At 72.3% G+C, this 115,343-nt stretch carries 94 protein-coding genes and 5 pseudogenes (2 of these 99 running past the window's edge); 69 read left to right on the top strand and 30 right to left on the bottom strand.

What is annotated here, in order from left to right; genetic code table 11:
• From IE260_RS02115 to IE260_RS02095, 5 genes are all read left to right on the top strand, one after another.
• Window positions 1–136, top strand: the end of a protein-coding gene (locus tag IE260_RS02115) for an alpha/beta fold hydrolase (RefSeq protein ID WP_189868667.1). It extends 719 nt beyond the left edge of the window; 136 of the gene's 855 nt are visible here — the last part of the coding sequence; the start codon falls outside the window, past its left edge; its stop codon occupies window positions 134–136.
• Between the two features lie 160 nt (window positions 137–296).
• Window positions 297–3,224 carry an FAD-binding and (Fe-S)-binding domain-containing protein gene (locus tag IE260_RS02110; RefSeq protein ID WP_189868666.1) on the top strand — a complete coding sequence of 976 codons (2,928 nt, stop codon included), beginning with the start codon at window positions 297–299 and terminating at the stop codon, window positions 3,222–3,224.
• A gap of 70 nt (window positions 3,225–3,294) precedes the next feature.
• A complete protein-coding gene (locus IE260_RS02105) occupies window positions 3,295–4,188 on the top strand; it encodes a fumarylacetoacetate hydrolase family protein (protein ID WP_189868665.1) in 894 nt (297 codons plus the stop codon).
• A 135-nt stretch (window positions 4,189–4,323) separates the two neighbouring features.
• Complete coding sequence (locus tag IE260_RS02100) at window positions 4,324–4,509, top strand: hypothetical protein (protein ID WP_189868664.1); 186 nt, start codon at window positions 4,324–4,326, stop codon at window positions 4,507–4,509.
• Between the two features lie 42 nt (window positions 4,510–4,551).
• Window positions 4,552–5,217, top strand: coding sequence for a DUF4232 domain-containing protein (locus tag IE260_RS02095; RefSeq protein ID WP_189868663.1), 666 nt, complete (start codon window positions 4,552–4,554; stop codon window positions 5,215–5,217).
• A 117-nt stretch (window positions 5,218–5,334) separates the two neighbouring features.
• On the opposite strand, the gene IE260_RS02090 is transcribed toward IE260_RS02095, so the two are convergent.
• The 3 genes from IE260_RS02090 to IE260_RS02080 all read right to left on the bottom strand — a co-directional run bounded on the left by IE260_RS02090 (window position 5,335) and on the right by IE260_RS02080 (window position 9,261).
• Window positions 5,335–6,600 (bottom strand): anhydro-N-acetylmuramic acid kinase, encoded by a 1,266-nt coding sequence (locus IE260_RS02090; RefSeq protein WP_189868662.1) that lies wholly within the window; start codon window positions 6,598–6,600, stop codon window positions 5,335–5,337.
• Window positions 6,601–6,670: 70 nt separating this feature from the next.
• Window positions 6,671–8,251, bottom strand: coding sequence for a sodium:solute symporter (locus IE260_RS02085; protein ID WP_189868661.1), 1,581 nt, complete (start codon window positions 8,249–8,251; stop codon window positions 6,671–6,673).
• A gap of 8 nt (window positions 8,252–8,259) precedes the next feature.
• The gene (locus tag IE260_RS02080) at window positions 8,260–9,261 is read right to left on the bottom strand and encodes an N-acetylglucosamine kinase (protein WP_189868660.1); all 1,002 of its coding nucleotides are present in this window, start codon (window positions 9,259–9,261) and stop codon (window positions 8,260–8,262) included.
• 204 nt (window positions 9,262–9,465) lie between these two features.
• Here IE260_RS02080 and IE260_RS02075 point away from each other — a divergent pair, with 204 nt between their 5' ends.
• The gene (locus IE260_RS02075) at window positions 9,466–10,416 is read left to right on the top strand and encodes a MurR/RpiR family transcriptional regulator (protein WP_189868659.1); all 951 of its coding nucleotides are present in this window, start codon (window positions 9,466–9,468) and stop codon (window positions 10,414–10,416) included.
• Window positions 10,417–10,462: 46 nt separating this feature from the next.
• Window positions 10,463–11,359: pseudogene (gene murQ, locus IE260_RS02070) on the top strand (N-acetylmuramic acid 6-phosphate etherase).
• Window positions 11,360–11,416: 57 nt separating this feature from the next.
• On the opposite strand, the gene IE260_RS02065 reads toward murQ, so the two are convergent.
• Window positions 11,417–12,253: an alpha/beta fold hydrolase gene (locus IE260_RS02065; protein ID WP_189868658.1), complete on the bottom strand. Its 837-nt coding sequence runs from the start codon at window positions 12,251–12,253 to the stop codon at window positions 11,417–11,419.
• A 431-nt stretch (window positions 12,254–12,684) separates the two neighbouring features.
• On the opposite strand from IE260_RS02065, the gene IE260_RS02060 reads away from it, so the two are divergent.
• From IE260_RS02060 to IE260_RS02040, 6 genes and pseudogenes are all read left to right on the top strand, one after another.
• Complete coding sequence (locus IE260_RS02060; protein ID WP_189868657.1) at window positions 12,685–13,929, top strand: MFS transporter; 1,245 nt, start codon at window positions 12,685–12,687, stop codon at window positions 13,927–13,929.
• Window positions 13,930–14,430: 501 nt separating this feature from the next.
• The gene (locus IE260_RS02055; RefSeq protein WP_229880345.1) at window positions 14,431–16,692 is read left to right on the top strand and encodes an ATP-binding protein; all 2,262 of its coding nucleotides are present in this window, start codon (window positions 14,431–14,433) and stop codon (window positions 16,690–16,692) included.
• Window positions 16,655–17,260: pseudogene (locus IE260_RS02050) on the top strand (SPDY domain-containing protein); the annotation flags it as partial. The gene IE260_RS02055 and the pseudogene IE260_RS02050, both read left to right, overlap by 38 nt.
• Before the next feature lie 413 nt (window positions 17,261–17,673).
• Window positions 17,674–17,922 (top strand): hypothetical protein, encoded by a 249-nt coding sequence (locus IE260_RS41425; RefSeq protein WP_229880343.1) that lies wholly within the window; start codon window positions 17,674–17,676, stop codon window positions 17,920–17,922.
• Window positions 17,923–17,973: 51 nt separating this feature from the next.
• Window positions 17,974–18,240, top strand: a complete 267-nt coding sequence (locus tag IE260_RS41420) for a tyrosine-type recombinase/integrase (RefSeq protein ID WP_229880340.1) — start codon at window positions 17,974–17,976, stop codon at window positions 18,238–18,240.
• A gap of 145 nt (window positions 18,241–18,385) precedes the next feature.
• Complete coding sequence (locus tag IE260_RS02040) at window positions 18,386–19,300, top strand: HipA family kinase (protein WP_189868656.1); 915 nt, start codon at window positions 18,386–18,388, stop codon at window positions 19,298–19,300.
• 58 nt (window positions 19,301–19,358) lie between these two features.
• Here the strand turns inward: IE260_RS02040 and aceB are convergent, their stop codons facing one another.
• Together aceB and IE260_RS02030 are read right to left on the bottom strand one after the other, a co-directional pair.
• Window positions 19,359–20,981 (bottom strand): malate synthase A, encoded by a 1,623-nt coding sequence (aceB, locus tag IE260_RS02035; protein WP_189868655.1) that lies wholly within the window; start codon window positions 20,979–20,981, stop codon window positions 19,359–19,361.
• 184 nt (window positions 20,982–21,165) lie between these two features.
• Window positions 21,166–21,765, bottom strand: coding sequence for a nucleotidyltransferase family protein (locus tag IE260_RS02030; protein ID WP_189868654.1), 600 nt, complete (start codon window positions 21,763–21,765; stop codon window positions 21,166–21,168).
• A 224-nt stretch (window positions 21,766–21,989) separates the two neighbouring features.
• Here IE260_RS02030 and IE260_RS02025 point away from each other — a divergent pair, with 224 nt between their 5' ends.
• Entirely contained in the window at window positions 21,990–22,277 is a 288-nt protein-coding gene (locus tag IE260_RS02025; protein WP_189868710.1) for a DUF5955 family protein, read from the top strand.
• A 72-nt stretch (window positions 22,278–22,349) separates the two neighbouring features.
• On the opposite strand, the gene allR is transcribed toward IE260_RS02025, so the two are convergent.
• On the bottom strand, window positions 22,350–23,153 hold the full coding sequence (allR, locus tag IE260_RS02020; RefSeq protein ID WP_189868653.1) for an allantoin degradation transcriptional regulator AllR: 804 nt from the start codon (window positions 23,151–23,153) through the stop codon (window positions 22,350–22,352).
• A 283-nt stretch (window positions 23,154–23,436) separates the two neighbouring features.
• Between allR and allB the strand changes: the two genes are divergently transcribed.
• Both allB and alc read left to right on the top strand, forming a co-directional pair.
• On the top strand, window positions 23,437–24,774 hold the full coding sequence (gene allB, locus IE260_RS02015; RefSeq protein ID WP_189868652.1) for an allantoinase AllB: 1,338 nt from the start codon (window positions 23,437–23,439) through the stop codon (window positions 24,772–24,774).
• 60 nt (window positions 24,775–24,834) lie between these two features.
• Window positions 24,835–25,965, top strand: a complete 1,131-nt coding sequence (alc, locus tag IE260_RS02010; RefSeq protein WP_189868651.1) for an allantoicase — start codon at window positions 24,835–24,837, stop codon at window positions 25,963–25,965.
• A 263-nt stretch (window positions 25,966–26,228) separates the two neighbouring features.
• Here the strand turns inward: alc and IE260_RS02005 are convergent, their stop codons facing one another.
• Window positions 26,229–26,996, bottom strand: coding sequence for an SDR family NAD(P)-dependent oxidoreductase (locus IE260_RS02005; protein WP_189868650.1), 768 nt, complete (start codon window positions 26,994–26,996; stop codon window positions 26,229–26,231).
• Between the two features lie 223 nt (window positions 26,997–27,219).
• Between IE260_RS02005 and IE260_RS02000 the strand changes: the two genes are divergently transcribed.
• Together IE260_RS02000 and IE260_RS01995 are read left to right on the top strand one after the other, a co-directional pair.
• Window positions 27,220–27,846 carry a dihydrofolate reductase family protein gene (locus IE260_RS02000; protein ID WP_189868649.1) on the top strand — a complete coding sequence of 209 codons (627 nt, stop codon included), beginning with the start codon at window positions 27,220–27,222 and terminating at the stop codon, window positions 27,844–27,846.
• Between the two features lie 134 nt (window positions 27,847–27,980).
• Window positions 27,981–28,376, top strand: coding sequence for a guanyl-specific ribonuclease (locus tag IE260_RS01995; protein ID WP_189868648.1), 396 nt, complete (start codon window positions 27,981–27,983; stop codon window positions 28,374–28,376).
• A gap of 24 nt (window positions 28,377–28,400) precedes the next feature.
• On the opposite strand, the gene IE260_RS01990 is transcribed toward IE260_RS01995, so the two are convergent.
• Window positions 28,401–28,607 carry a hypothetical protein gene (locus IE260_RS01990; RefSeq protein ID WP_189868647.1) on the bottom strand — a complete coding sequence of 69 codons (207 nt, stop codon included), beginning with the start codon at window positions 28,605–28,607 and terminating at the stop codon, window positions 28,401–28,403.
• A gap of 233 nt (window positions 28,608–28,840) precedes the next feature.
• Here IE260_RS01990 and IE260_RS01985 point away from each other — a divergent pair, with 233 nt between their 5' ends.
• The 3 genes from IE260_RS01985 (at window position 28,841) to IE260_RS01975 (ending at window position 32,302) form a co-directional block, all read left to right on the top strand.
• Window positions 28,841–30,037 (top strand): sensor histidine kinase, encoded by a 1,197-nt coding sequence (locus IE260_RS01985; protein WP_189868709.1) that lies wholly within the window; start codon window positions 28,841–28,843, stop codon window positions 30,035–30,037.
• Between the two features lie 287 nt (window positions 30,038–30,324).
• Window positions 30,325–31,005, top strand: a complete 681-nt coding sequence (locus IE260_RS01980) for a response regulator transcription factor (RefSeq protein WP_189868646.1) — start codon at window positions 30,325–30,327, stop codon at window positions 31,003–31,005.
• A gap of 112 nt (window positions 31,006–31,117) precedes the next feature.
• Window positions 31,118–32,302 carry a cytochrome P450 family protein gene (locus IE260_RS01975; RefSeq protein WP_189868645.1) on the top strand — a complete coding sequence of 395 codons (1,185 nt, stop codon included), beginning with the start codon at window positions 31,118–31,120 and terminating at the stop codon, window positions 32,300–32,302.
• Between the two features lie 15 nt (window positions 32,303–32,317).
• On the opposite strand, the gene IE260_RS01970 is transcribed toward IE260_RS01975, so the two are convergent.
• On the bottom strand, window positions 32,318–33,340 hold the full coding sequence (locus IE260_RS01970) for a Gfo/Idh/MocA family protein (RefSeq protein WP_189868644.1): 1,023 nt from the start codon (window positions 33,338–33,340) through the stop codon (window positions 32,318–32,320).
• A 130-nt stretch (window positions 33,341–33,470) separates the two neighbouring features.
• On the opposite strand from IE260_RS01970, the gene IE260_RS01965 reads away from it, so the two are divergent.
• The 9 genes and pseudogenes from IE260_RS01965 (at window position 33,471) to IE260_RS41415 (ending at window position 45,383) form a co-directional block, all read left to right on the top strand.
• Entirely contained in the window at window positions 33,471–34,214 is a 744-nt protein-coding gene (locus IE260_RS01965) for a GntR family transcriptional regulator (RefSeq protein WP_189868708.1), read from the top strand.
• A gap of 204 nt (window positions 34,215–34,418) precedes the next feature.
• Window positions 34,419–35,423 (top strand): sugar ABC transporter substrate-binding protein, encoded by a 1,005-nt coding sequence (locus tag IE260_RS01960; RefSeq protein WP_189868643.1) that lies wholly within the window; start codon window positions 34,419–34,421, stop codon window positions 35,421–35,423.
• Window positions 35,420–36,460, top strand: a complete 1,041-nt coding sequence (locus IE260_RS01955; protein ID WP_189868642.1) for an ABC transporter permease — start codon at window positions 35,420–35,422, stop codon at window positions 36,458–36,460. The genes IE260_RS01960 and IE260_RS01955 overlap by 4 nt, the downstream gene beginning before the upstream one ends.
• Window positions 36,457–37,266, top strand: coding sequence for an ATP-binding cassette domain-containing protein (locus IE260_RS01950; protein WP_189868641.1), 810 nt, complete (start codon window positions 36,457–36,459; stop codon window positions 37,264–37,266). The genes IE260_RS01955 and IE260_RS01950 overlap by 4 nt, the downstream gene beginning before the upstream one ends.
• Window positions 37,267–37,388: 122 nt before the next feature.
• Window positions 37,389–38,537 (top strand): ROK family glucokinase, encoded by a 1,149-nt coding sequence (locus IE260_RS01945; protein WP_189868640.1) that lies wholly within the window; start codon window positions 37,389–37,391, stop codon window positions 38,535–38,537.
• Window positions 38,534–39,115, top strand: coding sequence for a sugar kinase (locus IE260_RS01940; RefSeq protein ID WP_189868639.1), 582 nt, complete (start codon window positions 38,534–38,536; stop codon window positions 39,113–39,115). Before IE260_RS01945 ends, IE260_RS01940 begins: the two co-directional genes overlap by 4 nt.
• 18 nt (window positions 39,116–39,133) lie before the next feature.
• Window positions 39,134–39,421 (top strand): annotated as a pseudogene (locus tag IE260_RS01935) (carbonyl reductase); the annotation flags it as partial.
• A 113-nt stretch (window positions 39,422–39,534) separates the two neighbouring features.
• Window positions 39,535–42,471 carry an SCO1167/SCO6262 family helicase gene (locus IE260_RS01930; protein ID WP_189868638.1) on the top strand — a complete coding sequence of 979 codons (2,937 nt, stop codon included), beginning with the start codon at window positions 39,535–39,537 and terminating at the stop codon, window positions 42,469–42,471.
• A gap of 710 nt (window positions 42,472–43,181) precedes the next feature.
• Complete coding sequence (locus tag IE260_RS41415; protein ID WP_229880362.1) at window positions 43,182–45,383, top strand: SWIM zinc finger family protein; 2,202 nt, start codon at window positions 43,182–43,184, stop codon at window positions 45,381–45,383.
• Window positions 45,384–45,476: 93 nt separating this feature from the next.
• Here the strand turns inward: IE260_RS41415 and IE260_RS01920 are convergent.
• Window positions 45,477–46,026, bottom strand: a pseudogene (locus tag IE260_RS01920) (undecaprenyl-diphosphate phosphatase); the annotation flags it as partial.
• A gap of 602 nt (window positions 46,027–46,628) precedes the next feature.
• Between IE260_RS01920 and IE260_RS01915 the strand changes: the two are divergent.
• From IE260_RS01915 to IE260_RS01895, 5 genes are all read left to right on the top strand, one after another.
• A complete protein-coding gene (locus tag IE260_RS01915) occupies window positions 46,629–49,373 on the top strand; it encodes a helix-turn-helix transcriptional regulator (RefSeq protein ID WP_189868707.1) in 2,745 nt (914 codons plus the stop codon).
• Between the two features lie 29 nt (window positions 49,374–49,402).
• Window positions 49,403–50,191: an alpha/beta hydrolase gene (locus IE260_RS01910; RefSeq protein WP_229880338.1), complete on the top strand. Its 789-nt coding sequence runs from the start codon at window positions 49,403–49,405 to the stop codon at window positions 50,189–50,191.
• Between the two features lie 260 nt (window positions 50,192–50,451).
• On the top strand, window positions 50,452–51,705 hold the full coding sequence (locus tag IE260_RS01905) for an ABC transporter substrate-binding protein (protein ID WP_189868636.1): 1,254 nt from the start codon (window positions 50,452–50,454) through the stop codon (window positions 51,703–51,705).
• A 100-nt stretch (window positions 51,706–51,805) separates the two neighbouring features.
• The gene (locus IE260_RS01900; protein WP_229880336.1) at window positions 51,806–52,660 is read left to right on the top strand and encodes a carbohydrate ABC transporter permease; all 855 of its coding nucleotides are present in this window, start codon (window positions 51,806–51,808) and stop codon (window positions 52,658–52,660) included.
• 11 nt (window positions 52,661–52,671) lie between these two features.
• Window positions 52,672–53,496, top strand: a complete 825-nt coding sequence (locus IE260_RS01895; RefSeq protein ID WP_189868634.1) for a carbohydrate ABC transporter permease — start codon at window positions 52,672–52,674, stop codon at window positions 53,494–53,496.
• A 68-nt stretch (window positions 53,497–53,564) separates the two neighbouring features.
• Here the strand turns inward: IE260_RS01895 and IE260_RS01890 are convergent, their stop codons facing one another.
• A complete protein-coding gene (locus tag IE260_RS01890; protein ID WP_189868633.1) occupies window positions 53,565–54,539 on the bottom strand; it encodes an AraC-like ligand-binding domain-containing protein in 975 nt (324 codons plus the stop codon).
• Window positions 54,540–55,166: 627 nt separating this feature from the next.
• Here IE260_RS01890 and IE260_RS01885 point away from each other — a divergent pair.
• From IE260_RS01885 to IE260_RS01865, 5 genes are all read left to right on the top strand, one after another.
• The gene (locus IE260_RS01885; protein WP_189868632.1) at window positions 55,167–55,526 is read left to right on the top strand and encodes a tyrosine-type recombinase/integrase; all 360 of its coding nucleotides are present in this window, start codon (window positions 55,167–55,169) and stop codon (window positions 55,524–55,526) included.
• The gene (gene pcaDC, locus IE260_RS01880; protein ID WP_229880334.1) at window positions 55,523–56,830 is read left to right on the top strand and encodes a bifunctional 3-oxoadipate enol-lactonase/4-carboxymuconolactone decarboxylase PcaDC; all 1,308 of its coding nucleotides are present in this window, start codon (window positions 55,523–55,525) and stop codon (window positions 56,828–56,830) included. Before IE260_RS01885 ends, pcaDC begins: the two co-directional genes overlap by 4 nt.
• A gap of 42 nt (window positions 56,831–56,872) precedes the next feature.
• Window positions 56,873–57,508, top strand: coding sequence for an MBL fold metallo-hydrolase (locus IE260_RS01875; protein WP_189868630.1), 636 nt, complete (start codon window positions 56,873–56,875; stop codon window positions 57,506–57,508).
• A gap of 57 nt (window positions 57,509–57,565) precedes the next feature.
• Window positions 57,566–58,345, top strand: a complete 780-nt coding sequence (locus IE260_RS01870; RefSeq protein WP_189868629.1) for an exodeoxyribonuclease III — start codon at window positions 57,566–57,568, stop codon at window positions 58,343–58,345.
• A 76-nt stretch (window positions 58,346–58,421) separates the two neighbouring features.
• Window positions 58,422–58,829: a DUF6278 family protein gene (locus IE260_RS01865; protein WP_189868628.1), complete on the top strand. Its 408-nt coding sequence runs from the start codon at window positions 58,422–58,424 to the stop codon at window positions 58,827–58,829.
• A gap of 141 nt (window positions 58,830–58,970) precedes the next feature.
• Here the strand turns inward: IE260_RS01865 and IE260_RS01860 are convergent, their stop codons facing one another.
• Window positions 58,971–59,729: a hypothetical protein gene (locus tag IE260_RS01860; RefSeq protein WP_189868627.1), complete on the bottom strand. Its 759-nt coding sequence runs from the start codon at window positions 59,727–59,729 to the stop codon at window positions 58,971–58,973.
• Between the two features lie 105 nt (window positions 59,730–59,834).
• Between IE260_RS01860 and ggt the strand changes: the two genes are divergently transcribed.
• The gene (gene ggt, locus IE260_RS01855) at window positions 59,835–61,634 is read left to right on the top strand and encodes a gamma-glutamyltransferase (RefSeq protein WP_189868626.1); all 1,800 of its coding nucleotides are present in this window, start codon (window positions 59,835–59,837) and stop codon (window positions 61,632–61,634) included.
• Between the two features lie 11 nt (window positions 61,635–61,645).
• Here ggt and IE260_RS01850 read toward each other — a convergent pair whose 3' ends face one another.
• Together IE260_RS01850 and map are read right to left on the bottom strand one after the other, a co-directional pair.
• On the bottom strand, window positions 61,646–64,174 hold the full coding sequence (locus tag IE260_RS01850) for an ATP-dependent Clp protease ATP-binding subunit (RefSeq protein WP_189868625.1): 2,529 nt from the start codon (window positions 64,172–64,174) through the stop codon (window positions 61,646–61,648).
• A 131-nt stretch (window positions 64,175–64,305) separates the two neighbouring features.
• Window positions 64,306–65,082: a type I methionyl aminopeptidase gene (gene map, locus IE260_RS01845; RefSeq protein ID WP_189868624.1), complete on the bottom strand. Its 777-nt coding sequence runs from the start codon at window positions 65,080–65,082 to the stop codon at window positions 64,306–64,308.
• Window positions 65,083–65,114: 32 nt separating this feature from the next.
• Between map and IE260_RS01840 the strand changes: the two genes are divergently transcribed.
• The 9 genes from IE260_RS01840 (at window position 65,115) to IE260_RS01800 (ending at window position 76,457) form a co-directional block, all read left to right on the top strand.
• On the top strand, window positions 65,115–65,366 hold the full coding sequence (locus tag IE260_RS01840) for a helix-turn-helix domain-containing protein (protein WP_189868623.1): 252 nt from the start codon (window positions 65,115–65,117) through the stop codon (window positions 65,364–65,366).
• Between the two features lie 106 nt (window positions 65,367–65,472).
• Window positions 65,473–67,608, top strand: a complete 2,136-nt coding sequence (locus IE260_RS01835; RefSeq protein ID WP_189868622.1) for a hypothetical protein — start codon at window positions 65,473–65,475, stop codon at window positions 67,606–67,608.
• A gap of 177 nt (window positions 67,609–67,785) precedes the next feature.
• The gene (locus tag IE260_RS01830; RefSeq protein ID WP_189868621.1) at window positions 67,786–68,628 is read left to right on the top strand and encodes a nitrilase-related carbon-nitrogen hydrolase; all 843 of its coding nucleotides are present in this window, start codon (window positions 67,786–67,788) and stop codon (window positions 68,626–68,628) included.
• Window positions 68,625–69,908: an aspartate aminotransferase family protein gene (locus IE260_RS01825; protein WP_189868620.1), complete on the top strand. Its 1,284-nt coding sequence runs from the start codon at window positions 68,625–68,627 to the stop codon at window positions 69,906–69,908. The genes IE260_RS01830 and IE260_RS01825 overlap by 4 nt, the downstream gene beginning before the upstream one ends.
• 31 nt (window positions 69,909–69,939) lie before the next feature.
• The gene (locus IE260_RS01820; RefSeq protein ID WP_189868619.1) at window positions 69,940–71,508 is read left to right on the top strand and encodes a PucR family transcriptional regulator; all 1,569 of its coding nucleotides are present in this window, start codon (window positions 69,940–69,942) and stop codon (window positions 71,506–71,508) included.
• 125 nt (window positions 71,509–71,633) lie between these two features.
• Window positions 71,634–72,476, top strand: a complete 843-nt coding sequence (locus IE260_RS01815; RefSeq protein ID WP_189868618.1) for a nitrilase-related carbon-nitrogen hydrolase — start codon at window positions 71,634–71,636, stop codon at window positions 72,474–72,476.
• A 14-nt stretch (window positions 72,477–72,490) separates the two neighbouring features.
• Complete coding sequence (gene hydA, locus IE260_RS01810) at window positions 72,491–73,894, top strand: dihydropyrimidinase (protein WP_189868617.1); 1,404 nt, start codon at window positions 72,491–72,493, stop codon at window positions 73,892–73,894.
• A gap of 11 nt (window positions 73,895–73,905) precedes the next feature.
• A complete protein-coding gene (locus tag IE260_RS01805; RefSeq protein WP_189868616.1) occupies window positions 73,906–74,907 on the top strand; it encodes a TIGR03842 family LLM class F420-dependent oxidoreductase in 1,002 nt (333 codons plus the stop codon).
• A gap of 29 nt (window positions 74,908–74,936) precedes the next feature.
• Window positions 74,937–76,457 (top strand): NCS1 family nucleobase:cation symporter-1, encoded by a 1,521-nt coding sequence (locus IE260_RS01800; RefSeq protein ID WP_189868615.1) that lies wholly within the window; start codon window positions 74,937–74,939, stop codon window positions 76,455–76,457.
• A gap of 22 nt (window positions 76,458–76,479) precedes the next feature.
• Here the strand turns inward: IE260_RS01800 and IE260_RS01795 are convergent, their stop codons facing one another.
• The 5 genes from IE260_RS01795 to IE260_RS01780 form a co-directional block, all read right to left on the bottom strand.
• Window positions 76,480–77,334, bottom strand: coding sequence for a CAP domain-containing protein (locus IE260_RS01795; RefSeq protein WP_189868614.1), 855 nt, complete (start codon window positions 77,332–77,334; stop codon window positions 76,480–76,482).
• A gap of 375 nt (window positions 77,335–77,709) precedes the next feature.
• On the bottom strand, window positions 77,710–78,372 hold the full coding sequence (locus IE260_RS01790) for a hypothetical protein (RefSeq protein ID WP_189868613.1): 663 nt from the start codon (window positions 78,370–78,372) through the stop codon (window positions 77,710–77,712).
• 151 nt (window positions 78,373–78,523) lie between these two features.
• Window positions 78,524–78,952: a hypothetical protein gene (locus IE260_RS41410; protein ID WP_229880332.1), complete on the bottom strand. Its 429-nt coding sequence runs from the start codon at window positions 78,950–78,952 to the stop codon at window positions 78,524–78,526.
• Window positions 78,953–78,982: 30 nt separating this feature from the next.
• A complete protein-coding gene (locus IE260_RS41405; RefSeq protein WP_229880330.1) occupies window positions 78,983–79,327 on the bottom strand; it encodes a class I SAM-dependent methyltransferase in 345 nt (114 codons plus the stop codon).
• Window positions 79,324–80,325 (bottom strand): carboxymuconolactone decarboxylase family protein, encoded by a 1,002-nt coding sequence (locus tag IE260_RS01780; RefSeq protein WP_189868612.1) that lies wholly within the window; start codon window positions 80,323–80,325, stop codon window positions 79,324–79,326. Before IE260_RS01780 ends, IE260_RS41405 begins: the two co-directional genes overlap by 4 nt.
• A gap of 167 nt (window positions 80,326–80,492) precedes the next feature.
• Here IE260_RS01780 and IE260_RS01775 point away from each other — a divergent pair, with 167 nt between their 5' ends.
• Together IE260_RS01775 and IE260_RS01770 are read left to right on the top strand one after the other, a co-directional pair.
• On the top strand, window positions 80,493–81,596 hold the full coding sequence (locus IE260_RS01775) for a sensor histidine kinase (protein ID WP_189868611.1): 1,104 nt from the start codon (window positions 80,493–80,495) through the stop codon (window positions 81,594–81,596).
• 41 nt (window positions 81,597–81,637) lie between these two features.
• Window positions 81,638–82,267 carry a response regulator gene (locus tag IE260_RS01770; RefSeq protein ID WP_229880360.1) on the top strand — a complete coding sequence of 210 codons (630 nt, stop codon included), beginning with the start codon at window positions 81,638–81,640 and terminating at the stop codon, window positions 82,265–82,267.
• 17 nt (window positions 82,268–82,284) lie between these two features.
• Here IE260_RS01770 and lplAB read toward each other — a convergent pair whose 3' ends face one another.
• From lplAB to IE260_RS01755, 3 genes are all read right to left on the bottom strand, one after another.
• On the bottom strand, window positions 82,285–83,349 hold the full coding sequence (gene lplAB, locus IE260_RS01765) for a lipoate-protein ligase LplAB (protein ID WP_189868609.1): 1,065 nt from the start codon (window positions 83,347–83,349) through the stop codon (window positions 82,285–82,287).
• Window positions 83,350–83,463: 114 nt separating this feature from the next.
• Window positions 83,464–85,359: a glycerophosphodiester phosphodiesterase family protein gene (locus IE260_RS01760; RefSeq protein WP_189868608.1), complete on the bottom strand. Its 1,896-nt coding sequence runs from the start codon at window positions 85,357–85,359 to the stop codon at window positions 83,464–83,466.
• 127 nt (window positions 85,360–85,486) lie between these two features.
• Window positions 85,487–87,097, bottom strand: a complete 1,611-nt coding sequence (locus tag IE260_RS01755) for an alkaline phosphatase D family protein (protein ID WP_189868607.1) — start codon at window positions 87,095–87,097, stop codon at window positions 85,487–85,489.
• Between the two features lie 486 nt (window positions 87,098–87,583).
• Between IE260_RS01755 and IE260_RS01750 the strand changes: the two genes are divergently transcribed.
• The 10 genes from IE260_RS01750 to IE260_RS01705 all read left to right on the top strand — a co-directional run bounded on the left by IE260_RS01750 (window position 87,584) and on the right by IE260_RS01705 (window position 100,019).
• Entirely contained in the window at window positions 87,584–89,410 is a 1,827-nt protein-coding gene (locus tag IE260_RS01750; protein ID WP_189868606.1) for a gamma-glutamyltransferase family protein, read from the top strand.
• Between the two features lie 411 nt (window positions 89,411–89,821).
• Window positions 89,822–90,670 carry an inositol monophosphatase family protein gene (locus tag IE260_RS01745; RefSeq protein WP_189868605.1) on the top strand — a complete coding sequence of 283 codons (849 nt, stop codon included), beginning with the start codon at window positions 89,822–89,824 and terminating at the stop codon, window positions 90,668–90,670.
• A 116-nt stretch (window positions 90,671–90,786) separates the two neighbouring features.
• On the top strand, window positions 90,787–92,196 hold the full coding sequence (locus tag IE260_RS01740) for a phytoene desaturase family protein (RefSeq protein WP_189868604.1): 1,410 nt from the start codon (window positions 90,787–90,789) through the stop codon (window positions 92,194–92,196).
• Window positions 92,193–92,738 carry an O-acetyl-ADP-ribose deacetylase gene (locus IE260_RS01735; protein ID WP_189868603.1) on the top strand — a complete coding sequence of 182 codons (546 nt, stop codon included), beginning with the start codon at window positions 92,193–92,195 and terminating at the stop codon, window positions 92,736–92,738. The genes IE260_RS01740 and IE260_RS01735 overlap by 4 nt, the downstream gene beginning before the upstream one ends.
• Before the next feature lie 444 nt (window positions 92,739–93,182).
• Window positions 93,183–94,769, top strand: coding sequence for an ABC transporter substrate-binding protein (locus IE260_RS01730; protein WP_189868602.1), 1,587 nt, complete (start codon window positions 93,183–93,185; stop codon window positions 94,767–94,769).
• 20 nt (window positions 94,770–94,789) lie between these two features.
• Entirely contained in the window at window positions 94,790–95,758 is a 969-nt protein-coding gene (locus IE260_RS01725; RefSeq protein ID WP_189868601.1) for an ABC transporter permease, read from the top strand.
• Window positions 95,759–95,763: 5 nt separating this feature from the next.
• Complete coding sequence (locus IE260_RS01720; protein ID WP_189868600.1) at window positions 95,764–96,660, top strand: ABC transporter permease; 897 nt, start codon at window positions 95,764–95,766, stop codon at window positions 96,658–96,660.
• Window positions 96,657–97,655: an ABC transporter ATP-binding protein gene (locus IE260_RS01715; protein ID WP_189868599.1), complete on the top strand. Its 999-nt coding sequence runs from the start codon at window positions 96,657–96,659 to the stop codon at window positions 97,653–97,655. Before IE260_RS01720 ends, IE260_RS01715 begins: the two co-directional genes overlap by 4 nt.
• Window positions 97,639–98,325 (top strand): ABC transporter ATP-binding protein, encoded by a 687-nt coding sequence (locus IE260_RS01710; protein ID WP_189868598.1) that lies wholly within the window; start codon window positions 97,639–97,641, stop codon window positions 98,323–98,325. The genes IE260_RS01715 and IE260_RS01710 overlap by 17 nt, the downstream gene beginning before the upstream one ends.
• A 101-nt stretch (window positions 98,326–98,426) precedes the next feature.
• The gene (locus IE260_RS01705) at window positions 98,427–100,019 is read left to right on the top strand and encodes an alkaline phosphatase D family protein (protein ID WP_189868597.1); all 1,593 of its coding nucleotides are present in this window, start codon (window positions 98,427–98,429) and stop codon (window positions 100,017–100,019) included.
• Between the two features lie 12 nt (window positions 100,020–100,031).
• On the opposite strand, the gene IE260_RS01700 is transcribed toward IE260_RS01705, so the two are convergent.
• The gene (locus IE260_RS01700; RefSeq protein ID WP_229880328.1) at window positions 100,032–100,661 is read right to left on the bottom strand and encodes a TetR/AcrR family transcriptional regulator; all 630 of its coding nucleotides are present in this window, start codon (window positions 100,659–100,661) and stop codon (window positions 100,032–100,034) included.
• Between the two features lie 71 nt (window positions 100,662–100,732).
• Here IE260_RS01700 and IE260_RS01695 point away from each other — a divergent pair, with 71 nt between their 5' ends.
• The 3 genes from IE260_RS01695 to IE260_RS01685 all read left to right on the top strand — a co-directional run bounded on the left by IE260_RS01695 (window position 100,733) and on the right by IE260_RS01685 (window position 106,805).
• Entirely contained in the window at window positions 100,733–101,824 is a 1,092-nt protein-coding gene (locus IE260_RS01695; RefSeq protein ID WP_229880326.1) for a saccharopine dehydrogenase family protein, read from the top strand.
• Between the two features lie 138 nt (window positions 101,825–101,962).
• Window positions 101,963–105,874 carry a glycoside hydrolase family 2 TIM barrel-domain containing protein gene (locus tag IE260_RS01690; RefSeq protein WP_189868596.1) on the top strand — a complete coding sequence of 1,304 codons (3,912 nt, stop codon included), beginning with the start codon at window positions 101,963–101,965 and terminating at the stop codon, window positions 105,872–105,874.
• A gap of 40 nt (window positions 105,875–105,914) precedes the next feature.
• Window positions 105,915–106,805: a DUF72 domain-containing protein gene (locus IE260_RS01685; protein ID WP_189868595.1), complete on the top strand. Its 891-nt coding sequence runs from the start codon at window positions 105,915–105,917 to the stop codon at window positions 106,803–106,805.
• Here IE260_RS01685 and IE260_RS01680 read toward each other — a convergent pair.
• The gene (locus IE260_RS01680) at window positions 106,786–107,148 is read right to left on the bottom strand and encodes an ArsR/SmtB family transcription factor (RefSeq protein WP_189868594.1); all 363 of its coding nucleotides are present in this window, start codon (window positions 107,146–107,148) and stop codon (window positions 106,786–106,788) included. The genes IE260_RS01685 and IE260_RS01680 overlap by 20 nt on opposite strands.
• A 50-nt stretch (window positions 107,149–107,198) precedes the next feature.
• Between IE260_RS01680 and IE260_RS01675 the strand changes: the two genes are divergently transcribed.
• Genes IE260_RS01675 through IE260_RS01665 form a run of 3 tightly spaced genes read left to right on the top strand, consistent with a single transcriptional unit; the run spans window position 107,199 to window position 111,177 of the window.
• Complete coding sequence (locus tag IE260_RS01675; protein WP_229880324.1) at window positions 107,199–109,145, top strand: heavy metal translocating P-type ATPase; 1,947 nt, start codon at window positions 107,199–107,201, stop codon at window positions 109,143–109,145.
• A 55-nt stretch (window positions 109,146–109,200) separates the two neighbouring features.
• On the top strand, window positions 109,201–110,685 hold the full coding sequence (locus IE260_RS01670) for an AlkA N-terminal domain-containing protein (protein ID WP_308434631.1): 1,485 nt from the start codon (window positions 109,201–109,203) through the stop codon (window positions 110,683–110,685).
• A gap of 9 nt (window positions 110,686–110,694) precedes the next feature.
• Window positions 110,695–111,177 carry a methylated-DNA--[protein]-cysteine S-methyltransferase gene (locus IE260_RS01665; RefSeq protein ID WP_189868592.1) on the top strand — a complete coding sequence of 161 codons (483 nt, stop codon included), beginning with the start codon at window positions 110,695–110,697 and terminating at the stop codon, window positions 111,175–111,177.
• Here IE260_RS01665 and IE260_RS01660 read toward each other — a convergent pair.
• From IE260_RS01660 to IE260_RS01645, 5 genes and pseudogenes are all read right to left on the bottom strand, one after another.
• Entirely contained in the window at window positions 111,174–111,629 is a 456-nt protein-coding gene (locus tag IE260_RS01660) for an SAM-dependent methyltransferase (protein ID WP_189868591.1), read from the bottom strand. The genes IE260_RS01665 and IE260_RS01660 overlap by 4 nt on opposite strands.
• Before the next feature lie 12 nt (window positions 111,630–111,641).
• Window positions 111,642–111,918, bottom strand: a pseudogene (locus tag IE260_RS41400) (glyoxalase superfamily protein).
• A 3-nt stretch (window positions 111,919–111,921) separates the two neighbouring features.
• Window positions 111,922–112,662: an SIR2 family NAD-dependent protein deacylase gene (locus IE260_RS01655; RefSeq protein WP_189868590.1), complete on the bottom strand. Its 741-nt coding sequence runs from the start codon at window positions 112,660–112,662 to the stop codon at window positions 111,922–111,924.
• Window positions 112,663–112,703: 41 nt separating this feature from the next.
• The gene (locus IE260_RS01650) at window positions 112,704–113,198 is read right to left on the bottom strand and encodes an NUDIX domain-containing protein (protein ID WP_189868589.1); all 495 of its coding nucleotides are present in this window, start codon (window positions 113,196–113,198) and stop codon (window positions 112,704–112,706) included.
• Window positions 113,199–113,226: 28 nt separating this feature from the next.
• A complete protein-coding gene (locus tag IE260_RS01645) occupies window positions 113,227–114,303 on the bottom strand; it encodes an ADP-ribosylglycohydrolase family protein (protein ID WP_189868588.1) in 1,077 nt (358 codons plus the stop codon).
• 169 nt (window positions 114,304–114,472) lie between these two features.
• Between IE260_RS01645 and IE260_RS01640 the strand changes: the two genes are divergently transcribed.
• Window positions 114,473–115,343, top strand: partial view of a glycerate kinase gene (locus IE260_RS01640; protein ID WP_189868703.1) — the 5' portion only. 248 nt of this gene lie beyond the right edge of the window; 871 of the gene's 1,119 nt are visible here — the first part of the coding sequence; it begins with the start codon at window positions 114,473–114,475; the stop codon falls past the right edge of the window.

Raw genomic sequence — 115,343 nt, 5'->3', positions numbered from 1 at the left:
CGAGCGGTGGATGGCCAAGCGCGCCCGGGCTCACACCGTCACCGTCCGCGCCCCGCACGCCGTGTCCGTGAGCGACCCCGGGCCCGTCACCGACCTGATCCTGCGCGCCACCCGTTCCGTTCGCTCCGGTCACTGACGCGGGCCGGACATTCCTTTCCGCCCGGACAACGACGTCCCACCGGTGGACAGCGCCCCGCGGCCCGGCCGCGGGGCCCCCGTCCCTCCGGCCCGTCCCGCCAGGCGCAGAACCCGGGCACCGTCGGCCGGCCACCACCCGTAATGCAACGGAGAGCCGCATGGCACTGCTCGATCCAAAACCTGACGCGTTGCGCCCGCAGCAGCACCGGGGCCCTGCGGCCGATCGGGTCCCCGACGAACGGGCGCCCGGCACGCCCGAAGCCCTGCGCGAGGACCTCGTCCGCCTGCTGGGCCCGGACAAAGTGCTGCACACGCTGTCCGACCTCGTGAAGTACGCCTCGGATGCCAGCCCCTACCGCTTCGTGCCACAAGTGGTCGTCATCGCGGAAAACGTCGAGGACATCGCCGCGGTACTGAGCTACGCTCGTGACCACCGGCGTGCTGTCGTCTTCCGCGCGGCGGGCACCTCCCTGAACGGGCAGGCACAGGGCACCGACATCCTCGTCGACGTGCGCCGCCACTGGACCGGCTTCGAGGTCCTCGACGACGGCCTCAGGGCACGCATCGGACCGGGTACGACCCTCGGACGCGCCAACGTCGCGCTGTCCCGGTACGGCAGGCTGATGGGACCCGATCCGGCGAGTTCCCGCGCCTGCACCGTCGGCGGCGTCGTCGCCAACAACGCCTCGGGCATGACCGCCGGCGTCACCCGCAACTCCTACCGCCTGCTCTCTTCCCTCACTCTCGTCCTCCCATCCGGCACGGTCGTCGACACCGCGGCCCCGGACGCCGACGAGCGGCTCCGGGCAGCGGAACCCGACCTGTGTGCGGGTCTGCTGGCCATCAAGGCCGACATCGAGGCCGACAACGCGCTCGTGGCCCGGATCCGCGCCAAGTACGAACTCAAGAACACCAATGGCTACCGCCTTGACGCCTTCCTCGACGGCTCCACCCCCGTGGAGATCCTGCGGGGGCTGATGGTCGGCTCCCAGGGCACGCTCGGATTCATCGCCGAGACCGTGTTCAGGACGGTGTCCCTGGACCGCCTCACCCACACGGCGCTGCTGTTCTTCCCCGACCTCACCACGGCTGCGGCGGCGGTGCCGCAGTTCAACGAGGCCGGTGCCCGCGCGGTGGAGATCATGGACGGCAACACGCTCCGCGCCTGCGCGAGCGTCGACGGCGTCCCCGCCGACTGGGCCGAGCTTCCCCGGGAGACCGCAGCCCTGCTGGTGGAGTTCCGCGCCCCGGACGCCTCGACGCACGAAGCCAACCAGCGGGCCGCCGCCGACGTACTGGCACGGCTGACGCTGGTCGCGCCGGTGGCGTCCGTCACCAACCGCTTCATCGGCGACCCAGCCACCATTGGTACGTACTGGCACGCCCGCGAGGCCTTCATGACGGCAGTCGGCAAAGCCCGGCCGGCCGGATCGACACTGATCACCGAAGACTTCGCGGTACCGCCCACGTGCTTGGCAGAGGCGTGCGAGGCACTGTCGGAGCTCCAGCGCCGCCACGGGTACGACGCCGCCGTCGCCGGCCATGCGGCCCACGGCAACCTGCACTTCCTGCTCGCCCTCGACGCAGCGAGTCCGGACGACGTCCAGCGGTACGCCGACTTCATGGACGAGTTCTGCACCATGGTGGTGAGCCGCTTCGACGGCTCCCTCAAAGCGGAGCACGCCACTGGCCGCAACATGGCACCGTTCCTCGAAACCGAATGGGGCAGCCGCGCCACCGAACTGATGTGGCGCATCAAGCACACCCTCGATCCCCAGGGCGTGCTTGCCCCAGGCGTGGTCCTCACCCGCGACCCCACCGCCCACCTGTGGGGCCTCAAAACCATTCCCGCCATCGAGCCTGTCGCCGACGCCTGCATCGAGTGCGGTTTCTGCGAACCGGTCTGCCCGAGCCGCGACCTCACCACGACGCCTCGCCAACGCATCGTGCTGCGTCGCGAGATGCTGCGCCAGAGCGACGACTCCGCTGCGCTGAACAACCTCCTGGAGTCCTACGGTTACGACGCCGTCGACACCTGCGCCGGCGACGCCACCTGCAAGACGGCATGCCCCGTCGGCATCGACACCGGTGCCTTCATGAAGGCCTTTCGCCATCAGCGGAACTCCGAACGGGAAGAACGCAACGCGGCTCGCCTCGCGCGGCGGTTCTCCCTGGCCGAGACATCGGTGCGGGCCGCCCTCGGTGCCGCGGACCACATCAGCGACCGCGTCCTGGGCCGAGTCACCTCCGCCATACGGACCGCGATCTCACCGGACCTGGTTCCCGAGTGGATCCCCGCCGTTCCGTCCCCCGCCCGTACACCGCTGCCCGCCACCGAGCGGGGCACCGCCGTCGCCGTCTACTACGTGGCCTGCGTCAACCGCATCTTCGCGGGTCCCGACGGCGCACCCGGGCTCTCCCTGCCCGAAGCGGTCGTCACGGTCTCCCGTCGGGCCGGACGACCGGTCTGGGTACCGCCGGACCTTGCCGGATCGTGCTGCGCGACCATCTGGCACTCCAAGGGCTACGACACCGGCAACACCGTCATGGCGAACCGTATCGTCGAACGAGCCTGGGAGTGGACCGACAAGGGACGCCTTCCGCTCATCGTCGACGCCTCCTCCTGCACGCTCGGCATCGGGCAGGAAGTGATCCCCTATCTCACGCCGGAGAACCTGCGCAAGCACCAGGCCCTCACCGTGGTGGACTCTGTCGCATGGGCTGCCGAGTTGCTGCCGCACCTGGAGGTGACCGACCCACTGGACAGCGTGGTGCTCCATCCCACCTGCTCCATGCGGCACCTCAAGGACGTAGAGCAGCTGCAAACCGTCGCCGAGTTCATGGCGGGCGACGTCACCGTGCCTGTCTACGCGGAGTGCTGCGGCTTCGCCGGGGACCGTGGACTGCTGCACAGGGAGCTGACCGAGGCGGCGACGGCACACGAGGCCGCCGAGGTGACGACCGGCAGGTTCGACGCCTATCTGTCGGCCAATCGCACATGCGAGATCGGCATGGAGCACGCCACGGGGCGCCCCTACCAATCCGTGCTTCTCGCGCTCGAACGGGCGACCCGCCCCACCGACTGAACACCAGCCGGCCCGCACACAGCGGAGCGGGCCCCACCACCGTGCACCGCGCCACCCCAGGGAGATCACCTTGCGCATAGCCAACCTCGCCGGCCGGCTGACCGTGATCGTCGAAGGCCGGGCGATCGATGTCCACACAGCCAGCCGTGGGGTGTTCTCGGCCGACCCGCAAGCGGTCTACGCCCGCTGGGCCGAGTTCCGTACCTGGGTCGCCGGCGCCGACCTCGCCGGCGGGAGGCCCGTCGACGCGGCGGAACTCGGTGCGCCCGCACCGTCTCCCAGGCAGATCTTCGCCATCGGGCTCAACTACCGGGAGCACGTGACCGAGGCAGGTTTCACCACACCCGAAGGCATGCCACCGGTGTTCACCAAGTACGCGACCGCTCTCACCGGCCCGGTGACGGAGGTGACGCTGCCTCAGGGCGGCCACACCGACTGGGAGGTCGAACTGGTCGTGGTCATCGGCCAGAAGGCCCACAACGTCTCCGAAGAGGATGCCTGGAGCCATGTGGCGGGACTGACGGTCGGACAGGACATCTCCGAGCGTGTCCTTCAGATGGAGGGACCTGCGCCACAGTTCAGCCTCGGCAAGTCGTACCCGGGCTTCGCTCCCACAGGTCCCTGGCTGGTGACCCCGGACGAGTTCGACGACCCCGACGACCTGGAGCTGACCTGCTCCGTCAACGGTGAGGTGGTGCAGCGCGGACACACCCGTCAGATGATCTTCTCCGTGCCGTCGCTTGTCGCCAAGCTGTCCGGCGTCCTCCCGTTGCTCCCCGGAGACGTCGTCTTCACCGGCACTCCGGCCGGGGTCGGCCTGGGCCGCACGCCACAACGCTGGCTCGCCCCCGGCGACGAACTCCTCAGCTCCGTGGGCGGTATCGGCGAGCTGCGACAGAGATTTGCCGACAGCGCCGTCCCCCTCGCCTCGTCGGCGGCACCTACGTCACCGAGAACCCCCTGATCTTCTCGCCGCTCGCATCACCCCGGGCAAGTGAAGCCGCCCCAGCGCCGGCCCGTAAGTGCCTCACCGACCCGGGCCTTTCGAGGACCTGCGCGTCGGCGAGGTGATCCGAGCGACCACCCGCTCCCCGGACAGATGCCCGAGCCGCAGCCTTCCGGACCGTCTCCGCCGACAACCAACGTCTCCGGCACCACCGTGTTCGCGCACATCACCGGCGAGGTCTTCGTCACCGTCGCCGGCCCGGAAGCACGGGGCCACAACCGTGTCGTGGTGACGGCCGGGACCCAACACGATCAGCGCGATGAACTCGTGCCCTCCTGACCAGCACAAGTACCTGCCGCGACGTCAGTGACGAAGGAAACCATGAAACACCGCATACTCCTGGCCAGCACTCTTCTCTGCTGCGCCGTACTGGCCGGGTGCACCGGCCAGGGCACGGACGGCGCTGCCGGAGACAGTACCCGTACGCCCGGCTCGTCGCCGACCGAGGCCGCCACCGTCTCCGGAGCTGCCGACACCGGCCGCTCCAGCCCCTCCGGTGAACCGGCACCGAGCACGTCCCTCGGATCCGCAACGCCGTCGTCCGGCTCCGCCGTACCGGCGATGAGACGCCGGTGCCACACCTCCGAACTGAGGGCATCCGTCGGAGCCAACCGTCCCGGCGCCGGTCAGTCGAACTTCGCCGTCGTCCTGACCAACGGCTCCCGCCGCACCTGTACCGTGCGCGGATTCCCTGCAGTGGCGTTCGTCAACGGCAAAGGCGAGGCGGTCACCCCGGACCCCGAACGGGCCATGGGTCAGGAGCACCGCACCGTAACGCTCACTCCCGGAGCCAGCGCATGGTCGGCGATGACGTATGCGAATCCGGCCATCACCCGTGTCACCACCGTGACGCCGAAGTACCTGCTCATCACACCGCCCGAGGAGTCGGCCTGGCTCTCTGTGCGCTGGACCGGTGGCGAAGTCTCCAACACGGGCAAGGCGTCAGTCCCCCGAGTGAGTCCGTTCCGGGCAGGCGACGGCGCCTGACCCGACCCGCCCCAGTCAAGCGACACCCCACCGTGGGTGACCCACTACTACGGTGGGGTGCCGACCAGCGTCCTGTGCCCGACGGGGTACTGGTGCGGAGGTCGGGAAAGGGCACTGTCAGCCGTGTGATGTGCGCGCGCAGTCACGCGTTCTCGCCCTGTTGCGCGCCGAGCGGTCGGCTGCGTCGACGGCAGTGGTGGTCGGTCGGCCGGCGGGTCCGGCGATGCGCAGCAGGCGTGGCGGTCGGGCAGCGGGCTCGGGCAGGCGTAGGGGTGCGAGGCCGGGAGTGATGCTGCCCAGCAGCGTGGCGCGGCGGGCACCGGTGCCCGACGGCAGGGTGCCGGGCAGGCCGTGGACGGTGAGGAAGCCGAGAACGGCGAAGGCCAGCGCCTCCTTGGCACCGGAGGGCAGGCCCAGGTCATCGCTGGGGCGCAGCGCCACTCCGGGCAGCTCCTCGGTGATCATGCGCATCAGGGTCGGATTCCGGGTACCTCCGCCGGACACGACCAGACTGGTCACTCCGTGCGCCCGGCAGGCGTCGGCCACGGTGACAGCCGTGAGCCTGGTCAGGGTCGCGAGGACGTCGTCCGCTGCGGGAGTCGGCACGGCGGACAGCGCACGCCGCAGGTATGGCAGGTGGAAGTGCTCCTTGCCGGTGGTCTTCGGCGCGGGCCTGCGGTAGTACGGATCATCGAGGAGGACCTTGAGCAGGTCGGGGCTGGTCTGTCCGGCCGCCGCCCGGCGGCCGTCCTCGTCGTAGGTCGCGGCGCCGCCGGTGAAGTGTTCTGTCGCCGCGTCCAGCAGGGCGTTGGCGGGGCCGGTGTCGAACGCCAGGGGATCGGCACCGGGCGCCAGCACGGTGATGTTGGCGATGCCACCGAGGTTCAGTGCCGCCGGTACGCCAGGGAGCCCTCGCAGGAGCAGGGTGTCGGTCATCCCGACCAGCGGGGCACCTTGCCCTCCCGCGGCGACGTCCCGGCTGCGCAGGTCGGAGACGACCGGGACACCGGTGACCTCGGCGATCCACGCCGGCTGGCCCAGCTGCAGAGTCCCGCGGACGGCACCGTCGTCCACCCAGTGGTACATGGTCTGGCCGTGTGACACCACGAGGTCGGCGGCACCCCCGCACAGCTCGTCGAGCGCGCGGGAGGCGACACCGGCGAAGGCCTGTCCGATGCCGTTGTCGAGGACGCAGACGGCCCGGGCGGTCGTCGTCGCGGGCGGCAGCGTGGCGGCGATCAGGTTTCTCAGGTCGTCGGCGTAGGGGACGGACAGGTGGCCGAGCGGCCGCATGAGGAGGACGTCACCCTCCAGGGTGAGGTCGGCGGCGGCCGCCTCGACGGCGTCGTACGAGGTGCCCGACATCAGTCCGATCACACGCATGGCTTCTCCAGTGATGACCTACGAGGGTGGGCGGACGGCCCGGGCGACGGCTCCCGTCGCCCGGGCCCTCTCACTCCCGGCCGGCACCGGCCGGGACACGCCCCGGGCCGGATTCCGGCCCGGCGTCGGGCAGTTCGGCCGTATGGCTTTCGCGGGTCTCCGGTGCCCGGTGGAACAAGCTCATCACACCGCCGACCGCCAGGGTGACCAGCACGCCGATCGGCACCAGCCACTGCGCGGCGATCGCGGTCGGGACCGTCGCCCCCGCCACCGTGACGTCGATCTTCACCTCGCGCACGATGTAGGTCATCAACGCGACCGTCACCAGGAAGGCCACCATGGAGTCGACCTCGTTCGCGCGCTTGACCAGCCGCCCGAGGAGGAAGGCACCGAGCAGTGCACCGTAGGTGTAGCCGGCGATGGTCAGGCCGGTCAGGTACACGTTGCCGGTGCTGGTGCTGAAGGCACAGGCGAAGACCGCCATCAACACGGCCCACACCAGGGTCATCACCCGGGCGAGCTTCAGCAGCGCCTGCTCGGACGGGGTGCTGCGGAAGAAGCTGTGGATGATGTCGGCGACCGTCGAGTTGGACATGGAGTTCAGGGCCGAGGACAGAGAGCCCATCGCGGCGCCGAGGATGCCGGCCACGAGCAGGCCGGAGATCACGACGGGCAGCCCGTGCAGGATGAAGTTCGGGTAGAGGTTGTCGGAGCTGGCCAGGCCCAGGTCCGTGAAGCTCTTGCCCTCGTTGTACGACCACAGCAGCGCGCCGACGAGGGAGAACGCGGCGAACTGGAGGGTGACGAAGACACCGGAGGCGATCATGGCCTTCTGTCCGTCGCGCAGGGACTGGGTGGCGAGCACCCGCTGGACGATCAGCTGGTCCGAACCGTGACTGGCCATGGCGAAGATCGCACCGCCGACGATCGCCGTGGGGAGGGCGAACGGGCTGGTGAGGACATGCGCGAGGTCGAAGTTCGTGTCGAACAGTGTGAAGTGGCCCGAGTGCAGGGCACGCACGTAGCCGTCTCCGCCCACGTGAGCGGAGAGCACCGCGATGGCGAGGATCGCGCCGCCGAGGTACAGGCCCATCTGGATGGCGTCGGTCCAGATGACCGCCTTGATGCCGCCCAGGTAGGTGTAGACGACGGTGATCACTGTGAGGACGACGATGATGACCCGGTAGCCGGCGTGCACCCCGAATTCGTCGAGCAGCAGCTTGATCGGGATGGCGGAGGCGAACAGGCGGACGCCTTCGGCCAGGAGGCGGGTGACGACGAAGGTGACCGAGGCGAGCCCCTGCAGTTTCAGCCCGAACCTGTTGCCCAGGTACTGGTAGGCGCTGACGAATCCGCCGCGCTTGTACAGGGGGATCAGCGCGGTGGCGACGACGACGCGGCCGATGACGTAGCCGATGGCGAGTTCCACGTTACCGAAACCCTGCCCGCTGTAGGCGCCGCCGGGCACGCTGATGACGGTGAGCACGCTGGTCTCGGTGGCCACCACGGAGAACGAGACGGTCCACCAGGGCATCTGCCCTTCGCCGACGAAGTAGTCCTTCGCAGTCTTCTGCCGTCCGGCCAGCCGCAGGCCGATCACGGCGATGGCGACCAGGTAGACGACGACCACGACCAGGTCGAGTTGACGCACGTTCGCTCCTAAGCAACGGCCGGCGGCGATACCGGCGTGGTGGTGACGGGGGGTCGGGGCGTCGTCCGGCGGACGCGGACGACGTGGGGTTCCTGTGGCGCGGAGGAGGCCAGTGCCAGCAGGCGCGCCCCGTCCAGCGGGTCTCCCAGAGGGGGTTGCAGACGCAGGGTGCGGGCGGAGCCGTCGACCGCGGTTCGCAGCGGCGCCATGAGTGGTTCGCCGAGGCCGGTCAGACCGCCGGTGACGGCGACGGGCAGGTCGTCGCCGGTGATCCGGCCCGCGGCGGCGAGCACGGTTTCACCGAGCGCGGCGGCGGCGTCCCGGACGACCACGCCGGCGACGGCGTCACCCGACTCGGCCGCGCGGGCCACTTCCGGGGCGAAGGAGGCTGCGACGCGCGCGGGATTGCCTCCGGCGGCGAGGGCGGCCGGCAGCGCGTCGAGGGAGCCGAACCGGCGGGCGGCTGCGGCAAGCAGTACGGTGTCCGGTCCGCGTCCGTCGTGGGCGCGTAGCGCGGCCCGCAGGCCGGCGGTGCCGATCCAGGCACCACTGCCCTCGTCGCCCAGCCAGGGGCCCCAGCCGTCGACACGAGCGTACGAGCCGTCCTCGCCGATGCCGATGGCGACGGAACCGGTGCCGATCGCCAGCACTACGCCCGGACGGGCGCCCAGGGCTCCCGCGTGCGCGGTGATGGCGTCGCTGGTGACGGCGGCCTCGTCCGTGGGCAGGTCCTCGAGGAGCAGCTCAGCCAGGGCGCGGGCGGCCTCGGGGGCCGCGGCGGCTCCGGCGGCGCCCACGCAGACGGCGCTCAGCCGGCCCGGGGCGTGTTCCGTGATGAGTGGGAGGACGGCTGCGCGCACGGCGACACGGGCCGCTTCGACACCGTCGGCGGAGGCGAGCCCGGGAGCTCCCTGCACCTCGCGGACCAGGCTGGACGGGCCGTCCGGGCCCCTCCAGAGCACCGCACGGCAGCCGGTCTTCCCCAGGTCCACCGCCACTGCTGCTGTCATTCGGATGTCCTCGCGTCATGGATCCGGCACTCGGGGTGGTCACGGTGGATTCGGTGACCGGCACGGGATCGCGATGAGGCGAGTATTGGAAGACGGAACTCTGAATGTCAATAAATGACTTGCAAAGCTAGGTGCCGTAAATTTTTGACGCTCCGCGTGGGGCGCGGTTACGCTGACGCCACGCCACCAGGAGGGAATCCACCCATGACCCGCCAGGAGCCCAACCGCGCATCGGCGCGGTCGGCACAGGAGACGGCCGCCCCGGCCGACACGCTGTCGCGCATCCGCGCGGCCCGACCGTCCCTGGCCCCCTCGGAGCGTCGGGTGGCCGACGCCGTCCTGGCCGATCCGGCGCGCGCCTCGGAGTTGTCCATCAGTGCCCTCGCCGAACAGGCCGAGACCTCCGTAGCCACGGTCATGCGGTTCTGCCGGACAATGAAGCTGGGCAGCTACCCGCAACTGCGGCTCGCGCTGGCGGCGGCCGCCGCCCGGGAGCGCGCCCTCGGCGGCGAGCGCCCGGCGCAGGGCACCGACATCAGTGCCACCGACACCCTCGAACAGGTCGTCAGTAAGATCATCTACAACGAGGTCCGTGCCCTGGAGGACTCCGGAGCCAATCTCGATGTCGATGCGCTGCGCCGCGCGGTCGACGCCGTCGCGGCTGCCCGGCGCATCGACATCTTCGGTGTCGCCGCCAGCGCCTTCGTCGGCCAGGACCTGCACCAGAAGCTGCACCGCATCGGCCGCCTGGCGTTCATCTGGACCGATCGCCACGCGGCCCTGACCGCTGCGGCCCTCCTCGGCCCCGGTGACGTGGCCCTGGCCATCTCCCACTCCGGGGAGACCGAGGACACCGTCGAACCCCTTCAGGCGGCCGCCGAGAACGGCGCCACCACCGTCGCACTCACCAACGTCCCCGGCTCCACCCTCGCCGGCAGTGCCGACCTGGTCCTGACCACCTGTGCCCGGGAGACACCCTTCCGGTCCGGCGCCACCGTCAGCCGTATCGCACAACTCGCCCTCGTCGACTGCCTGTTCGTCGGCATTGCGCAGCGCTCCTACGACGCCACAACCGCCGCGCTGCACAAGACCTACGGGGCCGTGCAGCACCGCAGGCGATCGCAGTCCCAGCGGCGCATCCCGGCCGACGACTGAACCGGCCCCCTACCGCACCCCGCATCACCGAAAGGACGGCCTGGCAGTGGACCTCAGCACGCTCGGCACCGAGACTCGCAACGAGCGGACCACAGAACTGGACCGGATGCCGGTCTCCGAACTCCTCTCCGTGATGAACGCGGAGGACCGGACCGTCGCCCTCGCCGTACGAGAAGCACTCCCCGACATCGGCACCGCCGTCGAGGCCATCGTCGGCTCCCTGCGCCGGGGCGGCCGGCTCGTCTACCTCGGCGCCGGCACCAGCGGCCGGATCGGGCTCCTCGACGCCGTCGAGTGCCCACCGACCTTCGGTACCGCGCCGGAGCAGGTGGTCGGCCTGCTCTCCGGCGGCCCCGGCGCCTTCGCCGTGGCTGTCGAGGGCGCCGAGGACGAACCCGCCAGGGCCGTCGACGACCTCGACGGGATCGGTGTGGACGACCGCGACACCGTCGTCGGCCTCGCCGCCAGCGGCCGTACCCCGTACGTCATCGGCGGCCTCCAGCACGCCGCGGCCCGCGGCGCCGTCACCGTGTCGGTGGCCTGCAACCGCAACGCCGTGGTCAGTCGTTACGCCGACATCCCCATCGAGGTCCCCACCGGGCCCGAGATCCTCACCGGCTCCACCCGGCTCAAGGCCGGCACCGCCGAGAAGATGGTCTGCAACATGCTCTCCACCGCGTCGATGGTCCGGCTCGGCAAGGTCTATGAAAACCTCATGGTCGATGTCCGTGCCACAAACGACAAGCTCGTCGACCGTGCGGAGCGCATCGTGGTCCAGGCCACCTGATCGGATCCCGGCACCGCCGCCGAGGCCCTGCGTGCCGCCGGCGGGCACGCGAAGACGGCCATCGTCATGCTGCTCACCGGCAGCACCGTCGAGGAGGCCGCCCGGCGCATAGAACAGGCACACGGCGACACCCGCACCGCCGTGGCCCAGATCTGACCGGCGCTGAAGCACTGGTACGGAGCAGCAGCCCTCTCGGGAAGGGCTGCTGCGGCGTCACTTCCCCAGGAAGGTGAGGAGCGCGGCGTTGACTTCCTCCGCGTGGGTCCACAGCAGGCCATGCGGGGCGCCCTCGACCTCGATGTAGTCCGCGGACGGGAGGGCCTTGTGGAAGGGCCGCGCGGTGCCCTCGGCCGGCAGGATCCGGTCGGCCGTGCCGTGCAGGATCAGGGCCGGCACATCGATGGCAGGGATGTCGCCCCGGAAGTCCGTGTACCACGTCGACGGAGCGGCGGCGGCGGCGAAGAAGCCGCCGCCTGCGGCGACGTTCCAGCTGTTGCGGACCGCCTCCTCGCTGATCCTGGTGCCCAGGTTCTCGTCCAGGTTGTAGAAGTCCTTGAAGAAGGCGGTGTAGTACGCGTAGCGGTCCGCCTTCACGGCCGCGACCACGCCGTCGAAGAACTCCTGCGGGGCGACGCCGTCCGGGTTGTCCTCGGTCTTGAGCAGGCAGGGTTCCAGTGAGGCGAGGAAGGCGACCTTGGCCACTCGGGCGGAGCCGTAGGTGGAGACGTAGCGGGCGACCTCACCGGTGCCCATCGAGAACCCGACCAGGACGGCGTCCCGGACGTCGAGGGTTTCCATGACGGTGTTCAGGTCGGCGGCGAACGTGTCGTAGTCGTAGCCGGTCGTCGGCTGGCTGGACCGGCCGAAACCGCGGCGGTCGTAGGTGATCACCCGGTAGCCGGCATCGAGCAGAGCGGCACTCTGCCGCTCCCAGGAGTGGCCGTCGAGCGGGAAGCCATGGATGAGGACGACGGCCTGGCCGGACCCGTGGTCCTCGTAGTAGAGGTCGATGGTGGTGGAGTTTTCCTGACCCACGGTGATGTACGGCAAGGTCTCTTCCTTCGTCTGGAATGGCCGGCGGAACGGGAACCCGCATGCCTCGGGTGAGGCAGGCACCTACGGGCGGCGTCGGCCTTCGAAGCGTCCGCCGCCCGGAACTTTCGTTCCCTGGACGTCAGGTTAGGGCCGGCCTCCGGCCTCCTTTGTCCTGGAACGCACCGCCCGTTGCCCGCAAGTGCCCAGCACGGGAGATCACCGGTACGCACGGAGGGCCCGCCGGTGAGACTGGAACCGTTGCGGCGTCGGGAACAGATTCATCTCCAGTCGAGATGACTGACTTCACGAACCATCGCGCCAGGTGAGGAAGTGCGCGAGGCGGCCCGACGCTTGCACCTGCGTGACGGCAGCGAAGAGGCTGCCGGCCACTGCACAGCGCTTCCATCCGAGCCTGATTCCCGGCTCACTCAGCCAAGAAGGTGCACATGTCCGCATCAACCGACGCCAAGAGCCCGCGCCGGCGGGAGCCCACCGAGGTCCCTCAGGCGGTGCCGGGCTGGCTGGTTGCGCTCTTGGCCGTCGCCTCCGGCATGACGGTCGCCAACCTCTATTACGCCCAGCCTCTGCTGTCCACGCTGAGCGGCGTGTTCCACATCAGCACGGCCACGGCGGGCGCCCTGATCACGCTCACCCAGATCGGCTACGTGGTCGGCATGCTCTTCCTGGTTCCGCTCGGTGACCGGCTCGAGAAGCGCAGCCTGATCACTGTGTTGCTGGCGGTCACGACGCTCGCCCTCCTGACGGCGGGACTAGCCACCAGTTTCCCCATGCTGCTGATCGCATCGCTGGTCAGTGGTGCCACCTCGGTCGTCGCCCAGATCCTGGTGCCCTTCGCCGCCAGCCTCGCTCCCGACCATGCCCGGGGCCGTGTCGTCGGCCGAGTGATGAGCGGCCTGCTCACCGGCATCCTGCTCTCCCGCACACTCAGCAGCCTGGTCTCGGACCTCGCCGGCTGGCGCGTCGTCTTTCTCGGATCCGCGGCCCTGATGGCCGTGCTTGCCGTGGCCCTGCGCGCCGCTTTGCCGCAGCACGCACCCACCACGACCCTTCCGTACCATCATGTGCTGCGCTCCACCTTCCAACTGGTACGCACACACCCAGCGCTGGTGCGCCGCGGCCTTTACCAGGCAGCCATGTTTGCCGCCTTCAGCGCGTTCTGGACCACGGTCTCCTTCGTCCTGACCGGTCCGCATTTCCATTACTCATCGGTCGGAGTGGGTGTGTTCGCCCTCGTCGGCGCCGCGGGCGCAGCCGTCGCCCCGTTGGCTGGTCACTGGGCCGACCGAGGGCTCGTGCGCCCCATGACCGGCGTCGCCTTCGTGGTGGCCGCCCTGTCCTTCGCACTGGCGGGGTTCGGCGGACACAGCGTCATTCTCCTCGCCCTGGCCGCGATACTCATCGACGTGGCCGTCCAGGCCAGCCTCATCCTCGGCCAGCACACCGTCTACCAACTCGACCCCGCGGCCCGCGCCCGCCTCAACAGCGCCTTCATCGCCATGTTCTTCGCCGGCGGTGCCGCCGGCTCCCAAATCGGCTCCGTCGTCTACCACGCTGGAGGCTGGACCGCCCTGACCGCCCTCGGCGCCGCCCTCCCGCTCGTCGCTCTCCTCTACTGGAGCACCGAGCGCCGACAGCATTCGACGGCGGAACAGGGCGCGGCAAACCTGTGACGGCGTCACCTGGACGTTAGCGGCGCAAGCGGGATCGCCTCGTGTGCGCATGCGGCCGGGGCATGACCGATCGGCGCGGCTGCCGACGGCTGTGCCCCGCCTGCCCATCGGGCGCGGTGCTGCTGCCGGGACGGCGTCGGCTACCGGCGGGCGTGCCGGCCACTGGACTGGATCCCGCAGGCACACCCCGTCGGGCCACGGCTACGGCGACAGCGTAGGAGCCATTGCTCCAGGCCGACGGCATGAGAGGAGGGGGGAATACTCGGTCTCACCCAAGCCGAGGCCTCGTAAGGTCCCCTGCTGCCGTGCCGGGGATCCGGACGCGCCCTTTCTGTATCGCTTTGAACGAGTGCCGTGAGAAATCCCTCGTCCTCGATCGCTGATCTGCGGCACATTGATGGTCGATCATGGCAGGCGGAGATACAGAGCGGTCGGCGCGCTGGTGGGCCTGTCATCCCCGGTACGGCAGGTGCAGGCGGTGCAAGGGACAGGTTGGGTTGGGTGGCCGAGGTGGGTGGTGAGGACTTCGGTGTGCTGCTGCGGCGATTGCGCCTAGCGGCGTCGCTGACGTTGGAGGCATTGGCGGAGGCGTCGGGGGTGAGCGTCCGCGGGATCGGGGATCTGGAGCGCGGACGGGTCACGGCTCCTCGGCGCAGGACGGTGGCCGCGCTTGCTGACGGGCTGCAACTGGGTAAGACGGAGCGGGAGCGACTGCTGGCCGTCGCCCGGATCGGCCGCAACCCGCGCCCCCATCCGGCGGGGCTGTCTGCCTTCCCCCGGGGCATCGACGATTTCGTCGGCCGCAAGGCTGAGCTGGCACGGCTGACGACTCTGGCCGGGCGGGCGGGCCCGCGCGGGCTGCCGGTGGTGGTGGCGGTGTCCGGGCCGCCCGGAACGGGCAAGACCACCCTGGCGCTGCAGGCCGCCCATGAGCTGGCCGACCGCTTCCCCGACGGGCAGCTGCTGCTCGACCTGCGTGGCATGGACGACGACCCGCCCGATTCGGCCGAGCTGCTGCTGCGCGTGCTCAAGGCCTTGGGGGTGGCCGACCGGGACCTGGCCATGGCCGGCCCGCAGGGTCATCCGGAGTTGTACCGCCAGGTGCTGGCCGAGCGGTGCTGCCTGCTGGTGCTGGACAACGCCCGTAACGAGGCCCAGGTCCGCCCGCTGCTGCCCAGCGCGGGTGCGGGGATGGTGGTGGTCACCAGCCGACGGATGCTCACCGGCCTGGAAAGCATCCACCGCCTGCCGATCGGCGAACTCTCCCCCGCCGAAGCCGCCGCTTTCCTGACCGCCCTGGTCGGAGGCGAGCGCGCGGAGGCGGACCCGGTCGCGCTGGCCGAGGTCGCCGACCGCTGCGCTCATCTGCCGCTGGCCCTGCGGGTGGCGGGCAACTGGCTGGCCACCCGCACCGGCTGGTCCGTGCGCCGTCTGGCCGACCGTCTCGCGCTGGAAGAGCGCCGCCTGGACACCCTGATCGCCGGCGACCTCCATCTGTCGGCGGCCTTCGACCTGTCCTACCGCCAGCTCACTCCTACGGCCGCCCGCCTGTTCCGACTGCTGTCCCTGGTCGACGGCCCCGACACCAGCGCCGCCGGCGCCGCCCAGCTCACCGGGCAGCCCCTGTTCGACGCCGAGGACACCCTCGAGGAACTGGTGGAGACCGGCTTGCTCGGCACCGACCAGGACCGATACCGCCTCCACGACCTGATGCGCCTGTACGCCCGCAACCGACTGCAGGCCGAAGAGCCCGCCGAGGACGCCGAGGCGGCCCGCTCGGCGCTGCACCGCTGGCTGCTCGAGACCGCGGTCGTGGCCGGCCGCTGGTACGAACCCGACCACGGTGCCCCACCCCCGACCTGGCAGGGCACCGTCGACCTGTCGACCGCTGAAGACGCCCGCGTCTGGCTCCAGACGGAAGGTGCCAACTGGCTCGCCGCCCTGCGTGCGGCCGCCGCCGCGGGCGACCACGCGACCGTCGTCGAGGTCGCCGAGGCCCTGCACTGGTTCTCCGACCAATGGATCTTCTGGGGGCACTGGCCCGAGGTCTTCCGCACCGCCGCGCACTCCGCCCAGGCTCTCGGTGACCCCCTTCTGGAAGCCACCCACCTCAACTACCACGCCTGGGCCCTGCTCACCTGCGAAGGCCGCCACCACGACAGCCTCGACCGCTCCACCCAGGCCCTCGCCGCTGCCCAGCGTGCCGGCGATCTCTCCCAACAGGGTTGGGCCCACCAGTACACCAATTGGACGCTCTTGCGGCTTGGCGATTTCGCTGCGGCGCTGCATCACAACTGTGAGGCGGCCAGGCTCTTCGAGGCCGCTGGTGACCTCCACGGCGCCCTTCAGGCCAGGTCTGGGCGCGGCCAGACTCTTTGGGAAGCGGGCCGACTTGAGGAATCCATCGCGGAGAACCTGGGCACGCTCGCCTTTCTCGACAAGATCGGTGACCGCATCGAACCGCACATCGCCGACTTGACCCGGACAAGCCTGCAGTCGTACATCGGCCAGGCCCACGCCGACCTCAAGAACTGGTCGAAGGCCGCCGCCCACCTGCGCACGGCCGTGGACCTCTGCCGCGTCAGCGGCAACACAGGCATGGGGAGTCGCAACCTGGTGCACCTGGGCAACACCCTCCTGAGCGCAGGGCGGCACGAGGAGGCTCGAGAGGCCTTCTCGCGATGTCTGGCCCTCGGTGAGGCGGCCGATCCCAACCGCCTCACCGTTGCCCGGGAACGCCTCGCCGAACTGGACACCCGGTGAACCGCGGGCCCCGCCCCGGGACTTTGCCGGCGACGACGGACGCCTCTACGACGCCGTCGCCGACACGCTCACCGGCCTGGGCTGGACGAGCGATCGTTCGTGGTCGGCATGAGCCGGACGGGGGCTGGAGGGCCGCCAGGTTCTGCGCAGCACCTTCCTGCACATCAGTGCCGACGCCCTGCGCTGGGCCCGGTGGAGCCTGGCGGACGAGCCTTTCCACCTGGGTGAGCTGCCGATCACCTGGCAGATTTCCGCCCGTGCCGGGGTCAGCAGCCCGCTCGCTCAATGGTCGGCCTACTTCAGTCGCGACATCCCCGGCGAGGCGGTGGCCGACTTCCTCGTCGCGCTCGGCGCCCGAGACCAGCCCACTGTGCAGCTCGCCGGCCCCGATCTGGTCCTCGGCGCCGTCGCAGCACACGGCCGGCTTCGCGACATCGACCAGCCCTCGGCGGCAGCGACAGACCTGACGTTCACCTCGCACATCAGCCTCGGAGAGCTACCGCCTCTCATCCAGGACGCCAACCCCTGCTTCCTGGCCGCCGCAGCCGACGAGGAGGGACCGGCCGGGTGTCTGCGGAAGATCCTGCGCGAGGCTCGCGGAACATGGCCCGGGATCGCCGGTCAGCAAAACCGGCGATTGTCCGGACTATTGGAGATGTTCGGCTCCGCTGCGCAATTGCACATGTGGCGAGCCGACTGCCACGTCCCCCACGGGGGCTTACCCCCTCAAGAAGCTTGTCAATGGCCGAAGTTATTGTTTGCGATGCGTTTATTCTGACCGATCGGAACTGTTGCTCGATGCTGGACTGCGCCGCAGAACGGACTCATGCTGCCGGCCTCCCTGACGTCCATAGCTCTCGCGGCTCTGCGGCCGGAAGAAGCGCTGCTGCTGCGCATCCGCGATGCGGATCTCGCTGACGATGGCAGCGGTGTCCTGCTGATCGACATCACGGCGGCGGATCTGCGTGATACACAGCGAAGTTGGAGTCCACCGCCTCCTCGGTCGACTACCGACGCGGCATCCTGTCCGAGTTGTCCTCCATTCTGGAGGCGGCGGTCGATGACAAGCGGCTCGCCAGGAACCCGATGCAGCTACACCCTGCCGAAGGGGAAGAAGACCCGTATCGTCGACGTGCCCTCTCGGTGGCCGAGGAGATGCAGCGCCATGTCGAGGCGTTTTCGCCGGTGGAGGTGGGGCTCCCGTGGGGGAAGCCGGATGCAGAGGGGTAGCGGAGGAAGTTCTCCCTCCTGCTCACCACACGATTCGACAACGCCATTGCGGTGAACACGTGGAACACCTACACCTGGAAGCCGGCGTCGGCGAAGGCCGGCATCATCCCGCCACGTGCCAACGAGGCAAAGGACTGGCAGTGGGAAGCGGCTCCGAAGGACGGCTTCCACGTGCTGCGGCACATCTATGCCTCAATCATGCTGGAGGCGGGAGAGTCCGTAGTGACCGTGGCGCGGTGGCTCGGGCATTCCTCATCGGCAATCACCCTCGGTTACTATGCTCACTTCATGCCGGAGGCCGGGGCGGGGGGCCATTGACGGACTGCTGGCCAGGCGGGGGAGATCCGCACGCAGTCGAAACTCCCCAGATACTCCCCAGCGCTGACGACGGGCAGTTCGCACTGTTCGGCACCTGCGGAGGCGACCGTGGATTACAAGGCTGAAGAGTAAGGTGGCCTAAGAAATGATGAGAGAGGTCACCGCGACCCGCTATATCGAGCCGCTGAGGTCCGGCGGCTCCGTCCCCGGAGTCGTCGAGGCCGACGACCTCGGCACCTACGTCGTGAAGTTCACCGGCTCCGCGCAGGGACGCAAGGCGCTGGTCGCCGAGGTGATCGTGGGGGAGCTGGCCCGCGCCCTCGGGCTGCGCTTCCCCGAGCTGGTGCTGGTCCACTTCGATCCGGCGATCGCCGCGCACGAGCCCCACCAGGAGGTCCGGGAGCTGCACGAGGCCAGCGCCGGCGTCAACCTCGGCATGGACTGGCTGCCGGGCGCGCGCGACTTCACCCCGGAGATCGCGCAGGTCTTCCCCGTCGACCCGCTGGAGGCCGGACGGGTCGTCTGGCTGGACGCGCTCACCGTGAACGTGGACCGCACGGTCCACAGCTCCAACCTGATGGTCTGGCCGACGCTCGGGGTCGCACCCCCGAAGCTGTGGCTGATCGACCACGGCGCCGCGCTCGTCTTCCACCACCGGTGGGGCACCACCGACCCGGCGAAGGCCTACGACTTCCGGCACCACGCCCTCGGCCACTACGGGCCCGATGTGCGCGCGGCCGACGCCGAGCTGCGGCCCAAGGTGACCGAGGAGCTGCTGCGGGCCATCACGGACGAGGTACCGGACGCCTGGCTGGCCGACGAACCCGGGTTCGACACGCCCGCCGAGGTGCGCCGGGCCTACGTGGACTTCCTCCTCGCCCGCGCGCGGTCGTCCGCGACCTGGCTGCCCACCGACTTCCCCAGCCCCGAGGAGCTGGCCGCCGAGAACGCCCGGCGCGCCCGGCGCACCCAGCAGGGCCGTCCGGACTGGCTCAAGCGGGTGCCCGATCTGCACGGCAAGCCGGCCGCGGAGCAGGACTGGTCGGTGCACCTGGGCTGAGGCACGCCCGCGCCCCCGGTGCTGTGCGGTACCGGGGGCGCGGGCGTGCGTGGCGGTGTCAGCCCTTGAGCTGCTCGTACGCCGGCAGGGTCAGGAAGTCGGCGTAGTCCTCGTCGAGGGAGACCGTCAGCAGCAGGTCGTGGGCCTGCTGCCAGTTGCCGGCCGCGAACGCCTCGTCGCCGATCTCGGCGCGGATGTTCGCCAGCTCCTCGGCAGCCACCTTGCGGGCGAGGTCGGCGGTGACCTGCTCGCCGTTGTCGAGGACGACGCCCGCGTTGATCCACTGCCAGATCTGCGAGCGGGAGATCTCGGCGGTGGCCGCGTCCTCCATCAGGTTGAAGATGGCGACCGCGCCGAGGCCGCGCAGCCATGCCTCGATGTAGCGGATGCCGACCTGGACGGCGTTGACCAGGCCCGCGTACGTCGGCTTGGCGTCGAGCGAGTCGATCGCGATCAGGTCGGCCGCCTTGACGTCGACGTCCTCGCGCAGCCGGTCCTTCTGGTGGGGCTTGTCGCCGAGGACCTTGTCGAAGGACTCCATGGCGATCGGGACCAGGTCGGGGTGGGCGACCCAGGAGCCGTCGAAGCCGTCGCCGGCCTCGCGGTCCTTGTCGGCGCGGACCTTCTCGAAGGCCACCTTGTTCACCTCGGCGTCCCGGCGGGACGGGATGAAGGCCGCCATGCCGCCGATGGCGTGAGCGCCGCGCTTGTGGCAGGTGCGGACGAGGAGTTCGGTGTACGCGCGCATGAACGGGGCCGTCATCGTGACCGCGTTGCGGTCCGGCAGCACGAACTTCTCCCCGCCGTCGCGGAAGTTCTTGACGATGGAGAACAGGTAGTCCCAGCGGCCGGCGTTCAGCCCGGAGGCGTGGTCGCGCAGCTCGTAGAGGATCTCCTCCATCTCGTACGCGGCCGTGATCGTCTCGATCAGGACGGTGGCGCGGACGGTGCCCTGCGGGATGCCGACGTGGTCCTGAGCGAAGACGAAGACCTCGTTCCAGAGGCGGGCCTCCAGGTGCGACTCCGTCTTCGGGAGGTAGAAGTACGGGCCCTTGCCGAGGTCGAGCAGGCGCTGGGCGTTGTGGAAGAAGTACAGGCCGAAGTCGACCAGGGCGCCGGGGACCGGGCGGCCGTCCACCTGGAGGTGGCGCTCGTCGAGGTGCCAGCCGCGCGGGCGCATGACGACCGTCGCCAGCTCCTCGTCCGGGCGCAGGGCGTAGGACTTGCCGGTGCGCTCGTCGGTGAAGTCGATGGTGCGGGAGTAGGCGTCGATCAGGTTGAGCTGGCCCAGGACGACGTTCTCCCAGGTCGGCGCGGAGGCGTCCTCGAAGTCCGCGAGCCAGACCTTCGCGCCCGAGTTGAGGGCGTTGATGGTCATCTTGCGGTCGGTGGGGCCGGTGATCTCGACCCGGCGGTCCTGCAGCGCGGCCGGAGCGGGGGCCACCTTCCAGGAGTCGTCGGCGCGGACGGCGGCGGTCTCCGGGAGGAAGTCGAGCGTGGAGGTGCGGGCGATCTCGGCGCGGCGCTCCGCACGGCGGGCGAGGAGCTCGTCACGCCGGGGCGTGAACCGCCGGTGCAGCTCGGCCACGAAGGCGAGCGCCGCATCGGTGAGGACCTCCTCCTGCCGGGGCAGGGGCTCGGCGTCGACGATGGCCAGCGAGGACGGCGCTGGTGCGGACATGAGCTGTCACTTCCTTCAGCGGTGGCACCGGGTGCCAAGGGGCACGTATGGGGCATAGCGCACTCGCTGTGCGGTCGAGTGCTTCTGGTCAGTGGATAGTAGTTTCCTCATCGTGGAACTTCAATGGTTTGTTGATGTCGAGATTCTCTGAGTCGAGGGAAGGTGGCGCTCGGTGCCACGCCCTTCACTCAAGGTGGACCAGGTCCGCCTCGGTGTCGATGTCGTACGGCCGCGCCACGTCCCCGCACTCGATGAGCGTGATCCCCGCCTCGTGCTCCTTGAGATAGGCACGCGCCCCCCGGTCCCCGGTCGCGGTCGCCGCGACACCCGCCCAGTGGGCCGCGCCGAAGAGGACCGGGTGCCCGCGCACCCCCTCGTACGCGGCCGCCACGAGCGACGTCTCGTCCCGGTACCCGGCGCGCACCCGCGCCACCGCCTCCGGCCCGATGCCCGGCTGGTCCACCAGCGACACCAGCGCGGCCCGCGCCCCCGTACCGGTCAGTGAGCCGAGCCCGGCGCGCAGCGACGACCCCATGCCCTGCTCCCAGTCGGGGTTGTCCACGAGGACGCACCCCTCCAGCGCCGCCCGGGCCCGTACGGCCTCGGCCCGCGCCCCCAGCACCACGTGCACGCGGGTGCAGCCGGCCGCGCGGAGCGTGTCGACCGCGTGTTCGACGAGTGGATGTCCGCGATGTTCGAGCAGCGCCTTGGGCCGCCCGCCGAGCCGCCGCCCGCCCCCTGCCGCCAGGAGCAGTCCGGCGACCTGGTCTTCGTTGTCCGTCATGCGTCCTGCATACCCGAGTGCGCGCCGAACGCTCCGGCGTGCGCCGGGTTTCCGGGGGCTGAATTTCGGTCCGCGCGGTGGCGCGCGCGGCATCCGGTGGCGTTTACTGGCCCGCGTCCCCGGCGCCCGACCAGTGTCTGGGGGCGCTCGGCACGTTCACTGCGTAGGGGCGCACAACGGGGTGCGAGGGGGAGGCTGCGTTGCGGAGCTTGGGGCAGAGGCAAGTGACCGTCGGTGACGAGGACGTGAGGGTGGCGGCGCTGCGCATCGCGGTGTCCCGGTTGCGACGCCAACTCGCCGTGCTGCCGGCCGACTTCCCGGACCGTGACATCGCCGAGGACGAACTGGCCAGCCTCGCCGCGATGACGGCACACGGCGTCCCCGAGGTGCCGCGGCTGTACCGATCCCTGCTGCTGATCGCCGGCGCGATCGGCTCCGTGAGCGCCCTGTCCCGAGGGCTGACGGACGTCCGGCACGCCGTGGAGCTCTTCGGCGACCCGCCGCCCCGGTGAGGCGCTGACGCGCGACGACCGCAGCCCCCGGCCGTGTCGGGTCCGGGGGCTGCGGGTGGTGCGGGGTGCGGCTCAGGCCGCCGGGCTGCCGCCCGAGGTCAGCAGCGCCTCCGAGAGCTCCGCCGCCACCTGCTGGAGCACCGGAACGATCTTGTCGGTCGCGGCCTCCGTGACCCGGCCCGCGGGACCGGAGATCGAGATGGCCGCCGCGGTGGGGGAGTCGGGCACGGGGACGGCCAGGCAGCGGACGCCGATCTCCTGCTCGTTGTCGTCGATCGCGTACCCCTGGCGCCGGACGTCCTCCAGCGCCGCGAGGAAGCCGTCGGGTGTGGTGATCGTCTTCTCGGTCGCGGCCGGCATGCCGGTCCGGTGCAGCAGGGCCCGCACCTCCTCCGGCGGGAAGCCGGCGAGCAGCGCCTTGCCCACACCCGTGGAGTGCGGCAGGACACGCCGGCCGACCTCGGTGAACATGCGCATCGAGTGCTTGGAGGGCACCTGCGCCACGTAGACGATCTCGTCCCCGTCGAGCAGTGCCATGTTCGCCGTCTCGCCGGTCTCCTCGACCAGACGGGCCAGATGCGGGCGCGCCCAGGTGCCCAGCAGCCGGGACGCCGACTCGCCCAGGCGGATCAGGCGCGGGCCGAGCGCATAGCGGCGGTTGGACTGCTGGCGTACGTATCCGCAGGCCACGAGCGTGCGCATCAGGCGGTGGATGGTGGGCAGAGGCAGCCCGCTGCTCGCGGACAGCTCGCTCAGGCCGACCTCGCCGCCCGCGTCCGCCATCCGTTCGAGCAGGTCGAAGGCGCGCTCCAGGGACTGGACGCCACCTGTGGCGGACCTGGCGGAGTCGGTGGTGCTGGCGCTGGACGTCGGCACGGCACGTTCCTTTCGGGGCTGGCGGGAGGGCAGAAGCCTACCCGGCAGCCGGTTGACTCCTGGCTTGTACGTAGCTACGTTCTGCTTGCTGGAATTCTAATTCCGCTTTGTGGAAACGTCCAGAGCGGAGTCGTCGAGCATGCCCGGAAAAGGGTGCCTCTTGACGACGTGGAACCGGGAGTGAAGACTCCTTCAACAGAACGTTGAAATCCGTTACGTGGCGGTAGATCCCGTTTCCCGGATGTGAACCGGTGACAGAACGGCGGCCAAGAGAGGGGTTCGGGTGTCCGAGGCTGAACTGGTGCTGCGCTCGACGCGTGTCATCACTCCCGAGGGGACGCGTGCCGCGTCCGTCGCGGTGACCGGGGAGAAGATCACGGCCGTCCTGCCGTACGACGCCCCCGTCCCGGCGGGCGCGCGTCTGGAGGACGTCGGCGACCACGTCGTCCTGCCCGGCCTGGTCGACACCCACGTGCACGTCAACGACCCCGGCCGCACCGAGTGGGAGGGCTTCTGGACCGCCACGCGCGCCGCGGCGGCCGGCGGCATCACCACCCTCGTCGACATGCCGCTCAACTCCCTCCCGCCGACCACGACGGTCGACCACCTGCGCACCAAGCAGAAGGTCGCCGCCGACAAGGCCCACATCGACGTCGGCTTCTGGGGCGGCGCCCTGCCCGACAACGTCGGCGACCTGCGCCCGCTGCACGAGGCCGGGGTCTTCGGTTTCAAGGCGTTCCTGTCGCCGTCGGGCGTGGACGAGTTCCCGCACCTCGACCAGGAGCAGCTCGCCCGCTCCCTCGCCGAGATCGCCGGCTTCGGCGGCCTGCTGATCGTGCACGCCGAGGACCCGCACCACCTGGCCGCCGCCCCGCAGCACGGCGGCCCCAAGTACACCGACTTCCTCGCCAGCCGTCCCCGCGACGCCGAGGACACCGCCATCGCGGCCCTCATCGCGCAGGCCAGGCGTCTCGACGCGCGCGTGCACGTGCTCCACCTCTCCTCCAGCGACGCGCTGCCGCTGATCGCCGAGGCCAGGGCCGACGGCGTACGCGTCACCGTCGAGACCTGCCCGCACTACCTCACCCTCACCGCCGAGGAGGTCCCGGACGGCGCCAGCGAGTTCAAGTGCTGCCCGCCCATCCGTGAGGCCGCCAACCAGGACCTGCTGTGGCAGGCGCTGGCGGACGGCACCATCGACTGTGTGGTCACCGACCACTCGCCGTCCACCGCCGACCTCAAGACGGACGACTTCGCCACCGCCTGGGGCGGCATCTCCGGCCTCCAGCTGAGCCTGTCCGCCGTGTGGACCGAGGCCCGCGAGCGGGGCCACGGCCTGGAGGACGTCGTGCGCTGGATGTCGTCGAACACGGCCCGGCTGGTGGGCCTCGACACCCGCAAGGGCGCCATCGCGGCGGGATGCGACGCCGACTTCGCCGTCCTCGCCCCCGACGAGACGTTCACCGTCGACCCGGCCGCCCTCCAGCACCGCAACCGCGTCACGGCGTACGCGGGCAAGACCCTGTACGGCGTCGTGAAGTCCACCTGGCTGCGCGGACAGCGCATCGTGGCGGACGGCGCGTTCACCGAGCCGAAGGGACAGCTCCTCTCCCGGACCTGACGCGTCCGGCCCCCTGACCCACTCATCGTCGAACGACCCCGAAAGGAACACCTGATCACCGTGACGGCCCAGCAGAACTCCTCGTTGGCCAGCTTCACCGGCGACGCGAACCCCTACGGAGGCGGTGACCCGTACGCGGACTACCGCACCGCGGACCTCCCCTTCACCCAGTACGCCAACCTCGCCGACCGGCGGCTCGGCGCCGGTGTCGTCGCCGCCAACGACGAGTTCTTCGCCCAGCGCGAGAACCTGCTGGTGCCCGAGCGCGCCGAGTTCGACCCCGAGCACTTCGGGCACAAGGGCAAGATCATGGACGGCTGGGAGACCCGCCGCCGCCGAGGCAGCTCGGCCGAGCACCCCTGGCCGACCGAGGACGACCACGACTGGGCGCTGATCCGGCTCGGCGCGCCCGGCGTGATCCGCGGCATCGTCGTCGACACGGCCCACTTCCGCGGCAACTACCCGCAGGCGGTGTCCATCGAGGGCGCCTCGGTGCCGGGCTCCCCGTCGCCGGAGGAACTGCTCGCCGGCGACGTGAAGTGGACGACCCTCGTACCCCGCACGCCGATCGGCGGCCACGCGGCCAACGGCTTCGCCGTCTCCGCCGAGCAGCGCTTCACCCACCTGCGCCTCAACCAGCACCCCGACGGCGGCATCGCCCGGCTGCGGGTGTACGGCGAGGTCGTCCCGGACCCGGCGTGGCTGGCGGCCCTCGGCACCTTCGACGTGGTCGCCCTGGAGAACGGCGGCCAGGTCGAGGACGCCTCCAACCTCTTCTACTCGCCGGCCACCAACACCATCCAGCCGGGCCGCTCCCGCAAGATGGACGACGGCTGGGAGACCCGCCGCCGCCGCGACCAGGGCAACGACTGGATCCGCTACCAGCTCGTCGACCGCTCCCAGATCCGCGCGATCGAGATCGACACGGCGTACCTGAAGGGCAACTCGGCCGGCTGGGCGTCGGTGTCCGTGAAGGACGGCGAGGACGGCGAGTGGCGCGAGGTCCTGCCGCGCACCCGGATGCAGCCCGACACCAACCACCGCTTCGTGCTGCCCGAGCCGGCGGTCGGCACCCACGCGCGCGTGGACATCTTCCCCGACGGCGGCATCTCCCGCCTGCGCCTGTTCGGCTCCTTGACGGAGGACGGCGCGGCCCACCTGGCCGCCCGCCACCAGGAACTGGGCGGCTGACCCACCGGGACCCGCGGGGCGCACCGGCCGGACAGCACCGGTGCGCCCCGCGCGCAGCCTGCGGGTAAGCGTGCGCAGCCTGCAGGTAATCGTGCGCAGCTTCCGGGTAAACGTGCGCAGCCTGCGGGCAATTGTGGGCAGCCTGCGGGCATTCGTGCCGCTGGGGCGGCACGGGTGGGCGCGGGTGGCTCTTGTCGGCGCCGGGCAGCGCGACCCACCCCCGGCCGGCCCCGGCGCCGGGCACGTGGCCCCCCGCACCCGCCCTACGCGGCGTGACCGCCGTCCACCGAGAACTCCGCCCCCGTGACGTACGTCGCCCCCGCCAGGTACGCGACCGTCGAGGCGACCTCGTCGGCCGTGCCGAACCGGCCCAGCGCGGTCATGGCCGCCTGGCCGTCCGCATGGGGACCGTCCGCCGGGTTCATGTCGGTGTCGACCGGACCCGGGTGGACGATGTTCGCCGTGATCCCGCGCGGACCCAGCTCCCTCGCCAGGGCCTTCGTCAGCCCGGTCAGGGCCGACTTGCTCATCGCGTACAGCGTGCCGCCCGGCCCGGGCACGCGCTGGGTCATGCACGTGCCCACGGTGATGATCCGGCCGCCGGCCACCATGCGGGACGCGGCCGCCTGGGAGGTCAGGAAGACCCCGCGGACGTTCACGGCCAGGACCCGGTCGACGTCGGCGAGCGACAGACCCTCCAGCGGCCCGAGCAACCCCACGCCCACGTTGTTCACGAGCACGTCGGGTCCGCCCCCGAGTGCCATGGCCGCGCGCTCAACGACGTCCGCCGCCTCGACGGCGTCGCCCGAGTCCGCCCGCAGCGCGACCGCCCGGCGCCCCAGCGCCTCGACGGCCCGTACGACGTCCTCGGCCGCCTCCTTGCCGTTCACATAGGTGACGGCCACGTCCGCGCCCTCCCGGGCGAGCCGGAGCGCCGTCGCCGCACCGATTCCGCGGCTGCCGCCCGTCACCAGGGCCGTCCTGCCGGTCAGGGTTCGCGAAGGGTTCGTGGTGACTGAGTTCGTGTTCATGGGTCCATTCCAGCGGCCGTGAACCCCGCGCACCGGCGGCGATCGGACGTCGACCTGGGGGCCGAAGAAGGCACCGGGCGGCGGCAAGCAGGGCCGACCGGCGGACAGTTCCGCACACACGCCGGACGAGGTGCCGCCGCCGCGAGCGATGAGTTGCGGGTGCCTACGGGGTCTGAGCTGATGACAGCAGAAGCTCCCGAGCATCGGAAAGCAGGCACCCGCGATGGGAAAGCTCGTCCTCACCTCCTTCGTCACCCTCGACGGCGTCCACCAGGCCCCCGGCGGCCCGCAGGAGGACACCCGCGACGGCTTCGAGCAGGGCGGCTGGAGCGTGCCGTACGGCGACGACGACTTCGGCCGGTTCATCAACGGCGTCTTCGACCGTGCCGGTGCCTTCCTGCTCGGCCGGCGCACGTACGAGATCTTCGCCTCGTACTGGCCCAAGGTCACCGATCCCGCCGACCCGGTCGCCTCCAAGCTGAACCGCCTGCCGAAGTACGTCGCCTCGAACACCTTCGACCGGCCGGGGTGGGAGGGCACGACCGTGATCGGCGGCGACCTCGCCAAGGAGGTCACCGCGATCGTGGAACGCACCGAGGGTGAGCTCCAGGTCCACGGCAGTGGTGCCCTCGCCCAGTCCCTGCTGGCGCTCGGCCTCGTCGACACCGTGCACCTGCTGACCTTCCCGGTGGTGCTGGGTGCCGGGCGCCGGCTGTTCGCGGAGGGCGCCCTGCCGACCGCTTTCCGGCACACCGCCGGGAGCGTCACGTCCACCGGCGTGTCCATCCAGTCGTACGACGCGGCCGGCCGCCCCGAGTACGGCTCCTACGAGCTTCCGGAGAACGCCTAGCCCCGACACGCCGTGCCGCCCGGGGTGCGGGGGCCGGGCGGCAGGTGAACTCGCCGAAAACACACGGGACTTCCCGGGAAAATCCACCGACTTGTCATTGACATGCCATCGTCTACGCGCGTCATCATGAGGGCATGCGATTCCCCCCACGCGCCGCTCGGATCGGCGCCGCAGCCGCAGTCCTGTCCGCCCTGCTCGTCGGCGGCACCGTCTCCGCGACCCCGGCAGGCGCCGCCGCCACCGCGGTCGGCGACATCTGCTACAGCGACCTGCCCTCGCAGGCGCACGACACGCTCGACCTGATCGAGCAGGGCGGCCCCTTCCCGTACGAGCAGGACGGGACCGTCTTCCAGAACCGGGAGGGCATCCTGCCCAGTCGGTCCACCGGCTACTACCACGAGTACACGGTCATCACGCCCGGCTCCTCCACCCGCGGCGCGCGCCGCATCGTGACCGGTGAGCAGTACCAGGAGGACTACTACACGGCCGACCACTACGCCTCGTTCGACCTGGTCGACCACGGCTGCTGATCCCCGGCCGGGTCCGGCCGCCGATCAGCCGCACCCGGGCCACCGGCTCTGGGCGGCGGCGCACAGGGCGCCGCCGAGCACGAGCAGCGCGACGCTCGCGTAGATCTCGTAACCGTCGAGGAAGCCGATCCGCTGGACCAGACCCCAGTGCCAGTCGGTGAACTCGTGCACCAGGCCCGCCACGCCCTGCACGACGGCGACGAATCCCAGGAACTCCAGCAACTGCTTCATGACACAGACTCTCGCCCCGCGGACCCCCCACCCACATCGGCCGCGGGGCGAGGCCGTTGCGACGGAAGACCCCGGTTCCGTCCTTCCGCCCCGCCGAAAGTCCCGGGCCGTACGACTTCGGTCGGCGATCCGGCGCTCGCGACGTCCACGGCCCCGGGCGCTCCGTAGATTTGTCGATCGTGAGCGAGTACAGGCCGGCGCGGACGACCCCGGCGTTCCCGGAGCGGCGCTGGATGCTTCCCTCGGCGGTGATCGAGCAGCTCGACCCGGCGGCCGATCCCTCCGGGCAGCGGCCCCGGCGCACCGCACGCGACTGGATCGTCGACTTCAGCTGCTTCCTGCTCGCCGTGCTCATCGGCCTCGTGGCCGCGGACACGCTCGAGCAGGAACGGGACCTTCCGCGGGTGATGGAGGGCATCGACCAGCTGATCGGCGCCCTCGCCTGCGCCGCCGTCTGGCTCCGGCGCCGGTGGCCGGTCGGGCTCGCGGTGGCGATGGTGCCCGTCGGGTTCGTCTCGGCCACCGCGGGCGGCGCCGTCCTGGTCTCCCTCTTCACCCTCGCCGTGCACCGGCCCTTCCGGTACGTGGCGTGGGTGGGCGGCGCGAGCGCGGCGCTGCAGCCGGTCTACTACTGGCTGCGCCCCGAGCCCGGGCTGCCGTACGCCGGTGCGGTCCTCTTCGGCGTGCTGCTCACCGCCGCGGTGGGAGGGTGGGGCATGCTCGCCAGGTCCCGGCGGCAGCTGCTGCTCAGCCTGCGCGACCGGGCACGGCACGCCGAGGCGGAGGCGCGGCTGCGGGCCGAGCAGGCGCAGCGGCTCGCCCGCGAGGCCATCGCCCGGGAGATGCACGACGTCCTGGCGCACCGGCTGACACTGCTGAGCGTGCACGCGGGCGCCCTGGAGTTCCGGCCCGACGCTCCCCGCGAGGAGGTGGCGCGGGCGGCGGGCGTCATCCGTGAGAGCGCGCACGAGGCCCTGCAGGACCTGCGGGAGATCATCGGCGTCCTGCGGGCGGCCGACTCCGACGACGCCGGCCGGCCCCAGCCGACGCTCGCGGCCCTCGACGCGCTGGTCGCCGAGTCACGGCAGGCCGGCATGAAGGTCGCTCTCGAGGGCCGCGTCACCGACCCCGGGGCGGTCCCCGCCTCCGTCGGCCGCACCGCCTACCGCATCGTGCAGGAGGCCCTGACCAACGCCCGCAAGCACGCCCCCGGTATGGACGTCACGGTCTCCGTCACCGGCGCTGCCGGCGACGGCCTCGCCGTGACCGTGCGCAACGCCCCGCCCGCCGGCGACGTACCGCACGTCCCCGGCTCCGGGCAGGGCCTGATCGGACTCACCGAGCGCGCCATACTCGCGGGGGGCACTCTGGCGCACGGCCCCACGGCCGACGGCGGCTTCGAGGTACGGGCACGGCTGCCGTGGGCGTGAACGCGCCCGCCCGTGGTGGCGCGCGCGTCATCGCGGGCCGGGGTGCCGCATCACGAAAACGACGGTGCCCGCCGACTGGCGCCGTTCGGTGTGCGTGTTGGTGGCCGTGTGGGGGCGGGTGTGCAGGATCGTCCCCGTGGCCGTGCGGGGATCAGTCCCGCGCGGCGGCCAGTTCGGCCGTGAGGCGTTCCGTGCGCCCCGGCGACAGATCCAGCGCGACCGTATCCACTCTCCTCACCCCGCCTTGGGGCAGCGCTGCGTCCGCCGGTCGTGGTTACGTAAGCCCCATGACCGCGATCAGAGTGCTCCTCGTCGACGACGACCCGCTGGTGCGGGCCGGGCTGTCCCTCATGATGGGCGGCGCCGACGACATCGAGATCGTCGGCGAGGCCGCCGACGGCGACGAGGTCGAGGCACTCGTCGACCGCACCCGTCCGGACGTCGTCCTCATGGACATCCGCATGCCGTCGGTGGACGGCCTGACGGCCACCGAGCGGCTGCGGGGGCGCCCCGAGGCCCCGCAGGTCGTGGTGCTCACCACCTTCCACGCCGACGAGGAGGTGCTGCGGGCCCTGCGCGCGGGCGCCGCGGGATTCGTACTTAAGGACACCCCGCCCGCCGAGATCGTCGACGCGGTGCGCAAGGTCGCGTCCGGCGACCCCGTTCTGTCCCCCACCGTGACCCGCCGGCTGATGGAGCACGCCGCCGGCACCTCCGCCGACACCCGGCGCACGCGCGCGCGTGAGCGCATCGCCGCCCTCAACGACCGCGAGCGCGAGGTCGCCGTCGCGGTCGGCGGCGGCCTGGCCAACGCCGAGATCGCGGCGGCGCTGTTCATGAGCGTCGCCACCGTCAAGACCCACGTCTCGCGCATCCTCGCCAGGCTCGGCCTCAACAACCGGGTGCAGATCGCCCTGTTGGCGTACGACGCGGGTCTTCTGGAGGAACATCAGGAGGACGGGCACTGACCCGGGGCGGTGAGCGTTCTCCGTGTACGCGGTCCTCATCGAGGTCAGCGGGCGGCCGGTACGCGGTCCGTGCGTCGAGGATCGTACGGACGTTCACTTGGACGGGGGCACGATGACGGACGTGATCGACCTGGGAGAGTTCGGCGACGACTTCCGGCGTGACCCGCACCCGGTCTACGCCCGGCTGCGCGACCGGGGCCCGGTGCACCGGGTGCGCCCGCCGACGTCGGACCCACGGCACGAGGCCTGGCTCGTGGTCGGCCACGAGGAGGCCCGCGCGGCCCTGGCCGACCCGCGCCTGGCCAAGGACCCCGGCGGGGTCGGCATGACGTTCCTGGACGAGGAGCTGATCGGGAAGTACCTGCTGATCACCGACCCGCCCCGGCACACCCGGCTGCGCTCCCTCGTCTCGCGCGCCTTCACCGTGCGCCGGGTCGAGGAGCTGCGGCCGAGGATCCGGGAAATCACCGACGACCTGCTCGACGCGATGCTGTCACGGTCCCGAGCGGACCTCGTGGAGTCCCTCGCGTACCCCCTGCCGATCACCGTGATCTGCGAGCTGCTCGGCGTGCCCGAGATGGACCGCGCCGAGTTCCGGAAGATCTCCACGGAAGTGGTCGCGCCGACAGGCGCGGACAGCGAGTACGACGCCGTCGTCGAACTCGCCGGGTACCTCACCGACCTGATCGAGGACAAGCGGTGCGCCGGGCCGGGCGGAGATCTCCTGAGCGACCTGATCCGCACGACCGCCGAGGACGGTGACCGGCTCTCCCCCGAGGAGCTGCGCGGCATGGCCTTCGTGCTGCTGATCGCGGGCCACGAGACGACGGTCAACCTCATCACCACCGGCGTCCTCGCCCTGCTCACCCATCCCGGTCAGCTCGCAGCCCTGCGCGCCGACATGAGCCTGATCGACGGGGCGGTGGAGGAGGCGCTGCGCTGGGACGGCCCGGTGGAGAACGCGACGTTCCGCTACGCCGCCGAGCCCCTGGAGATCGGCGGCACCCCCATCGCGCGGGGCGACTCGGTGATGATCGGCCTCACCGCCGCCGACCGCGACCCGGACCGCTACCCCGACCCGGACCGCTTCGACATCCGCCGCGACACCCGCGGCCACCTCGCCTTCGGTCACGGCGTCCACTACTGCCTGGGTGCCCCGCTGGCCCGCCTGGAGGCCCGTACGGCGATCCGGTCCCTGGTGGAACGCGCTCCCGGCCTCGCCCTCGACGGTCCCCCCGGCGACTGGCTGCCGGGCATGCTGATGCGGGGGGTGCGCAGCCTGCCGGTGCGCTGGTGAGCCGCGGCCGCCCGCTCACCCCGGCACGGACTCGGCGGCCCCCGGGATCTCCGCCAGCCGCACCGGCCTGCGGTTGCGCCGCGACACCTCGCACGCCTCGGCGATCCGCAGCGCCTGCAGCGCCTCGCGCCCGTCGCACGGGTTGGGCCGCTCGCCGCGCACGACCTCGATGAACGCGATCAGCTCCGCCTCGTAGGAAGGCCCGAAGCGCTCGAGGAAACCGGTCCAGGGTCTGTCGGCGGCGGGCGGCCCCGTCGGTTCGGTCGACGCGATCGGCGTACGGTCGTCCAGACCGACGACGATCTGGTCCAGCTCGCCGGCCAGCTCCATGCGGACGTCGTACCCGGCGCCGTTCAGCCGCGTCGCGGTCACCGTGGCGAGCGTGCCGTCGTCCAGGGTGAGCAGCGCCGCGCCCGTGTCGACGTCGCCCGCGGCGCGGAACATCCCCGGCCCGGCGTCCGACCCCGCGGCGTACACGTCGACGACCTCCCGCCCGGTCACCCAGCGCAGGATGTCGAAGTCGTGGATCAGCGTGTCCCGGTACAGCCCGCCGGACTGCGGCAGATACGCGGCGGGCGGCGGCGCCTGGTCGCTCGTCACCGCCCGGACGGTGTGCAGCCGGCCCAGCCGTCCGGAGCGCACCGCCTCACGGGCGCCGGTGTATCCCGCGTCGAAGCGGCGCTGGAACCCCATCTGCAGAATCGTCCCGGCCGCCTCCACCTCGGCGATCGCGTGCAAGGTGCCGGGCAGGTCCAGCGCTATCGGCTTCTCGCAGAACACCGGCAGCCCCGAACGCGCCGCCCGGCCGATCAGTTCGGCGTGCGCGGAGGTCGCCGTGGTGATCACCACGGCGTCCACGCCCCACCGGAAGATCTCGTCCACCCCCGGCGCCGCCGTCTCGCCCAGCCGGTGGGCCAGCTCCTGGGCCCGCGCCCCGTCCGCGTCCGTGAGGATCAGGGATCCCACGTCGCGGTGGCGGCTGAGCGTGTTGGCGTGAACGGTGCCGATGCGGCCCGTACCGATGACCCCGATGCGCATGGAAACAAAGTGGGTGCACCCCCCGCGCACTGTCAATGCGTATGTCCGGACAACCGAACTACACAACTTCCCGTCAACAGCTCACGGAGCTACGCTCGGGCCCGTGCCGAAACCAGAAACGGACCCGACCGTGTCCCTCGATCTCAGGGTGGACCGCAGCAGCCCGGTGCCGCTGTACTTCCAGCTGTCGCAGCAGCTGGAGGCGGCCATCGAGCACGGAGCGCTGACCCCCGGCAGCCTGCTGGGCAACGAGATCGAGCTGGCCGCGCGGCTCGGGCTGTCCCGGCCCACCGTGCGCCAGGCCATCCAGTCGCTCGTCGACAAGGGCCTGCTCGTGCGCCGCCGCGGGGTCGGCACCCAGGTCGTGCACAGCCAGGTCAAGCGCCCGCTGGAGCTCAGCAGTCTCTACGACGACCTGGAGGCCGCGGGGCAGCGCCCGGCCACGAAGGTCCTGGTCAACACGGTCGTCCCGGCGAGCGCCGAGGTCGCCGCCGCGCTCGGGGTGGAGGAGGGCAGCGACGTGCACCGGGTGGAGCGGCTGCGGCTCGCGCACGGGGAGCCGATGGCGTACCTGTGCAACTACCTGCCCCCCGGCCTGATCGACCTGGACACGGAGCAACTGGAGACCACCGGCCTCTACCGGCTGATGCGCGCCGCCGGGATCACGCTGCACAGCGCCCGGCAGTCCATCGGCGCCCGTGCCGCCAGCGCGGCCGAGGCCGAGCGGCTCGGCGAGGACGAGGGCGAGGGCGCCCCCCTGCTCACCATGCAGCGGACGACGTTCGACGACACCGGCCGGGCCGTGGAGTTCGGCACCCACACCTACCGGCCGTCCCGCTACTCCTTCGAGTTCCAGCTGCTCGTCCGGTCCTGACCGTCCCCGGCCGCCCGGCCGTCCGCATTAGTCGCAATGTCCGGACAATGTGACCGACTCCTGCTCCCCGACGGCACGTGATCGACTTCCGTGTCGGACAATGGGGCGTTTGGGTCTGGTGAGGTCATCAGCCCCTGCGTACGGAAGAACCACACCGAACGCACAGCTAGACGCAGCAGGACACGGCAAGAAGGGCACGGCCTCGTGGCACGGTTTCGGACCTGGGTAGGCATCGCGCTGGCAGGAGCACTGTCGGTGTCCCTCGCCGGATGCAGCAGCACCGGCGGCAAGCGCGCCGAGGACGCCCGCAAGGCCGCGGCGGCCCAGGGGAAGGCGGCGGTGAACACGCCCCGCTGGACGTTCGCGATGATCACTCACTCCGGTGATGGCGACACCTTCTGGGACATCGTCCAGAGCGGCGCCGAGCAGGCCGCCGTCAAGGACAACATCAACTTCCTGTACTCCCACGACGACGAGGCCCAGCAGCAGGCGCAGCTCGTGGACGCCGCGGTCGACAAGAAGGTCGACGGGATCATCGTCACGCTCGCCAAGCCGGACGCCATGAAGACCGCCGTCGCCCGCGCCCTGAAGGCGGGGATCCCGGTGATCACCGTGAACTCCGGCTCCGAGGAGTCCAAGGAGTTCGGCGCGCTCACCCACATCGGCCAGGACGAGACGATCGCCGGCGAGGCGGTCGGCGATGAGCTGAACGAGCGGGGCCGCAAGAAGGCGATCTGCGTCCTGCACGAGCAGGGCAACGTCGGTCACGAGCAGCGCTGCGACGGCGTGGACAAGACCTTCGACGGGAAGCTGGAGCGGCTGTACGTCAACGGCACGAGCATGCCGGACGTGCAGTCCGCCATCGAGGCCAAGCTCCAGACCGACAAGGCCCTCGACGCCGTCGTCACCCTCGGCGCCCCCTACGCCGACACCGCCGTCAAGGCCAAGCAGGGCTCGGGCAGCAAGGCCGAGATCGACACCTTCGACCTGAACGCCAAGGTGGCCGCCGGACTCCAGGACGGCACCCTCGGCTTCGCCGTCGACCAGCAGCCCTACCTGCAGGGCTACCAGGCGGTCGACCTGCTGTGGCTGTACAAGTACAACGCCGACGTCCTCGGCGGCGGCCGGCCGGTGCTCACCGGACCGCAGATCATCACCAAGGACGACGCCGCCGCGCTGGCGGACTACACGAAGCGGGGCACCCGATGAGCGCCACCGAGGGAACGGTTGCCGACGAAAGGATTCTGCAGACGTCGCCGCTGCGGAAGCTCCTGGGGCGCCCCGAGCTGGGCTCGGTGGTCGGCGCGATCGCCGTCTTCGTCTTCTTCGCCTTCGCGGCCGACAGCTTCCTGCGCGCCTCCAGCATCAGCACGGTGCTCTACGCGTCCTCCACGATCGGCATCATGGCCGTCCCCGTCGCCCTGCTGATGATCGGCGGCGAGTTTGACCTCTCCGCGGGCGTCATGGTCACCTCGTCGGCCCTGGTGTCGTCGATGTTCAGCTACCAGATGACCGCCAACGTCTGGGTCGGCGTCGGCGTCTCGCTCCTGGTCACGCTGGCCGTCGGCGCCTTCAACGGCTTCATGCTCACCCGCACGAAACTGCCGAGCTTCATCATCACGCTCGGCACCTTCCTCATGCTGACCGGCATGAACCTCGGCTTCACCAAGCTGATCGACGGCACCGTCTCCACCAAGACGATCGCCGACATGGAGGGCTTCCCCTCCGCCCGCGACGTCTTCGCCTCGACGCTCACGATCGGCGGCGTCGGCTTCAAGATCACCATCCTGTGGTGGCTCGCCCTGGTCGCCGTCGCCAGCTGGATCCTGCTGCGCACCCGCGCCGGCAACTGGATCTTCGCGGTCGGCGGCAACCAGGACGCGGCCCGCGCGGTCGGCGTCCCGGTCACCAAGACCAAGATCGGCCTCTACATGGGCGTCGCCTTCGGCGCCTGGATCGCGGGCCAGCACCTGCTCTTCTCCTACGACGTCGTCCAGTCCGGCGAGGGCGTCGGCAACGAGCTGATCTACATCATCGCCGCCGTCATCGGCGGCTGCCTGATCACCGGCGGCTACGGCAGTGCCGTCGGCTCGGCGGTCGGCGCGTTCATCTTCGGCATGACAAGCAAGGGCATCGTCTTCGCCGAGTGGAACCCCGACTGGTTCAAGTTCTTCCTCGGAGCGATGCTGCTCCTCGCGACCCTGCTCAACGCCTGGGTCCGCAAGCGCGCGGAGGCCACCAAGTGACGCAGACCGAAAGCCGTACGGCGCTCGTGGAGCTGTCCGACGTCAGCAAGCACTACGGCAACGTCCGCGCCCTCGAAGGCGTCTCCCTGGAGGTGCACGCGGGCGAGATCACCTGCGTGCTGGGCGACAACGGCGCCGGCAAGTCGACCCTCATCAAGATCATTGCCGGGCTGCACCAGCACGACGGCGGCACGCTGGCCCTGGAGGGCGAGGACACCCGTCTGTCCTCCCCGCGCGAGGCACTGGACCGGGGCATCGCCACCGTCTACCAGGACCTGGCCGTCGTCCCGCTCATGCCGGTGTGGCGCAACTTCTTCCTCGGTTCCGAGCCGCGCAAGGGCGCCGGCCCGTTCAAGCGCATGGACGTCGACCTCATGCGCCGCACCACCCATGCCGAACTGCTCCGCATGGGCATCGACCTGCGTGACGTCGACCAGCCCATCGGCACCCTCTCCGGCGGCGAACGCCAGTGCGTGGCGATCGCCCGCGCGGTGTACTTCGGCGCCAAGGTCCTGGTGCTGGACGAGCCGACGGCGGCACTGGGCGTGAAGCAGTCCGGCGTGGTCCTGAAGTATGTGGCGGCGGCACGGGACCAGGGCCTGGGTGTCGTTCTGATCACCCACAACCCGCACCACGCGTACCTGGTGGGCGACCGCTTCGTCCTCCTGAAGCGGGGCACGATGGTGGGCAACCACGAACGGGACGAGATCACGCTGGACGAGCTGACGCGCCAGATGGCGGGCGGAAACGAGCTCGACGACCTACGCCATGAACTGCAGCGCACCCAGGGCAGCGGCGCTGTGTGAATGTGCGGCTCCGCCGCGTGGGCACGAGTAACCGAGACGCACCTGCACCCGGCAATGATCCGCACCACCCCGCCGCTGCCCCGTACCGCATCCGGCGCACCCGTGCGGCAGAATCGCACCCGATGAGCACCTACCGCGACTTCACCGCCCCCATCGGCTCCCGCCGCGCCCCGGTCCTGCGGACCGTGGGCACGAGGGAACGCCGCTCGCACCTCACGGCACCCCGCGTGCCGACCGTCGGCATCGACATCGGCGGCACGAAGGTGATGGCGGGCGTCGTCGACGCCGACGGCAACATCCTGGAGAAGCTCCGCACGGAGACCCCCGACAAGTCCAAGAGCCCCAAGGTGGTCGAGGACACCATCGTCGAACTGGTGCTGGACCTGTCCGACCGGCACGACGTGCACGCCGTCGGCATCGGCGCGGCTGGCTGGGTCGACGCCGACCGCAACCGGGTGCTGTTCGCCCCCCACCTGTCCTGGCGCAACGAACCCCTGCGGGACCGCATCTCCGGCCGGCTGTCCGTGCCCGTCCTGGTCGACAACGACGCGAACACCGCCGCCTGGGCCGAGTGGCGCTTCGGCGCCGGCCGCGGCGAGGACCATCTCGTCATGATCACCCTCGGCACCGGGATCGGCGGCGCCATCCTGGAGGACGGCCAGGTCAAGCGGGGCAAGTACGGCGTCGCCGGCGAGTTCGGCCACATGCAGGTCGTCCCCGGCGGCCACCGGTGCCCGTGCGGCAACCGCGGCTGCTGGGAGCAGTACAGCTCCGGCAACGCCCTGGTCAGGGAGGCCCGTGAGCTGGCCGCCGCCGACTCGCCGGTGGCCTACGGGATCATCGAGCACGTCAAGGGCAACGTGTCCGACATCACCGGCCCGATGATCACCGAGCTGGCCCGTGAGGGCGACGCCATGTGCATCGAGCTGCTCCAGGACATCGGGCAGTGGCTCGGCGTCGGCATCGCCAACCTCGCGGCGGCCCTGGACCCGTCCTGCTTCGTCATCGGCGGCGGGGTCAGCGCGGCCGACGACCTGCTGATCGGGCCCGCGCGGGACGCCTTCAAGCGCCAGCTCACCGGCCGCGGCTACCGGCCCGAGGCCCGCATCGTCCGCGCCCAGCTCGGCCCCGAGGCCGGCATGGTGGGCGCCGCCGACCTGGCCCGGCTGGTCGCCCGCCGGTTCCGGCGCGCCAAGCGGCGCCGGGTGGAGAGGTACGAGCGCTACGAACGGTACGCGCAGGCCCGCCGTACGGCCCGGGAGTCGCTGTGACGGACACCCTGCCGCACCGGCCCGAGAGCCCGGACCGTCCCGGGCGTCCGGCCGAGGACCGCCGCCACATGATCCGCCGCCGGACGCTGACGCTGATCATCATCGTGCTGCTGATCGGTGTCCCGGCCGGCTACCTCGTGATCTCCGCCAACCAGAGCCGCGACAGCGGCAGGGACAAGGAGGCGAAGTACGCGGCGACCGGTCTGACCGAGGGCTGGCCGTCCAAGCTCCAGCGACGCATCTACGAGGTGCCCGTCCCGGTCCCGTCCGACGAGGTCGCGTACTACGAGACGAACAACTGGAAGACCAGCCGCCTCTACGTCCAGTTCGAGACCACGGGCGCCGGTCTCGACGCCTTCCTGGCGGGCGTGGGCGTCGGCCGCGAAGACCTGGAACGCGACAAGATCGTCATCAGCGAGCGCGACCAGCGGGTCACCGGCTGGGACCTCGGCGGGTCCGGCCCCTGGTGGGGACTGGTCCACGAGCAGAAGAACCCGGCACCCACGCAGGACATCGTCGTCGACCTGAACGATCCGGACTACCCGATGGTGTACGTCGTCTCCCGCACGGTGCCCTGATCCCGTGTGCCCCCGCGCACCAACGCCGTCGCCCGCTTGCTGCCCGAGGAGTCGCAGGCGGAGCGGACGGATGAGTTCATCGACGTCTCCCATGTCGCGACGCACGCGATCCTGCGTTCCTTCGGCCCCGTCCTGCACCCGGGCGGCCGCCTGCTCGTCGTGGCCGGCAGCCTGGGCGCCCTCGGCCATCTCGACTCACGGCTGCACCACGTGTTCGACGGAGCGAGCCCGGAGCAGGTCGGGTACGCCGTCGAGTCATGGCGCAGCGCCATCCACAACAGGACCGCGCAGGAGGCCGGCCGGCCACGCCTCGCGCGGCCGGACCGCCCGGGCCGGCCGGCGCCGGGGCCGATTGTCAGACCCCGCCCGTAGAGTCGAAGACGTCTGATCCGACACACGGGCGGGAGGTGACAGGACGTATGAGCGACATGGCCGTGGTGGCCCCGGTGGCCGAGCGCGCGGGCGAGCCGGCGCAGCCGGGGCGGTCCCGTCCGCCCGTCCCCGTCCGGCTCGCCGCCGTCTTCCTGCCCGCGCCCCTGCCCCGGGACGGGCGGATCGCCTTCTGGGACCCCGAGGGCGGGTCCCTCACCCCCGCTCCCGCCGACGGGACCGCCTCCGCCGGACAGCCGGCACAAGCCGCTCCCCGGTCCGGGGCCGACACGGCCGGGCACACGGAGCTGACCGTGGTCCGCAGGCACGGGGCCGGAGTGCGGCGCAGGACCACACCCGCGCTGTCGCTGCCGCTCGACGAGGCGCTGCCCCTGCTGGTGAGCGCCCGGCACGATCCGGCCGCCCACCCGGCCACCGCCTGCTGGGGCGCCGCCGCCCTGCACGCCCTGCGGCTCACCGCGCGCGGCCGGCTGCTGCCCGGCCTGACCGCGACGGGGCACGACGCCTGGCGGGCAGGCCCCCTGGACCCCGACGACATCGCGCACCTGCGCGCGGTGGCCGCCGCCCTGCCCCCGGAGGGCCACGCGGTCCCCCTGGATGGGCCGGGCCCGATCCGGCTGCCGGAACCTGAAGCGCTGATGCGGTCCTTCCTGGACGCGGTCGCCGACACCCTGCCCCGCACCCCGGCCGCGCCCCACGCCGCGGGCCGGCCCTTCGCCGCGCGCGACGCCCAGCGCCTGCCCGACGCCCACGACTGGGCCGCGGAGGTCGCCGCCGGCATGGACGCGGGCGTGCGGATCTCGCTCCGCCTGGACCTGTCGGCGTACGACCTGTTCGACGGGGACGGCGCCGACCCCGTGCGCAGTGCGGGAGCGGCGCTCGTGCAGGTGCACAGCCTCGCCGACCCCACCCTCGTGGCCGACGCGGCGGACCTGTGGTCGGGCACGGCGGACGCGGCGTTCGGTCCCCGCGCGCGCGTGGACGCGGCCCTCGCGGTGCGGCGCGCGGCCCGGGTCTGGCCGCCGCTCGACCGGCTCACCGAGCAGGACGTGCCCGACGTGCTCAGCCTGTCCGAGGACGAGGTCACCGACCTGCTCGGCGTGGCGGCCACCCGGCTCGCCGCCGCCGGTGTCGCCGTGCACTGGCCGCGCGATCTGGCCCAGGACCTCACCGCGACCGCCGTGGTCCGGCCCGCGCCCGGTTCGGCCACCGACGGCACGGGCTTCTTCGAGAGCGGGGACCTGCTGCAGTTCCGCTGGCAGCTGGCGATCGGCGGCGACCCGCTCACCGAGGCCGAGATGGACACCCTCGCCGAGGCCCACCGCCCGGTCGTCCGGCTCCGGGACCGGTGGGTGCTGGTCGACCCGTCCCTCGTCCGCCGGGCCCGCAAACGCGACCTGGGCCTGCTCGACCCGGTCGACGCCCTGTCCGTCGCCCTCGCCGGCAGCACCGAGGCGGACGGCGAGACCGTCGAGGTGGTGCCGGTGGGCGCGCTGGCCGCGCTGCGCGACCGGCTGACGGCGGGTGTCCGGCCCGCCGAGCACCCGCCCGGCCTGCACGCCACCCTCCGCGACTACCAGCTCCGCGGCCTGGCCTGGCTCGACCTCATGACCTCGCTCGGTCTCGGTGGCTGCCTCGCCGACGACATGGGCCTCGGCAAGACGGTCACCGTCATCGCCCTGCACCTGAAGCGGGCCCGCACCGAACCGACCCTGGTCGTCTGCCCCGCCTCGCTGCTGGGCAACTGGCAGCGGGAGATCACCCGGTTCGCGCCCGGCGTCCCCGTCCGCCGCTTCCACGGCCCCGACCGCACCCTGGCCGGCCTCACCGGCGGCTTCGTCCTCACCACGTACGGCACGATGCGGTCGGCCGCCGCGACGCTCGCCGAGCAGCGCTGGGGCATGGTCGTCGCCGACGAGGCCCAGCACGTCAAGAACCCGTACTCCGCGACGGCCAGGGCGCTGCGCACGATCCCGTCCCCCGCGCGCGTCGCCCTGACCGGCACACCGGTGGAGAACAACCTCTCCGAGCTCTGGGCCCTGCTCGACTGGACGACCCCCGGGCTGCTCGGCTCCCTCAAGTCCTTCCGCGCCCGGCACGCCCGCGCGGTGGAGACCGGCGAGGACGAGGAGGCCGTCGAGCGCCTGGCCCGACTCGTCCGGCCCTTCCTGCTGCGCCGCCGGAAATCGGACCCCGGCATCGTCCCGGAGCTGCCGCCGAAGACCGAGACGGACCACCCGGTCCCGCTCACCCGCGAACAGGCCGCGCTGTACGAGGCGGTGGTGCGCGAGTCGATGGCCGCCATCGAGACGGCCGAGGGCATGGCCCGCCGGGGCCTGGTGCTCAAGCTCCTGACCTCGCTGAAGCAGATCTGCGACCACCCCTCGCTGTTCCTGAAGGAGGAGCACCCGCCGGGCGCCGGCGACCGCCTGGCCGCCCGTTCGGGCAAGCTCGCCCTCCTGGACGAACTGCTGGACACACTGCTCGCCGAGGACGGCTCGGCGCTCGTCTTCACGCAGTACGTGGGGATGGCCCGCCTCATCGCTTCCCACCTGGCCGTCCGTGCCGTCCCGGTGGACCTCCTGCACGGCGGTACGCCGGTGCCGGAGCGCGAGCGCATGGTGGACCGGTTCCAGAGCGGGGCGACCCCCGTCCTCGTCCTCTCCCTCAAGGCCGCCGGCACCGGACTGAACCTGACGCGCGCGGGCCACGTCGTGCACTTCGACCGCTGGTGGAACCCGGCCGTCGAGGAACAGGCCACCGACCGTGCCTACCGCATCGGCCAGACCCAGCCCGTCCAGGTCCACCGGCTCATCACCGAGGGCACGGTCGAGGACCGCATCGCCGAGATGCTCCAGTCCAAGCGAGCCCTGGCCGACGCCGTCCTCGGTGCCGGCGAGTCGGCCCTGACCGAACTGACGGACCGTGAGCTGTCCGACCTGGTGTCCCTGCGGAGGCCGTCATGACCGCCCGCCCCGCCGACGAGGCCCGCCGCGCCCTGCGCGCGGCACGGGGGCGCGGTGGCGCGACGCCCGAGCCGGCCGCGGAGCCGGACGCCGCGCCCACGGTGCGCGAACCGGCGGGGGAGCCGGACGGGCGCACCGAGCCGCGCCCCGGCGACGTGGCACGCGCGGCGCTGCGGCGTGCGGTGACCGCCAGGCGCGCGGCGGCCGGGGGCGGTACGGCCGAGGAGGCGCCGGACCACCCGACGGACGCCGACGGGGCCGGGGACGACCCGTCGTCGCCGGGTCGACCCGACGCCCCGGGAGGGGAATCGGCCCGTTCCGGCGACGTGTCCGGTCCGTCCTCGACGGCCGGGTCCGGCGCGGTCGACGGGCTCGTGGACCGGGCCGGGGGAGGGGCGGCGGGCATCCCGGAAGTGGGACCGCCCCGTTCCGGCCTCAGCTCCGAGCCGACCCAGGCTCCCTCCCCGGCGTCCGGTCCCTCCCCGGCGTCCGGTCCCTCCTCAGCGTCCGGTCCCGGCCCGGCGTCCGGTCCCGGCCCGGCGTCCGGTCCCTCCTCAGCGTCCGGTCCCGGCCCGGCGTCCGGTCCCTCCCCGGCGTCCGGTCCCGGCCCGGCGTCCGGTCCCGGCCCGGCGTCCGGTCCCGGCCCGGCGTCCGGTGCCGGCCCGGACCCGGCCGCGAGTCCGGCCCGCTCCTCGACGCGCCGACCCGGTATCGGCGACGGACGCGGGGCTCGTCCCGCGGACGTGGCGCGCGAGGCGCTGCGGGCCGCTCGTCAGGAGGCGCGGCAGCCGCGGACGGACTCCGCCGGGAGGCAGGCCGGTGGTGCTCGGCGGCCTGCCCGCACCTCGTCCTCGCCGCGCGCCGGCACACGCGTCGCCGACGCCCGTGTCCGCGAGCTCGGGGAACTGCTCGCGGACGCCTTCCGGTTGCCCTCCGACACGGACTCGGCAGCGGATATCCCCGCCGTCGAGCAGGCTCCCTCAGTCACTTCGGCGGGCGTTGAGGGTGCGTCGTCCTTGGCTGGTCCGGCGCGTGTTGAGGGCGGGTCGTCTGCGGCGGGTCCGGTGGGCGCTGGGGGTGCGTCGTCCGTGGCGGGTTCGACGGGTGCTGAGGGTGTGTGGTCGGCGGCGGGTCCGGCACATGTTGAGGGCGTGTCCTCTGCTGCGGGTCCGGTGGGCGTTGACGGTGCGTCATCTGTGGCGGGTTCGACGTCGGCTGAGGGTGCGTTGTCGGCAGGGGGTCCGGCGCGTGTTGAGGGTTCGTCGTCGGCAGCGGTTCCGGCGGGCGTTGAGGGTGCGTCGTCGGCGACGGTCCCCACGCATGCTGAGGGTGCGTCCTCCGCAGCGGGTCCGGCGCGTGCTGTGGACCCGTCCTCCTCAGTCGGTCCGGCGCGTGCTGTGGACCCGTTCTCCTCACCCGCTCCGGTGCGTACGGCGGGTGCGTCCTCCGCGGCGGCCTCGGCGCATGGTGCGGATCCGTCGCCCGAAGCCGAGTCCCCGGCGGACCCGCCCCTCGCAGCCCCGTTGCCCGGGCGCCCGTCGAGCCCGTCGCACCCGCCCCGGTCCGCGACCCCCCGTCGGCAGTCCCCGGCCGTCCCCCACCGGCACGCATCGAAGGCCGAGCCCGCGCCCCCTCGTGCACCCCGCTCCATGGCCGCCCCCGGGCGCGACGGCGAGCTGCGTCGTACGTTCCCCGCGTTCCCGCCCCGGTCGGGGGAGGACTCGGGCATCGCCGAGACGTGGTGGGGGAACGCGTGGGTGACCGCGTTGGAGGAGGGCGCGCTCGACCCGCAGCGGCTGGCCCGTGGTCGTGGGTACGCCGGGCGGGGCCACGTCGACGCCATCACCGTGACGCCCGGGCTCGTTCTGGCGTACGTGCAGGGGAGCCGACCCCGCCCGTACCGTGTGCAGGTACGGCTGCGCACGCTCGACGACGCCGACTGGGAGCGCTTCCTGGACGCGGCCGCCGAGCGACCCGGGCACATCGCGGCCCTGCTGGACAAGGAGTTGCCCCACTCCCTGGCGGACTGCGGGGTCCCGCTGCTCCCGGGCCCCGGCGACCTCGCCCCGCAGTGCAGCTGCCCCGACTCCGGGCACCCCTGCAAGCACGCCGCCGCCCTCTGCTACCAGACGGCACGCCTGCTCGACGCCGACCCCTTCGTCCTGCTCCTGCTGCGCGGCCGGGGCGAACGCGAGCTGCTGGACGCCCTGTCCCGGCTGAGCGCCGCCCGCGCGGCACGCGCCGCACAGGACAAGGGGCCGGAACCGCTGCCCGGCGTCCGGGCCGGTGAGGCGCTGACCCCGCGTTCTCTCCCGCCCCTCCCGGCGCCGCTGCCCGCGCCCCCGCACCCCGAGCAGCCCCCGGCCTACCCGGCCGCCCCCGGCGGCCCGGACCCCTTCGCCCTGGACCAGCTGGCCACCGATGCCGCCGCCCGCGCCCACGCCCTGCTGACCACGGGCCGGGACCCGGTCGGCGGGCTGACGTTCTGGCAGGACGCCGTCCGTCTCGCCGCGGCCCGCCCCGGCTCCGGGCTCACCGCCGGCAGCCGCGCGCTGTACACCTCACTCGCCTCGGCCGCCGGCCGCACGACGACCGAGCTGGCGCGCGCGGTGGCGGCCTGGCGCCAGGGCGGCCTGGAGGGCCTCAACGCCCTGGAGGAATCCTGGGATCCGCCGGCCGGCCGCTTCGACCGCGCCCGCCCCCTGCTCCTGGCCGCCGACCTCCCCGCCTTCCGGCCCTGGCGCAACCGCCTCACCCACCCCCAGGGTCATGTCCAACTGCGCCTCGGCCGCACCGGCCTGTGGTACGCCTACGAATCGGAACCGGGTCGCGAGGACTGGTGGCCCCGCGGCACCCCCGACCTCGACCCGGTGGGCGCCCTGACGGGCCTGGACACACCGGGCGGCCTCTGAAGCGGGCGACAGCCCACGTGGGGAGTGTGCGGACGACCGCGCGAGTTCCACGGTGCCGCGGGTGGCCGTGGACGTCGGAGCGGACGGCCCGTGTCACCCGGCCGATTCCGCGGCGTGTGGGCTGAGCACGCCGAATGTCACGAAAGCGATGATCACGACACCGAGAGCGATGCGGTAGTACACGAAGGGCATGAAGCTCTTCGTTTCGATGAACCTCATGAACCAGGCGATGACGGCATAGCCGACCGCGAAGGCGATGACGGTGGCCAGCCAGGTCGGACCCCAGGCGATGTCGCCCTCCTCAGGGGCATCCTTGAGTTCGAAGATGCCGGAGGCGAGGACGGCGGGGATGGCGAGCAGGAAGCAGGAGCGGGCGGCGGCCTCGCGGGTGTAGCCCATGAAGAGACCTCCGCTGGTGGTGGCTCCGGAGCGGGATACGCCGGGGGCGCAGCGCCATGGCCTGGCACAGGCCGTAGATGAGGCCGTCCTTGGCGTTGAGATCGTAGAGGGTCTTGCGCTGGACGGGGGAGCGGTGGCGACCGCCGCGCTCGTCGCTCGCGGCGCGGCGGTCCGCGACACCCAGGACGATGCCCATCACGATGAGCATGGTCGCGGTCAGGCGCAGGTCACGGAACGGCCCCTCCCATACCGGGTCTGCCGATCGCGCTCTTGGCCGCTGCGTCCGACATGATGCACGCCAACCCTTCACAGTCGACATGGCGGTACAGGTCATGCCGGTCCTCGGCCGGGACACCGTGTCCGAGCTCGGCTCCGTCGTCTCTCACGCTGCCTGGACGCTAACGGAGAGACCATGGTGGTGCAGCCGTCCGGGTGCGCACAGGGAACAGCTAGAGTGCACGGAGAGACAAGTGTCCACCGCACAACGCATGCCTGCAGTCGCTCTGCAGTCATCGTGGCGACGGCGTGAGGCGTCCCGTGTGCCTGGCTGGATGCGGTGTCGGCTCGGCAGTCTGTGCAGTGGCCGTCGGTCTTGACACGCGACCGGCTGGAGGTGCCTGTGACCCTTGTGATCGAGACGGTCCGGTTCCCGGCCGACGGGGACAGAGGTCGCCGCAGGACGCGATCTCTCGCCGCGCCCGGGGAGCCGGCGAATGCCTCGGACGGGACTGCGGTCACCCGAGGCCGGGTGACCGAACGTCATGGCCTGCGGAAGAACGAAGCCAGCCGTCGGCGTGGTGGAAGACCGGCTTCGGCAGGCTGGTGCGCACGGAGTGGGTTCTGAGGATGGCAGGAGCAGGCGGTCCACTGTCCCGTAGCGGTCTGCGCGGACGGGAGGCCGAGCTCGCAGAGCTCGAGGCACTGATCAACTCTGTGGCCCGCGCCGGAAGCGCCGGGATGGCACTCATTCAGGGCGAACCCGGTATCGGCAAGACCACGCTGCTCGCCGAAGTCGTCGCCCAGGCCAGGGCCACAGGGTTCTCCGTCAGCGTCGGCAAGGCCGATGAACTGCATCACATCGTGCCGCTGTCGTCGTTGGCAGCATGCATCCTGCAAGGTGAACAGCCGCTGCTGTCCGGCGATGTCTTCGCCGACCTCGCCCGCAATTACGACCAGCGGATCTGGCTGGTGGAACGCCTCGCCGAAGTGATTGAAGCCAGAGCGGGCGACGTGCCCGTACTGATCGGTCTGGACGACGTGCAATGGGCCGACCCGCTGAGCCGATTCGCCCTGCAGCAGCTTCCGACGCGTCTGCGAACCTCGCCGGTGCTGTGGATACTGACCGAGCGACGGGAGCCTGCGGGCCCGGCAGAGGAGATCGTCGCGGCCGCGGCCGGAAGCTGCACGACAGTCACCGTGCCCCTGGGCCCCCTGACCGGCGAGGCCATCACTCAACTGGCCGACGACGCACTCGGGGCAGCGGTCGACGAGCGGGTCCGTGAACTGCTCGACGGAGCGGGCGGCAACCCGTTTCTGGCCGTCGAGATGCTCGCGGGCCTGCGCACCGCCGAGGCGACGGACAACTTCGTGCCCCCGGGACTCGTGGTGGGCGTCCGCAGCAGACTCAGGTCCATGAAACCCGACACACTGCGCTTCCTCCAGATGGGCGCGGTCTTGGGACGCACCTTCGGCTTGCAGGACGCCGCCGCACTCTGCGACCGGGCGCCCGCCACACTCATCGCAGCGCTTGAGGAAGCCGTGCGCGCGGGGCTCCTCGACGATGACGGTGAGCGCCTGGCCTTCAGGCATGATCTCCTGCGCCAGGCGGTCTACGCCGACATTCTGCCGTCGGCCCGTAAAACACTGCACCGAGAAGCCGCACGTGTCCTGGTCGCCGCGGGACACCAGCCGATCGACGCGGTGCCCCACGTTCTGCGGGGTGCCCTGCCCGGAGACGAGGAAGCCGTGGCGCTGCTACAGCGCGCGGCTGATGACGTACTGGCGGTCACCCCGGACCTCGCGGCCGACCTCATGACCCGTGCCCTGGCCCTGGTGCCGTCGGTACGGCCGCTGAGGTTCGCAGTGGGTGAGCAGACGATACTCGTCCTGACCCGAGCCGGCAGGAGCCGGGACGCCCTGTCCACGGGTGACGAGCTACTGGCCGCCCGGCCACCGCTGGAGGTATTCAGTCGGCTGCAGGCCGCCCTCGGCGGGACGCTGTGGAGCATGGACCTCGCCGGTGAACTGCGCCGCCGGACCGAAGCCGCCCTTGCCCTGGGCGGCGCCCTCCCGGAGATCGCGGCGAGGCTGGCCGCCCTGCGTACCCTTGCCCTGTCCCGTGAGCACGATCTGGCCGCAGCGCGCGAGGCCGGCGAGAGCGCACTGCGTGACGCCACCGCGATCGGTGACCGGGAGGCACACGTCCTGGCCCTGTCCGGGCTCGGTGAGATCGCGCAGAACGCCGGTGAGAACGCGCTCGCGCTGGAACGTTTCGCCGCGTTGAGTGCCATCGATCCCGCCTTCCTGCCGGAAGAGATCGTCGCCCGCCTGCACGTGGACGACTTCGAGACCGGGCAACGGCTGCTCCTGCAGGCGACGCAGGCGGGGGCGCCGCGTCAGGCGATGATGCTGTGGGCCCAGGGCCAGCACGATCTCGGCCTCGGCCGGCTCGACGACGCCGACGCCGATTTCCTGACCATGGAACACCTGGAAGACGAGGTGCAGGTCCCCGTCCAGCAGGTGAACGGACGCGTGATCCGCTCGCGCATCGCGCTCCTGCGAGGTGACCAGGAAGCGGCGCGGGAGCATCTGAGCGCGGCGCGGGAAAGACTGGCGGCCAAGCCGAACCCGGGTAACACCGCCGCCGTGCTCTTTCTGGAAGCGGTTCACGCCGAGGCGGACGGGGACGCGGGCCTTTCCGTCGCCAAAGTCCGGCAAGTGCAGCAGGTAGGAGCCTTCATGCGCTGGCGGCTCCTGCGCGACTGGGTCGACTCCGCGATACGCATGGCTTTGAGCGCCGCGGACCACGAGCTGGCCGAGGACCTCGCCGCACAGGCCGAAGCCCATGCCGGACGCAACCCTGCCGTGCCGACCGCCACGGGTATCGCAGCACAAGCCCTCGGGCTCGTGAAGAACGATCTCGCCATGCTCGAACGCTCCGTGGAACTGCTCAACGCCAGCCCCCGCGCGCTGGTCCGCGCAGCCGCGTCCGCGGACCTCGGAAGGGCACTCCTGTCGGCGGGCCGGAAGCAGCAGGCTGTGGCCGCACTGACCCACGCCCGTGACACGTACGCCGAGTCGGGCGCCCACGCCGCCGCGGCACGTGTCCGCCAGGCTTTGAAGGGCGCTGGTGCCGCCGGCGGCAGGACAGCGCCCGTCCAGCGCCCCGTGCAGGGATGGGGCTCTCTCACGGCCTCGGAGAAGAAGATCGCGCGCCTCATCGCTCAGGGCCACACCAATCGGTCGGCCGCAGAACTGCTCGTGGTCTCCCCGCACACGGTCAACACCCACCTGACATCCGTCTTCCGCAAACTGGAGATCAACTCCCGGGTGCAGCTGGCCAACGTGGTCATGGCCCTGCCCGACAGCTGAGTAATACATTGGTACGTTCACGCGATGCAGTGCCGGGCCTGGACGCGTACGACTGGGGCATCCCCACACAGTCGGAGGCCACCGGCATGCACGCACACAGTTCCTCACTCCCGACCATCGTGCTCGTGCACGGTGCGTTCACGGACGCCTCGTCGTGGGCGGGCGTCATCAGTCTGCTTCAAACCGACGGACTGACCGTTCGGGCTCCGGCGAATCCGCTGCGCGGTCTGGCGCAGGACGCCGCCTCGGTCAGGAGCACGCTGCGGGACATCGACACGCCTGTCGTTCTGGTCGGCCACGACTACGGCGGTGCGGTCATCACCCAAGCCGCCGCCGACGCCGACAACGTCGTGGCTCTGTGCTATGTCGCAGCGTTCGGTCTCGACGCAGGCGAGTGCGTCCTGGACATCATGAACCGATTCGCCCCAGCGCCCGTCGCCGACGCGACATGCACCGTCGCTCTGCCAACTCGGACTCCCGGCGACCCGGACAGCGAGCTGTACATCCGCAAGGAGCTGTTCCCTCAGGTCTACGCCGCTGATCTGACGCCCACAGCCACGAAGCTGATGTCCGTGACGCAACGCCCGATCGCCTGCAACGCACTGACCAGCCGATCGGGTCCGCCCGCATGGGCCGCCATGCCTTCCTGGTACGCCATCGCGAACGCAGACCGGATGCTCAATCCCACCGCCCAGCGCTTCATGGCGCAACGCATGGCGGCCAACGAGCACGTGCTGGATGGGTCGCACGCCGTTGTGCTGTCGCAGCCCGATGCCGTGGTGGCGATGATCCGGGAAGCGGCGGAACAGGGACAATGACCGAGGCGGCGACGGCCTCGAGCGGAGACGCTGAATGGCGAACAGCGGATCACACATCTGCGCGGGCTCGGGAACCGCTGCCGAAAACCCTGCGCGGCAGTCAATCGTCAGTGTGCCCCGCGGCACGGTCCAGCGGGGTGTTTAAGATGCATTCGAACAGAAGCCGCCGGTTCGGGCCACCCTGACCGCCGCCCTACGAGTCCGCAGTCCTTGCGACACCGTCCCCGGCTCGCACACCGTCCCACTGCAAAGGCAATCACATGATCTCACCGGCTGGACGGCCCGTGCGTCGCATCGCCGCCCGCCTGGCCGGGGCCATGGCCTTGGTACTGGCCACCACCGGGTGCGTCGGGGGAGCCGGTACGGGCTCCGCCACCGGCAAGGTCACCTCCATCACCGTGCTCGATTACTACACTCAGCGGTCCGAGCACACCCAGTGGAACGAAGTGCTCACCGCGTGCGGCAAGACCGCCGGTGTCACGGTCGAGCACACCAGCGTTCCACCGGCATCCCTCATCCCCAGGGTCCTGCGGCAGGCATCGTCTCGGACCCTTCCCGACCTTTTGATGCTGGACAACGCCGACCTTCAGCAGATCGCCCAGACCGGCGCGTTGACCCCGCTGGACCAGTACGGCATCGACACCAACGGTTTCGCCGAGGGCATCCTGTCGGCGGGCACGTACGAGGGAAAGGTGTACGGGCTGGCCCCCTACGTCAGCACGGTCGCCCTCTTCTACAGCAAGGACATGCTCGCCGAGGCCGGTGTCGCCGTGCCGAGAACCTGGGACGAACTGAAGGAGGCGGCCGCCGGGCTGACCCGGCAGGGGCGCTACGGCATGGCGGTCGACGCGAGTGCCACCTTTGAAAGCAGCTGGCAGTTCCTGCCCTTCCTGTGGTCCAACGGCGGGCACGAGAAGCGGTTGGACACTCCGCAGGCCGCGCAAGCGCTCCAACTGTGGGTCGACCTGGTGAAGAACGGATCCATGTCGAAGTCGGTGCTGAACTGGACACAGGCCGACGTCCACGATCAGTTCGCCGCCGGCCGGACGGCGATGATGATCAACGGGCCCTGGCGGATTGCTGCCCTGAACAACGACAGGAACATGAACTGGGGGGTGGCCCCCGTTCCCGTTCCCCGAGTGGGACAGGTCCCGGTCACGCCCCTGGGCGGAGAGGTGTGGACGGTCCCGCAGAGCTCTTCCAAGGACCGGCAGAAGAAGGCTGCTGAGGTCCTCGCATGCCTGAACAGCGCCCCCAACACGCTCACCCTGGCAGAGCAGCACTTCACCGTGCCGTCCCGCACCGCGGTCGCCGCCCGGTACGCCGAACAGGACCCGACGATGGCCGTCTTCGTCAAGAGCGTGGAAGGAGCACGCGTCCGTACCGGCGAACTCGGCGTCAGGTGGCCCAAGGCGGCGACCGGGATCTACACCGCGATCCAGTCCGCGCTGACGGGGGAACAGACACCGGAGGAAGCTCTCAGGCATGCGCAAGAGATCGCGACTAGTGACTGACCGGTCTCTCAATTTCCGGACGGGCACCGGCCGGGACGACGGTGGTGTCGACGCGAGGGCACGGAGGGCACCCCGGGCACGCTTCGGGCTGGCCCAGTGGATGTTTGTCGTACCCGCCGGGGCATACCTGCTGCTGTTCTTCGGATACCCGCTCGTCAAGAACATCGCGATGAGTTTTCAGCAGTACACGACCACCACGTTCTACACGGGGGAGGCCCCGTTCGTGGGACTGCAGAATTACTCAAAAGTGCTTTCGGCGAACCTGTTCTCCCAGGCCGTGATCACGACGGTCCTGTTCACGGTCGGATCGATCTGCGGACAGTTCGTACTCGGCCTGGCCATGGCACTGTTCTTCCAGCATCGTTTCCCGCTCAGCCGCGCTCTGCGATCGCTCCTGTTGCTGCCGTGGCTGCTGCCACTGGTCGTCTCCGGAACGACGTGGAGGTGGATGCTCGACCCTGACACGGGAGTCGTCAATGCGGCGCTGCGCGGCCTCCACCTGTCGTCGTCGGGTGTCCCCTGGCTCACCGGCACATCGCAGGCGTTGGTGTCGGTGATCCTCATCAACATCTGGGTGGGAATCCCCTTCAACACCGCGATCCTGTACGGCGGCCTGCTGAACATTCCCACGCACCTGTACGAGGCGGCGAAGCTGGACGGCGCCGGACCGGTGATGTCGTTCCGGTATGTCACGTGGCCGCTGCTGCGGCCTGTGGTGAGCGTCGTCCTGGTGCTGGGCGTCGTCTACACGGTCAAAGTGCTGGACATCATCCTCGTGGTGACGGGTGGAGGACCGGCGGGGGCCACGGAGACCATCGCCACGCGGGCCTACGAGCTGTCCTTTCAGCAGTTCGAGTTCGGGCGCGGTGCCGTACTGAGCAACGTGCTCATCGTCTTCTCGCTCGCGTTCGCCCTCCTCCATCTGCGCGCCAGCCGGCGTGCGCTGACCGTCTGAGAGGCGATCCCATGAAGCCCTCACCGAGCCGTGGCCGACTGTCCTCCACCGTCGTTGGGATCGTCCTGCTCGCACTGATGCTGTTTCCCGTCTACTGGATGGTGAACGCCTCCCTCCAGCCGGCGGGCAACTTACTCGGGGGAGACTTGTTCCCCCTCCCCCCGGACGTCAGTGGATACGTCATCGCGCTGCGCGATCAGGGCTCCAACCTACTCACCAGCCTCGTCATCGCCCTCGGCAGCGTGGCTCTCAGCCTCGGGCTGGCTGCGCCGGCGGCTTACGCGCTGGCTCAGTTCTCCCTCCGCGGAACCAACCTCGTCCTTCTCGGTGTCCTGATCACACAGATGGTGCCGAGCATCGTCGTGGCCAACGCGCTCTACAGCGCTTACACCGACCTAGGGCTCCTGAACTCCCACGTCGGGCTGATCCTCGCCGACTCCACCGCCGGAACCCCCTTCGCCATCATCATCCTGCATTCGTTCATGAGAACCATTCCCAGGGAGATCATCGAAGCTGCCCGTGTAGACGGAGCCGGCCGAGTCCGTGTCTTCCGCTCCATGGTGCTTCCGTTGAGCTCCAACGCGTTGATCACTGCTGCCGTCTTCACTTTCCTCTTCACCTGGAGCGACTTCCTCTTCGCCCTCACACTGACCACCACGCCGACCGTTCAGCCAATCACCCTGGGCATCTACCAGTACCTCGGTGCACATACGGAGCAGTGGAACGCCGTCATGGCCACCACGGTCATGGCATCCGTCCCCGCAGTCCTGCTGCTCGCCGTCGCACAGCGGCATGTCACGGCCGGCGCCACGAGCGGAGCCGTCAGAGCAGGCTGAGGGGAGGGCGGGTCGGCGCTGGCTCTGTAACGAGCCGCTCCGCGAGAGGGCGTTCCGCCAGGAAAACGTTACTCGTCCGTGCGTCGCCCACAGGACAGGCCGTGAGCCTGCCAGTCACGAGGCGCTACGCCGTAAGCGGCACGGAAAACACGGCTGAAATGGCTTGGGCTCACGAACCCCCAGCGTCGGGCGATGGTCGCCACCCCGAGTCCCAGAGCCGGGGACCGCAGAAGGTCCCGACGGCATCGCTCCAGTCGCTCCGCCCGGATCCACTCGCCGACGGTGGTTCCCTCCAGCTGGAACAGCTTGTGCAGGTAACGCACCGAAATGAAGTGAGCGGCGGCGATCGTGGTGGGTGACAGGTCCGGGTCGGAGAGGTTCTGCAAGATGTGACCCTTCACTCGTACCACCATGGCCGTGGCGGTTTCAGGAGGCTGAGGCCTGAAGCGGCCACGCTGCTCGTTGATGAAGAGCGCCAGCAGGTCGAGCCCGGTGGCGACGAACTGACGGCTGATGACTTCGTCGAATGCTGCTCCTTCGCGCGCCATCTGCGCGAAATAGGTCGCCACCAGTGCGGCACTTCCGTCATGACTCGAGAACGCTCTCGCGGTCAACGCGTGCAGGTCCTCGTCCCGCACGCGAAGCTCCTTTCGAGGGAAATGAAAGGAGGTGAAATGGAACTTGCTTTCGACTTTCTTCCTGAAAGGGCGAGAAGAATCCGAGATTGAGAAACTTCCCGGCTCTATCAGGCACTCCCTCCCGTCCTGCTCCTTGACGGCGCTTCCTCGGCGCTGAAGCGTGAGTATAAGGTATTCTTTGCCATCCCGGGCTATCAGGCGCTTGCTGCGCGTCACCTCTTGAGAGCCGGCCTGGACGTCCGATATCTGCATGGCACCCAAATGATGGGTGACGATTCTTCCTGGTGACGGATCTTCTTCCAGGATATTAACATTGAGTGGTACAAATGTCTGCGACACTGCTTCATGCCAGCGCTCGCTACGGTCGGCTGAGGACAGCTCTGCGGTGGAAAGGACGACGGACATCTGGCCCCTTGAAAGCGTTATCGGCAAGCGGTTCGGATCCGGTCACCGGACTCCCGGGTCACCGAAGAACCGGTGTTCCTTCCAGAACACCGTGCCAGCCACCCCTGATTCGGCACATCGCGTGAATCCGCTAGATCGGTGGGGGGCCGGGGGAGGAGCTGAGATGTATCGACCACCGGCCGGGTACGGTGCGTTGCTGGTCTCGGGCTGACCGGGCATGTCTCGATAGGGGCTTGCCGGAAGAGCGTCTTCACGATTCTGACCGTCCGCACGGCTCCTTGCTGGCTAGCGATACGCCGTCGGCCTGAAGGGGAACGAGCCTGATCGGCACAGCCTCCGCTTCGCGCTTTCGTCGGGCCGACCGCCCTCGGCGCGGCAAGACGGACCCGCTTGATGCCGAGAACGCGGCCCGGTCGGTGCTGAGCGCGCGGGCGCGCCCAGGCCAAGGCGGTCGCTCAGTGGAGAGCGCCCGCATGTACAAGCCGGCCAAAGACTCGGCGGTCAAGGGAGGTGACCTACCAGCTCAACGCCGTCCTCATCCGTGCCGATCCGTAGCTGGGGGAGGAACTGGCCGGGCTGGGCAACGCCAGAGCTTTTGCGTTCAGGTCTGCTCAGGCAGACGAGAAGATGGCGGCGGGGCAGGGGTACGAAGACAGCGGCTACGTTCTCGTAGACGCTCGGGGCAGGGCGCTCAACGGACGTCAGCTGCGTGAGCGGGCCTACAAGGTCATGGACCGCAGCGGGCTGCGTCGGGTCCGTTTGTACGACGCCCGGGCGAGCTGTCTGACGTACCTGGCGTACCACGGGGTCCCGGACCACCTCCTCGCCCGGTGGGCCGGCCACGCCAACGCCCGGACCACGAAGCGCTGGTACGTGAAACCGGACGTGGACGACCTGCGGCCGGCGGCGGACACCTGGGGAGGTCTGGCGAGTGACTGCGCCCCCGTTCACGAAGGGAATGTGAGATGTGGGAGCGTGAACGGGTGAGTGAGAAGAACGTCGAAACCCTGCAATACCGCTTTGACGGGCCGGAACAGGCTCCGGTCCTGGTCATGGGACCGTCCCTCGGAGCTACCTGGCACATGTGGGACCGGCAGGTCCCGGAGCTGGCTCAGCAGTGGCGGGTCTTCCGGTTCGACCTGCCCGGACACGGTGGCGCCCCGGCCCGCCCGGCGGGCTCCGTCGCCGAACTCACCGTCCGCCTGCTCGCCACACTCGACGGACTCGGCGTGCAGCGCTTCGGCTACGCGGGCTGCGCGCTCGGCGGCGCGGTCGGCATCGAGCTGGCGCTGCGCCACCCCGAGCGCCTCGCCTCCCTGGCGCTGATCGCGGCGTCGCCGCGCTTCGGCACGGCCGACGAGTTCCGGCAGCGCGGCGTGATCGTCCGGACGAACGGGCTCGACCCCATCGCCCGCACCTCGCCCGACAGATGGTTCACCGGCGGGTTCGCCGCCGCCCAGCCCGCGATCACCGAGTGGGCCGTGCAGATGGTGCGGACCACCGACCCGGGCTGCTACATCGCTTCCTGCGAGGCGCTCGCAGCGTTCGACGTGCGCAGCGAGCTCGGCCGCGTCGGCGTGCCGACCCTGGTCCTCGTCGGCTCCGACGACCAGGTCACCGGCCCCGCCGAGGCCCGCACCCTGGTCGCCGGCATCCCCGACGCCCGCCTCGCCGTCGTCCCCGGCGCCTCCCACCTCGTCCCGGTCGAGCAGCCCGCGGCCGTCACCGACCTGCTGGTCCGGCACTTCGACACAGCCTGGCAGCCCGCCCACGACTCCACCACCGGCCAGACCGCCGTACCGGCCGTCGCCGCCGCCCCCGTCCAGCCCGCACTGGCCGCCGTGCCGCCGCAGGCCGCGCCCATCGCGGAGATCGCCCCGGCCGTCGTGCCGCCGCAGCCCCAGGGGCGTCCCGATCCGTACGACGCGGGGCTCAAGGTGCGGCGCGAGGTGCTCGGCGACGCGCATGTCGACCAGGCGCTGACGGGGGCCGACGAGTTCTCCGGGGACTTCCAGGAGTTCCTCACCCGCTACGCCTGGGGCGAGGTCTGGGACCGCCCCGGCCTGGACCGCCGCACCCGCAGCTGCGTCACCCTCACCGCCCTCGTCGCCGGCGGTCACCTGGACGAGCTCGCCTCCCACACCCGGGCCGCCCTGCGCAACGGTCTCACCCCCGACGAGATCAAGGAGGTGCTGCTCCAGACGGCCGTCTACTGCGGAGTACCGGCGGCGAACAGCGCCTTCCGGGTGGCGCAGCAGGTCATCCGCGAGGAGACCACGCCGCAGGAGTGAGCCCCGGCCGGACCGCCGGAGCGCCGGGGGCAGGATGGAGCCATGAAGCTCACCAAGAAGTCGCATGCCTGCGTCCGCATCGAGAAGGACGGGCAGGTGCTCGTCCTCGACCCCGGCGGATTCAGCGAGGAGGACGCCGCGGTCGGCGCGGACGCCGTCCTCATCACCCACGAGCACCCCGACCACTTCGACGAGCTGCGGCTGCGCGCCGGCATGGAGGCCAACCCGGCCGCGCAGATCTGGACCCTCCGGGCGGTCGCGGAGAAGATCTCCGCGGCCTTCCCGGGGCGCGTGCACACCGTCGGTCACGGCGACACGTTCACCGCCGCGGGCTTCGACGTGCAGGTCCACGGCGAGCTGCACGCGGTGATCCACCCGGACATCCCGCGCATCACCAACGTCGGCTACCTCGTCGACGGCGGCAAGGTCTTCCACCCCGGCGACGCCCTCACCGTCCCCGACCACCCGGTCGAGACGCTGATGCTGCCCGTCATGGCTCCCTGGAACAAGATCTCCGAGGTGATCGACTACGTCCGCGAGGTGAAGCCGCAGCGCGCGTACGACATCCACGACGCCCTCCTCACCGACCTCGCCCGCCCGATCTACGACCGCCAGATCGGACAGCTGGGCGGCTCGGAGCACCTGCGCCTGAACCCCGGGGACTCCGCGCAGGTGTGAGCAGCCCGGCACCCGGGCGGGACCGGGTTGTCAGTCCCGCCCGGTAGGTTGTGGGACATGCGTATCGCGACCTGGAACGTGAACTCGATCACCGCCCGCCTGCCCAGGCTGCTCGCCTGGCTGGAGAGCAGCGGCACCGACGTGCTGTGCCTGCAGGAGGCCAAGGTCGCCGAGGAGCAGTTCCCCTTCGACGAGCTGCGCGAGAAGGGCTACGAGGCGGCGGTGCACGCCACCGGCAGGTGGAACGGCGTCGCGGTGCTCTCCCGCGTCGGCATCCAGGACGTGGTCAAGGGCCTGCCCGGCGACCCCGGCTTCGAGGGCGTGCAGGAGCCCCGGGCCATCTCCGCGACCTGCGGCCCGGTCCGCGTCTGGTCGGTGTACGTGCCCAACGGCCGCGAGGTGGAGCACGCCCACTACGCCTACAAGCTCCAGTGGTTCGAGGCCCTGCGCGCGGCCGTCGCGGGCGACGCGACCGGCAGCCGCCCGTTCGCGGTGATGGGCGACTACAACGTCGCGCCGACCGACGACGACGTCTACGACCCGGCCGCCTTCGAAGGCTCCACCCACGTCACCCCCGCCGAGCGCGCCGCCCTCCTCTCCCTGCGGGAGGCCGGCCTGTCCGACGTGGTCCCGCGCCCGCTGAAGTACGACCACCCGTTCACGTACTGGGACTACCGCCAGCTCTGCTTCCCCAAGAACCGCGGCATGCGCATCGACCTGGTGTACGGCAACGAGCCGTTCGCGAAGGCGGTCACCGACGCCTACGTGGACCGCGAGGAGCGCAAGGGCAAGGGCGCCTCGGACCACGCGCCGGTCGTGGTGGACCTGGACGTGTAGTCACCTGCCGACCGCCGGGCAAGTACCGTACGCGCGCCTGTGGTGCGCACGGTGGTACGAATGACAGGCTGGAGGTATGAACATCCCCTTCCTGGGAAAGCGGCGCGACAGTCCCCGGGCCCCCGACCCCGAGGGAATCGCCGACCTGCTCGCCGAGTGCGAACTGCTCCGCTCGCAGGCGTCCAGGGAGGGCGTCCGACTCGACGACTCCGCGGCCTCCCTGGAGGCGCTCGACCAGGTGCTGCCGCGCTGGCGGGACGACGCGGAGATCCTCCCCTGGCTCGGCAACGACGCCGGGCTGTACCTGGGCACCGTCATCGTCCGCACCGTGCCCGGTGCCGCCTGGCACCTGTGGCCGGACGGCAGGCTCGTCGTCCGGCTCGCATCCGGACGGGAGTTCGACGTCGTGGCCGCCGGCCACGAGTGGGCCACGGCCGGTGTGCCCGAGCTGTCGCAGCTGTACGCGGAAGTCGCCGAGGCGTGACGGTGGGGCACCCAGGGCCTGTCCGACCATTCCCGTCCGCCCCTCGAGCCATGCACGCTCCCCACAGGGGGCACCCCCACTCGCCGCACCCGACGCCGCGGGGCCGCCCTCCGGGCGACGACGGGAACCGTCGGACAGGTCCTAGGCCCGGTGGGAGCTGCGGGGAGCCGGTGCCGCCGCCGGCAGCGGGCTCGTCGCCGCCCGGGTGACGTCTGCGACGAGTTCGACCACGTCGGGGCCGTACGCCTGGGAGTTGATCACCTTCAGCAGCAGGACGAACGAGTTGTTGCCGTGCTTGCGGGCCAACCGTTCGTGATGGCGGGCGAGGTAGCGGGTGGCGGCCTGGTTGGTGATCGCGCGCTGGCCGCAGAAGAGGAACACCGGCCGGGCCTCGCGGCGGTCGCCGGCCGTCAGCCGGGCCAGCATGACGTACTCCGTGACACCGGACTCCAGCCGGTAGCGCTCGCCGCCGATCTGGAAGGCGCCGCGGTCCGGGCCCGGCTCCGGGTCGACGTTGACGCGCACCCCGGGGAGCATGGCTGACATGTGGGCCATCATGCGCCGGTTCGATGCGGGGCCGCCCACGCAGAACTCGGTGCGCTCGCCGAAACCCTGGTGCACCGAGTCCTGCGTGACCACCTGGACGTGGGCTTTGCAGTCCTTGATCAACGCGGACAGCTCCAGCAGCGCGAACACGTCGAAACGGTGGACCGCCGGTTCGGAGGCGGCCGGATCGCGGTTGACGACGAGCAGCGACTCCGAGTTCTCCGGCAGCCCGAGGAACGCCTGCTTGCGCCGGAGCTTCCGCCTCCACAGATACGTACGGGCGAGCCAGCCCAGCGAGGCGCTGATGCCCGCCGCCATCACTCCCAGGACGATGTTGCGCACGTCGTCATTCATGGGCGCGCATGCTAGCGGCCCGGAGCGGACCGGTGTTCGACAGGTCCCTGACGCGGCCATGACGATGAATTAAGCTGCCCGGACGGCCTTTCCCTGGAGGTGCGGATGCGTCGCCCTGTCGCACGGAATCTGACGGTCCTGGCGGTCTCGGCCGCCGTGGTGTCGGTGGGCGCGGCGGCCCCACCCGGCCCCGAGAGCGGTCCCACCCCGAAAACCCCGGTCGCCGTCGGGTACGGCGGCGCGGTCGCCAGCGTCGACCCGGACGCCTCCGCCGCCGGCATCGAGGTCCTGCGCAAGGGCGGCAACGCCGTCGACGCCGCCGTAGCCACCGCCGCCGCGCTCGGCGTCACCGAGCCCTACTCCGCGGGCATCGGCGGGGGCGGCTACTTCGTGTACTACGACGCCAAGTCCCGCACGGTGCGCACCGTCGACGGCCGCGAGACCGCGCCGCTCACCGCCGACGGCAAGCTCTTCACGGAGAACGGCAAGCCGCTCGCCTTCGCCGACGCCGTCAGCAGCGGCCTCGCCGTCGGCACCCCCGGCACGCCCGCCACCTGGCAGACCGCCCTCGACAAGTGGGGCAGCAGGAAGCTCTCCTCCGTGCTCGCGCCCGCCGAGCGGCTGGCCCGCGACGGCTTCACCGTCGACGACACCTTCCGCTCCCAGACCGCGGCCAACGAGAAGCGGTTCAGGTACTTCCCCGACACCGCCGAGCTGTTCCTGCCGAACGGCGAACTCCCGGTCGTCGGTTCCACGTTCAAGAACCCCGACCTCGCCCGCACCTACCGCGAGCTGGCCCGCGAGGGAGTCGGCGCGATCTACCACGGCGACCTCGGCGAGGACATCGTCGCCACCGTCAACAAGCCGCCCGTCGACCCGGACTCCGGCTGGAACGCCCGCCCCGGCGACCTGTCCGCCGAGGACCTCGCGGCCTACCGTGCCAAGCTCCAGCCGCCCACGAGGACGTCCTACCGCGGACTGGACGTCTACTCCATCGCCCCGTCCTCCTCCGGCGGCACCACGGTCGGTGAGGCCCTCAACATCCTCGAGCGCACCGACCTGTCGAACGCGGGCAAGGCGGGCTACCTGCACCGCCTCATCGAGGCGAGCCGCATCGCCTTCGCCGACCGCGGGCGCTGGGTCGGCGACCCCGCCTTCGAGGACGTCCCCACGAAGGAGCTGCTGTCGCAGCGGTACGCCGACTCCCGCGCGTGCCTGATCAAGGACGACGCGGTGCTCACCAGCCCCCTCGCCCCCGGCGACCCGCGGCGCCCGGCGTCCTGCGCGGGCGGCGGCAAGGCGGCCCCGACGACGTACGAGGGCGACAGCACCACCCACCTCACGGTGGCCGACAAGTGGGGGAACGTCGTCGCCTACACGCTCACCATCGAGCAGACCGGCGGCAGCGGCATCACCGTGCCCGGCCGGGGCTTCCTGCTCAACAACGAGCTGACGGACTTCTCCTTCGCCCCGGCCAACCCGGCCGTGCACGACCCGAACCTGCCCGGTCCCGGCAAGCGCCCCCGGTCGTCGATCGCGCCCACCATCGTGCTGGACCGGCACGACAGGCCGGTCGTGGCGGTCGGCACGCCCGGCGGCGCGACCATCATCACGACCGTGCTGCAGACCCTGACCGGGTTCCTCGACCGCGGCCTCCCGCTCGTCGACGCGATCGCCGCGCCGCGCGCCAGCCAGCGCAACGCCGCCCAGACCGAGCTCGAACCCGGCCTCTACGACAGCGGACTGCGCGGGCAGCTGGAGGCCATCGGGCACTCCTTCAAGTCCAACCCGGAGATCGGCGCCGCGACCGGCGTGCAGCGCCTGCCGGACGGCAGGTGGCTGGCCGCCGCCGAGAAGGAGCGGCGCGGGGGCGGCTCGGCGATGGTGGTGCGCCCGGCGCGATAGCGGCGGGACGGTCACAGTTCGGGGGCGGGCCGCTCCTGCGTACGGAACGCGAGCCGCCCGTCCTCGACGTCCACCGTCACCCGGCCGCCCTCCGTGACGCGGCCGTCCAGCAGCAGCCGGGACAGCTCGTTGTCGACCTCGCGCTGGATGGTGCGGCGCAGCGGACGGGCACCGTACTCGGGCTGGTAGCCGCGCTCGGCGAGCCAGTCCACCGCCGGGCCGGTGAAGTCCACGGTGATGCCCTGCGCGCTCACCATGCGGCGGGTCTGCTCCAGCAGCAGGCTGGTGATCTGCCGCAGCTGGTCGCCGCTGAGCTGGCGGAAGACGACGATCTCGTCGATGCGGTTGAGGAACTCCGGCCGGAAGTGCTCGCGCAGCGGGCGCAGCACCTGCTCGCGCCGGGCCTCCTCGTCCGCCTCCGCGCCGCCCGCCCCGAAGCCGATGCCGGCGCCGCGCCGGATGATCACGTCGGAGCCGAGGTTGCTGGTCATCACGACGACCGTGTTGGTGAAGTCCACCGTCCGGCCCTGGGAGTCGGTCAGCCGCCCGTCGTCGAGGACCTGCAGGAGGACGTTGAAGACGTCCGGGTGCGCCTTCTCCACCTCGTCAAGCAGCAGCAGCGAGTACGGGTGCCGGCGCACCACCTCGGTGAGCTGGCCGGCCTCCTCGTGCCCGACGTACCCGGGTGGCGCGCCCACCAGGCGGCTGACCGTGTGCCGTTCCTGGTACTCGCTCATGTCCAGCCGGACCATGCGGTCCTCGCTGCCGAACAGGGACTCCGCCAGCGCCCGCGCCAGCTCGGTCTTGCCGACGCCGGTCGGGCCGAGGAAGAGGAAGCTGCCGATCGGCCGGTCGGGGCTCGCGAGCCCGGCGCGGGAGCGCAGAACGGCGTCGGAGACGACCCGGACGGCCTCGTCCTGGCCGACGACCCGCTCGTGCAGGTGCTCCTCCAGGCGCAGCAGGCGGTCCTTCTCCTCCTGGGTGAGGCTGCTGACGGGGATGCCGGTCTGCCGGGACACCACCTCCGCGATGGCCTCGGTGCCGACCACGAGATTCTGTCCCTCGTCGGCCTCGCCGTCGCCGGCGGTCTCGGAGAGCCGCTGCTTCAGTTCGGTGATCCGGTCGCGCAGCTGCAAGGCCTGCTCGTACTGTTCGTCGGCGACGGCCTGGTCCTTGTCCCGGGTCAGCTGCTCGACCTCGCGCTCCATGGCCCGTACGTCCGTGCCCTTGGTACGGGCCTGGAGCCGCACCCGGGCACCGGCCTGGTCGATCAGGTCGATGGCCTTGTCCGGCAGCCGCCGGTCGGTGAGGTAGCGGTCGGACATCTCCACGGCCGCCACCAGCGCCTCGTCGGTGTAGCGGACCTGGTGGTGGGCCTCGTAGCGGTCGCGCAGACCGCGCAGGATCTCGATGGCGTCCGTGACGGTCGGCTCGGGCACCAGGATCGGCTGGAAGCGCCGGGCGAGCGCCGCGTCCTTCTCGATCCGGCGGTACTCCTCCAGCGTGGTGGCGCCCACGATGTGCAGCTCGCCGCGGGCCAGGGCCGGCTTGAGGATGTTCCCGGCGTCCATCGACCCGCTCTCGCCGCCGCCGCCCGCACCGACCACGGTGTGCAGCTCGTCGATGAAGATGATCAGCTCGCCGGAGTGGGCGCGGATCTCGCCCACGATGTTGTTCAGACGCTCCTCGAAGTCGCCCCGGTAGCGGGTGCCCGCGACCACGCCCGTCAGGTCCAGGGTGACCACCCGCCGCCCGACCAGCACGTCGGGCACGTCCCCGTCGGTGATGCGCTGCGCCAGTCCCTCCACGATGGCGGTCTTGCCGACGCCCGCGTCACCGATCAGCACCGGGTTGTTCTTGCCGCGGCGGGAGAGGACCTCGACGGTCTGCTCGATCTCGTCGTCGCGTCCGATGACCGGGTCGATCATGCCCTGCCGGGCCAGATCGGTCAGGTCGCGGCCGTACTTGTCCAGGGTCGGCGTGTTGGTGGTCCGCGGCTTCTCCGCGCGGGCCTTCGTGGCGTCGGGGGCCTCGGGCGGGAGGCCGGAGGGGGCGAACCGGGCCGCGTTCAGGATGTGCCCGGCGGCCGAGTCGGGGTTCGCCGCGAGGGCGCTGAGCACGTGCTCCGGGCTGATGTACCCGGTGCCCGACGCGCGGGCCAGTTCGTGCGCGTCCAGCAGGGCGCGCTTGACGGCCGGAGTCAGGGAGAGCGAGGTCGGCGGCGGGGCCTCGCCCGGGGGGTGCTGGACCGGGCCGGTCCGCTCGTCGATCTGCGACGCCAGCGTGTCGGGGTCCGCGCCGGCCCGGCTGAGCAGGCTCCGGGTCGGCTCGGTGGCGAGCGCGGCCCGGAGCAGGTGCTCGGTGTCGAGGTCCCGGCTTCCGTGCTCGGCGGCGTACTGGGCGGCCCCGCGCACGAGCTCCCTGGCCGGCTGGCTCAGCAGCCGGCCGATGTCGATCTGCCTCGGGCGAGGGCCGCCGAAGAAGCGTGCGAGAAATTCCGCGAACGGGTCGCCCTCCGGGCCCATGTAGCCGCTTGTCATCGTCTCGGGTCCTCCGCTGCTCCGCTGCTCGACGTGCCGGGGCCGGGTAACCCGGCCGGGCGCCGGTCATGCCCAACATGACACGTTCTGTTCCTGCGGGCATGTTCAGGAGCGCCGGGGAGGGGGCACTCTCAGAGGCCGTCCCTCGCCGTCAGCACGCGCGGACCGGTCTCCGTGATCGCCACCGTGTGCTCCACGTGGGCGGCCCGGGAGCCGTCGTTCGTGCGCAGGGTCCAGCCGTCCGGGGCGCAGTGGTAGTCGTCCCGGCCGCCGCCGATCAGCATCGGCTCGATGGCGAGGACCATGCCGTGGCGCAGGGGGAGTCCGCGGCCCGGCCGTCCCTCGTTGGGCACCCCCGGGTCCTCGTGCATGCGCCGGCCGATGCCGTGGCCGCCGAAGTCCTCCATGATTCCGTAGCCGCCCGCCCGGCAGACCGAGCCGATGGCGTGCGCGATGTCGCCGATGCGGTTGCCGACGACGGCCGCCTCGATGCCGGCCGCGAGCGCCCGCTCGGCGGTCTGGATCAGGGACACGTCCGCCGGGCGCGGGGTGCCGACGACGAAGCTGATCGCCGAGTCGCCGGCCCAGCCGTCCAGCTGGGCACCGCAGTCGATGGAGACGAGGTCGCCGTCGCGCAGCCGGTAGCCGTCCGGGATGCCGTGCACGATCGCGTCGTTCACCGAGGCGCAGATCACGGCGGGGAAGGGCGTCTGTGCGAAGGAGGGCCGGTAGCCGAGGAACGGCGAGCCGGCTCCGGCCTCGCGCAGCACCTCGCGCGCCACCGCGTCCAGCTCCAGCAGGGAAACGCCCACGTCCGCGGCCTGCCGTACGGCGGTCAGGGCCCGCGCGACGACCTGGCCGGCCTCGTGCATGGCGTCGATCGATGTGTCCGTCTTCAGTTCCACCATGCCAATTACTATACCGGTATTAGAATGACGGCATGGTGCGGAACCCCCTGACCCCCGAAGAGCGCGAGCGCGGCGAGCGGCTCGGGCGGCTGCTCCGCGCGGCCCGCGGCGAGCGCAGCATGACGGAGATCGCGGCGAGCGCCGGCATCTCCGCCGAGACGCTGCGCAAGATCGAGACCGGACGGGCGCCGACCCCGGCGTTCTTCACGGTGGCCGCGCTGGCCCGCGCCCTCGGGCTGTCCATGGACGAACTGGCGGGGCAGTGCGTGCTCACGCCGGTGTGAGGGCTGTGTGACGCCCGCCCCTGAAAACTCCCTGTAGCGACGCCGTAACACGGCTGGTGTTCCCTACGACCGGACCGGAGTGCTCCAGTCGGGCGGGAGTTGAGCGATGGCCGTGGAACAGCTGCCGGGTCGGGTGCGGGAGTTCACGCACTACCTGACCGGCCTGCTGGCACGCCTGGACCAGGGCGCGGGCTGGTGCGGGGTGTTCTGGCAGCGCGACCCGGACGGCATGCGGGCCTGTCTGGACGGGCGGGAGATGCCGCCCTGGGACGTGCTGGAGGCGCTCCTCCAGGACCTCGCCGGGTACGATCCCGCGGCCGCCGCGGCGGAGACGGACCACGCCCGTGCCCTGCACGCCGCGGCGCTCACCGCTCACGATGCCCTCCCCGGCGCCCGGGACGCCCTGGGGGACCGGCTCGACGTCATGCTCCGCGAGCAGCGGTACGCCGCCGAGCGGCTGGCGGAACTGGGCCGGCTGCTCGCCTCGGCCACCACCGCGGAGGCGGCCGACGCCCTCCGGCTCGACCTCGCCTGGGCGCGCGACGACCACGTACGGGCGACCGCCCGGTGCGCCGAGCTCCGGGCCCGCATGGCGGAGCTGGACCGGCACGCTTCCGGCGGCCGGACCGGGGCCGTGCCCTTCGGCCCGACGGGGGGCGAGAGTCCCGCGCGCGGCGCGGCGCGGAGCGGCCACGGCGCCGCCACCGACAGGGCCGACGGGCCCGGACCCCAGAGCCCCGCCGCAGCCGCCGCCCCCGACGAGAACGGCGCGCCGCCACCGGGACGGTTCCCCGCACAGCCGGACGCCGGCACCCACGGGACGGGGCAGACGCCTGGTGGCGGTGGCGGTTCGTGGCCGGGGGACTTCTCCGCGGGGGCCGGCGCGGATGGTGCCGGCAGCCCGGACCACCCGGTGTCCGGCGAGGCCGGTGCTGGGGTCGCGTCTGGCGGGGTGGGGCGTTCTGCTGTCGTCGGGCCTGGTGGCGGCGATGGCTCGTGGTCGGGCACCGTGGAAGCGGGCGTGGATGGTGCCGGTGGGCTGCGCCGCCCGGTGTCCGGCGAGGCTGGTGCTGGGGTCGCGTCTGGCGGGGTGGGGTGTTCGCCTGTCGTCGGGTCTGGTGGCGGTGGCGGTTCGTGGCCGGAAAGCCGTTCCGTGGAGGCGGGCGTGGAGGGTGCCGGTGGGCTGCGCCGCCCGGTGTCCGGCGAGGCCGGTGCTGGTGTCGCGCCTGGCGGGGTGGGACGTTCGCCTGTCGTCGGGTCTGGTGGCGGTGGCGGTTCGTGGCCGGAAAGCCGTTCCGTGGAGGCCGGCGTGCAGGGTACCGGGTGGCTGCAGCAGCCGGTGTCCGGCGGGACCGGTGCCGGTGTCACCCCCGACGGGCCCGGTGCCGGGAGGCCGGTGGCCCCTGGGGCCCGGCCCCACCCGGGGCAGCGATCGGCGTCCGTCGCCGCCCCTCGGCAAGCGGCGCCCGCCCCGGCGCAGGAAGCGACCGCCCCACCGCACGACACCGGGCCCGACCGCAAGCAGCGCAGACGGCGTCGGGGAAGCGCGCGCTTCGCCGGGATCGTCGAGGAGGACGCCGCCCCCGTCGCCGTACCGCCCGGGGACGCACCCGCCCCGCCCGTACCCTCCGCCGCCGGCGGCCGCTCCCCGCGCGGGGCCCGGTTCGCCGGGGCCGCGCAGCCGGCGGAGCCGCCGCCCGAGTCGCCGGCCCGGGCGGACGGGCGCGAGGTCGCCCGGCTCGTCGAGGCGCTGGCGGCGCTGCGCGCCGAGGGCCGCACCGGGGAGGCGCACGCCCTGCTGGCCGAGGCCGCCCACTGGCCCGCCGTCCGCTTCCCGCTGCTCGCCCCCGCCATGGAGCGGGCCGGGCTGGGCGCCGACTGGGCGACCCTGCTGTGGGAGGCGGCATCCCTGCCCGCCGACCGGCTGGTCGCCGCCGCAGACGCGCTGCTCGCGGCCGGGCGAGGAGACGACGGCGAGCAGATGCTGCGCCAGGGCGTCGTACGGTCCGCCGCCGAGATCGGCCGGGCCGTGCTCGCCCTCGTCGCCGAGGGCCGCCACCGCGAGGCACGCGCGCTCCTCGACGCCTGCGTCCGCGCCCGCACCCCCGAGGAGGCCGCCCGCTGCGCCGAGCCCGGCCCGCAGGTGCTCGTGCCGCTGCTGCTGGAGGCGGCGCGGGGCGTCTCCGAGGAACGCCGATGGGACCTCGTCCACGCCCTCCGCGTCGCCGGATTCACCACCTGACCGAGCCTCATCAGCCCCAACAGCCCCACCACTCACCCACAGGAGTGCGAAACGGCATCGACACCCCGGCTCGGCGACGATGGTCTTGGCAAGCCCGTCCGGGAGGCTTACTTTCGACCCTCTACGACCCGCTTCTACGGGCGTAGAGGCTCTGACGTCCCGTCGAAGGAGCAGCTCATGGCCAACGTCGTACGTGCCGCTCTGGTCCAGGCGACCTGGACCGGCGACACCGAGTCCATGGTGGCGAAACACGAGGAGCACGCCCGCGAGGCGGCCAGGCAGGGCGCGAGGATCATCGGGTTCCAGGAAGTCTTCAACGCACCCTACTTCTGCCAGGTCCAGGAGCCGGAGCACTACCGCTGGGCCGAGCCCGTGCCCGACGGGCCGACCACCCGCCGCATGCAGGCACTCGCGCGCGAGACCGGCATGGTGGTCGTCGTCCCCGTGTTCGAGGTCGAGCAGTCGGGCTTCTACTACAACACCGCCGCCGTGATCGACGCCGACGGCACCGTCCTCGGCACGTACCGCAAGCACCACATCCCGCAGGTCAAGGGCTTCTGGGAGAAGTACTACTTCCGGCCCGGAAACCTCGGCTGGCCCGTCTTCGACACGGCCGTCGGCAAGGTCGGCGTCTACATCTGCTACGACCGGCACTTCCCGGAGGGCTGGCGTCAACTCGGGCTCGGCGGCGCCCAGCTCGTGTACAACCCGTCCGCCACCCACCGGGGTCTGTCCGCCCACCTGTGGCGCCTGGAGCAGCCCGCGGCGGCCGTCGCCAACGAGTACTTCGTCGCCGCGATCAACCGCGTCGGGCAGGAGGAGTACGGCGACAACGACTTCTACGGGACGTCGTACTTCGTCGACCCGCGCGGACAGTTCGTCGGCGACCTCGCCAGCGACACCAAGGAGGAACTGCTCGTCCGCGACCTGGACTTCGACCTCATCGAGGAAGTGCGGCAGCAGTGGGCCTTCTACCGCGACCGCCGTCCCGACGCCTACGAAGGGCTGGTGCGCCCGTGACGAAGGACCTGCTCGGCCGGCATCGCTCGGTCCTGCCCGACTGGCTCGCCCTGTACTACGAGGACCCGCTGGAGATCACGCACGGCGAGGGCCGCCACGTCTGGGACGCCGCGGGCAACAAGTACCTCGACTTCTTCGGCGGCATCCTCACCACGATGACCGCGCACGCCCTGCCCGAGGTGACCAAGGCGGTGAGCGAGCAGGCCGGGCGGATCATCCACTCCTCGACCCTTTACCTCAACCGGCCGATGGTCGAACTCGCCGAACGCATCGCCCAGTTGTCCGGCATCCCCGACGCCCGCGTCTTCTTCACCACCTCCGGCACCGAGGCCAACGACACCGCCCTGCTGCTGGCGACGGCCTACCGGCGCAGCAACACCGTCCTGGCCATGCGCAACAGCTACCACGGCCGTTCCTTCAGCGCCGTCGGCATCACCGGCAACCGCGGCTGGTCCCCGACCTCCCTGTCCCCGCTCCAGACGCTCTACGTCCACGGCGGCGTCCGCACCCGCGGACCCTACGCCCACCTGGACGACCGTGACTTCGTCGCGGCCTGCGTCGACGACCTCGAGGACCTGCTCGGCCACACCCGCGCGCCGGCCGCGCTGATCGCCGAGCCGATCCAGGGCGTCGGCGGCTTCACCTCCCCGCCGGACGGCCTGTACGCCGCGTTCCGCGAGGTGCTGCACGAGCGGGGCATCCTGTGGATCGCCGACGAGGTGCAGACCGGCTGGGGCCGCACCGGCGACCACTTCTGGGGCTGGCAGGCCCACGGCCGCAGCGGCCCGCCGGACATCGTGACCTTCGCCAAGGGCATCGGCAACGGCATGTCCATCGGGGGTGTCATCGCCCGCGCGGAGGTCATGAACTGCCTGGACGCCAACAGCATCTCCACCTTCGGCGGCACCCAGGTCACCATGGCGGCCGGCCTCGCCAACCTCAACCACCTGCTGGAGCACGACCTCCAGGGCAACGCCCGGCGGGTCGGCGGGATGCTCATCGAGCGGCTGCGGGCGGTCGCCGCCCAGGTGCCGCACGTACGGGAGGTGCGCGGACGAGGCCTGATGATCGGCATCGAGCTGACCAGACCCGGCACCGACGAGGCCGACCCGCAGGCGGCGTCCGCCGTACTGGAGGACGCCCGCGCGGGCGGGCTGCTGATCGGCAAGGGCGGCGGCCACAGCACCAGCGCCCTGCGTATCGCGCCGCCGCTGTCCCTCACCGTCGCGGAGGCCGAGGAGGGCGCCGCGATCCTGGAACGCGCTCTGCGGAGCATCTGACGGCCGCGCACCGAGCGGAGGGACCGCCGCCATGACCACCACCTGGAAGCAGCCCTGGGAGCCCGCCCTGTCGGTCCGCCAGGTCCTCGCTCTGGAGCGGGTGCTGGCCGGGGAGCCCGAGGTGGTGGCCGGGGCCGGCCGGCTCGACCGGCCCGTGCGCTGGGTGCACGTCGCCGAGGCCGCCGACGTCGGCGTGATGCTCAGCGGCGGCGAGATGGTGCTCACCACCGGGGTGCTGCTCGCCGGCGACGACGGCAAGCAGACCGAGTACATCCGCTCCCTGCACCGCGCGGAGGCCGCGGCCGTCGTCCTCGGGCTCGGCCGCGCCTTCCCCAGCCCGCCCGACGTGATGTGCCGCACGGCCGAGCGGTGCGGGCTGCCCATGGTGGTCCTGCACCGCCCGTTCCCGTTCGCCGAGCTGACCGAGGAGGTGCAGTCCCGGCTGCTGCGGCGCAAGTTCGCCGCCGTCAGCCTCTCCGAGGCCGTGCGCACCGAGCTGACCGGACTGATCACCGCCGGCGCCCCGGTGCAGCGGCTGCTCGACGAGGTGGCCCGGCACGGCGGCTGCCCGGTCGTCGTCACCAATCTCGCCCACCGTGTCCTGGCCACGGCGGGGGAGCGGGCCGCCGTGGACGACGTGCTGCGCGACTGGGAGCGCATCGCCCGCCAGGCCGGGGCCGGGCCGGGCGACGGCTGGATCCGCGCCGAGCTCAGCTGCCGCGGCGAGCGCTGGGGGCGGCTGGTGCTCTGCGGCTACCGCGGCGACCGGGCCACCGGGCGGCTGCTCGCCGACCGCGCCGCCGAAGCGCTCGTCCTGCACCGCATGCTCGGCGGCCACGAGGCGCAGTCCTGGGAGCGGCAGGCCACGCGGAGCCTGCTCACCGACCTGATCGGCGGCGCCGTACCGGCACGGCAACTGCTGCCCCGGGCCCGGGCGGCGGGCCTGCCCGTGGGCCGGCGCACCTTCGTTCCCCTGGTCGTCCGCGATCCGGGTCCCGCCCGCCCGGACCGGGTGCTGCGGCTGCTGGGCCTGCCGGGGATCGTCGCGGAACTCGCCGACGGCACCACCGCCGTACTGCTCAGTCTCGCCCCCGACCAGGACGACCGGGCACTGACCGCCCACTTCGCGGCCCGGCTGCGGTCGGAGCCGGGGGCGTCCTCCACCGTGGTGGCCGCGGCCGACGCCCGCGCCGGCTGGGACGACGTGCCCGCCGGCCTGCGCGAGGCCCGGCACGTCGCCGACGCCGTCGCCGGCTCCTCGGCCGCCCTGGACCTGCCGCCCGTCGTACGCCTGCGGGACATCCACCTGCGCGGCCTCGTCCGGTTGCTGCGCGACGACCCGCACGTGCAGTCCTTCGCCGAACGCGAGCTGGACGGCCTGCTGCGGGGCCCCGACGACGACCTGCTGTCCGTGCTGCGGACCTACCTCGCCACCGGCCGCAACAAGTCCCGCACCGCCCAGCTCCACCACGTGTCCCGGCCCGCCCTCTACCGCCGCCTGGAGGCGATACAGGGCCGGCTCGGCGTCGACCTCGACGACTTCGAGCAGGCCGCGTCCGTGCACATCGCACTCCTCGCCCACGACGCACAACGGGGATGACCCATGGACCAGGACCGCAGTGACACCGTGGCACGCCGCACGCCCGCAGACGTGACACCGTGCCACTCAATCCGGCCACCGGGACTTCCTACGCTCGGCCCACACCCAGCGAGTGGAGGCTGACGATGAGCCGAGTGATCCGTGCCGCCCTCTTCCAGACCGCCTGGACCGGCGACAAGGAATCGATGATCCGGGTCCACGAGCAGGCCGTGCGCGACGCCGCCGCCCAGGGCGCCGGGGTCCTCTGCTTCCAGGAGCTGTTCTACGGCCCGTACTTCTGCCAGGTGCAGGACCCCCAGTTCTACGCGTACGCCGAGCGCATCCCCGACGGCCCGGTCGTCGAGCGCTTCCGGCGGCTCGCCCGCGAGCACGGCATCGTCCTGGTGCTGCCGATGTACGAGCAGGAACAGCCCGGCGTCCTCTACAACACGGCCGCCGTGATCGACGCGGACGGCTCCTACCTCGGCAAGTACCGCAAGACCCACCTGCCGCAGGTCCACGGCTTCTGGGAGAAGTTCTACTTCCGGCCCGGCAACAGCGGCTGGCCGGTCTTCGACACGGCCGTCGGGAAGATCGGCGTCTACATCTGCTACGACCGGCACTTCCCCGAGGGCTGGCGGGCGCTCGGCCTCGCGGGCGCCGAGGTCGTCTTCAACCCGTCGGCGACCTCGCGCGGCCTGTCGGGATACCTGTGGCAACTGGAGCAGCCGGCGGCGGCCGTCGCCAACGAGTACTTCGTCGGCGCCATCAACCGGGTCGGCGTGGAGGAGTACGGGGACAACGACTTCTACGGGACCTCGTACTTCGTCGACCCGGAGGCGCAGTTCGTCGGCGAGGTCGCGAGCGACAAGGAGACCGAACTCGTCGTCAGGGACCTCGACATGGCCAAGCTGCGCGAGGTCCGCGACCGCTGGCAGTTCTACCGCGACCGGGCACCGGGCGCCTACGCGCCGCTGACCGCGCCCTGACAGGAGGGAACAGCATGAGCAGCCGTACCGTCATCCGCGGTGGCCTCGTCGTCACCGCGTCCGACGAGATCCACGCCGACGTCCTGATCGAGGACGGCCGCATCGCCGCGCTGGCCGCGACCGGCACCCCGGCCGCCGGGGCGTTCGCGGCCGAGCGGGTCGTCGACGCCACCGGCAAGTACGTCATCCCGGGCGGCGTCGACGGACACACCCACATGGAGATGCCGTTCGGCGGCACCTTCGCCTCGGACACCTTCGAGACCGGCACCCGTGCGGCCGCCTGGGGCGGTACGACCACGATCGTCGACTTCGCGGTCCAGAGCGTCGGCCACTCCCTGCGCGAGGGCCTGGACGCCTGGCACGCCAAGGCCGAGGGCAACTGCGCCATCGACTACGGCTTCCACATGATCGTCTCCGACGTGAACCAGGAGACGCTGAAGGAGATGGACCTGCTGGTCGAGGAGGGCGTGACCTCCTTCAAGCAGTTCATGGCCTATCCGGGCGTCTTCTACAGCGACGACGGCCAGATCCTGCGGGCCATGCAGCGCGCCGCCGAGAACGGCGGGCTGATCATGATGCACGCCGAGAACGGCATCGCGATCGACGTCCTCGTCGAGCAGGCGCTGGCCCGGGGCGAGACCGACCCGCGCCACCACGGCGAGGTCCGCAAGGCCCTGCTGGAAGCCGAGGCCACCCACCGCGCCATCCGGCTCGCCCAGGTGGCCGGGGCCCCGCTGTACGTCGTGCACGTCTCCGCGCGGGAAGCGGTCGCCGAGCTGACCCGGGCCCGCGACGACGGGCTGAACGTCTTCGGCGAGACCTGCCCGCAGTACCTGTTCCTGTCCACCGACAACCTCGCCGAGCCCGACTTCGAGGGCGCCAAGTACGTGTGCAGCACGCCGCTGCGCCCGCGCGAGCACCAGGCGGCGCTGTGGAAGGGCCTCAGGTCCAACGACCTCCAGGTCGTCTCCACCGACCACTGCCCCTTCTGTTTCACGGGCCAGAAGGAGCTGGGCCGCGGCGACTTCTCCAAGATCCCCAACGGCATGCCGGGCGTCGAGAACCGCATGGACCTGCTCCACCAGGCCGTCGTCGACGGGCACATCACCCGCCGCCGCTGGATCGAGATCGCCTGCGCCACCCCGGCCCGCATGTTCGGCCTGTACCCGAAGAAGGGCACCATCGCGCCGGGCGCCGACGCCGACGTCGTGATCTACGACCCGCACGCGGAGCAGGTCATCTCCGCCGAGACCCACCACATGAACGTCGACTACTCGGCGTACGAGGGCAAACGCGTCACCGGCCGCGTCGAGACCGTGTTCTCGCGCGGCGAGCCGGTGATCACCGAGCGGGAGTACACCGGACGCGCGGGTCACGGCGTCTACACCCCGCGCTCCACCTGTCAGTACCTCACCTAGGAGCGGTGCAGATGGACTTCGGACTCGTCCTGCAGACCGACCCGCCGGCCTCCCGTGTCGTCAGCCTGATGCAACGGGCCGAACGCAACGGCTTCCGGTACGGCTGGACCTTCGACTCCGCCGTGCTGTGGCAGGAGCCGTTCGTGATCTACAGCCAGATCCTGGCCAACACCACGACACTGAGGGTCGGCCCGATGGTCACCAACCCGGGCACCCGCACCTGGGAGGTGACCGCCTCCACCTTCGCCACCCTCAACGACATGTTCGGCAACCGGACCGTGTGCGGCATCGGCCGCGGCGACTCCGCCATGCGCGTCGCCGGCCGCAAGCCCAACACCCTCGCCCGCCTGGGCCAGGCGATCGACGCGATCCGCGACCTCGCCGAGGGGCGCGAGGCCGAGGTCGACGGGCAGCCGCTGCGGATCCCGTGGGTGAAGGACGGGAACCTGCCCGTCTGGATGGCGGCGTACGGGCCGAAGGCGCTCGCCCTCGCCGGGCAGAAGGCCGACGGCTTCATCCTCCAGCTCGCCGACCCGTACCTGACCGAGTGGATGGTGAAGGCGGTGCGCGACGCGGCCGCGGAGGCGGGCCGCGATCCCGCCTCCGTCACCATCTGCGTCGCCGCCCCGGCGTACGTCGGTGACGATCTGGCGCACGCACGCGAGCAGTGCCGTTGGTTCGGCGGCATGGTCGGCAACCACGTCGCCGACCTCGTCTCCCGCTACGGCGAACACTCGGGCATGGTCCCCGAGGCCCTCACGGCGTACATCAAGGGACGGCACGGCTACGACTACAGCCACCACGGGCGGGCCGGCAACCCGTCCACGGACTTCGTTCCCGACGAGATCGTCGACCGGTTCTGCCTGCTCGGCCCGGTCGAGGCACACATCGAGAAGCTGAGGGCACTGCGCGAGCTGGGCGTCGACCAGTTCGCCGTGTACGACATGCACGACGCGCAGGAAACGACGATCGACGCGTACGGCGCGGAGATCATCCCGGCACTCGACCGCTGACCGGATCCCTCTGCCGAAGGGCCACGCCCATGACCGCGACCGTCCCGCCCATGCCCTCCGACGGCCCCATACCCGACCCGGCGGGACGCGTCGAGCTCCCGCCCGGCACCGTCCTCACCGACCACCGCTTCGTCAACGACGACCTGCTGCCCGTCCCGCTGGCCCGCCGCCGCTGGACGACGTACAACTTCGCTGCGCTGTGGGTGGGGATGGCCCACAACATCCCCTCCTGGCTCCTGGCCTCCGGACTCGTCGCGCTCGGCATGGACTGGAAGCAGGCCGTGTTCACCATCGCGCTCGCCAATGTGATCGTGCTCGCGCCGATGCTGCTGACCGGCCACGCCGGCCCCAAGTACGGCATCCCGTTCCCGGTGCTGGCCCGCGCCTCGTTCGGGCTGCGCGGCGCCAACCTGCCGGCGATGATCCGGGCCGGGGTGGCGTGCGCCTGGTTCGGCATCCAGACCTGGATCGGCGGCCAGGGCATCTTCGTGCTGCTCGGCAAACTGTTCGGCGGCTGGGCCGAGGCGTCGGAGGTCGGCGGCCAGCCCTGGACGCTGTGGGTGTGCTTCGTCGCGTTCTGGGCCCTCGAACTGGCCATCATCTACCGGGGGATGGAGGCGCTGCGCCGGTTCGAGAACTGGGCCGCGCCGTTCGTCATCGTCGGCGCGCTGGTGCTGCTGGCGTGGATCGCGAACAAGGCCGGCGGCCTCGGACCGCTGCTCGACCAGCCGTCGAAACTCGGCTGGGGCGCGGACTTCTGGCCGGTGTTCTTCCCGTCGCTCATGGGGATGATCGCCTTCTGGTCGACCCTGAGCCTGAACATCCCCGACTTCACCCGCTTCGGCGCGGGCCAGCGCGCCCAGGTCTGGGGCCAGACGCTCGGGCTGCCCACCACCATGACGCTGTTCGCGCTGCTGTCGGTGTTCGTCACCTCCGGCTCGCAGGCGGTGTACGGGGCCGCGGTGTGGGACCCGGTCGCGCTCGCCGCCAGGACCGACAACGTCTTCGGACTTCTCTTCGCCCTCGTGACGGTGCTCGTCGCCACCATCTCGGTGAACATCGCGGCGAACGTCGTCTCACCGGCGTACGACCTGGCGAACCTGGCGCCGCGACTGATCAACTTCCGCACCGGTGCGCTGATCACGGGCGTGGTCGGCGTGCTGATCATGCCGTGGAAGCTGACCGAGACCCCCGAGCTGTACATCTTCACCTGGCTCGGCCTGGTCGGCGGGCTCCTCGGCACCGTGGCCGGCATCCTCATCGCCGACTACTGGTTGATCCGCCGCACCGCCCTGGACCTGCCCGCCCTGTACACGCCCGGCGGACGGTACTGGTACACGTCCGGCTGGAACCTGCGCGCCGTGGCCGCCTTCGTGGTCGGCGGTGTGCTCGCGGTCGGCGGCTCCCACTCGGCCCCGGGCAAGGGGCCGTTCCCCGAGGACGGGCTGATCCCCTTCCTCGAGCCCCTCGCGGACTACGGCTGGGCCGTGGGGCTGGCGGCGTCGCTCGTCGTGTACGTCGCGCTGACGGCGGGCCGCAGGCGCACGTGAGCGCGCCTGCGGCCCCACCTGCCTACCGGGCCGTGCCGAAGTCCTGGGTCCAGTAGGAGTCGGGCTGCGCGAGACCGACGCCGATCTCCTTGAACTCGCAGTTGAGGATGTTCTCCCGGTGGCCGGGGCTGGACATCCAGCCCGCCATCACCTTTTCGGGCGTTTCGTAGCCGTAGGCGACGTTCTCGCCGTAGGTCCTCCAGTTGTAACCGGCGCTCGTGATGCGGTCGGCGGGGGAGGAGCCGTCCGAGCCGGAGTGCGACATGTTGCGGTGGGCCGCCATGTCCTCGCTGTGCGCCTGCGCGGCCTTGGTCAGGGTGGCGTTCACCGTCACCGGGGAGCAACCGGCCTTGCTGCGCTCGGCGTTGACGAGCTCCACGACCTTCGCGACGGCTCCGGAGGCGGGAGCGGCGGCCGTCGGGGTGCTCGGGGAGGAGGGGGTCGCGGAGCCGGAGGGGGCAGGCTTCGCGGTGGGGCGGGAGGCACCCGCGGTGGGCTTGGAGGCACCCGCGGCGGGCTTGGAGGCGGCGGCCTCGGGCGTGGGGGCGGTGGTCCTGGGGGCCGTCGTCTTCGGCTTGTGGGACGGCGTGCCGCCCCTGTGCTTCGGCGCGCCGGACGGCGAGGCGCTCGCGGTGGCGGTCGGCGTCCGCGACGCGGCCGCCTCGGGCTCACCGCCCTGCTGGCTGCTCCACTCGCGGTACCAGTCGGCGTCGCCCCACCTGTCCTCGGCGGCGACCGTGGTGCTCCGGTGCTCGCGGCCCTCGCCGCCGGGCCAGTCGGTACAGGCCATGGCGACGGTGGGTATGCCTATGGCGCCCACGGCGAGTGCCGCAACGACCGGCCGCCGGTAGTGCTGCTTGTGGCGATGCTTTCCCATGCGTGACCTCACTCGGTTGCGACATCCTGAGGTTGGTCATTCTTGGGACGGGCCGACACGCAGGGCAAAGGCCCGTAGTACTAATGCGGCTAGTAGGCCCGAGGAGCCCTTGCGGCGGACGGAGGGGCGTGCCGACGCGCCTTCGTCGGCCTCTCGCCGTTCCTGCCGTCTCGTCAGAAGCCCCCGGCTCGCGAACAACCGACGACCAGCCCGCACGGGCCGGACCGCCACCGCAGCCGGCCCGCTCTCCGCGCACGGCAAGCCGGACAAAGTCCGATATGTCGCTGTGGAGGGTCCTACTAAGAAGCACACATAGATCGGTAAGTGGTGTGACGGATGTCACGGAACCAGGGATTCCGGATCGGCGTCTCGGGGTCAGCCCCGTCCGCCCTCCAGCGCCGCCACCGCCTCCTTGGCGGCCTTGATGGCCCCCTTGTTGATCTCGTCCGTACTGGGCGCCGTCCGGTTCTCGAAGTCGCTGCCGTTGTACGTGATGACCACCAGCGCGTTGGACGCGCGCACCACCACGGTGCCCTCACGCGTCTGCTGCTTGTCCTCGGTGGCGAGGTTCACGACCGAGTAGGCGGCGTCCCCGAGCCCCGGGACCTCGCCCCCGCCGCTCTTGTCGGCGACGCGCTCCTTGTACGACTTCTGCGCCGCCTCGTCCGACTCCATCACCTCGAAGGAGACGTCGAGCCAGCGGTAGTCGTACCCCTTGAGCGCGTTCCAGGAGCAGGTGCGGCGCACCTCGGTGTCGGTCGACGGTATTTCCTTGCCGGCCGCCTCGGCGCCCGGCACGAGCGACGTGACCGTCTTGCCGGCCAGGCTCTCGCAGGGCGCCGGGGCGGCGGCGTACGTCTTCGTCACCGCCTGCGTCGCCGGGGCGGAGGGGGACCGGTCACCGGTCGCGGGCGGCTTCCTGTCCTGGGCGGCCGGGGCCGTGTCCGGACCGGACGACAGCGCCCAGCCCGCCGTGGCGAGCACGGCGACCGGGGCCAGGCGCGCGGTCAGGGCGAGCGGCAGGGGGAGAGAACGCACGGCGCACTTTTCGTGGGGGACGGTGCGGAGGGGGTCCGCACTGCGGACGGGACGCCAGTGTCACACGAGTCCCTGTGGGGCGGAAGTGCCAACTCGCTGCGTGCGCACGCGGTGACGGAGCCGTACCCGACTCCTCACGGCCGCACGGCGGTCACCAGCCACACGCCCGCCCGCATCCGCACCCCCGCGTCGGACGCGTACGGGAGCAGGACCCCCTCCAACTCCGCGCGCCGCTCGGCGGAGACCGCCCCGTCAGGGACGCGGGCAGCAGGAAGTCGACGGCGTCCCCGACGTCCTTGCCCCAGACCGCCTCCGTGGTGACCGGAGTGACCGTCACCTCCGCGAAACGGGCGAGGACTTCCCGGATGCGCTCCGGGTCCGACAGCGAGGCCATCGCGGTCCGCGCGGCCACCGTGTCCGGATCGGGCTCGGCGTCGACGAGCCGTGCGAACACCCCCAGCGCCCGCGCCTCCTCCGAGTCCGAACCCGGCGGCTGCGGGCAGACGAACGCCAGCCGTCCCCCCGGCCGCAGCGCGCGTGCCGGATTGCGGAACGTGGCGGCGTGGTCGGCGAAGAACATCACCCCGCCCCGGCTGACGACGACGTCGTATCAGGCGGGCGGGAAGGGATGCACCTGCGCGTCGCCGCACTCGTACGCCGCGTTCCCGACCCCCTCGGCAGCGGTGCTCGCGCGGGCGCGCTCCAGCAGCGGCGCCGAGATGTCGACGCCGACCGCGTGCCCCGGCGCGGCCGGCCGGGCCGCGATCCGTGTCGTCGCGCCGGCACCGCAGCCCACGTCGAGCACGCGGTCGCCGGGCGCGACGGCCGCGGCGTCGAACAGGGCGCCGTTCACGCCGGCCGGCATCGCGTCGTAGCGCGCCTGGTGCCTGGCCCAGTGGTTGCCGACGGGGCCGTTCCAGGCCTCCGCACGAGGGGGGTCGGCGGCGCGGCTCACGATGCCTCCCGGGCGGTGCGCGCGGACAGGGCGGTCTCGATGCGGTCGACGGCGGCGAACGCGCCGTACGCGACGAGGTGCACCAGGCAGTGGTCGGTGTGCTCCGGGCGGCGCCACGCCGCCACGTCCTCGTCCGTGATCCGGTACGGCGCGAGCGCGGCCAGCAGCGCCAGCCGCGCGCCGGGCCGCTCACGCCGGTCCGGGAACCCGTCCGGGGCGAGCGGCGGATGGGCCCCGTCCCACGCGCCCACGGCCCGGCGTACGAGGGCCTGCTCGTCGGCGTCCAGGAGGCCCCCGCCGGCCAGGGCCGCGGAGCGCAGCGCCGCGTACGCGGGGCCGACGGCCGTCCCGCCCGCCCACTCGGGACCCGGTCCCGGCTCGTCCAGCAGGGCCAGCGACGCCCCCGGCACGGCGGGGCGGCGCACGACGCGTGACAGCGAACGGCCCGCCAGGCTGCGCACCGGGCGCAGGCGCTGCGCGTCGGCCGGGAACAGGTTCTCGGTCAGCAGCGCCGACACGATCCGGTTGATGAAGTGGAAGGCGAGCGCGGTCCCCAGATAACCGGGAGCCTCCTCGCGGGGGAACGGGTACGGCTCGCCGGCGGCGCCCGGCACCCGGGTGCGCCGCCCCCAGTCGAGCACGCGCGCGTGCCCGGCGTCCTCCGGCTCCTGGCCCCGGACCAGCCGCTCGGCCAGGGCGTGGTCGCCGGTGGCGTGCAGCAGCACGGTGTGCGCGTCCACGCAGAACGGGCACTTGTTGGCGGCCGACACCCCGAAGGCGGCGACCTCCTTGCCGGTCCGGCTGCCGGGCCCGGCGATCAGGGACTCCCGCATCAGCGCCCAGGCGGGGGCGAGCAGTGCGGGAGCGGAGGAGAGGACCACGAAGGTGGGCGGCCCGGCGATGCCGAAGTCGCGCGCGATCTGCTCGTAGACCTCCGCGACGCGGCCGGTGGCCGCCTTGGGCGGAAGCGGTTCGGTGTGACGGAAGGATGTGGTCATGGACGCCAGCGTGCGGTGCCGGGACGTTCCCCGTCGTCGTACGGCCGGATGCGGTCCGCGCTGCGCCGAGGGGGCCGGGCCGGGCCGGTCACTACTTCGCGGGGAGTACTCCGGGATCCGTCCACAGGGCTGACGCCGCGGCCGTCGCAGGCGTCTATGGTGCGGACATGAGCGGACGTCAGGTCACACGCGGGCGGCTCGCCGACGCGGTCCTCGCGGTCGTCGTCGGCGCCCTCGTCATGACCACCGCCGCCTTCGACGACGACACGACCGCGCTCGACCACGCGCTCATCGCCCTCGCCTCGGCGCCCCTGGCCTTCCACCGCACCGCCCCGCGCGCCGTGCTGGCCGTCACCACCGCCCTCGGTACGGCGTACGTCCTGCACGCCCACCCGGGGCCACTGTCCGCCCTCCCCGTCCTGGGCGCCGTGCACACCGCGGCCCGCGTCGGCCACCGGGGCGTCGCGGCGGCCGGCAGCGCGGTGTTCCTCGCCGGGTACGTGGCGACGGGCCCCGGGACCCAGGCGGCGGCCGAGCGTGCCGGGCTGCTCGCCGGCTGGTTCCTGTGCGCGGTCGTGACCGGCCTCGCCGACCGCAACTGGCAGGCCTATCTGCGCCAGACCGAGCAGCGCGCCGCGGAGGCGGAGCGCACCCGGGAGGAGGCCGCCCTGCGCCGGGCCGGGGAGGAACGCCTGCGCATCGCCCGGGAGTTGCACGACTCGCTGACGCACAGCATCTCCATCGTCAAACTCCAGGCGGGCGTCGCCGTCCACCTGGCCCGCAAACGGGGCGAGGAGGTGCCGCCGGCGCTGCTCGCCATCCAGGAGGCGAGCGGCGAGGCGATGCGCGAACTGCGCTCCGCCCTCCAGGTGCTGCGCGCCGACGAACCCTCCGGCACGCCCGCCCTGCTCGTGGAGCGTGCCCGCGCGGCCGGCCTGGCCGTCGAGCTGACGGTCAGCGGCGCCGAGCGCGCCCTGCCGGACGCGGTGCACCGGGCCGCCTACCGCATCGTCCAGGAGGGCCTCACCAACGCGGCGCGGCACGCCGGACCGGCCGAGGTGACGGTCCGCATCGACTACGGCGAGGGGGAGTTGACGATCGGCGTGGACGATGACGGGGCCGCCGACCCGGCCCGCCCGCCGGCGCACGGCACCGGCCTGACCGGCATGCGCGAACGCGTCACGGCCCTCGGCGGCACCCTGCACGCCGCCCCGCGCACGGAGGGCGGGTTCTCGGTGCGGGCCCGGCTGCCGCTGGGGGAGGCACCGTGAGCGGGACGATCCGAGTCGCGCTCGTCGACGACCAGGCGCTGATGCGCGCCGGTTTCCGGGCGCTCCTCGACGCCGAGGACGGCATCGAGGTCGTCGGTGAGGCGGCCGACGGGGAGCAGGGCCTGGCACTGGTGCGCGAGCAGGTACCCGACGTCGCGCTGATCGACGTGCAGATGCCGGTGATGTCGGGCATCGAGGCGACCCGCCGGATCGCGGCCGACCCGGAGCTGGCAGCCGTCCGCGTGGTCATCCTCACCAACTACGGCCTGGACGAGTACGTCTTCGAGGCCCTGCGGGCGGGCGCAGGCGGGTTCCTGCTGAAGGACACCGAACCCGCCGATCTGCTCCAGGCCATCGAGGTGGTCGCGCGCGGAGAGGCCCTGCTGTCGCCGTCGGTCACCCGCACCCTGATCGGCGAGTTCGTCTCCCGTCCCCCCGACCGGGCGACGGCCCCCGGCCTGGACCGCCTCACCCGCCGCGAACGCGAGGTCACCGCGCTCGCCGCCCGGGGCCTGACCAACGAGGAGATCGCCGCCCACATGGTCATCAGCCCGCTGACCGCCAAGACCCACATCAGCCGGGCCATGACCAAGCTCGGCGCCCGGGACCGGGCCCAACTGGTCGTGTTCGCCTACGAGTCGGGACTGGTCAAGGCGCGCGGCGACCGATAGCCGGCGTGCGGGGGCGGTCACGGCACCCGGGCGGTCCACTCCGGCGAGGAGAACTTGGCGCGTGCCAGTTCCTCCGCCCGCGCCAGCTCCTCGTCCGTCACCTTGCCCTGGGTCAGCCCGTAGCGACCGCCGAAGGAGGCGATCATCCGCTCGATCACGGCCTCGCGCGGCAGGCCGGTCTGCCGGCGCAGCGGATCCACGCGCTTCTTCGCGCTCCCGATGCCCTTGTCGGACAGCTTCTCCCGCCCGATGCGCAGCACTTCCAGCATCTTCTCGGCGTCGATGTCGTAGGACATGGTCACGTGGTGCAGCACGGCACCGGGACGGCCGGCGTGGCCCACGATCCGCTTCTGCGCGGCGCCCGCGATCTTGCCCTGGTCGGTGGCGATGTCGTTCAGCGGCTGGTACCAGGCCCGGATGCCCATGTCGCCGAGCGCGCCGAGCACCCAGTCGTCGAGATAGGCGTAGCTGTCCTGGAAGGAGAGCCCCTGGACCAACGCCTCCGGTACGGAGAGCGAGTAGGTGATCGTGTTGCCGGGCTCCACGAACATGGCGCCGCCGCCGGAGATCCGGCGCACCACCTCGATGCCGTGGCGGGCGGCGCCCTCGGGGTCCACCTCGTTGCGCAGGGACTGGAAGCTTCCGATGATCACCGCCGGGGCGCCCCACTCCCACACACGCAGCGTCGGCGGGCGCCGGCCGGCGGCCACCTCGCCCGTCAGCACCTCGTCCAGCGCCATGTGCAGGGCGGGGGGCTGCGGACCCTCGTGGATCAGCTGCCAGTCGTAGTCGGTCCAGTCGGTGGCGTGGGCGAGCGCCCGGCGCACGGCGATGCCGACGCCCTCCGGGGTCAGCCCGTACATCACGGTGCCCCCGGGAAGGGCCGCGTCGATCCGCGCGGCCAGCCCCGCCGCGTCGGTGTCCGCCGGGGCACCCTCCAGCGCACGGTTCACGGCGTCGAGCGCCTCGTCCGGTTCGAGGAAGAAATCGCCCGCCACGCGCACGTGACGCAGCACACCGTCCTCGACCTCCACGTCCACGACGACGAGCTTGCCGCCGGGGACCTTGTACTCACCGTGCACCGATCCGCCTCCGTTCCCGTACGGAACGGGCAACAACGGGGAGGAACGGGGTGTTCCCGGCCCGGGCACCGGGGGCACGGGGCCGCCGGGGCGTGCCGGACCGGGAACCCGGGGTCAGCGCGTGTCCGCGTCCTGCTGGAGCTGCCGGGCGTCGGCGGCGATCAGCTCAGCCGCCCCGGCCGGCAGGTCGCCGGTCCGGCCGGCCTTCACCGCCGCGTTCGCCAGCTGGTCGTACTTGCCGCGGGCGAGCCTGCCGAGCAGGTCGGCGACGGTCTGCGGCGTGCCGCCGGAGGTCAGGATCAGGTGGCCGAGGCCCGCCCGGTCGGCCCCGACGGTGAAAGTGGCGGTGGCGACGGCGCTGCCCGAGGCGCCGGTCGCGGTCACCCGCACGGTGTGCTCACCGGCGGTCAGCCGCGTCAGGTCGAGCGCCTCCCCGGCCTTGTGCGGCCGGCCGTCCACCGTGATCTCCGTCTTCGCGGCGTCCGCGTGCTCGGTGTCCACGGCGACCACCGGGCGCTGGGCGCGGTCGAGGACAGCTCCGTCGGCCGGGGAGGTGACCGCCGCGGTCGGCGCGGGCACCGTCTCGCCCTGCGCGCGGGCCTGGTTCCAGCCGACGAGTTCGGCGGGCCGGTTGGTGATGACGGCGTCGACGCCGTAGCCGTCGTACCGCTTCCACTGCGCCGCCGAGTCGATCGTCCACACCATTGTGGCCACGCCCGCCTCGTGCAGGTCGGCGACGATCCCCGGCCGCGTGTCGAGGGCGCCGCCGCTCGGGTTGTACGACGACAGGTGCAGCTCCTCGGCGACCGCCACGGGGTCGGCGTCCAGGGTGCCGACCAGCAGGCCCAGCGGCAGCTCCGGCGCCAGTTCGTGCACCCAGCGCAGGTGGTCGCGGCTGAAGCTCTGCACGAACACGCGGTCGGTCATCCGCTCGGCGCGCACGACGTCGATCATCGCCGCTACCTCCTCCCTGCTGTGCGCCCGCTTGACCTCCAGCAGCAGGTCACCGCCGCGGGTGCGCAGGTCGGCCAGCTGCCGGGCCAGGGTGGGAACGCGCGCGCCGGCGAACGACGGGGCGAACCAGGACCCGGCGTCGAGCCGGTCGAGCTGGGCCGAGGTGAGCGTGGTGATGTCACCGGTGCCGTCGGTGGTGCGGTCGACGGTGTTGTCGTGCATCAGGTAGGGCACGCCGTCCTTGCTGAGCTGGACGTCGTTCTCGATGAGGTCGGCTCCCGCGCGGCGGCCGACCTCCTGGGCGTACATCGTGTTCTCGGGGGCCGCGGACGAGGCCCCGCGGTGCGCGATGACGGTGACCGGGGCGCCTTCGGGACGCAGGTGGCCGTTGGGGCCGAGGGCCGTCACCTTCACGTCGTCGAAGGAGACCCGCGCGCCGTTCACGACCAGGGCGAGGCCACCGTCGGCGGAACGCTGGAGCTGGTTCGTCTTCATCAGCTGCTTGCCGTCGAGGAACCAGGCGGCCTGATGGCCGTGGACCTCGATGCGCACCTTCACGTCCCGTCCGGTGGCGGCGGCGGAGGGCGCGGAGGCGGTGTTGGTGACGTTCCACGCGCCGGCCGGGGTCAGCTGGGCGAACTCCACGCCGTTGGAGGCGGTGCTGCCGCTGCGCAGCGTCGCGATCCACCACGGCGTGGCGCCGGAGGCGGGCACGTCCAGGCCCAGCGCGAACCAGCGCGTGGCCTCGTTGACGCGCTCGAAGCGCGCGGTCGCCTCGAACCGGTAGTCCTTCAGGTGCGGGCCGAAGGTGAGCTTCTTGGTCCCGGAGGCCGCCGTGCCGACCAGCCGGCCGTCCTCCACCTGCCAGTCTCCGTCGACGGCACGCCAGCCGGCGGGCATCGAGCCGGAGTCGAAGTTCTCGGAGACGACCACGTCTCCCGGTTCGGCGGTGGTCTCGGCGTGGGCGGCCGGGGCGAGGGACAGCAGCGTGAGGGAGCCTGCGGCGGCCAGGGCCGTGGCGAATCTGCCGGGCGCGGACTTGGTCTGGGACGTCATGTCGGCGAACGCTAGGAGGGCACGCCGACGGCGGGGCGTCGTGATCATTAAGGCCGGGGGAAATCCGGGGGGACCGGTGGAGCGGGGGCGGCAGACCCCGTTCCACCCGTCCCGCGGCTCATGTGTCTCAGAGCTGTAGGGCTCCGGCGCGGCCGGCCTCCACCAGGAAGGACCCGGCCGTCTCGACCGGCGCGCCCGGTGAGGTCACGTACGGCACCACGCGGTAGTCCGCGCGCAGTTCCCGGTGGGTCAGCCGTATCCGGGTGTAGCCGCGCTGGGCGTTGTGCCACTTGAGGTGCGGATTGACCCCGTCCGTCAGCCAGTTGCGGCCCACCGTGTCCATGGCCGCGCCGTCCTTGCCGGAGGTGAGGGACGTGCCGGCGAACTCGGTCGCGACGACCGGGGAGGCGGGATCGTCGAAGTCCAGCTTGAGGTCGGCGACCACGCTGCGGTGGATGTCGCCGGTCAGCACCACCGGGTTGTTCACACCGCGCTCGTGGAAACCGGTGAGCAGCCGGTCGCGGGCCGCGGTGTAGCCGTCCCACATGTCCAGCCCGGAGGAGAGGATCTCCGGGTCCGGGTTCTGGTCGACCTGGGCGACGAGCGTCTGGTTGGCGAGCACGTTCCAGGTGGCGCGGGAGCGGCCGGCGCCGTCCAGCAGCCACCGCTCCTGCTCCGCGCCGAGCATGGTGCGCGACGGGTCGCGCCGCTCCGCGTCGAAGCCGGGCTTGGTGCCGTCCCCGCCGACCTGGTCGTCACGGTGGGAGCGGCTGTCCAGGACGTGCAGGTCCAGCAGGGAACCGAAGCCGAGCCGCCGGTACATGCGCGCCCGGTCGCCCTGGGGCTTCTGCGGCAGACGCAGCGGGAGGTGCTCGTAGTAGGCCTGCATCGCGGACGCCTTGCGCGCCTTGAAGGCGGCCGTGTCCGCGTCGGGGAAGCCGTCGCCGTCGATCTGCGCCACGTCGCCGGCCCAGTTGTTCTCGATCTCGTGGTCGTCCCAGGTGAGGATCCACGCGAAGGCGGCGTGCGCGGCCTGCAGGTCGGTGTCCAGCTTGGTGAGGGCGTAGCGGTTGCGGTACTCGGCCAGGGTGTAGGTCTCGCGCTGGAAGGAGGCGTCGAGCGTCATGCCGCGCACGCCGGCGGTGGCGCCCACCCCGTTCTCGTAGAGGTAGTCGCCGAGGTGCACGACGAAGTCCAGGTCCTCCGCGGCCATGTGCCGGTACGCCGTGTAGAAGCCCTCGTACCAGCACTGGCAGGACGCGAAGGCGAAGCTGGTGGCGGCGAGGCGGCCGTGGCCGCGCGGGTCGGGAGCGGTGCGGGCGCGGCCGACCGGGCTGATCGCCCCGCCGGTGCGGAACCGGTAGAAGTACTCGCGGTCCGGCCTCAGCCCGGTGACCTCGGCGTGCACCGAGTGGGCGAGCTCGGGCACGGCCCAGGTGCGTCCCGAGCGGACCACGTGGCGGAAGTGCTCGTCGGTCGCCACCTGCCACGCGACGGACACCTTGCGCTCGGGCATGCCGCCCCGGCTGTCGAGGGCCAGCGGGTCGGGTGCCAGCCTGGTCCACAGCACGAAGCCGTCCGCGGTCGGGTCGCCGGCCGCGACCCCGAGCCGGTACGGGTCGTCGGCGTAGCGCGGGGTGGCCCAGGCGGCGCCGCCGCTCAGGCCCGCGCTGAACAGGCCGAGAGCGGCGGTGGTCACGCCGGCGGTGCCGAGCAGGCGGCGTCTGCTGATCTCCACGGGTGGAGTCCCTTCATGACGGAGGACCGCGGGACTGGACGGCGCCTGGCGCACGGTGGTCCTGGGCACCGGCACCGGGAGGGCGGCGACTTGAGGCCGTGCGGTCCCCGCGGTGCCCCGCACGGCCACCGGGCGGGAGCATGATCGTCAGGGCAGGTGGCGCCGGGGCGTGGAGCAGGGGTGCGGTCGGCCACGGGCACGCGAACAGCCGTGGACGCGCGGCGCGTTGGACCGGGCAGGCCGCGCGCCGACGCGGGACGGGGACCAGCGGAGGGGCGGGGTGCTCGGGCACCTGTCGGGGAGCCGGAGACGATCGGTAGCCTGCCGGTGACCGGACGACGGTGACCCCGGCGCGGACTCCCGGCAGGTGCCCGGCGCGAACCCTCCCCGGGGCCTGGCCGGCGCGGACTCCCGGGAGCCGGCCCGGCACGGGCCCCGCCGGCCGACCGGACCGAGTGGCGCGCACGACAACGAGGTGAGACCGGCATGTTCACGACCCGCCCGACGCTCCAGGGCACCTTCGGCATGGTGTCCTCCACCCACTGGCTGGCCTCGCAGTCGGCGATGGCCGTCCTGGAGGACGGGGGCAACGCCTACGACGCCGCCGTGGCGGGCGCCTTCGTGCTGCACGTCGTCGAACCGCACCTGAACGGACCGGCGGGCGAGGTGCCGATCCTGCTCGCCCCGGCGGGTGGCGACGTGCGGGTGCTGTGCGGACAGGGCGTCGCACCGGCGGGCGCGACCGTCGCGCACTACCGGGGGCTCGGCCTGGACCTCGTGCCCGGCACGGGGCCGCTCGCCGCCGCCGTGCCCGGTGCCTTCGACGCCTGGATGCTGCTGCTGCGCGACCACGGCACCAAGTCCCTCGCCGACGTCCTGAAATACGCGATCGGCTACGCCGAGCACGGCCACGCGCCCGTGGAGCGCTTCTGCGAGACCGTGGAGACCGTGCGGGGGCTGTTCGCGAAGGAGTGGACGTCCTCCGCGGAGGTCTACCTGCCGGACGGACGCCCGCCGAGGCCCGGCACCCTCTTCCGCAACCCCGCCCTCGCCGCCACCTGGAAGCGGCTCCTCGCCGAGGTCGCCGGTGCGGGGGACCGGGAGGCCCGGATCGAGGCGGCCCGCGAGGTCTGGCGCACCGGGTTCGTCGCCGAGGCCCTGGTACGGCAGGCGGGGCGCCCCACCATGGACACCAGCGGCGAGCGCCATGCCGGCACCCTCACGGCCGCCGACCTCGCCGGCTGGTCCGCGGCCTACGAGAGCCCGGTCACGTACGACTGGAACGGCTGGACCGTGTGCAAGGCCGGCCCCTGGAGCCAGGGCCCCGTCCTGCTCCAGCAACTGGCGCTGCTCCCGCCCGAACTGCCCCGGTACGGCTCCGCCGACTACGTCCACCTGCTGATCGAGGGCTGCAAACTCGCCATGGCCGACCGGGAGGCCTGGTACGGGGACGCGGCCGAGGTGCCGCTCGACGACCTGCTGTCGCCGGAGTACAACGCGGCGCGGCGGGAGCTCGTCGGCGACAAGGCGTCCTACGAGCTGCGGCCCGGGAGCCCGGGCGGGCGCACCCCGCGACTGAGTGCCCACGCGCGCGTGGCGGCCGTCGAGGGGGCCGGGTTCGACGCCCTGGGCATCGGCGAGCCCACGGTCGCGAAGAGCCCGGTGTCACCGGTCCCGGGCGAACCGGACGTCGCCGCCGACGGGGGCACCCGCGGGGACACCTGCCACCTCGACGTCGTGGACCGCTGGGGCAACATGGTCGCGGCCACGCCCAGCGGCGGCTGGCTCCAGTCCAACCCCGTCGTGCCCGAACTCGGCTTCCCGCTCGGCACCCGGCTGCAGATGACCTGGCTGGAGGAGGGCCTGCCGAACGCGCTCACGCCGGGACGCCGGCCGCGCACCACGCTCACCCCCTCGATCGCCCTGCGCGACGGTGTGCCCGTCATGGCGTTCGGGACGCCCGGCGGGGACCAGCAGGACCAGTGGCAGCTGCACTTCCTCCTGGCCGTCGCGCTGCGCGCGAAGGTGCGCGGGGGCCTCGACCTGCAGGGCGCCATCGACGCCCCGAACTGGCACAACGACGGCTTCCCCGGTTCCTTCTTCCCGCGCGGCATGCGGCCGGGCAGCGTGACCGTGGAGTCCCGCACGGACCCGGCCGTCGTCGCGGAACTGCGCCGCCGGGGCCACGACGTCGTCGTGGGCGACGCCTGGTCGGAGGGGCGGCTGTGCGCGGTCGCGCGGGACCCGGAGACGGGCATCCTGTCGGCGGCGGCCAATCCGCGCGGCATGCAGGGGTACGCGGTCGGCCGCTGAGGCGGTGCGGCGGCCGACGCGACGAGGCGCTGTCGCGCTGTGGCGGGATGTGGCGTGTGTCCCGCTGCCGCAGGATGTGGTGGCGGCGTCCCCCCGTCGCGGTCACGCGCCGCCGCGGAAGGGTGCCGACGTGCTGTCCCGGTCGGGTGTCGGCGCTGTGGGGTGGTGGCCCGTTGTCGTGGAGGGGTGCCGACGTGCTGTTCCGGTCGGGTGCCGGCGCTGTGGGGTGGTGGCCCGCCGTCGGGGTGTGGCGCCGACGCGCTGGCGCGGTCACTCGCTGTCGCGTCGCCGGCCGTGCCCAGTGGCGCCGTCCCGCGCGCCGTGACCAGCGGAACCGGGAATTCATGCCGATTCCACCCGGAGTGCACGGGCCGGGCGGGGATTGTCAGTGGCGCGTGCTCTCATGGACCCATGATCGAAGACATCGAAACCATCGACGAGTTTCTCACCCGGCACGCCGACGGCGTGGAGGAAGCCGTTCGCAAGGCGGCCGCCCAGGAGATCATGCCGCGCTGGCGCCGGCTCGCGGCACACGAGGTCGACCAGAAGGCCGGCCCGCACGACCTGGTGACGGACGCCGACCGCCAGGCCGAGCAGTACCTGACCGAGGCCCTGGCGGACCTGCTGCCCGGTTCCGTGGTGGTCGGCGAGGAGGCGGTGCACGCCAACCCGGCCTCGTACGAGGCGATACGGGGCGAGGCGCCGGTGTGGATCGTCGACCCGGTCGACGGGACACGGCAGTTCGTGCAGGGCGACCCCGGCTTCTGCACCCTGGTCGCGCTCGCCCACCACGGAGTCCTGCGGGCCTCCTGGACCTACGCGCCGGCTCTCGACCAACTCGCCACGGCGGTACGGGACCAGGGCGCCTTCCTGAACGGCGAGCGGCTGCTCGCCGGCCCGCCGGAGCCCGGCCGCGACCTCGACGTCGCCACCTCCCACCCGGACTACACGACGGACGAGCAGAAGCGGGCCCTGCTCGCCCTGCGCACCCCGGGCGTCGCCCCCCGCCCCTGCGGCTCGGCGGGCCTGGAGTACCTCGCCGTCGCCCGCGGCGAGTCGGACGCCACGGCGTTCTCCTGGGAAGCGGCCTGGGACCACGCCGCGGGCCTCCTCCTGGTCGAGGAGGCGGGCGGCACCCACCTGACCCGCACCGGCGAGCCCTTCCGCATCACGGGCGGCAACGAGCTGCCGTTCACCGCGGCCCGCGACGCGGCCACGGCCCGCCGCGTGGTGGCGCTGCTGTCGGGCGAGGGCGCCTGACCGCCGGGGGCCCGGCGCCCGCCCTCCCGCCACCCGCGGCCGGACGGTGTCGGCGCCCCGGCATATCCTGATCCCCAGTGGCCATCGGCTGACGAAGGGGTCCGAAGGTGCCGTCGATGCTCGATGCGGTCGTGGTGGGTGCGGGGCCGAACGGGCTGACGGCTGCCGTGGAGCTGGCCCGCCGCGGCTTCTCCGTCGCCGTCTTCGAGGCCCGGGACACCGTGGGCGGCGGCGCCCGCACCGAGGAACTGACCCTGCCGGGCTTCCGGCACGACCCGTGCTCCGCCGCGCACCCGCTCGCCATCAACTCGCCCGCCTTCCGCGCCCTGCCGCTGGAGCGGTACGGACTGGAGTGGCTGCACGCCGAGCTGCCCATGGCCCACCCGTTCCCGGACGGCTCCGCCGCCGTGCTGGCCCGGTCCGTCGGCGCGACGGCCGCCTCGTTCGGACCGCGCGACGCGGGCACCTACCGCAGGCTGGTCGAGCCCTTCCTCGCCAGGTGGGACACCCTGGCCCGGGACTTCATGTCCCTGCCGCTCACCGCGCTGCCCCGGGACCCGGTCACCCTCGCCCGGTTCGGCCTCGTCGGCCTGCCCCCGTCGACCTGGCTGACGCGCCGCTTCCGGGACGAGAAGGCCAAGACCCTGTTCGCCGGCCTCGTCGCGCACGTGATGGCGCCGCTCGGCGGCTTCGCCACCGGCGCCATCGGCCTGGTCTTCGCCCTCGCCGCGCACGCCCGCGGCTGGCCCGTGGCCCGCGGCGGCTCCCAGGCCGTCTCCGACGCGCTCGCCGCCCACCTGAAGGACCTCGGCGGCACCGTCCACACCGACTTCGAGGTCAAGCGCCTCGACGACCTGCCGCCCGCGCGCGCGTACGTCTTCGACACCTCACCCACCGCCCTGGCCCGCATCGCCGGCTTCGGCGACTACTACCGGCACTACCGGTACGGCCCCGGCGTCTTCAAGATCGACTACGCGCTGGACGGCCCGGTCCCTTGGACCGCGCAGGAGGCACGCGCCGCGAGCACCGTGCAGGTCGGCGCCGACAGCAGGGAGATCGGCGCCGCCCTGCGCGCGGCCTCCCGCGAGGGCCGCGCACCCGACCCGCCGTTCCTGATCACCGTGCAGCCCAGCGTCGCCGACCCGACCCGGGCCCCGGCCGGCAAGCACGTCTTCTGGGCGTACGGCCACGTGCCCAGCGGCTGGACCGGTGACCTCACCGACGCCATAGAACGCCAGCTGGAGCGCTTCGCCCCCGGCTTCCGCGACCGCGTCCTGGCCCGCGCGACCGCCGGGCCGCCCGAGGTCGCCGCCCGCAACGCCAACTACGTCGGCGGGGACATCGCCTCCGGCGCGGTCTCCGGTCTGCAGGTCCTGCTGCGCCCCAAGCTGTCCCTGTTTCCGTACACCACCCCCCACCCGGCCGTCTTCATCTGCTCCTCGGCCACCCCGCCGGGCCCCGGGGTGCACGGCATGTCCGGACACAACGCGGCGAAGGCCGTCTGGCGGAGACTGAGGCAGACATGACCACCATCACGCTGGTCAAGGGCGACATCACGCGCGAGAGCGCCGACGCGATCGTCAACGCGGCCAACTCCTCCCTCCTCGGCGGAGGCGGCGTCGACGGCGCCATCCACCGGCGCGGCGGCCCCGCGATCCTCGACGAGTGCCGCAGGCTGCGCGCCGGGCTCCCCCACTCTCGGCTTCGCTCGAGCGGGGGGACCCCCGTCGGCAAGGGCCTGCCCACCGGCCAGGCCGTCGCCACCACGGCGGGCGACCTGGACGCCCGCTGGGTGATCCACACCGTGGGCCCGGTCTGGTCGGCCACGGAGGACCGTTCCGGCCTGCTGGCCTCCTGCTACCGCGAGTCCCTGCGGGTCGCCGACGACCTGGGCGCCCGCACGATCGCCTTCCCCGCCATCTCCACCGGTGTCTACGGCTGGCCGATCGACGACGGCGCCCGCATCGCCGTCGAGACGGTGCGGAGCGCCGGGACCTCGATGGAGGAGGTCCGGTTCGTCCTCTTCGACGACCGGGCGTACGAGGCGTTCGCCGCGCAGGTCGGCTGACGGACGCGGGTGACCGTGCCCTCGCCGGTGCGGGAGCGCGTGCGCCCGCGCCCCGCTGATCTCGCGGGCGAGTGAGCCCGACGTCCTTCTCCGCGCCGGCCCTCGCGTCCGCCTGATCGCCCGTGAACAGGGCGTGCGTCCCGCGGACAGGGCATGCGTCCCGCGGACCGGCGGACGGCCGGCCGGCGGACTCCGACGTCCCCGGTGTCCCGGATGAGTCCGTGCACCCGCTCGGCGTCCGGCAGGTGCGAACTGCGTCCGTCCCGCGCCGGTGACACATCCTCGGCACCGCTCCCCGGGGCGACGGGCCGGCGCGCGCCGGTGCGCCCCGGCCGGACGGCGTCTCGTCACGGGCGGCGGTCGATGTGCGCTCCCACCAGGCTTGACGCTTCAATTGCGAATGATGTGCAATAGCCTGTCGACAGCAACAAGTGTGGGGGAGACATGACGACCCGTCCGATACGAACTGCCGCCGTCGCGACGGCGCTGGCCGCCGGCCTCGCCGCCTGCTCGGCGCCCGGGGGCGGAACGGACGACGCCGAGAACGCCGGTTCCGTCGTGATCGGCGTGGCCTCCGAGCCGGACACGCTCAGCCCGCTGCTCGGCTACGGCAAGGACGGGAACTCCAAGATCTTCGACGGGCTGCTCGCCCGCGACACCGACCTGAAGCTGAAGCCCGCCCTGGCGACCGCGCTGCCCGAGGTCGGCGACGGCGGCCGCACCTACACGTACACCCTGCGCAAGGGCGTGAAGTTCAGCGACGGCGAACCGCTGACGCCCGCCGACGTGGTCTTCACCTACAGAACCGTCCTCGACGCCGAGACCAACAACACCGCACGGAGCGAACTGGACGCCGTCGAGGACGTCCGGGCGAGCGGCGACGACAAGGTCGTCTTCACGCTCAAGTACCCGTACGCCCCCTTCGCCGCGCGGACCGTGCTGCCCATCGTCCCCGAGCACATCGCGGGCGAGCAGGACCCCAACACCGGCTCCTTCAACACCGAGCCGGTCGGCACCGGACCGTACGTCCTCACAGGCTGGAGCAAGGGCGAGAAGCTCACCTTCAAGGCCAACCCGCACTACTGGGGCGGCGAGCCCGAGGTGAAGTCCTTCACCATGGCGATCGTCGCCGACGACAACGTCCGCGCCACCCGGCTGCGCTCCGGCGACCTCGACGGCGCCGTCCTCCCGCCCAACCTCGCCGCCACCTTCGAGAAGGAGGACGGCAAGCGCACCTACGAGGCGAAGTCCTACGACTTCCGGGCCGTCACCCTGCCCACCGGGAACGAGGTCACCGGCGACCGCGCCGTCCGGCAGGCCCTGGACGCCGCCGTGGACCGCCAGGCCATGGTCGACAAGATCCTCGACGGGGCGGGCACGCCCGCCTACGGCCCGCTGCCCACCGACGACCCGTGGTACGAGCGGAGCATCGAACGCCCCCACGACCTCGCCAAGGCCAAGAGGATCCTGGACGACGCGGGCTGGAAGCCCGGTTCGGACGGCATCCGTGCCAAGGACGGACAGCGCGCCACGTTCACGCTGTACTACCCGTCCGGCGACAAGGTCCGCCAGGACCACGCGCTCGCCTACGCCTCCGACGCCAAGAAGGCCGGCATCGAGGTGAAGGTGGAGGGCGCCACCTGGGAGGTCATCGAGCCGCGCATGAAGAGCGACGCGGTCCTGGCCGGCTTCGGCAGCGTCGGCGACCCGGACTTCGGCCTCTACACCCTGCTGCACTCCTCCCTGGCCGGCGACGGCTTCAACAACATGGCGCACTACGACGACCCGGGGGTGGACGAAGCGCTCGAGGCCGGCCGCCGCAGCCAGGACCCCGACAAGCGCGGCGCCGCCTACGACAAGCTCCAGAAGGAACTGGTCGACAACCCCGGCTACACCTTCCTCACCCACATCGACCACCTCTACGTGCTCGCCGACCGCTGGGACGGGCTGACCACCCAGCTGGAACCGCACGAGCACGGCTTCGCCAGCGGCCCCTGGTGGAACATCGAGGACTGGAAGCCCGAGAAATGAGGCCTCTCCCCTGGGGAGCGATGGCGCGCCTCGCCGGGCGGCGGGCCCTGTCCGCCGTCCCCGTCGTCCTCGTCGTCACCTTCGGCGTGTTCGCCGTCGCCGCCGCCTCCCCGTTCGACCCCGTCAAGGCGTACGCCGGCACCGCCGCGCTCGGCGCCGACCGGGAGACCCTGGACCGGCTGCGGGACAACCTCGGGGTGGACCAGTCCTTCGTCGTCCGCTGGTGGAACTGGCTGACGGACGCGGTCACCGGCGACCTGGGCCACTCGGGGGTGATGCGGCAGCCGGTGGCGCAGGTCATCGCCGAACGCCTCGTGTGGTCCGCGCTGCTGTGCGCCGTCGCCTTCGCCGTAGCCGTACTCGTCGGCACCCTGCTCGGGGTGCTGGCCGCCCGCCGTCCCGGTTCGGTGCTCGACCGCGCCGTCACCTCGCTCGCCTACTCCCTGGAGGCGGCACCGGTGTTCTGGATCGCGCTGCTCGCCGTCTGGCTGTTCGCGCTGCAGTGGGACGTCCTCCCCGCGGGCGGCCTGACCGACACCGCGAGCGAGCGGGTCACCGCCGGACAGGTCGCGAGCCACATCGTCCTGCCCGCCGGTGTGCTCGCCGTCTCCCAGCTGCCCTGGTTCACGCTGTACGTGCGCCAGGGTGTCGCCGACGCCCTGGCGGAGGACCCGGTACGCGGTGCCCGCGCCCGCGGCATCGGCGAAGGCACCGTCCTGCTCGGTCACGCCCTGCGGTCCGGGCTGCTGCCGGTGCTCACCCTGATCGGCTCCCGGGTGCCCGAACTCATCACCGGGGCCCTGCTGGTGGAGAGCGTCTTCAGCTGGCCGGGCATCGCCGCGGCCACCGTCGAGGCGGCCACCGCCGTCGACTTCCCGCTGCTGGCCGCCCTGACCACGCTCGCCACCGCCGCCGTCCTCGTCGGCAACCTGCTCGCGGACCTGCTCTACGGACTGTTCGACCCGAGGGTGAAGCTCAGTGAAATGTGACTCCCATGGCTGAGGCCGCGGCCGAGAAGGCCGCACGGCCCGCCACCGCCTGGCGGTCGTACGGCGCGAAGCGGCGCTCCACCCGCGCCCTGCGCCTGCGCACCTCCGCCGCGCTGGTCGCCCTGACCGTCCTCGCCGTCCTGGTCGTGCCGCCGCTGGTCCAGCTCGACCAGCAGGCCGTCGACCTGGCCGCCAAGCTGCAACCGCCCAGCCGGCAGCACCCCTTCGGCACCGACGACGTCGGCCGGGACCTGCTGCTGCGCTGCGTGTACGGGCTGCGCGTCTCGCTGCTCGTCGGGGTGGCGGCGGCGCTGACGGCGACCGTGGTCGGCACCGCCGTGGGCGCCGCGGCCGGGGCCCTGGGCGGCTGGGTCGACCGGGGCGTCATGCGGGTGGTCGACGCGTTCTCGTCCGTGCCTCACCTGCTGCTCGGCATCTTCGTCGTCGCCATGTTCCGGCCGGGCGTCTGGCCGGTGGTGGTGTCGGTGGCGCTCACCCACTGGCTGTCGACCGCGCGCATCGTCCGGGCCGAGGTGCTGTCCCTGCGCTCGCGCCCCTACGTCGACGCGGCGGTCTCCGGCGGCGCGTCCCGGTGGCGGGTGGCGGTCCGCCATCTGCTGCCCGGCGTGCTGCCCCAGGCGGCGCTGGCGGCCGTGCTGATGGTGCCGCACGCCATGTGGCACGAGTCGGCACTGTCCTTCCTCGGGCTCGGCCTGCCCACCCACATGGCGAGCCTCGGCAACCTCATCCAGAGCGCGCGCGGCTCGCTGCTCGCCGGGCAGTGGTGGCCGACCCTCTTCCCGGGCCTGTTCATCATCGTCCCCACCCTCGCCATCGCGGGCCTCGCCGGCGCCTGGCGGGAGCGGATCAACCCCCGCCGCCGATCGGAGCTGATGCTGTGACCGGGCGAGCCCCCGTGCTGTCGGTCCGCGGACTGTCGGTGCGCTTCCTCATGCCGGGCGGACGGCGGGTCGCCGCCGTCACCGACGCGCACTTCGAGGTGCGGGCCGGCGAGTGCCTGGCCCTGATCGGCGAGAGCGGCTGCGGCAAGTCCGTCCTCGCCTCCGCCCTCCTCGGCCTGCTCCCCGGCAACGCGCAGACCGCCGGCAGCGCGCTGCTGGGCGATCTCGACCTGCTCACCGCCGACGAACGAACCCTCTCCCGCACCGTACGGGGCCGGCTGGTCGGCCTCGTCCCGCAGAGCCCGGCCGCCCACCTCACCCCCGTGCGCACGATCCGCTCCCAGCTTCAGGAGACGGTCGCCGCGCTGACCCCGGCCCGGGGGCGCGCCGCCCTGCGTGCCGCGGCCGAGGCCGCCGCCGAACGCGCCGCGTTCCCGGCGGACCACCTCGACCACCACCCGCACGAGCTGTCCGGCGGCCTCGCCCAGCGCGCCGCCACCGCCCTCGCCCTCGTCGGGGACGCCCCGCTGCTGCTCGCCGACGAACCGACCACCGGGCTCGACCGCGACCTGGTGGACCGCACCGTCGACGAGCTGCGTCGACATGTCGACTCAGGGGGCGACGGCGGTGAGGGCCGGGCCCTGCTGATGATCACCCACGACCTGGCAGCGGCCGAACGCATCGCCGACCGGGTCGCCGTGATGTACGCCGGCCGGATCGTCGAACTGGCCGAGGCCGCCGCCTTCTTCGGCGCCCCCGGCCCCCGCCACCCGTACAGCCGGGGCCTGCTCGACGCCCTCCCCGACCGGGCCTTCACCCCCATCCCCGGCCTGCCGCCCGAACTCGGCGCGCTCCCCGACGGCTGTGCCTTCGCCGCCCGCTGCGACCGGGCCACCGACACCTGCGCCGTGCTGCCGCCGCTGACCGGCACGGTCGCCTGCCACCACCCGCACGCCGCTCTCACGGAGGCCGCCGACCGTGCTCGAACTGCGTGACATCACCGCCGGATACGCGAGGAACGCACCGGTGATCCGGGACGTCTCCCTGACCGTCGCGCCGGGCGAGGCCGTCGGACTGCTCGGCCCCAGCGGCTGCGGCAAGTCCACGCTCGCGCGCGTCGCGGCCCTGCTGCACCGCCCCGACGCCGGAACCCTCGTGCTCGACGGCGAGCCCGTACGACGGTGGCGCCACCGGGCCCCGCGGGAGCAGCGCACCGCCTTCGGCGTCGTCTTCCAGCAGGCCAGGCTCTCCGCCGACCCGCGGCTGGCGCTCAGCGACCTGATCGCCGAACCGCTGCGCGCCACCGGCCGGCGCGAGGGCGCCGCCGACCGGGTCGGCGAACTGGCCGCCACCGTGGGGCTGACCGCCGACCTGCTCGGCCGGCGCCCGCACGAGGTCAGCGACGGCCAGCTCCAGCGGGCCTGCCTCGCCCGTGCCCTCGTGCTGCGCCCGCGCTGGCTGGTGTGCGACGAGATGACGGCGATGCTCGACGCGTCGACGACCGCGGCCCTGGTCCGGGTGGTGGAGGACTACCGCGCCGCCACCGGCGCGGGTCTGCTGGCCGTCGGTCACGACCGCGCCCTGCTGGACCGCTGGTGCGACCGCACCGTCCACTGGACGGCGCTGACCGCCGCGGCCGCGGGCGCCGGGACGTCCTCCGGTTAGCCGACATGTATCCGTCAAATTAGGTCCACGGGGGCACCAGTCGGGGTTCATCCGGCGCCGTTTGGCTGGCTTGGTCCGACCATCCGGCGTCTGGAGGCTCGATGACCCCGCCGCGCATCAGCATGGACAACTCCCTGAAGAGAAGGGGATTTCTCGGAATCGCGGGTGCCGCCGGTGCCGGTGCGGTGCTCCTCGGCACCGGTGCCGCACCCGCCGCGGCCGCACCCGCCCGCGTCCCGGGCGACCCGTTCCGGCTCGGTGTCGCATCCGGCGATCCGCTTCCCGACGCCGTCGTCCTGTGGACCCGCCTCGCGCCGAAGCCGCTCGAATTCGGCGGCGGCATGCCCGCGCGCCCGGTGCCGGTGCACTGGGAGATCGCGCTCGACGAGCGCTTCCGGAAGGTCGTGGGGCGCGGTGTGGAGCACGCCCTGCCCGAGGAGGCGCACACCGTCCACGCCGATGTGCGGGGCCTGAGGCCGCACCACGAGTACCACTACCGCTTCCGCGCCGGCAACGCGATCTCGCCGGTCGGCCGCACCCGCACCGCCCCGGCTCCCGGCACCGCCCCCACCGTGGACTTCGCGTTCGCGTCCTGCGCCAACTGGGAGATGGGGTACTTCACCGCGTACCGGCACATGGCCGAGGAGCGGCCCGACGTGGTCTTCCACCTCGGCGACTACCTCTACGAGTACGCGGCCGGGGTCAACGGCGACGTGCGCACGCACATCGGCGACGAGATGAACACCCTCGACGAGTACCGGCAGCGGCACGCCCAGTACAAGACCGACACCGACCTGCAACTGCTGCACGCGACGGCGCCCTTCGTCGTCACCTGGGACGACCACGAGACCGACAACAACTACGCCGACCTGAGCCCGGAGAACAACGACGCGGGCCAGGGCAACGACACCACCGGGCACTTCGCCGCCCGCCGCAGGGCCGCCTACCAGGCCTACTGGGAACACATGCCGCTGCGCCGGTTCCGCAAGCCGGTGGACACGGCACTGCCGCTGTACCGCCGGTTCGAGTTCGGCGCCACCGCCACCTTCAGCGTGCTGGACACCCGCCAGTACCGCACGAACCAGCCGTACGGCGACAAGTGGCAGGTCTCCGGTCCGGAGCAGTGGGACCCGAACGCCACCATCCTCGGCGACGAGCAGCACGCGTGGCTGGAGCGGAGCCTGGCGCGGTCGCAGTCCGCCTGGAACGTGCTCCCGCAGCAGATCTACTTCGCCAACTGGGACGCCGTGGCCGGGCCGGACGACGGCGGCTACAACGACGGCTGGGACGGCTACCGCGTCTCGCGCGACCGGGTGCTCGGCTACGTCGAGGAACGCGGCATCGACAACTTCGTGGTGCTCACCGGAGACGTGCACAGCAACTGGACCAACGACCTGCGGCGTGACTTCGAGCGCCCCGAGACACGGCTGGTGGGCAGCGAGTTCGTCACCACGTCGATCACGTCGAACGGCGACGGCACCGACTCCCACGACCCGGGCCGGGTGTACTGGGACGAGAACCCGCACCTGAAGTACTACAGCAACCGCCGTGGCTACGTGCACTGCACCGTCTCCCGGGACCGGTACACCGCCGACTACCGGGTGGTCGACTACGTCAGCCGCCCCGACGCCCCGGTCCGCACCGACAAGTCGTTCGTGATCGAGGCGGGCGTGCCGGGGGTCCAGCAGGCCTGAGGACCGGCCCGGTCACCCGGGCAGCAGCTGCCGTACCAGCGCGTCCGCAGCCCAGTGCTCCCAGCGCGCCGGGGTCCAGCCGCGCCCGGTGACCAGCAGGCCGTAGGTCTCCGGGCCGAGGACGGCCAGGGCGACGTCGGCGGCCGAGGCGGCGTTGTGGCCGTCGCGCAGGGTGCCGCCGGCCTTGGTCACCAGGGCCTCGGCGAAACGGAGCTGCACGGTGTGCCGCTGCCGCCGGTTGAGCTGCCACAGCTCGGCCAGCTCCCGGTCGGCGGCGGCGGCCGCGTGCACCACCTCCAGGACGGGGGCGGCACGCTCCAGGACGGCCCGGGCACCCGCCGCCTGCAGCGCCAGCTGGGCGGCGGGATCCGGGGTGCCGAGCACCTCCCGGGCCCACGGGCGGTCCAGCGTGGCCACCGGATCCAGGTCACCGGCGACGGCGGTGTCCAGCAGCTCCTTGAGCACCGCGCGCTTGGAGCCGAAGGTGAAGTAGACGGTCTGGACGCCGACTTCGGCGGCACGGGCGATGCCCTCGACGGTCGTACCGGCCCAGCCGCGCTCGGTGAACAGCCGCGCGGCGGCGTCCAGCATCCGCTGCCGGGTGCGGCGCGCCTTCTCGGCCCGGGTGGTGGGGGGCGCCATGCCGCTCCTTTCCGCCGCCCGGTGCGGCAGGTGCTTTGACTGTAGTGTCACTACAGTGTAGTCACTGGAGCATGACTACAGTGAAGTCCGCCGGCACCGCGGGGCGGATCCTGGTCGCCGGCGGCTACGGCGCGGTCGGCGCCACCGTGTCCTCCACCCTCGGTGCCTGGTTCCCCGGCCGGGTGGTGCCCGGCGGACGGGACCGGGCCAGGGCCCGGCGACTCGGCGGAGTGCGCGTCGACGTCACCGACCCGGACGGCTTCCGCCACGTACTGGACGGCCTGGGCGACGTGGCCGCCGTGGTGCTGTGCGTCGAGCCGCCGGACGCCGCAGTCGCGCGGATCTGTCTGGAACGCGGCGTGCGCCTGGTCGACGTGGGAGCCACCGCCCGTCTCCTGGACGCGGTGGCGGACCTGTCCGCGACTGCCATGGCCACCGGAGCCGCCGCCCTGCTCAGCGTGGGCGTCGCCCCGGGCCTGACCAACCTGCTCGCCCGCCGCGCCCACGAGGCCGTGGGCGGCGCCGAACGCCTCGACATCACCCTGCTGTTCGGCACCGGAGAACGGCACGGCGCCGACGCCCTGCGCTGGACCCTGGCCGGATTCGGCGAGGGCGCCACGGCATCCCCGCGCAGGACGGAACTGCCGGGACACGGCGCCCGGACCGCGTACCCGTTCCCGTTCTCCGACCAGCACACCCTGCCCCGCACCCTGGGTGTCCCGGACGTCACCACCCGGCTCTGCCTCGACTCCCGGCCGCTGACTGCGGCGCTGTTCGCCCTGCGCCGCACCGGACTGCTCAAGGCCGTGGGCCGGCCGCGTGCGCTGAGGTCGCTGACCGGCGCCCTGCAGCGGATCCACCTGGGCGGCGACGGCTTCGCGGTCCGGGTGGACGCGTGGCGCGGCGACCGGCACACGGCGTACGCGCTGACCGGTCGTGAACAGAGCCGGGTCACGGGACTGGTGGCGGCGCACGCCACCCGGGAACTGCTGACCGGGTCGGCCCCGCCGGGCGTCCACCACATCGACCAGCTCCCCGCGCTGTCCGCGCTGCCCGAGGCGCTGTCCGCCCACGGCGTGGCACTCCGGCGGCTCGTGGGCGGGGGAGGCGAGGACCGGCCGCGCTCCCCATCAGGAACCGACAAAGTCCGACGGGGTAATTGATTCGGTTGTGTTCGGGTCCTAGGGTGAGCCTGACTCAGTAGTCGCCCCGTCACCGGCAGTTGTGTGCCAACCCTCCGGCAACTGCCGTCCCAGCACCGAGCGTTGAGCCGCCCCCGAAGCCCACGGAAGGCCACGGTCATGCCGCACTCGCCCGTGTCACCCGCCGAAGCCCCGGCCCGCCCCCGGCCGCTCGTCAGCCGCCGCCGCCTCCTGGAGGGCGGTGCCGTCGTGTTCGGCGCCCTCGCCCTGTCCGCCTCGCCCCTCGCCGCGCACGCGGCCGGCCGGCGCGCGGCGGCGGAGGACGCCCCCGCGTGGAACGACTTCGGCGTCTTCCGGCTCGGCACCGAGCCGCCCCACACCACGCTCATGCCCTACGCCGACGTCGAACAGGCACTGGTGGGCGACCGCACCCGCTCCCCCTACCGGCTGAGCCTCGACGGCACCTGGAAGTTCGCCTATGCCGACCGCCCCGACGACCGGGACGCCGACTTCCACCGCACCGACACCGACGACAGCGACTGGGAGACCATCCCGGTCCCGTCCGTCTGGCAGCTGCACGGCCATGACTTCCCCATCTACCTGAACATCACCTACCCGTACTGGGGCCCCAACGGCCGGGGCGAGGACCCGCAGCCGCCCGCCGCCCCGACCCGCTACAACCCGGTGGGCCAGTACCGGCGCACGTTCACCGTCCCGCGCGAGTGGTCGGGACGACGGACCTTCCTGCACTTCGAGGGCGTCAAGTCCGCGCACTACGTGTGGATCAACGGGGAGCTGGTCGGCTACGACGAGGACTCCTACACCCCGAGCGAGTACGACGTCACCGAGCACCTGAAGCCCGGCACCAACCAGATCGCGGTGGAGGTGTACCGCTACTCCGACGGCGACTGGCTGGAGGACCAGGACATGATCCGGCTGAGCGGCATCTTCCGCTCGGTCTACCTGTACTCCACCCCCGCCGTGCACCTGCGCGACTTCAAGCTGGACACCCCGCTGAACGACACGTACACCGACGCCGAACTGGCGGTGACCGCGAGCGTGCGCGCCTATGGCGGCGGCGACGGCGGACGCTACACGGTGGAGACCCAGCTGTACGACGCGCGCGGCCACGCCGTCTGGTCCCGCCCGCTGGAGCAGTCCGCCGACCTCGGCACGGTCCGCGTCGGCCAGGACGTCACCGTGCGCTCCGCCAAGGCCGTACGGGCCCCGAAGCTGTGGTCGGCCGAGCACCCGGACCTCTACACCGCCGTGCTGCGCCTGCGCGACCCGTCGGGCAAGGTGATCGAGACTCTCTCGCACCGCGTCGGCTTCCGCGAGTTCGCGCTGAAGGACGGCCTGATGCGCATCAACGGCAGGCCCGTCTCCTTCCGCGGCACCAACCGCCACGAGATGCACCCCGCCCGCGGCACCGCGCTCACCCGCGAGGACCTGGTCGAGGACATCGGGATCATCAAGCGGATGAACATGAACAGCGTCCGCACCTCGCACTACCCCAACAACCCGCTGTGGTACGAACTCGCCGACGAATACGGCCTCTACCTCGTCGACGAGACCAACCTCGAGACCCACGGCATCCGGAGCGAGTACCCGGGCGACCGTCCCGAGTGGACCGAGGCGTGCGTGGCCCGCGCCCAGAACATGGTGCACCGCGACAAGAACCACGCCTCGGTCGTCATCTGGTCGCTCGGCAACGAGGCCGGCGGCGGCAGCACGTTCACCGCGATGCACGACTGGATCCGCTCCTACGACCCCACCCGCGTCATCCAGTACGAGGGCGACGACCGCCCCGGCATCAGCGACATCCGCTCCGAGATGTACGACACGCCCCAGCGTGTCGAGCAGCGGGCGAAGGACACCTCCGACACCCGGCCGTACGTCATGATCGAGTACGCCCACTCGATGGGGAACTCCACCGGCAACTTCAAGAAGTACTGGGACATCGTCCGCCGGTACGACGTGCTCCAGGGCGGCTGGATCTGGGACTTCGTAGACCAGTCCCTGACCTGGCCGGTCCCGGCCCGCACGCTCGTGACCGAGACCGGCCCGGGCCGGCTGCGCGGCGAGATCCTCGCCCCGAGCGGCACCTTCGACCCCGGCAAGGGCCTGACCGGCGGCACGGTCTTCGCCCGCGACGAGCGCCTGGACCTCACCGGCTCCCTGACCCTGGAGGCCTGGGTCACCCCGCACGTGACGGGCTACCACCAGCCCATCCTCGCCAAGGGCGACACCCAGTACGCCCTGAAACAGACCAACCGGAACCTGGAGTTCTTCATCCATTCCGGCGGTCAGTGGGTCACCGCGAGCTGGGCGCTCCCGGGTGACTGGACCGGCCGTGAGCACCATGTCGCGGGCGTCTTCGACGCGGACGCCGGCACCCTCACCCTGTACGTCGACGGCGAGCCGAGAGCGACCCGCACCACCACCCGGCGGCCCTCGGTGAACACCGCGCCCCTCGCCCTCGCCACCGACGCCGACAACCAGACCCGCGAGTTCAGCGGCACCGTCCGCCGCGCCCGCGTCTACGCCCGCGCCCTCTCCGCGGCGGAACTGGCCGAGGGCGACCGCGGCCCCGACGGCGACGGCGTACGGTTCTGGTTCGACGCCGCGACCGCCGAGGTCACCGAGAAGCGCCCGAAGGAGAGGACGTTCCTCGCCTACGGCGGAGACTGGGGCGACAACCCCAACGACGGCGCGTTCGTCGCCGACGGCGTCGTCACCGCCGACCGCGGCCACACCGGCAAGGCCGCCGAGGTCAAGCGGGTCTACCAGGCGATCGACGCCGCCCGGTCCTCCGGCGGCGCCCCCGGCGCGGTCACCCTCACCAACGAGTACCTGTTCACCGGCCTCCGCGAGTTCGACGGCCGGTGGGAGCTCGTCGCCGACGGCCGTGTCGTCGGCCGGGGACGGCTGACCCGCGACCAGCTGGACGTGCCGCCGCTGTCGCAGAAGGACATCACGGTGCCGGTCCGCCTGCCGGACGACCCGGACCCGGGCACCGAGTACTTCCTCCAGCTCTCCTTCACCACCAAGGAGTCCACCAAGTGGGCCGAGGCGGGCTTCGAGGTGGCACGGCACCAGCTCCCGCTCGACGCCGGCAGCCCGGCCGTCACCCCCGTACGTCTGGCGAGCGTCCCGGCACTGCGGCACGACGACCGCGAGAAGGACGTCACGGTGCGCGGCGGCGACTTCTCGGTCACCGTCGACAAGCGCTCCGGGACCATCACGTCCTACGAGGCGAAGGGCGTCCGCCTGATCACCTCCGGGCCCGTGCCCAACTTCTGGCGGGCGCCCACCGACAACGACAAGGGCAACGGCCAGCACACCCGCAACCAGACCTGGCGCGACGCCGGCGCCCGGCGCAAGGTGACGGACGTCGCCGTGCGGACCCTGGGCGACCGGGCCGTCGAGATCAAGGTCAGCGGCACGCTGCCCACCACGGTGGAGTCGGCGTACACCACCACGTACACCGTGTTCGGCAACGGCGAGATCAAGGTCGACAACACCCTGCACCCGGGCGCCGCGAACCTGCCGTACATCCCGGAGGTCGGCACCCTGCTGTTCCTGCCGCGCCGCCTGGACCGCCTGCACTACTACGGCCGGGGCCCCGAGGAGAACCACTGGGACCGCAACACCGGCACCGACGTCGGCCTGTACTCCGGCACCGTCGCCGAACAGTGGACGCCCTACATCCGCCCGCAGGAGAACGGCAACAAGACCGACGTCCGCTGGGCGGCCCTCACCGACGCGCGCGGCGTGGGGCTGCTGGCCTCCGGCGAACCCCTGCTGGAGGTCAACGCCTCCCGCTTCACACCGGAGGACCTGTCGGCCGGCGTGCGCCACGACTACCAGCTGACGCCGCGCGACGAGATCGTCCTCAGGCTGAACCACCGTCAGATGGGTGTCGGCGGCGACAACAGCTGGGGCGCGCACACGCACGACGAGTTCAAGCTCTTCGCCGACCGCGACTACGCCTACACCTACCGGCTGCGCCCGCTGACCGACGTGCGCGAGGCGACGGCTCTCTCGCGGCGGCCGACGGCGACCGGGTAGACGGTGGGACGAACGGGGAGCCCGGGGTAACCGGGCTCCCATGGGAAACGTTCTGGTGGGGACCTGCTCGTGGACGGACCGGCAACTCGTCGCGAGCGGCTGGTACCCGCGCGGGCGACGGGACGCCGAGGGGCGGCTGCGGCACTACGCCTCCCGGCTGCCGGTCGTGGAAGTGGACGCCGGGTACTACGCGTTGCCGAGCGCCCGCAACAGCCGGCTGTGGGTCGAGCGCACGCCGGACGGCTTCCGGTTCGACGTCAAGGTCTTCTCGTTGCTCACCGGGCATCCCACGCGTGTGGAGGCACTCCCGGCCGACCTGCGGGCCGGGCTCGGCGGCGACGGGCGCGGTCTGCTGCGGCGCGGGCAGGCGAGCCCCGGGCTGCTGGACGAGGTGTGGGGCCGGTTCGCCGAGGCGGTCGAGCCGCTGCGGGCGGCCGGGCGGCTCGGAACGGTGCTGTTCCAGTTCCCGCCCTGGTTCGCGCCCGGCACCGAGTCCGAGGACACCCTCCTGGCCCGCGTGGAGCGCACGGCGGGCCTGCCGATCGCGGTCGAGTTCCGGCACCCGGGCTGGTGGGCGGCCGAACACGCCGACGGGACCCGCGCGTTGCTGGCCGGGCTGGGGGCCGGCGCCGTCGGAGTGGACACGGGCCAGGGACTGGCCGGATCACTGCCGCCCGTCGTTCCCGTCACCCGGCGCTCCCTCGCCGTCGTACGGTTCCACGGCCGCAGCGCGGCCTGGGGGAGGGGGAGCAAGGAGGACCGGTTCCGGTACGACTACGACGTGACCGAACTCGCCGCCTGGGTCCCCCGGCTGCGGCGCGCGGCCCGGCGGACGGACGAGCTGCACGTACTGTTCAACAACTGCTGCGCGGACGCCGCCGTGCGCGCGGCCGAGACCATGGGGCGGCTGCTCAGCCGGCCGCGTCGCTGATCCCCAGCCGCAGGTGCTCCACGTGGTACACGGCCTGGTCGAGCAACTCGGCGACATGGTGGTCGTGCAGGGCGTACACCACCGACCGGCCGCGGCGTTCGCCGACCACGAGGCCCAGGTTGCGCAGCAGGCGCAGCTGGTGCGAGCACGCCGACTGCTCCATGCCGACCTCCGCCGCCAACTCGGTGGCGGGCAGGGGTCCTTCGCGCAGTCGCGCCAGGATCAGCAGCCGCGAGGGGGTGGAGAGGGCCTGGAGCGTGGTGGCGACCTTGGCGACGTTGTCCGCGTCCAGGCGCACGCGCTCGGCGGCGTCCTGCGTGGCGGTGGCGGCTCCGTGACCCATGCGGTCATCTTACGCACCGCCCTCAGGGACATGAACAGATGAACGAATGAATGAGTCTTCATGTGTTCCTGTATGGTGGCCGCGTGTCCACCACCCTCGCTCCCGCACCCGTCCGCTCATCCGCCCGCCCGGCACCCCGCCGGCGCACCCGCATCCTCGCCCTGCCCGAGGCCCGCTGGGCGCTCGCCGCACTGGTGGCGTTCCTGGCGGCCCTCGCCCTCGACCTCGGCGGCGCCCCCGCTTGGGCGTACGGCCCGCTGTACGCCGTCGCCTACGCCGCAGGCGGCTGGGAGCCGGCGCTGGAGGGCCTGCGGGCGCTGCGCGAGAAGACCCTGGACGTCGACCTGCTGATGATCGTCGCCGCGCTCGGCGCCGCCGCGATCGGACAGGTCCTCGACGGCGCCCTGCTGATCGTCATCTTCGCCACCTCCGGCGCCCTGGAGGCGCTGGCCACCGCCCGCACCGCCGACTCCGTGCGCGGCCTGCTCGACCTCGCCCCCACCACCGCGACCCGGGTGACCGCGGAGCGCGAGGAGACCGTTCCCACCGCCGACCTGAGCGTCGGCGACGTCCTGCTGGTCCGGCCGGGCGAGCGGATCGGCGCCGACGGCACCGTCGTCGACGGCGCCGGCGAGGTCGACCAGGCCACCATCACCGGCGAATCGCTCCCCGTCCTCAAGACCCCCGGCGACGAGGTCTTCGCCGGCACCCTCAACGGCACCGGGGCCCTGCGCGTCCGCGTCGGGCGCGACCCCGCCGACTCGGTGATCGCCCGGATCGTCACCCTGGTCGAGGAGGCGTCCCGCACCAAGGCGCCGACGCAGCTGTTCATCGAGAAGATCGAGCAGCGTTACGCGGTCGGCGTGGTGGTCGCCACCCTCGCGGTGTTCGGCATCCCGCTCGCCTTCGGCGCCGGACTCACCGACGCCCTGCTGCGGGCCATGACCTTCATGATCGTCGCCTCTCCCTGCGCGGTCGTCCTCGCCACCATGCCGCCCCTGCTGTCCGCCATCGCCAACGCCGGCCGCCACGGCGTCCTGGTGAAGTCGGCGGTCGCGATGGAACGCCTCGGCGAGATCGACACCGCCGCCCTGGACAAGACCGGCACCCTCACCGAAGGCGCCCCCGAGGTCACGGCCGTACGGCCACTGCCCGGCTCCGGACTCGACGAGGACGGCCTCCTCGCGCTGGCCGCCGCGGCCGAGCACCCCAGCGAGCACCCGCTGGCCCGCGCCGTCGTCGCCGCCGCCCGCGCCCGCGGCCTCGCCGTCGCACCCGCGCAGGACTTCACCGCCACCCCGGGACGCGGCGTCACCGCGGTCGTCGACGGCCACGAGGTGCACGTCGGCCGCGCGGACACCCCCGACGACGACCGGACCACCGTCCAGGTCACCCGCGACGGCACCCCCGTCGGCACCCTCGCCCTCGCCGACCGGCTCCGTGCCGACGCCGCCCCGGCCACCGCCTCGCTCACCACCCTCACGGGCACCGCCCCCACCCTGCTCACCGGCGACAACGCACCCGCCGCCGCCCGCGTGGCCGCCGCCACCGGCATCACCGACGTCCGCGCGGACCTGCTGCCCGAGGGCAAGGTGGAGGCCGTACGGGAGCTGGAGCGCACCGGCCGCAAGGTGCTCTTCGTCGGCGACGGCGTCAACGACGCCCCCGCCCTCGCCGCCGCCCACGCCGGTGTCGCCATGGGCCGCGCGGGCTCCGACCTGGCGCTGGAGACGGCCGACGCGGTCGTGGTGCGCGACGAGCTGACGGCCGTCCCCGCGGTCGTACGCCTGTCCCGGTCCGCGCGCCGGCTCGTGGTGCAGAACCTGGTCATCGCGGGAGCGTTCATCACGGTGCTCGTCCTGTGGGATCTCATCGGACACCTGCCGCTGCCGCTCGGCGTCGCCGGGCACGAGGGCTCCACCGTGCTGGTCGGTCTCAACGGGCTGCGGCTGCTGCGCGAGTCCGCCTGGCGATCCGCCGGGGCCCAGGAAGCGTGAGGTCGATGTCGGATTCTCGCCAGCCCCGGCCGCCCGGGTGGACCATGCTGGACGCATGCAGATGGGGATGCACACCGACACCGAGCGCTGCGTGCGCGCCGTCCGGTCCAAGGACGCGCGGTTCGACGGCTGGTTCTTCACGGCCGTCCTGACGACCCGCATCTACTGCCGGCCCAGCTGCCCGGTGGTGCCGCCCAAGGCGGAGAACATGACCTTCTACCCGAGTGCGGCGGCCTGCCAGCAGGCCGGGTTCCGGGCGTGCAAGCGCTGCCGCCCGGACACCAGCTCCGGCTCCCCGGAGTGGAACCAGCGGGCCGACCTCACGGCCCGCGCCATGCGGCTGATCGCCGACGGCGTCGTGGACCGCGACGGCGTACCCGGTCTCGCCGCCCGGCTCGGCTACAGCACCCGGCAGATAGAACGCCTGCTGCTCGCCGAGCTCGGTGCCGGGCCGCTCGCCCTGGCCCGCGCCCAGCGCGCCCAGACCGCCCGCCTGCTCATCGAGACGACCCCGCTGCCGATGGCGGACATCGCCTTCGCCGCCGGCTTCTCCTCCGTCCGGACCTTCAACGACACCGTCCGCGAGGTCTTCGCCCTCAGCCCCAGCGAGCTGCGCACCCGCGTGCCGAAGGGCCGCGCCGCCGGCGCCCCCGGCGGCGCACTGACCCTGCGCCTGCCGTTCCGCGCCCCGCTCAACCCCGACAACCTCTTCGGCCACCTCGCGGCCACCGCGGTCCCGGGCGTGGAGGAGTGGCGCGACGGCGCCTACCGCCGCACGCTGCGCCTGCCCTACGGCCACGGCATCGCCGCCCTCAGCCCGCGCCCCGACCACATCGCCTGCCGCCTCACCCTGAGCGACCTGCGCGATCTGACCGTCGCCATCAGCCGCTGCCGCCGCCTGCTCGACCTGGACGCGGATCCCGCCGCGATCGACGACCAGCTGCGCACGGACCCGCTGCTCGCGCCGCTCGTCGACAAGGCGCCGGGCCGCCGGGTCCCGCGCACGGTCGACGAGGCGGAGTTCGCCGTACGGGCCGTACTCGGCCAGCAGGTCTCCACGGCGGCCGCCCGCACCCACGCGGCCCGCCTGGTCACGGCGCACGGCGAGGCGATCGACGACCCCGAGGGCGGCCTCACCCACCTCTTCCCCTCGGCCCTGGCGCTGGCCGAGGCGGACCCGGACGCCCTGGCGATGCCCCGCACCCGCCGCACCACCTTCACCACCCTCGTACGCCACCTCGCCGACGGCTCCGTCAGCCTCGGGGTCGAGAGCGACTGGTCCGAGACCCGTGCCCGGCTCCTCGCCCTCCCCGGCTTCGGCCCCTGGACGGTCGACGTCATCGCGATGCGCGCCCTCGGCGACCCCGACGCCTTCCTCCCCACCGACCTCGGCATCCGCCGCGCCGCCCGGGAACTGGGCCTGCCCTCCACGCCCGCGGCGCTCACCGCCCGCGCGGCGGCCTGGCGGCCCTGGCGGGCGTACGCGGTCCAGTACCTGTGGGCGACCGACAGCCACCCGATCAACTTCCTGCCCGTGTGAGGGACTCCCGTGAAGCAGCACACCGTGACCGACAGCCCCTACGGCCCCCTCACCCTGGTCGCCGAGGACGGCGTCCTGTGCGGCCTGTACATGACCGACCAGCGCCACCGCCCGCCGGAGGAGACCTTCGGCGCGCCGGACGACAGCCCGTTCGCCGAGGCACAGGAACAACTGGCCGCGTACTTCGCCGGCGACCTGAAGGACTTCACGCTCGACCTGCGCCTGAACGGAACCCCGTTCCAGCGCAGCGTCTGGGACCAGCTCCGGAAGATCCCGTACGGCGAGACCCGCACCTACGGCGAACTCGCCGACGCCCTCGGCAACCCGGCCGCCTCCCGCGCGGTCGGCCTCGCCAACGGCCGCAACCCGATCGGCATCATCGTCCCCTGCCACCGCGTCATCGGAGCGAGCGGCAGCCTCACCGGCTACGGCGGCGGTCTGGAGCGCAAGCAGCGGCTGCTGGACCTCGAGAGGGGATCGGCGCTGTTCTAGCCGCCCGGGGAGATCCCGCCGCCCGGCGCGAGGGGGATCTCCCGCAACGGCCGGCCCCCGTCGACGAACAGCCGGCCGCCGGGTGCGAGCGCGGCGGCGATGCGCTCCAGCGCGCGACGGCCCGCCTCGGGACAGCGGCCGTCGAGCGCGCCGACACGCACCGCGAAGACGATGTCGAAAGGCCCCTCGCCGGGCTCCCGCACGAAGTCCTCCGCCGCGACGCACCGCACACGCATCCGCCCCGAGGCGATCTCCCGGGCGGACCCGGCCCCGGCCTGCGCGATCGCCCGCTCGGAACGGTCGATCGCGAGGATGTGCCCGGAGGTCAGCCGCGCCGCCACGGCCCGTGCGGCGGCCCCCGGACCGCATCCGATCTCCAGGACGCGCGTCCGGGGCGTGAGCGGCAGCGCGTCCACGATCTCGGCGAGGCGGGGCGACAGCCCTCCCGTCACGGTCTGGTCACCTCACCCGCTCGGTGTGCCGGCGCGCAGGCGGTCGCCGTCGGGATCGCGCAGCTCGATCCCGCGGGCCCAGCAAGCCTCCTCGACCAGCGTGTCCGGCCGGGCGTCCCCGGTGTGTTCCGACGGGAACGGCCGCACCTCTCCACGCGCGACCTCGACGAAGGCCGGAAGGCCAGGCTCGAAGCGGTGCTCCCACTGCCCGGCGAAGCCCGGACGCGTACCAGCGCACGGCCGCCGCGGCGTCGGCCACACGCAGGACCGGGACGACCTCCTCGTCCACGGGTCAGTCGCCCTCGGGGATCAGGCCGCGCAACAGCGCGGGCAGGGCGGTCCCGATGGGCTCGCGGACGACGTCGTCGGCCAGGTCGTCGTACGGTGTCGGCTCGGCGTTGACGATGACCAGCCGCGCCCCGTGGTCGGCGGCGACACCCGCCAGCCCGGCCGCCGGCTGGACCTGGAGGCTGGTGCCGACCGCGAGGAACACCTGGCACGCCTTGCTGATCGCGGCCGCCTCACCGAGGACCACCGGGTCCAGGCGCTCGCCGAACATCACGGTCGCCGACTTCAGGATGCCGCCGCACTCCAGGCACGGCGGATCGTCCTCTCCGGCCTCGACGCGGGCGAGGGCGTCCTCCATCGGACCCCGGGCACGGCACCCGGTGCACACGTAGCTCCGCGCGCTGCCGTGCAGCTCGAGGACCTTGCGGGCCGGCATCCCGGCGAGCTGGTGCAGCCCGTCCACGTTCTGCGTGATCACCCGGACCGGCACCCCGGACCGCTCCAGCTCGGCCACCGCGCGGTGCGCGGCGTTCGGCTCGGCCTCGAGCGTCCGGTTCTTCCGCCGCATCTGCCACGACCGGCGCCGGATCTCCGGATCGCCCATGTAGTACTCGTACGTGACGAGCTTCTCGGCCTCCGGGTCCCGCCGCCACAGCCCGTTCGGACCGCGGTAGTCGGGGATGCCGGAGTCGGTCGAGACACCGGCGCCGCTGAGGATGGCGACGAGGGGCTTGCTGGTGGTCATGCGGTCGAGAGTAGGGACCCCGCGCCCGCCGGGCGAACGGGTTACCGGTCGACGCGGCGGCCGTTCTCCAGCTCCGCCGTCCCCGAACCCTCCGCCAGCACGTCCAGCGCGGCCAGGACGCGGCCGTGCAGGGCGCCCAGCAGATGGCCGGCCAGTTCCTCGCGCGGCACCAGCCGCCAGGACACCAGCTCCTCCTCCTGCAGCCGGATCGCCTTGAGATCGTCCTCGCCGAGCACCCCGCCGTCGTACAGGTACGCCACGATCGGCGGCCGGCCCGGCCCGTGCACCCAGTCCACCGCGAGCAGCCGGCCGAGCCGGACGTCCAGCCCGATCTCCTCCAGGGTCTCCCGCCACGCGCCCTGGCGCGGGGTCTCCCCGTCCTCGGACTCGATCGTCCCGCCGGGCAGCGCCCACCCCTCCCGGTAGTTCGGCTCGACGAGCAGCACCCGGCCCTCGGCGTCGCGGAAGAGCGCGGCGGCACCGGCGAGGACGCGGGGCAGACCGGCGATGTACGTGGCGTAGTCGGGCGTGGTCATCCTGGAAGCCTAACGGGACCCGGGCGGCTCACGCCCCGGTCTCGGCCAGCCGCAGCGTCCGCTCCGTCAGCTCGCTGACCCGGATGCCGTCGAAGCCGAACACCGCGCTGCGCACCGTGTCCCGCAGCGGCTCCGTCCACTGGCCGGGGATCGCGGACGCGCCACCGGACACCCCCGCCACCGAGCCCGCCGTCGCCCCGTTGGAGTCGGTGTCCAGACCGCCGCGCACGGTGAGCGCGATGGTCCGGGTGAAGTCGCCGTCGCCGTACAGCAGCCCGGCGGTGAGGACGGCGACGTTCGGGACGACGTGGATCCAGCCGAACCCGGCGGTCTCCGCGGAGACGGTGGCGAGCGTGTCCTCCCAGGTCATCCGGGTGTCGTACAGCGAGACCACCCGGCGCACGGTGCGGGCGAGCCGGCTGCTCGCCGGGACGACCGTCAGCGCCTCGTCCACGGCGTGCCGCACGGTCGGCGCCGTGAACGCCGCCGAGATCAGCGCCGCCGCCCACATCGCGCCGTACACCCCGTTGCCGGTGTGCGACAGCACCGCGTCCCGGCGGGCGGCCGACGCGGCGCCGTGCGGGTCGCCGGGGCGCGTCCAGCCGTGGATGTCGGCGCGGATCAGGGCGCCGATCCACTCCTGGTAGGGGTTCTCGTACGTCGCGGTGAGGGGCGGTCTGAGCCCGTTCGCGAGGTTCCGGTACGCCACCCGCTCCGCGGTGAACGTCTGCCGGTACGGCAGCCGCAGCAGCCACAGGTCGCCGACCTGCTCGGTGCCGAAGCCGAAGCCGTGGGTCTCCAGCAGGTCGAGACCGAGGATGGCGTAGTCCACGTCGTCGTCGCGGCAGCTGCCGTCGACCCGGCCGCGGACACAGGCACGCCACTCGGGCCGCAGCAGCTCGGCGTCGTCGGAGTCGCCGGCCGGCTCGGGCAGGTAGTCGGTCAGGGGCAGGGCGTCGGCCCGCCGCAGATAGCGGTCGATGCGGTCGCGCGTCCACACCTCGCCCTGCTCGACCGGCTTGCCGAGCATGTTGCCCGCGATCCGGCCCAGCCACCCCCCTAGGAGGCGGTCGGCGAGTTCCGGTCCGGTGCTCACAGCAGTCATGGTTGCGGTGTACCCACTTCCGGGGGCGTTCCAGGGTGCGGGCAGGGGCATGACGGAGCGGGTGTCGTCCGGTTAAGGTCGCAGCGGCGCGACTGCCTTGACGTGCGCAAGGCTCGGAGAGCAAGGGGATAGCAAGGTGGCTGACGCTGCAGTGGACGGGGCCCGCCGGGTGCTCGTCGCCGCGGACAAGTTCAAGGGGTCGCTGACGGCCGTCGAGGTCGCCGAGCGGGTGGCGGCCGGACTGCGCCGGGTCGTGCCGGACCTCGGCGTCGAGGCGCTGCCCGTGGCCGACGGCGGTGACGGCACCGTGGCCGCGGCGGTCGCGGCCGGGTTCGACCGGCGGGAGGTCCGGGTCGCCGGGCCCCTCGGCGACGAGGTGACCGCGGCGTTCGCGGTGCGCGGTGACACAGCGGTCGTGGAGATGGCCGAGGCCAGCGGGCTGCAGCGGCTGCCCGCCGGGGTGCTCGCACCGCTGACGGCGTCCACGTACGGCTCCGGTGAGCTGCTGCGGGCCGCCCTGGACGCGGGCGCGCGGACCATCGTGTTCGGGGTCGGCGGCAGCGCGACCACGGACGGCGGCGCCGGGATGCTGTCCGCGCTGGGCGCGCGGTTCCTGGACGCGGACGGGGAGCCGGTGGCACCGGGCGGAGGCGGTCTCGCGAGTCTCGCCTCGGCCGACCTGTCGGGTCTGGACCCGCGGCTGTCCGGCGTCGAGCTGGTGCTCGCCAGCGACGTCGACAATCCGCTGACCGGGCCGAAGGGTGCCCCGGCCGTCTACGGGCCGCAGAAGGGCGCCTCGCCGGAGGACGTGCGGTCGCTGGACGCGGCCCTGGCGCACTTCGCGAAGGTGCTGGAGCAGGCCGTGGGTGCGCGGGCCGCCGAGTTCGCCGCCGCCCCGGGAGCCGGTGCCGCGGGCGGCATCGGATACGGTGCCCTGCTGCTCGGCGCGCGGTTCCGGCCGGGCATCGAGGTGATGCTGGACGTCCTGGGCTTCGCCCCGGCGCTGGAGCGGGCGGACCTGGTGATCACCGGCGAGGGCT

The organism is Streptomyces viridiviolaceus, assembly GCF_014650995.1.
GTDB classification, from domain to species: domain Bacteria; phylum Actinomycetota; class Actinomycetes; order Streptomycetales; family Streptomycetaceae; genus Streptomyces; species Streptomyces viridiviolaceus.
Note: the sequence above shows the minus strand (reverse complement) of the source record. Positions and strands in the feature narration are given on the sequence as shown.

Bases quoted from the DNA above. Each gene is read 5' to 3' on its own strand.
- IE260_RS02110 (WP_189868666.1), top strand. From the start codon at position 297: ATGGCACTGCTCGATCCAAAACCTGACGCGTTGCGCCCGCAGCAGCAC.
- IE260_RS02100 (WP_189868664.1), top strand. From the start codon at position 4,324: ATGCCCGAGCCGCAGCCTTCCGGACCGTCTCCGCCGACAACCAACGTC.
- IE260_RS02095 (WP_189868663.1), top strand. From the start codon at position 4,552: ATGAAACACCGCATACTCCTGGCCAGCACTCTTCTCTGCTGCGCCGTA.
- IE260_RS02090 (WP_189868662.1), bottom strand. From the start codon at position 6,600: ATGCGTGTGATCGGACTGATGTCGGGCACCTCGTACGACGCCGTCGAG.
- IE260_RS02080 (WP_189868660.1), bottom strand. From the start codon at position 9,261: ATGACAGCAGCAGTGGCGGTGGACCTGGGGAAGACCGGCTGCCGTGCG.
- IE260_RS02075 (WP_189868659.1), top strand. From the start codon at position 9,466: ATGACCCGCCAGGAGCCCAACCGCGCATCGGCGCGGTCGGCACAGGAG.
- IE260_RS02060 (WP_189868657.1), top strand. From the start codon at position 12,685: ATGTCCGCATCAACCGACGCCAAGAGCCCGCGCCGGCGGGAGCCCACC.
- IE260_RS02040 (WP_189868656.1), top strand. From the start codon at position 18,386: ATGATGAGAGAGGTCACCGCGACCCGCTATATCGAGCCGCTGAGGTCC.
- aceB (WP_189868655.1), bottom strand. From the start codon at position 20,981: ATGTCCGCACCAGCGCCGTCCTCGCTGGCCATCGTCGACGCCGAGCCC.
- IE260_RS02030 (WP_189868654.1), bottom strand. From the start codon at position 21,765: ATGACGGACAACGAAGACCAGGTCGCCGGACTGCTCCTGGCGGCAGGG.
- IE260_RS02005 (WP_189868650.1), bottom strand. From the start codon at position 26,996: ATGAACACGAACTCAGTCACCACGAACCCTTCGCGAACCCTGACCGGC.
- IE260_RS02000 (WP_189868649.1), top strand. From the start codon at position 27,220: ATGGGAAAGCTCGTCCTCACCTCCTTCGTCACCCTCGACGGCGTCCAC.
- IE260_RS01995 (WP_189868648.1), top strand. From the start codon at position 27,981: ATGCGATTCCCCCCACGCGCCGCTCGGATCGGCGCCGCAGCCGCAGTC.
- IE260_RS01990 (WP_189868647.1), bottom strand. From the start codon at position 28,607: ATGAAGCAGTTGCTGGAGTTCCTGGGATTCGTCGCCGTCGTGCAGGGC.
- IE260_RS01985 (WP_189868709.1), top strand. From the start codon at position 28,841: ATGCTTCCCTCGGCGGTGATCGAGCAGCTCGACCCGGCGGCCGATCCC.
- IE260_RS01980 (WP_189868646.1), top strand. From the start codon at position 30,325: ATGACCGCGATCAGAGTGCTCCTCGTCGACGACGACCCGCTGGTGCGG.
- IE260_RS01975 (WP_189868645.1), top strand. From the start codon at position 31,118: ATGACGGACGTGATCGACCTGGGAGAGTTCGGCGACGACTTCCGGCGT.
- IE260_RS01970 (WP_189868644.1), bottom strand. From the start codon at position 33,340: ATGCGCATCGGGGTCATCGGTACGGGCCGCATCGGCACCGTTCACGCC.
- IE260_RS01955 (WP_189868642.1), top strand. From the start codon at position 35,420: ATGAGCGCCACCGAGGGAACGGTTGCCGACGAAAGGATTCTGCAGACG.
- IE260_RS01945 (WP_189868640.1), top strand. From the start codon at position 37,389: ATGAGCACCTACCGCGACTTCACCGCCCCCATCGGCTCCCGCCGCGCC.
- IE260_RS01930 (WP_189868638.1), top strand. From the start codon at position 39,535: ATGAGCGACATGGCCGTGGTGGCCCCGGTGGCCGAGCGCGCGGGCGAG.
- IE260_RS01915 (WP_189868707.1), top strand. From the start codon at position 46,629: ATGGCAGGAGCAGGCGGTCCACTGTCCCGTAGCGGTCTGCGCGGACGG.
- IE260_RS01905 (WP_189868636.1), top strand. From the start codon at position 50,452: ATGATCTCACCGGCTGGACGGCCCGTGCGTCGCATCGCCGCCCGCCTG.
- IE260_RS01900 (WP_229880336.1), top strand. From the start codon at position 51,806: ATGTTTGTCGTACCCGCCGGGGCATACCTGCTGCTGTTCTTCGGATAC.
- IE260_RS01895 (WP_189868634.1), top strand. From the start codon at position 52,672: ATGAAGCCCTCACCGAGCCGTGGCCGACTGTCCTCCACCGTCGTTGGG.
- IE260_RS01890 (WP_189868633.1), bottom strand. From the start codon at position 54,539: ATGTCCGTCGTCCTTTCCACCGCAGAGCTGTCCTCAGCCGACCGTAGC.
- IE260_RS01885 (WP_189868632.1), top strand. From the start codon at position 55,167: ATGGCGGCGGGGCAGGGGTACGAAGACAGCGGCTACGTTCTCGTAGAC.
- IE260_RS01875 (WP_189868630.1), top strand. From the start codon at position 56,873: ATGAAGCTCACCAAGAAGTCGCATGCCTGCGTCCGCATCGAGAAGGAC.
- IE260_RS01870 (WP_189868629.1), top strand. From the start codon at position 57,566: ATGCGTATCGCGACCTGGAACGTGAACTCGATCACCGCCCGCCTGCCC.
- IE260_RS01865 (WP_189868628.1), top strand. From the start codon at position 58,422: ATGAACATCCCCTTCCTGGGAAAGCGGCGCGACAGTCCCCGGGCCCCC.
- IE260_RS01860 (WP_189868627.1), bottom strand. From the start codon at position 59,729: ATGAATGACGACGTGCGCAACATCGTCCTGGGAGTGATGGCGGCGGGC.
- ggt (WP_189868626.1), top strand. From the start codon at position 59,835: ATGCGTCGCCCTGTCGCACGGAATCTGACGGTCCTGGCGGTCTCGGCC.
- IE260_RS01850 (WP_189868625.1), bottom strand. From the start codon at position 64,174: ATGACAAGCGGCTACATGGGCCCGGAGGGCGACCCGTTCGCGGAATTT.
- map (WP_189868624.1), bottom strand. From the start codon at position 65,082: ATGGTGGAACTGAAGACGGACACATCGATCGACGCCATGCACGAGGCC.
- IE260_RS01840 (WP_189868623.1), top strand. From the start codon at position 65,115: ATGGTGCGGAACCCCCTGACCCCCGAAGAGCGCGAGCGCGGCGAGCGG.
- IE260_RS01835 (WP_189868622.1), top strand. From the start codon at position 65,473: ATGGCCGTGGAACAGCTGCCGGGTCGGGTGCGGGAGTTCACGCACTAC.
- IE260_RS01830 (WP_189868621.1), top strand. From the start codon at position 67,786: ATGGCCAACGTCGTACGTGCCGCTCTGGTCCAGGCGACCTGGACCGGC.
- IE260_RS01820 (WP_189868619.1), top strand. From the start codon at position 69,940: ATGACCACCACCTGGAAGCAGCCCTGGGAGCCCGCCCTGTCGGTCCGC.
- IE260_RS01815 (WP_189868618.1), top strand. From the start codon at position 71,634: ATGAGCCGAGTGATCCGTGCCGCCCTCTTCCAGACCGCCTGGACCGGC.
- hydA (WP_189868617.1), top strand. From the start codon at position 72,491: ATGAGCAGCCGTACCGTCATCCGCGGTGGCCTCGTCGTCACCGCGTCC.
- IE260_RS01805 (WP_189868616.1), top strand. From the start codon at position 73,906: ATGGACTTCGGACTCGTCCTGCAGACCGACCCGCCGGCCTCCCGTGTC.
- IE260_RS01800 (WP_189868615.1), top strand. From the start codon at position 74,937: ATGACCGCGACCGTCCCGCCCATGCCCTCCGACGGCCCCATACCCGAC.
- IE260_RS01795 (WP_189868614.1), bottom strand. From the start codon at position 77,334: ATGGGAAAGCATCGCCACAAGCAGCACTACCGGCGGCCGGTCGTTGCG.
- IE260_RS41410 (WP_229880332.1), bottom strand. From the start codon at position 78,952: ATGTTCTTCGCCGACCACGCCGCCACGTTCCGCAATCCGGCACGCGCG.
- IE260_RS01780 (WP_189868612.1), bottom strand. From the start codon at position 80,325: ATGACCACATCCTTCCGTCACACCGAACCGCTTCCGCCCAAGGCGGCC.
- IE260_RS01775 (WP_189868611.1), top strand. From the start codon at position 80,493: ATGAGCGGACGTCAGGTCACACGCGGGCGGCTCGCCGACGCGGTCCTC.
- IE260_RS01770 (WP_229880360.1), top strand. From the start codon at position 81,638: ATGCGCGCCGGTTTCCGGGCGCTCCTCGACGCCGAGGACGGCATCGAG.
- IE260_RS01760 (WP_189868608.1), bottom strand. From the start codon at position 85,359: ATGACGTCCCAGACCAAGTCCGCGCCCGGCAGATTCGCCACGGCCCTG.
- IE260_RS01750 (WP_189868606.1), top strand. From the start codon at position 87,584: ATGTTCACGACCCGCCCGACGCTCCAGGGCACCTTCGGCATGGTGTCC.
- IE260_RS01745 (WP_189868605.1), top strand. From the start codon at position 89,822: ATGATCGAAGACATCGAAACCATCGACGAGTTTCTCACCCGGCACGCC.
- IE260_RS01740 (WP_189868604.1), top strand. From the start codon at position 90,787: ATGCTCGATGCGGTCGTGGTGGGTGCGGGGCCGAACGGGCTGACGGCT.
- IE260_RS01735 (WP_189868603.1), top strand. From the start codon at position 92,193: ATGACCACCATCACGCTGGTCAAGGGCGACATCACGCGCGAGAGCGCC.
- IE260_RS01730 (WP_189868602.1), top strand. From the start codon at position 93,183: ATGACGACCCGTCCGATACGAACTGCCGCCGTCGCGACGGCGCTGGCC.
- IE260_RS01725 (WP_189868601.1), top strand. From the start codon at position 94,790: ATGGCGCGCCTCGCCGGGCGGCGGGCCCTGTCCGCCGTCCCCGTCGTC.
- IE260_RS01720 (WP_189868600.1), top strand. From the start codon at position 95,764: ATGGCTGAGGCCGCGGCCGAGAAGGCCGCACGGCCCGCCACCGCCTGG.
- IE260_RS01705 (WP_189868597.1), top strand. From the start codon at position 98,427: ATGACCCCGCCGCGCATCAGCATGGACAACTCCCTGAAGAGAAGGGGA.
- IE260_RS01700 (WP_229880328.1), bottom strand. From the start codon at position 100,661: ATGGCGCCCCCCACCACCCGGGCCGAGAAGGCGCGCCGCACCCGGCAG.
- IE260_RS01695 (WP_229880326.1), top strand. From the start codon at position 100,733: ATGACTACAGTGAAGTCCGCCGGCACCGCGGGGCGGATCCTGGTCGCC.
- IE260_RS01690 (WP_189868596.1), top strand. From the start codon at position 101,963: ATGCCGCACTCGCCCGTGTCACCCGCCGAAGCCCCGGCCCGCCCCCGG.
- IE260_RS01685 (WP_189868595.1), top strand. From the start codon at position 105,915: ATGGGAAACGTTCTGGTGGGGACCTGCTCGTGGACGGACCGGCAACTC.
- IE260_RS01680 (WP_189868594.1), bottom strand. From the start codon at position 107,148: ATGGGTCACGGAGCCGCCACCGCCACGCAGGACGCCGCCGAGCGCGTG.
- IE260_RS01675 (WP_229880324.1), top strand. From the start codon at position 107,199: ATGAGTCTTCATGTGTTCCTGTATGGTGGCCGCGTGTCCACCACCCTC.
- IE260_RS01670 (WP_308434631.1), top strand. From the start codon at position 109,201: ATGCAGATGGGGATGCACACCGACACCGAGCGCTGCGTGCGCGCCGTC.
- IE260_RS01655 (WP_189868590.1), bottom strand. From the start codon at position 112,662: ATGACCACCAGCAAGCCCCTCGTCGCCATCCTCAGCGGCGCCGGTGTC.
- IE260_RS01650 (WP_189868589.1), bottom strand. From the start codon at position 113,198: ATGACCACGCCCGACTACGCCACGTACATCGCCGGTCTGCCCCGCGTC.
- IE260_RS01645 (WP_189868588.1), bottom strand. From the start codon at position 114,303: ATGACTGCTGTGAGCACCGGACCGGAACTCGCCGACCGCCTCCTAGGG.